The 115,343-nt window shown below is 62.1% G+C and carries 97 protein-coding genes, 4 tRNA genes and 2 pseudogenes (2 of these 103 cut by a window edge); 51 read left to right on the forward strand and 52 right to left on the reverse strand.

Features of this window, described 5'->3' with window-relative positions; genetic code table 11:
* The 4 genes from nuoL to TU79_RS08260 all read left to right on the forward strand — a co-directional run.
* A protein-coding gene (gene nuoL, locus TU79_RS08245) for an NADH-quinone oxidoreductase subunit L (RefSeq protein ID WP_057007525.1) crosses the window boundary here: on the forward strand, positions 1-1,289 show its 3' portion. It extends 565 nt beyond the left edge of the window; only the last 1,289 of its 1,854 coding nucleotides appear in the window; the start codon falls outside the window, past its left edge; the stop codon is at positions 1,287-1,289.
* Between the two features lie 48 nt (positions 1,290-1,337).
* Positions 1,338-2,870, forward strand: a complete 1,533-nt coding sequence (nuoM, locus tag TU79_RS08250) for an NADH-quinone oxidoreductase subunit M (protein ID WP_003232072.1) — start codon at positions 1,338-1,340, stop codon at positions 2,868-2,870.
* 7 nt (positions 2,871-2,877) lie between these two features.
* Positions 2,878-4,341 (forward strand): NADH-quinone oxidoreductase subunit NuoN, encoded by a 1,464-nt coding sequence (nuoN, locus tag TU79_RS08255; RefSeq protein WP_057007526.1) that lies wholly within the window; start codon positions 2,878-2,880, stop codon positions 4,339-4,341.
* A 152-nt stretch (positions 4,342-4,493) separates the two neighbouring features.
* The gene (locus TU79_RS08260; protein WP_057007527.1) at positions 4,494-4,730 is read left to right on the forward strand and encodes a DUF6555 family protein; all 237 of its coding nucleotides are present in this window, start codon (positions 4,494-4,496) and stop codon (positions 4,728-4,730) included.
* 30 nt (positions 4,731-4,760) lie between these two features.
* On the opposite strand, the gene TU79_RS08265 is transcribed toward TU79_RS08260, so the two are convergent.
* The 4 genes from TU79_RS08265 to TU79_RS08275 form a co-directional block, all read right to left on the reverse strand.
* Positions 4,761-4,955 carry a DUF6021 family protein gene (locus TU79_RS08265; RefSeq protein ID WP_057007528.1) on the reverse strand — a complete coding sequence of 65 codons (195 nt, stop codon included), beginning with the start codon at positions 4,953-4,955 and terminating at the stop codon, positions 4,761-4,763.
* A 14-nt stretch (positions 4,956-4,969) separates the two neighbouring features.
* Entirely contained in the window at positions 4,970-5,146 is a 177-nt protein-coding gene (locus TU79_RS26270) for a hypothetical protein (RefSeq protein WP_169793787.1), read from the reverse strand.
* Between the two features lie 56 nt (positions 5,147-5,202).
* The gene (locus tag TU79_RS08270; RefSeq protein ID WP_057007529.1) at positions 5,203-6,342 is read right to left on the reverse strand and encodes an MFS transporter; all 1,140 of its coding nucleotides are present in this window, start codon (positions 6,340-6,342) and stop codon (positions 5,203-5,205) included.
* A 247-nt stretch (positions 6,343-6,589) separates the two neighbouring features.
* The gene (locus tag TU79_RS08275) at positions 6,590-7,954 is read right to left on the reverse strand and encodes an MFS transporter (protein ID WP_057007530.1); all 1,365 of its coding nucleotides are present in this window, start codon (positions 7,952-7,954) and stop codon (positions 6,590-6,592) included.
* A gap of 298 nt (positions 7,955-8,252) precedes the next feature.
* On the opposite strand from TU79_RS08275, the gene TU79_RS08280 reads away from it, so the two are divergent.
* Together TU79_RS08280 and TU79_RS08285 are read left to right on the forward strand one after the other, a co-directional pair.
* Entirely contained in the window at positions 8,253-9,869 is a 1,617-nt protein-coding gene (locus TU79_RS08280) for an NADP-dependent glyceraldehyde-3-phosphate dehydrogenase (protein ID WP_057007645.1), read from the forward strand.
* 117 nt (positions 9,870-9,986) lie between these two features.
* Positions 9,987-11,048, forward strand: coding sequence for an FUSC family protein (locus tag TU79_RS08285; protein WP_057007531.1), 1,062 nt, complete (start codon positions 9,987-9,989; stop codon positions 11,046-11,048).
* A gap of 76 nt (positions 11,049-11,124) precedes the next feature.
* On the opposite strand, the gene TU79_RS08290 is transcribed toward TU79_RS08285, so the two are convergent.
* Together TU79_RS08290 and TU79_RS08295 are read right to left on the reverse strand one after the other, a co-directional pair.
* A complete protein-coding gene (locus tag TU79_RS08290; RefSeq protein ID WP_057007532.1) occupies positions 11,125-14,907 on the reverse strand; it encodes an Ig-like domain-containing protein in 3,783 nt (1,260 codons plus the stop codon).
* A 293-nt stretch (positions 14,908-15,200) separates the two neighbouring features.
* Complete coding sequence (locus TU79_RS08295) at positions 15,201-15,953, reverse strand: TetR/AcrR family transcriptional regulator (protein ID WP_057007533.1); 753 nt, start codon at positions 15,951-15,953, stop codon at positions 15,201-15,203.
* 360 nt (positions 15,954-16,313) lie between these two features.
* On the opposite strand from TU79_RS08295, the gene TU79_RS08300 reads away from it, so the two are divergent.
* From TU79_RS08300 to TU79_RS08315, 4 genes are read left to right on the forward strand one after another with little or no spacing between them, the layout of a single operon-like run.
* Positions 16,314-17,018, forward strand: a complete 705-nt coding sequence (locus tag TU79_RS08300) for an ABC transporter ATP-binding protein (protein ID WP_057007534.1) — start codon at positions 16,314-16,316, stop codon at positions 17,016-17,018.
* Positions 17,015-18,214 (forward strand): ABC transporter permease, encoded by a 1,200-nt coding sequence (locus TU79_RS08305; protein WP_057007535.1) that lies wholly within the window; start codon positions 17,015-17,017, stop codon positions 18,212-18,214. Before TU79_RS08300 ends, TU79_RS08305 begins: the two co-directional genes overlap by 4 nt.
* On the forward strand, positions 18,207-19,685 hold the full coding sequence (locus TU79_RS08310; RefSeq protein WP_057007536.1) for a TolC family protein: 1,479 nt from the start codon (positions 18,207-18,209) through the stop codon (positions 19,683-19,685). The genes TU79_RS08305 and TU79_RS08310 overlap by 8 nt, the downstream gene beginning before the upstream one ends.
* Positions 19,675-20,922, forward strand: a complete 1,248-nt coding sequence (locus TU79_RS08315; RefSeq protein WP_057007537.1) for an efflux RND transporter periplasmic adaptor subunit — start codon at positions 19,675-19,677, stop codon at positions 20,920-20,922. The genes TU79_RS08310 and TU79_RS08315 overlap by 11 nt, the downstream gene beginning before the upstream one ends.
* Before the next feature lie 263 nt (positions 20,923-21,185).
* Here TU79_RS08315 and TU79_RS08320 read toward each other — a convergent pair whose 3' ends face one another.
* The 6 genes and pseudogenes from TU79_RS08320 to TU79_RS08345 form a co-directional block, all read right to left on the reverse strand.
* Positions 21,186-22,580: an FAD/NAD(P)-binding protein gene (locus tag TU79_RS08320; RefSeq protein ID WP_057007538.1), complete on the reverse strand. Its 1,395-nt coding sequence runs from the start codon at positions 22,578-22,580 to the stop codon at positions 21,186-21,188.
* Positions 22,581-22,592: 12 nt separating this feature from the next.
* On the reverse strand, positions 22,593-23,066 hold the full coding sequence (locus TU79_RS25130) for an ATP-binding cassette domain-containing protein (protein ID WP_231986847.1): 474 nt from the start codon (positions 23,064-23,066) through the stop codon (positions 22,593-22,595).
* A gap of 30 nt (positions 23,067-23,096) precedes the next feature.
* Positions 23,097-24,475: pseudogene (locus TU79_RS08330) on the reverse strand (LLM class flavin-dependent oxidoreductase).
* Positions 24,475-24,801 carry an acyl-CoA dehydrogenase gene (locus tag TU79_RS08335; protein WP_057007540.1) on the reverse strand — a complete coding sequence of 109 codons (327 nt, stop codon included), beginning with the start codon at positions 24,799-24,801 and terminating at the stop codon, positions 24,475-24,477. The pseudogene TU79_RS08330 and the gene TU79_RS08335 overlap by 1 nt, the downstream one beginning before the upstream one ends.
* A 12-nt stretch (positions 24,802-24,813) precedes the next feature.
* Complete coding sequence (locus TU79_RS08340) at positions 24,814-26,010, reverse strand: SfnB family sulfur acquisition oxidoreductase (protein WP_057007541.1); 1,197 nt, start codon at positions 26,008-26,010, stop codon at positions 24,814-24,816.
* A gap of 153 nt (positions 26,011-26,163) precedes the next feature.
* The gene (locus tag TU79_RS08345) at positions 26,164-26,727 is read right to left on the reverse strand and encodes a helix-turn-helix domain-containing protein (protein WP_057007542.1); all 564 of its coding nucleotides are present in this window, start codon (positions 26,725-26,727) and stop codon (positions 26,164-26,166) included.
* 92 nt (positions 26,728-26,819) lie between these two features.
* On the opposite strand from TU79_RS08345, the gene TU79_RS08350 reads away from it, so the two are divergent.
* The gene (locus TU79_RS08350) at positions 26,820-27,749 is read left to right on the forward strand and encodes a DMT family transporter (RefSeq protein WP_057007543.1); all 930 of its coding nucleotides are present in this window, start codon (positions 26,820-26,822) and stop codon (positions 27,747-27,749) included.
* Positions 27,750-27,755: 6 nt separating this feature from the next.
* On the opposite strand, the pseudogene TU79_RS08355 reads toward TU79_RS08350, so the two are convergent.
* Positions 27,756-28,403, reverse strand: a pseudogene (locus TU79_RS08355) (ATP-binding cassette domain-containing protein); the annotation flags it as partial.
* Positions 28,404-28,479: 76 nt separating this feature from the next.
* Positions 28,480-28,869 (reverse strand): hypothetical protein, encoded by a 390-nt coding sequence (locus TU79_RS08360; protein ID WP_057007544.1) that lies wholly within the window; start codon positions 28,867-28,869, stop codon positions 28,480-28,482.
* Between the two features lie 916 nt (positions 28,870-29,785).
* Between TU79_RS08360 and TU79_RS08365 the strand changes: the two genes are divergently transcribed.
* From TU79_RS08365 to TU79_RS08390, 6 genes are read left to right on the forward strand one after another with little or no spacing between them, the layout of a single operon-like run.
* Positions 29,786-32,707 carry a monovalent cation/H+ antiporter subunit A gene (locus tag TU79_RS08365; protein WP_057007545.1) on the forward strand — a complete coding sequence of 974 codons (2,922 nt, stop codon included), beginning with the start codon at positions 29,786-29,788 and terminating at the stop codon, positions 32,705-32,707.
* Positions 32,707-33,051, forward strand: a complete 345-nt coding sequence (locus tag TU79_RS08370) for a Na+/H+ antiporter subunit C (protein ID WP_057007546.1) — start codon at positions 32,707-32,709, stop codon at positions 33,049-33,051. Before TU79_RS08365 ends, TU79_RS08370 begins: the two co-directional genes overlap by 1 nt.
* Positions 33,048-34,730 carry a monovalent cation/H+ antiporter subunit D gene (locus TU79_RS08375; protein ID WP_057007547.1) on the forward strand — a complete coding sequence of 561 codons (1,683 nt, stop codon included), beginning with the start codon at positions 33,048-33,050 and terminating at the stop codon, positions 34,728-34,730. The genes TU79_RS08370 and TU79_RS08375 overlap by 4 nt, the downstream gene beginning before the upstream one ends.
* Positions 34,727-35,215 (forward strand): Na+/H+ antiporter subunit E, encoded by a 489-nt coding sequence (locus TU79_RS08380; RefSeq protein WP_057007548.1) that lies wholly within the window; start codon positions 34,727-34,729, stop codon positions 35,213-35,215. The genes TU79_RS08375 and TU79_RS08380 overlap by 4 nt, the downstream gene beginning before the upstream one ends.
* A complete protein-coding gene (locus TU79_RS08385) occupies positions 35,212-35,490 on the forward strand; it encodes a K+/H+ antiporter subunit F (protein ID WP_010209507.1) in 279 nt (92 codons plus the stop codon). The genes TU79_RS08380 and TU79_RS08385 overlap by 4 nt, the downstream gene beginning before the upstream one ends.
* Positions 35,487-35,825, forward strand: a complete 339-nt coding sequence (locus TU79_RS08390) for a Na+/H+ antiporter subunit G (RefSeq protein WP_057007549.1) — start codon at positions 35,487-35,489, stop codon at positions 35,823-35,825. Before TU79_RS08385 ends, TU79_RS08390 begins: the two co-directional genes overlap by 4 nt.
* A gap of 348 nt (positions 35,826-36,173) precedes the next feature.
* Here the strand turns inward: TU79_RS08390 and cysS are convergent, their stop codons facing one another.
* Together cysS and TU79_RS08400 are read right to left on the reverse strand one after the other, a co-directional pair.
* Positions 36,174-37,556: a cysteine--tRNA ligase gene (gene cysS, locus TU79_RS08395; RefSeq protein WP_057007550.1), complete on the reverse strand. Its 1,383-nt coding sequence runs from the start codon at positions 37,554-37,556 to the stop codon at positions 36,174-36,176.
* A gap of 18 nt (positions 37,557-37,574) precedes the next feature.
* The gene (locus TU79_RS08400; protein ID WP_057007551.1) at positions 37,575-39,275 is read right to left on the reverse strand and encodes a glutamine--tRNA ligase/YqeY domain fusion protein; all 1,701 of its coding nucleotides are present in this window, start codon (positions 39,273-39,275) and stop codon (positions 37,575-37,577) included.
* A gap of 260 nt (positions 39,276-39,535) precedes the next feature.
* Here TU79_RS08400 and TU79_RS08405 point away from each other — a divergent pair, with 260 nt between their 5' ends.
* Positions 39,536-40,039, forward strand: coding sequence for a peptidylprolyl isomerase (locus TU79_RS08405; RefSeq protein WP_003174772.1), 504 nt, complete (start codon positions 39,536-39,538; stop codon positions 40,037-40,039).
* Positions 40,036-40,785 carry a UDP-2,3-diacylglucosamine diphosphatase gene (gene lpxH / locus TU79_RS08410; protein WP_057007552.1) on the forward strand — a complete coding sequence of 250 codons (750 nt, stop codon included), beginning with the start codon at positions 40,036-40,038 and terminating at the stop codon, positions 40,783-40,785. Before TU79_RS08405 ends, lpxH begins: the two co-directional genes overlap by 4 nt.
* A gap of 69 nt (positions 40,786-40,854) precedes the next feature.
* On the opposite strand, the gene TU79_RS08415 is transcribed toward lpxH, so the two are convergent.
* From TU79_RS08415 to TU79_RS08445, 7 genes are all read right to left on the reverse strand, one after another.
* Positions 40,855-42,384, reverse strand: a complete 1,530-nt coding sequence (locus tag TU79_RS08415; RefSeq protein WP_057007553.1) for a DHA2 family efflux MFS transporter permease subunit — start codon at positions 42,382-42,384, stop codon at positions 40,855-40,857.
* Positions 42,384-43,586, reverse strand: coding sequence for an HlyD/EmrA/EmrK family protein (locus tag TU79_RS08420; protein ID WP_057007554.1), 1,203 nt, complete (start codon positions 43,584-43,586; stop codon positions 42,384-42,386). The genes TU79_RS08415 and TU79_RS08420 overlap by 1 nt, the downstream gene beginning before the upstream one ends.
* Before the next feature lie 15 nt (positions 43,587-43,601).
* Entirely contained in the window at positions 43,602-45,053 is a 1,452-nt protein-coding gene (locus tag TU79_RS08425) for an efflux transporter outer membrane subunit (RefSeq protein ID WP_057007555.1), read from the reverse strand.
* Entirely contained in the window at positions 45,050-45,523 is a 474-nt protein-coding gene (locus TU79_RS08430; protein WP_057007556.1) for a MarR family winged helix-turn-helix transcriptional regulator, read from the reverse strand. Before TU79_RS08430 ends, TU79_RS08425 begins: the two co-directional genes overlap by 4 nt.
* Positions 45,524-45,761: 238 nt before the next feature.
* Complete coding sequence (locus TU79_RS08435) at positions 45,762-49,445, reverse strand: translocation/assembly module TamB domain-containing protein (RefSeq protein WP_082638423.1); 3,684 nt, start codon at positions 49,443-49,445, stop codon at positions 45,762-45,764.
* The gene (locus TU79_RS08440; RefSeq protein WP_057007558.1) at positions 49,445-51,172 is read right to left on the reverse strand and encodes an autotransporter assembly complex protein TamA; all 1,728 of its coding nucleotides are present in this window, start codon (positions 51,170-51,172) and stop codon (positions 49,445-49,447) included. The genes TU79_RS08435 and TU79_RS08440 overlap by 1 nt, the downstream gene beginning before the upstream one ends.
* 64 nt (positions 51,173-51,236) lie before the next feature.
* Positions 51,237-51,887, reverse strand: a complete 651-nt coding sequence (locus TU79_RS08445) for a GNAT family N-acetyltransferase (protein ID WP_057007559.1) — start codon at positions 51,885-51,887, stop codon at positions 51,237-51,239.
* 170 nt (positions 51,888-52,057) lie between these two features.
* Between TU79_RS08445 and xthA the strand changes: the two genes are divergently transcribed.
* Both xthA and TU79_RS08455 read left to right on the forward strand, forming a co-directional pair.
* The gene (xthA, locus tag TU79_RS08450; protein WP_057007560.1) at positions 52,058-52,870 is read left to right on the forward strand and encodes an exodeoxyribonuclease III; all 813 of its coding nucleotides are present in this window, start codon (positions 52,058-52,060) and stop codon (positions 52,868-52,870) included.
* A gap of 309 nt (positions 52,871-53,179) precedes the next feature.
* Positions 53,180-54,511 carry a phosphate ABC transporter substrate-binding/OmpA family protein gene (locus TU79_RS08455; protein WP_057007561.1) on the forward strand — a complete coding sequence of 444 codons (1,332 nt, stop codon included), beginning with the start codon at positions 53,180-53,182 and terminating at the stop codon, positions 54,509-54,511.
* Positions 54,512-54,633: 122 nt separating this feature from the next.
* On the opposite strand, the gene TU79_RS08460 is transcribed toward TU79_RS08455, so the two are convergent.
* Positions 54,634-55,863, reverse strand: coding sequence for an acyl-CoA dehydrogenase (locus TU79_RS08460; protein WP_057007562.1), 1,230 nt, complete (start codon positions 55,861-55,863; stop codon positions 54,634-54,636).
* A 151-nt stretch (positions 55,864-56,014) separates the two neighbouring features.
* Between TU79_RS08460 and TU79_RS08465 the strand changes: the two genes are divergently transcribed.
* From TU79_RS08465 to TU79_RS08495, 7 genes are all read left to right on the forward strand, one after another.
* Complete coding sequence (locus tag TU79_RS08465) at positions 56,015-56,950, forward strand: LysR family transcriptional regulator (protein WP_003238359.1); 936 nt, start codon at positions 56,015-56,017, stop codon at positions 56,948-56,950.
* A gap of 92 nt (positions 56,951-57,042) precedes the next feature.
* Positions 57,043-57,435 carry a MerR family transcriptional regulator gene (locus TU79_RS08470; protein WP_057007563.1) on the forward strand — a complete coding sequence of 131 codons (393 nt, stop codon included), beginning with the start codon at positions 57,043-57,045 and terminating at the stop codon, positions 57,433-57,435.
* A gap of 16 nt (positions 57,436-57,451) precedes the next feature.
* Entirely contained in the window at positions 57,452-58,351 is a 900-nt protein-coding gene (locus tag TU79_RS08475) for a hydroxymethylglutaryl-CoA lyase (RefSeq protein ID WP_057007564.1), read from the forward strand.
* Positions 58,352-59,160: 809 nt separating this feature from the next.
* Positions 59,161-60,324 (forward strand): isovaleryl-CoA dehydrogenase, encoded by a 1,164-nt coding sequence (locus TU79_RS08480; protein ID WP_057007565.1) that lies wholly within the window; start codon positions 59,161-59,163, stop codon positions 60,322-60,324.
* Between the two features lie 11 nt (positions 60,325-60,335).
* Positions 60,336-61,943 (forward strand): carboxyl transferase domain-containing protein, encoded by a 1,608-nt coding sequence (locus tag TU79_RS08485; protein WP_057007566.1) that lies wholly within the window; start codon positions 60,336-60,338, stop codon positions 61,941-61,943.
* A gap of 15 nt (positions 61,944-61,958) precedes the next feature.
* Positions 61,959-62,765 (forward strand): gamma-carboxygeranoyl-CoA hydratase, encoded by an 807-nt coding sequence (locus TU79_RS08490; protein ID WP_057007567.1) that lies wholly within the window; start codon positions 61,959-61,961, stop codon positions 62,763-62,765.
* On the forward strand, positions 62,762-64,690 hold the full coding sequence (locus TU79_RS08495) for an acetyl/propionyl/methylcrotonyl-CoA carboxylase subunit alpha (protein WP_057007568.1): 1,929 nt from the start codon (positions 62,762-62,764) through the stop codon (positions 64,688-64,690). The genes TU79_RS08490 and TU79_RS08495 overlap by 4 nt, the downstream gene beginning before the upstream one ends.
* Here the strand turns inward: TU79_RS08495 and TU79_RS08500 are convergent.
* Positions 64,687-65,322, reverse strand: coding sequence for a LexA family protein (locus tag TU79_RS08500; RefSeq protein WP_057007569.1), 636 nt, complete (start codon positions 65,320-65,322; stop codon positions 64,687-64,689). The genes TU79_RS08495 and TU79_RS08500 overlap by 4 nt on opposite strands.
* A 129-nt stretch (positions 65,323-65,451) precedes the next feature.
* Here TU79_RS08500 and TU79_RS08505 point away from each other — a divergent pair, with 129 nt between their 5' ends.
* Positions 65,452-65,802 carry a DUF6124 family protein gene (locus tag TU79_RS08505; RefSeq protein WP_057007646.1) on the forward strand — a complete coding sequence of 117 codons (351 nt, stop codon included), beginning with the start codon at positions 65,452-65,454 and terminating at the stop codon, positions 65,800-65,802.
* Between the two features lie 152 nt (positions 65,803-65,954).
* On the opposite strand, the gene TU79_RS08510 is transcribed toward TU79_RS08505, so the two are convergent.
* Positions 65,955-66,152 (reverse strand): hypothetical protein, encoded by a 198-nt coding sequence (locus tag TU79_RS08510; RefSeq protein ID WP_057007570.1) that lies wholly within the window; start codon positions 66,150-66,152, stop codon positions 65,955-65,957.
* Between the two features lie 112 nt (positions 66,153-66,264).
* Here TU79_RS08510 and TU79_RS08515 point away from each other — a divergent pair, with 112 nt between their 5' ends.
* Positions 66,265-67,416 (forward strand): M14 family metallopeptidase, encoded by a 1,152-nt coding sequence (locus TU79_RS08515; protein ID WP_057007571.1) that lies wholly within the window; start codon positions 66,265-66,267, stop codon positions 67,414-67,416.
* A 116-nt stretch (positions 67,417-67,532) separates the two neighbouring features.
* On the opposite strand, the gene TU79_RS08520 is transcribed toward TU79_RS08515, so the two are convergent.
* Both TU79_RS08520 and TU79_RS08525 read right to left on the reverse strand, forming a co-directional pair.
* Positions 67,533-68,081 carry a cytochrome b gene (locus TU79_RS08520; RefSeq protein WP_057007572.1) on the reverse strand — a complete coding sequence of 183 codons (549 nt, stop codon included), beginning with the start codon at positions 68,079-68,081 and terminating at the stop codon, positions 67,533-67,535.
* Complete coding sequence (locus TU79_RS08525; protein WP_057007573.1) at positions 68,078-69,160, reverse strand: catalase family peroxidase; 1,083 nt, start codon at positions 69,158-69,160, stop codon at positions 68,078-68,080. The genes TU79_RS08520 and TU79_RS08525 overlap by 4 nt, the downstream gene beginning before the upstream one ends.
* Before the next feature lie 171 nt (positions 69,161-69,331).
* On the opposite strand from TU79_RS08525, the gene TU79_RS08530 reads away from it, so the two are divergent.
* Both TU79_RS08530 and TU79_RS08535 read left to right on the forward strand, forming a co-directional pair.
* The gene (locus TU79_RS08530; RefSeq protein ID WP_057007574.1) at positions 69,332-69,838 is read left to right on the forward strand and encodes a sigma-70 family RNA polymerase sigma factor; all 507 of its coding nucleotides are present in this window, start codon (positions 69,332-69,334) and stop codon (positions 69,836-69,838) included.
* Positions 69,835-70,572 carry an anti-sigma factor family protein gene (locus tag TU79_RS08535; protein WP_057007575.1) on the forward strand — a complete coding sequence of 246 codons (738 nt, stop codon included), beginning with the start codon at positions 69,835-69,837 and terminating at the stop codon, positions 70,570-70,572. Before TU79_RS08530 ends, TU79_RS08535 begins: the two co-directional genes overlap by 4 nt.
* Here the strand turns inward: TU79_RS08535 and TU79_RS08540 are convergent.
* The 7 genes from TU79_RS08540 to TU79_RS08570 form a co-directional block, all read right to left on the reverse strand.
* Entirely contained in the window at positions 70,569-71,549 is a 981-nt protein-coding gene (locus TU79_RS08540) for a Csu type fimbrial protein (RefSeq protein ID WP_057007576.1), read from the reverse strand. The two genes, TU79_RS08535 and TU79_RS08540, sit on opposite strands and share 4 nt — an antisense overlap.
* 70 nt (positions 71,550-71,619) lie before the next feature.
* A complete protein-coding gene (locus TU79_RS08545) occupies positions 71,620-73,929 on the reverse strand; it encodes a fimbria/pilus outer membrane usher protein (RefSeq protein WP_057007647.1) in 2,310 nt (769 codons plus the stop codon).
* Between the two features lie 111 nt (positions 73,930-74,040).
* Positions 74,041-74,829, reverse strand: a complete 789-nt coding sequence (locus TU79_RS08550; RefSeq protein WP_057007577.1) for a fimbrial biogenesis chaperone — start codon at positions 74,827-74,829, stop codon at positions 74,041-74,043.
* A 25-nt stretch (positions 74,830-74,854) separates the two neighbouring features.
* Positions 74,855-75,343 carry a Csu type fimbrial protein gene (locus TU79_RS08555; protein ID WP_057007578.1) on the reverse strand — a complete coding sequence of 163 codons (489 nt, stop codon included), beginning with the start codon at positions 75,341-75,343 and terminating at the stop codon, positions 74,855-74,857.
* A gap of 2 nt (positions 75,344-75,345) precedes the next feature.
* Entirely contained in the window at positions 75,346-75,888 is a 543-nt protein-coding gene (locus TU79_RS08560; RefSeq protein ID WP_057007579.1) for a Csu type fimbrial protein, read from the reverse strand.
* Between the two features lie 18 nt (positions 75,889-75,906).
* Positions 75,907-76,449, reverse strand: coding sequence for a Csu type fimbrial protein (locus TU79_RS08565; RefSeq protein WP_057007580.1), 543 nt, complete (start codon positions 76,447-76,449; stop codon positions 75,907-75,909).
* Positions 76,443-76,970 carry a Csu type fimbrial protein gene (locus TU79_RS08570; protein WP_057007581.1) on the reverse strand — a complete coding sequence of 176 codons (528 nt, stop codon included), beginning with the start codon at positions 76,968-76,970 and terminating at the stop codon, positions 76,443-76,445. Before TU79_RS08570 ends, TU79_RS08565 begins: the two co-directional genes overlap by 7 nt.
* Positions 76,971-77,126: 156 nt before the next feature.
* Here TU79_RS08570 and zapE point away from each other — a divergent pair, with 156 nt between their 5' ends.
* Both zapE and TU79_RS08580 read left to right on the forward strand, forming a co-directional pair.
* On the forward strand, positions 77,127-78,218 hold the full coding sequence (gene zapE, locus TU79_RS08575) for a cell division protein ZapE (RefSeq protein WP_057007582.1): 1,092 nt from the start codon (positions 77,127-77,129) through the stop codon (positions 78,216-78,218).
* A gap of 40 nt (positions 78,219-78,258) precedes the next feature.
* Complete coding sequence (locus tag TU79_RS08580; RefSeq protein WP_057007648.1) at positions 78,259-79,560, forward strand: leucine-rich repeat-containing protein kinase family protein; 1,302 nt, start codon at positions 78,259-78,261, stop codon at positions 79,558-79,560.
* 169 nt (positions 79,561-79,729) lie between these two features.
* Here the strand turns inward: TU79_RS08580 and TU79_RS08585 are convergent, their stop codons facing one another.
* Together TU79_RS08585 and TU79_RS08590 are read right to left on the reverse strand one after the other, a co-directional pair.
* On the reverse strand, positions 79,730-80,437 hold the full coding sequence (locus TU79_RS08585) for a YebC/PmpR family DNA-binding transcriptional regulator (protein ID WP_057007583.1): 708 nt from the start codon (positions 80,435-80,437) through the stop codon (positions 79,730-79,732).
* A gap of 100 nt (positions 80,438-80,537) precedes the next feature.
* Positions 80,538-81,395, reverse strand: coding sequence for a LysR substrate-binding domain-containing protein (locus TU79_RS08590; RefSeq protein WP_057007584.1), 858 nt, complete (start codon positions 81,393-81,395; stop codon positions 80,538-80,540).
* A 112-nt stretch (positions 81,396-81,507) separates the two neighbouring features.
* Here TU79_RS08590 and TU79_RS08595 point away from each other — a divergent pair, with 112 nt between their 5' ends.
* The 3 genes from TU79_RS08595 to TU79_RS08605 all read left to right on the forward strand — a co-directional run bounded on the left by TU79_RS08595 (position 81,508) and on the right by TU79_RS08605 (position 84,126).
* A complete protein-coding gene (locus TU79_RS08595; protein WP_057007585.1) occupies positions 81,508-82,620 on the forward strand; it encodes a 2-aminoethylphosphonate--pyruvate transaminase in 1,113 nt (370 codons plus the stop codon).
* Between the two features lie 3 nt (positions 82,621-82,623).
* Positions 82,624-83,451: a phosphonoacetaldehyde hydrolase gene (gene phnX / locus TU79_RS08600; RefSeq protein WP_057007586.1), complete on the forward strand. Its 828-nt coding sequence runs from the start codon at positions 82,624-82,626 to the stop codon at positions 83,449-83,451.
* A 114-nt stretch (positions 83,452-83,565) separates the two neighbouring features.
* Positions 83,566-84,126, forward strand: coding sequence for a cytochrome b (locus tag TU79_RS08605; protein ID WP_057007587.1), 561 nt, complete (start codon positions 83,566-83,568; stop codon positions 84,124-84,126).
* 107 nt (positions 84,127-84,233) lie between these two features.
* Here the strand turns inward: TU79_RS08605 and TU79_RS08610 are convergent, their stop codons facing one another.
* Both TU79_RS08610 and TU79_RS08615 read right to left on the reverse strand, forming a co-directional pair.
* The gene (locus TU79_RS08610; protein ID WP_057007588.1) at positions 84,234-85,124 is read right to left on the reverse strand and encodes a 1-aminocyclopropane-1-carboxylate deaminase/D-cysteine desulfhydrase; all 891 of its coding nucleotides are present in this window, start codon (positions 85,122-85,124) and stop codon (positions 84,234-84,236) included.
* A gap of 54 nt (positions 85,125-85,178) precedes the next feature.
* Positions 85,179-87,218 carry an NADPH-dependent 2,4-dienoyl-CoA reductase gene (locus TU79_RS08615; protein ID WP_057007589.1) on the reverse strand — a complete coding sequence of 680 codons (2,040 nt, stop codon included), beginning with the start codon at positions 87,216-87,218 and terminating at the stop codon, positions 85,179-85,181.
* 320 nt (positions 87,219-87,538) lie between these two features.
* On the opposite strand from TU79_RS08615, the gene TU79_RS08620 reads away from it, so the two are divergent.
* The 3 genes from TU79_RS08620 (at position 87,539) to TU79_RS08630 (ending at position 91,395) form a co-directional block, all read left to right on the forward strand.
* A complete protein-coding gene (locus TU79_RS08620; RefSeq protein WP_057007590.1) occupies positions 87,539-89,035 on the forward strand; it encodes a putative bifunctional diguanylate cyclase/phosphodiesterase in 1,497 nt (498 codons plus the stop codon).
* Positions 89,036-89,225: 190 nt separating this feature from the next.
* Positions 89,226-90,356: a carbon-nitrogen hydrolase family protein gene (locus tag TU79_RS08625; RefSeq protein WP_057007591.1), complete on the forward strand. Its 1,131-nt coding sequence runs from the start codon at positions 89,226-89,228 to the stop codon at positions 90,354-90,356.
* 4 nt (positions 90,357-90,360) lie between these two features.
* The gene (locus tag TU79_RS08630; RefSeq protein ID WP_057007592.1) at positions 90,361-91,395 is read left to right on the forward strand and encodes an AraC family transcriptional regulator; all 1,035 of its coding nucleotides are present in this window, start codon (positions 90,361-90,363) and stop codon (positions 91,393-91,395) included.
* 236 nt (positions 91,396-91,631) lie between these two features.
* Here the strand turns inward: TU79_RS08630 and TU79_RS08635 are convergent, their stop codons facing one another.
* From TU79_RS08635 to TU79_RS08685, 11 genes are all read right to left on the reverse strand, one after another.
* Complete coding sequence (locus tag TU79_RS08635; protein ID WP_057007593.1) at positions 91,632-92,423, reverse strand: DUF2242 domain-containing protein; 792 nt, start codon at positions 92,421-92,423, stop codon at positions 91,632-91,634.
* Between the two features lie 178 nt (positions 92,424-92,601).
* The gene (locus TU79_RS08640; RefSeq protein ID WP_057007594.1) at positions 92,602-94,476 is read right to left on the reverse strand and encodes a SurA N-terminal domain-containing protein; all 1,875 of its coding nucleotides are present in this window, start codon (positions 94,474-94,476) and stop codon (positions 92,602-92,604) included.
* Positions 94,477-94,705: 229 nt separating this feature from the next.
* Positions 94,706-94,993: an HU family DNA-binding protein gene (locus TU79_RS08645; RefSeq protein WP_221034285.1), complete on the reverse strand. Its 288-nt coding sequence runs from the start codon at positions 94,991-94,993 to the stop codon at positions 94,706-94,708.
* Between the two features lie 134 nt (positions 94,994-95,127).
* Positions 95,128-97,524 carry an endopeptidase La gene (gene lon / locus TU79_RS08650; protein WP_057007595.1) on the reverse strand — a complete coding sequence of 799 codons (2,397 nt, stop codon included), beginning with the start codon at positions 97,522-97,524 and terminating at the stop codon, positions 95,128-95,130.
* 172 nt (positions 97,525-97,696) lie between these two features.
* The gene (gene clpX, locus TU79_RS08655) at positions 97,697-98,980 is read right to left on the reverse strand and encodes an ATP-dependent Clp protease ATP-binding subunit ClpX (RefSeq protein ID WP_010209414.1); all 1,284 of its coding nucleotides are present in this window, start codon (positions 98,978-98,980) and stop codon (positions 97,697-97,699) included.
* Positions 98,981-99,092: 112 nt separating this feature from the next.
* Complete coding sequence (gene clpP, locus TU79_RS08660; RefSeq protein WP_003238276.1) at positions 99,093-99,728, reverse strand: ATP-dependent Clp endopeptidase proteolytic subunit ClpP; 636 nt, start codon at positions 99,726-99,728, stop codon at positions 99,093-99,095.
* A 91-nt stretch (positions 99,729-99,819) separates the two neighbouring features.
* Positions 99,820-101,130 (reverse strand): trigger factor, encoded by a 1,311-nt coding sequence (gene tig / locus TU79_RS08665; protein ID WP_057007596.1) that lies wholly within the window; start codon positions 101,128-101,130, stop codon positions 99,820-99,822.
* A gap of 395 nt (positions 101,131-101,525) precedes the next feature.
* Positions 101,526-101,601, reverse strand: a tRNA-His gene (locus tag TU79_RS08670).
* Between the two features lie 76 nt (positions 101,602-101,677).
* Positions 101,678-101,762 (reverse strand) — tRNA-Leu (locus TU79_RS08675).
* A 55-nt stretch (positions 101,763-101,817) separates the two neighbouring features.
* Positions 101,818-101,893, reverse strand: a tRNA-His gene (locus TU79_RS08680).
* Positions 101,894-101,925: 32 nt separating this feature from the next.
* A tRNA-Arg gene (locus tag TU79_RS08685) sits at positions 101,926-102,002 on the reverse strand.
* A gap of 276 nt (positions 102,003-102,278) precedes the next feature.
* Here TU79_RS08685 and folD point away from each other — a divergent pair.
* Together folD and pbpG are read left to right on the forward strand one after the other, a co-directional pair.
* Positions 102,279-103,133: a bifunctional methylenetetrahydrofolate dehydrogenase/methenyltetrahydrofolate cyclohydrolase FolD gene (gene folD / locus TU79_RS08690; RefSeq protein WP_057007597.1), complete on the forward strand. Its 855-nt coding sequence runs from the start codon at positions 102,279-102,281 to the stop codon at positions 103,131-103,133.
* 208 nt (positions 103,134-103,341) lie between these two features.
* Entirely contained in the window at positions 103,342-104,265 is a 924-nt protein-coding gene (pbpG, locus tag TU79_RS08695) for a D-alanyl-D-alanine endopeptidase (protein ID WP_057007598.1), read from the forward strand.
* Between the two features lie 84 nt (positions 104,266-104,349).
* Here the strand turns inward: pbpG and TU79_RS08700 are convergent, their stop codons facing one another.
* Entirely contained in the window at positions 104,350-105,012 is a 663-nt protein-coding gene (locus TU79_RS08700; protein WP_057007599.1) for a peptidase C39 family protein, read from the reverse strand.
* A gap of 188 nt (positions 105,013-105,200) precedes the next feature.
* Between TU79_RS08700 and TU79_RS26275 the strand changes: the two genes are divergently transcribed.
* Entirely contained in the window at positions 105,201-105,368 is a 168-nt protein-coding gene (locus tag TU79_RS26275) for a hypothetical protein (RefSeq protein WP_163001008.1), read from the forward strand.
* Here TU79_RS26275 and TU79_RS08705 read toward each other — a convergent pair.
* Positions 105,349-105,753 (reverse strand): PA0061/PA0062 family lipoprotein, encoded by a 405-nt coding sequence (locus TU79_RS08705; protein ID WP_057007600.1) that lies wholly within the window; start codon positions 105,751-105,753, stop codon positions 105,349-105,351. The genes TU79_RS26275 and TU79_RS08705 overlap by 20 nt on opposite strands.
* A gap of 192 nt (positions 105,754-105,945) precedes the next feature.
* On the opposite strand from TU79_RS08705, the gene TU79_RS08710 reads away from it, so the two are divergent.
* The 8 genes from TU79_RS08710 to TU79_RS08745 form a co-directional block, all read left to right on the forward strand.
* Positions 105,946-109,167, forward strand: coding sequence for an efflux RND transporter permease subunit (locus tag TU79_RS08710; RefSeq protein WP_057007601.1), 3,222 nt, complete (start codon positions 105,946-105,948; stop codon positions 109,165-109,167).
* Positions 109,157-110,320 carry an efflux RND transporter periplasmic adaptor subunit gene (locus tag TU79_RS08715; RefSeq protein ID WP_057007602.1) on the forward strand — a complete coding sequence of 388 codons (1,164 nt, stop codon included), beginning with the start codon at positions 109,157-109,159 and terminating at the stop codon, positions 110,318-110,320. Before TU79_RS08710 ends, TU79_RS08715 begins: the two co-directional genes overlap by 11 nt.
* A complete protein-coding gene (locus TU79_RS08720; RefSeq protein ID WP_414896175.1) occupies positions 110,310-111,713 on the forward strand; it encodes an efflux transporter outer membrane subunit in 1,404 nt (467 codons plus the stop codon). Before TU79_RS08715 ends, TU79_RS08720 begins: the two co-directional genes overlap by 11 nt.
* A 138-nt stretch (positions 111,714-111,851) precedes the next feature.
* Entirely contained in the window at positions 111,852-112,310 is a 459-nt protein-coding gene (locus TU79_RS08725; protein ID WP_057007603.1) for an REP-associated tyrosine transposase, read from the forward strand.
* Between the two features lie 120 nt (positions 112,311-112,430).
* Positions 112,431-112,796 carry a copper homeostasis periplasmic binding protein CopC gene (copC, locus tag TU79_RS08730; protein ID WP_057007604.1) on the forward strand — a complete coding sequence of 122 codons (366 nt, stop codon included), beginning with the start codon at positions 112,431-112,433 and terminating at the stop codon, positions 112,794-112,796.
* Positions 112,797-112,799: 3 nt separating this feature from the next.
* Positions 112,800-113,654, forward strand: coding sequence for a copper homeostasis membrane protein CopD (copD, locus tag TU79_RS08735; RefSeq protein ID WP_057007605.1), 855 nt, complete (start codon positions 112,800-112,802; stop codon positions 113,652-113,654).
* A gap of 160 nt (positions 113,655-113,814) precedes the next feature.
* On the forward strand, positions 113,815-115,077 hold the full coding sequence (locus TU79_RS08740; protein ID WP_057007606.1) for an OprD family porin: 1,263 nt from the start codon (positions 113,815-113,817) through the stop codon (positions 115,075-115,077).
* A gap of 171 nt (positions 115,078-115,248) precedes the next feature.
* Positions 115,249-115,343 carry the start of an NAD-dependent epimerase/dehydratase family protein gene (locus TU79_RS08745; protein ID WP_057007607.1) on the forward strand. It continues 724 nt past the right edge of the window, so only the first 95 of its 819 coding nucleotides appear in the window; it begins with the start codon at positions 115,249-115,251; the stop codon falls past the right edge of the window.

The following is a 115,343-nucleotide window of genomic DNA, read 5'->3' on the forward strand; positions in this document are numbered from 1 at the left end:
TCCTGTTCCAACAGGTGGGCACGCTGAACATCCAGGAACTGCTGGTGCTGGCACCGCAGAAATTCCAGGTCGGCGACTTCTGGATCACCCTGGCGACCCTGATGCTGCTGGGCGGCGCCGTGGGTAAATCCGCGCAACTGCCGTTGCAAACCTGGCTGGCGGATGCGATGGCCGGCCCTACCCCGGTTTCCGCACTGATTCACGCGGCAACCATGGTAACCGCCGGTGTCTACCTGATCGCGCGGACCCACGGTCTGTTCACCCTGGCGCCGGATATCCTGCATCTTGTGGGCATCGTCGGTGGCGTGACCCTGGTACTGGCCGGCTTCGCCGCGCTGGTGCAGACCGACATCAAGCGCATCCTCGCCTACTCGACCATGAGCCAGATCGGCTACATGTTCCTGGCCCTGGGCGTCGGCGCCTGGGACGCGGCGATCTTCCACCTGATGACCCACGCCTTCTTCAAGGCCCTGCTGTTCCTCGCTTCCGGTGCGGTGATCGTGGCCTGCCATCACGAGCAGAACATCTTCAAGATGGGCGGCCTGTGGAAGAAACTGCCGTTGGCCTACGCCAGCTTCATCGTCGGTGGTGCCGCCCTGGCCGCCCTGCCGCTGGTGACCGCCGGTTTCTACTCCAAGGACGAAATCCTCTGGGAAGCCTTTGCCAGCGGTAACCAGAACCTGCTGTACGCAGGGCTGGTGGGTGCGTTCATGACCTCGCTGTACACTTTCCGCCTGATCTTTATCACCTTCCACGGTGCAGCCAAGACCGAAGCGCACGCGGGCCACGGCGTCTCCCACTGGCTGCCGCTGTCGGTGCTGATCATCCTGTCGACCTTCATCGGCGCCATGATCACCCCACCGCTGCACGGTGTGCTGCCGCAAAGCGTCGGCCACGCCGGCGGCGCCGACAAGCACAGCCTGGAAATTGCCTCGGGCGCCATCGCCCTGGCCGGTATCCTGCTGGCGGCCCTGCTGTTCCTCGGCAAGCGCCGCTTCGTCACAGGCGTTGCCAACAGTGGCATCGGGCGCTTCCTGTCAGCCTGGTGGTTCGCCGCCTGGGGCTTCGACTGGATCTACGACAAACTGTTCGTCAAACCTTACCTTGCGATCAGCCATGTGCTGCGCAAAGACCCGCTCGACCAGACCATCGGTTTGATCCCGCGCGCCGCCAAGGCCGGTCACACGGCCCTGAGCCGCAGCGAGACCGGTCAACTGCGCTGGTATGCAGCGTCCATGGCCATCGGTGCCGTGCTGGTAATCGGCGCCATCGTGGTAGTGGCGGTCTGACATGAACCTTTTGAACTTTGCGAACTTGCGAAAGGAAACGAGCCCGTCATGATTCTGCCCTGGCTAATCCTGATCCCCTTTATCGGCGGCCTGCTCTGCTGGATGGGTGAACGCTTCGGCGCCACCCTGCCCCGCTGGATTGCGTTGCTGACCATGTCCCTGGAACTCGCGCTCGGCCTCTGGCTGTGGGCCCACGGTGACTACTCATTCGCGCCGGCACCGGGTGTCGATCCCACTTTCGCGCTTGAATTCAAGCACGTGTGGATCCAGCGCTTCGGCATCAACGTGCACCTGGCCCTCGACGGCCTGTCGCTGCTGATGATCCTGCTGACCGGCCTGCTGGGTATCCTTTCGGTACTCTGCTCCTGGAAAGAGATCCAGCGTCACGTGGGCTTCTTCCACCTGAACCTGATGTGGATCCTGGGCGGCGTGGTTGGCGTGTTCCTCGCCCTCGACCTGTTCATGTTCTTCTTCTTCTGGGAAATGATGCTGGTGCCGATGTACTTCCTCATCGCGCTCTGGGGTCACAGCTCTTCGGACGGCAAGAAAACCCGGATCTACGCGGCCACCAAGTTCTTCATCTTCACCCAGGCTTCCGGCCTGATCATGTTGGTGGCGATCCTCGGTCTGGTACTGGTCAACTTCAACAGCACGGGCGTGATCACGTTCAACTACGCCGACCTGTTGAAAACCAAGATGTCCCTGACCACCGAGTACATCCTCATGCTCGGTTTCTTCATCGCGTTTGCGGTGAAGCTGCCGGTGGTGCCGTTCCACTCCTGGCTGCCGGATGCCCACGCCCAGGCGCCGACCGCCGGTTCCGTCGACCTCGCCGGTATCCTGTTGAAGACGGCGGCCTACGGCCTGCTGCGTTTCGCCCTGCCGCTGTTCCCGAATGCCTCGGCCGAGTTCGCGCCGATCGCCATGACCCTGGGTCTGATCGGGATCTTCTACGGTGCGTTCCTCGCCTTCGCGCAAACCGACATCAAGCGTCTAATTGCCTTCTCGTCCGTTTCCCACATGGGCTTCGTACTGATCGGCATCTACTCCGGCAGCCAATTGGCGCTGCAGGGCGCGGTGATCCAGATGCTGGCTCACGGTGTATCGGCCGCCGCGCTGTTTATCCTCAGTGGCCAGCTGTATGAGCGCCTGCACACCCGTGACATGCGTGAAATGGGTGGCGTGTGGTCGCGCATCGCCTACCTGCCGGCGATCAGCCTGTTCTTCGCTGCCGCGTCCCTGGGCTTGCCGGGCACCGGCAACTTTATCGGCGAGTTCCTGATCCTGATGGGTGCCTTCGTGCAAACGCCATGGATCAGCGCGATTGCCACCTCCGGCCTGGTGTTTGGTTCGGTTTACTCGCTGATCATGATCCACCGCGCCTACTTCGGCCCGGCCAAGTCCGACACCGTCCTGCAAGGGATGGATGCGCGCGAACTGATCATGGTGCTCGGCCTTGCGGTATTGCTGATTTACATCGGCGTGTACCCGCAACCGTTCCTGGACACTTCTGCCGCAACGATGCATGGCGTGCAGCAGTGGTTCGGCACCGCCTTCTCTCAACTCGCTTCGGCCCGGTAAGAGCGCTATGGAATTCACGATCCAACACTTTATCGCGCTTGCGCCGCTGCTGATCACCAGCCTCACCATCGTGGTGGTGATGCTGGCGATCGCCTGGCGCCGCAATCATTCGCAAACGTTCCTGCTGTCCTGCGCCGGGTTGAACCTGGCCCTGCTGTCGATCATCCCGGCGCTCAAGGTCGCGCCACTGGCGGTCACGCCATTGATGATGGTCGATGACTTCGCGCTGCTGTACATCGCGCTGATCCTGGTCGCGACCCTGGCCTGCGTCACCCTCGCCCATGCCTACCTCGGCGAAGGCGGCTCCGGCTACCCAGGCAACAAGGAAGAGCTGTACCTGCTGATCCTGCTGGCAGCGGCCGGCGGTATCGTGCTGGTCAGCGCGCAGCACCTGGCCGGTTTGTTCATCGGCCTGGAACTGCTGTCGATCCCGACTTACGGCCTGGTGGCCTACGCCTTCTTCAACAAGCGCTCCCTGGAAGCCGGCATCAAGTACATGGTGCTGTCGGCCGCCGGTTCCGCGTTCCTGTTGTTCGGTATGGCCCTGCTCTACGCCGAAGCCGGCAGCCTGAGCTTCACCGGCATCGGTCACGCCCTGGCCGCCACCAGCATGCCTGCGCCGATTGCCCAACTGGGCCTGGCGATGATGCTGATCGGCCTGGCGTTCAAGCTGTCGCTGGTGCCGTTCCACCTGTGGACCCCGGACGTGTACGAAGGCGCCCCGGCGCCGGTGGCCGCGTTCCTGGCGACGGCGTCGAAGGTGGCGGTGTTTGCGGTGATGGTGCGGCTGTTCCAGATCTCGCCTGCGGCCAACACCGGCGTAATGAGCGACGTGCTGACCGTGATCGCCATTGCGTCGATCCTGTTCGGTAACCTGCTGGCGCTGACCCAGAACAACCTCAAGCGTCTGCTGGGTTATTCGTCCATCGCCCACTTCGGCTACCTGCTGATCGCCCTGGTGGCGAGCAACGGCCTGGCCGTGGAAGCCATCGGCGTGTACCTGGTCACCTACGTGATCACCAGCCTCGGCGCATTCGGTGTGATCACCCTGATGTCCTCGCCGTACAAGGGCCGTGATGCCGACGCTCTGTACGAATACCGTGGCCTGTTCTGGCGCCGTCCGTACCTGACCGCCGTCCTCACCGTGATGATGTTGTCCCTGGCCGGCATCCCGCTGACGGCGGGCTTTATCGGCAAGTTCTACATTGTCGCTACCGGCGTTCAAGCGCACCAATGGTGGCTTGTAGCTTCCCTGGTACTGGGCAGCGCCATCGGCGTGTTCTACTACCTGCGCGTGATGGTCACCCTGTACCTGATCGAGCCGAACCTGCGCCGTGTGGACGCCGAGCTGCACTGGGAACAGAAGGCAGGTGGCGTGATGCTGCTGGCCATCGCCCTGCTCGCCTTCTTCCTGGGCGTGTACCCGCAACCGTTGCTCACCCTGGTGCAGCATGCGGTGCTGGGCGTTTGATCGCTTAGTCACCTGTGGTAAACAGAACGGCGCCTTCGGGCGCCGTTTTGCGTTTCCGGGTCGCGAAGCGGCTGGGCATCGTGCACGTTGTCATTTTGAATGAACCTTTTAGAACAGCTTCCTATCCATTTATAACAAGACAGGGAGGCAACATGAGTACCGCAAAAATCTACACCATCCACTACCACCTGCACGGTACGCCGAAATCCTTTGTCGTACGTGCCGACGTCATGAACAACGCTGAAGCCTGGCACTGGGCGGCCGTTGATGCCGACATTGCACACGTTAGTCGTATCGGCCGCGTAGGCCATGAGCAGGTCAAGAAAACCACACGCCCGTGGGCGGAGAAATACGGCATTACCGAAGTCAGCTGGAACCCACCCAAATAAACAAAGCCCCGCACAATGGCGGGGCTCTTTTTACTTTTTCAAGTCGCCCAACGGATCGTAGGGCGGCTTTTTTTCCGACTGCTTTTTCTCGTCCAGCGGGGCGATGGCCGGGCCGATGGGATCGACCTGCGGGTCCGACACATCGGGAGAGTCCGGGTCGAAACCCAGCTCATCCTTGCCGCTCGAATGCTCGCTTGAACGCGGGCCTTTAGGGGGATTGCTCATGGTGACCTCCTCTCTTACAACGGGCGGGCTTTATCGTGGAGAGTGTCGAGGTTTTCCTCGACCTGCTTCACCTCATCGTCCGGCCGGTCCTGTGGGTCGTTGGGGCGCAACGCATCATTGTCGCGCTCCTCTTCGCCGGGGGTGCGATGGGTATCGGGCGTACCCGGCGGTGGCTGCTTGTATTCGGGCATGGTGGCGTACCTGTGAAGGGCTTCACAGGGTTAGAGAAACCGTCTTCGGCCATCGTTCAACTTGTTTGCCCGCGTGCCTGGGTACGCCAGCAGCACAGCGCACTGATCGCAATCGCCGCGCCCGCCAGACCAAACACCAGCGACGCCGAGGCCACCGGCAATACCAGCCCCGCCAGCAACGGCCCGAGCCCCGCGCCGATATCGCGCCACACTGCGTTGGACGCCAGCGCCGACACCCGCATCGAACCCGGGTTGCGTTCGGTCACCAGGGTGGTCACCAGCGGCAATTGCAAAGCACGCAGCACCAGCACAGCCGCCGCGCCGGCGATCACCCACTCACTGCCGAACGCTCCCAGCGCCAGGGCGCTCATGAATGAAAACAGCAGCAGCATCGAGGTGGCCCCGAACCGCTGCGCCACGTGACCACCCAACGGGCTCAGCAGCAACTCCGACAGATACCGCAGGCCCATCAGACCACCGGCGATCAGCACCGCGTCACCGCCCACGATCTTCTGCGCCTGGATCGACAGGCCAAAGATAAACAGGCCGTCCAGCGCCACGCCCTCGATAAATGACCACAGCGCCACACTGTCGGGCCAGTTGAAGCGTCGCCGCGGCGTGCTGTGCAGATCGTGCCCGGTATTGGGCAACCCGCGCGCCAACCACAGCCCCATGAGGCAACACGCGGTAAGGATCAGGAAAATCGGGCGCGGCCCGGCCCACAAAGTCAGCAATCCGCCCAGCGGCAACGCCAGCATCGGCCCCAGCGCGATCAAGGCCCGCGAACGCCCGGCACGGCGCGCGGCCCCTTCCAGTTCGGAAGTGGCCAATACCTGGGTCGACAGATTCAGCGCGGCATAACACAGGCCCCACACCAGCCGCAGGCCGAGCAAGGCAGCAAAGCCGGACAGCACCGAGTTGCCCAAGGCACACAGCGCAGCAGCGCCGGCGGCAAGCATGCAGGTGAGACGATCGCCATTGCGCGCATAGAAGTTCAGCACGTGCCGATAGCCGAAGATCCGCACCAGCCGGTTGGCCGCCAGCAGCACGCCGGCCTGGGCCAACGTGATGCCGAAGGCTTCGGACTCCATCGGCAGCAGCAGGTAAAGCAACACATCACTGGGCAGGCAGAACCCGAGGGTCAGCGCGGCGCGGCGAGAGGTGGCATCGGCGATACGGTGGGCTTGGCTGGTCATAAAGCTGAAACATTCAGAATCAGGTCGTCACACTAGCCCTCACCGATGCTGTTTTACAAGGGCCAGACCCAGTGCCAGTCAGTGAGTTTGCGCCCTGTGGCGAGCGGGCTTGCCCGGCGTTGGGGGGCGAAGCGCCCACAATCCAGCAAAACGCGGTGTACCTGATACGGCTGAGCGCCTGGTTTTGGGGCTGCTGCGCAGCCCAACGCAGGACAAGCCTGCTCGCCACAGGGAATGGCATTTAGAGTCAGACCCGCTGTTGATACGGCAGCAAACGCAGCCCGCTGGCCACACTGCCCACCAGCGCGAACGCACAGCCCAGCCATAGCGCGTAGTGCGGGCCACGGCTCACGGACAAGTGAAAACACAGGGCCACCAACGAGGCGCCCAGTGTCTGCCCCAGCAACCGCGAAATCGCCACGATGCCGCTGGCCCCGCCACTGCGGGCCAGGGGTGCGCTGGTCATCAGGGCCTTGAGATTGGGCGACTGGAAAAACCCGAAACCAGCGCCGCACAACGCCATGCGCCAGCCGATATCAAACGCCGAAGCCTCATTGCCCAGGGTCGCCAGGGCGCCCATGCCGAGGCTGAGCATCAGCAGGCCGATGCCGCACAACAGGCCCAGTGACACCCGATCCGCCAGACGCCCGGCCACCAGCGCCATCACCGCCACCACCGCTGGCCATGGCGTCATCAGAAATCCGGTCTCCACCTGACTATGGCCCAACGCCGCCTGCAACAGAAACGGCAGTGACACGAACGCCAGGCCCTGGGCGCTGAACGCGCAAATCGCGGTGAGGGAAGACAAGGCAAACACCGGGCGCTTGAACAGGTCCACCGCCAGCATCGGCGCCGGGTGGCCGGCCTCGCGGCGCAGCAGCAGCGCACCGCATACCGCCGCGAGCGCCACCAGCCCCAGGGTCAATGCGCCCTGCGCTCCGTGCACGGCGGCGCCCAGCCCCAGCACCAGCAACGCGAACAAACCGGCACACAGCAACGCTGCCAGGCGATCAAAGGCGTGCCCGCTGATCGGCAACCTGGGCAGCGAGCGCAACCCCAGGCCCAGGGCCAACAGCCCCAACGGCACGTTGATCAGGTACAGCCAGTGCCAACTGGCCACCGAGAGAATCGCCGACGCCGCCGTCGGCCCCAGCGTAAACGCCAGCCCCACCACCAGCGAGTTATAGCCCAGGCCACGCCCGAGCATCTTCGAGGGATAGATATGCCGCAGCAACGCGGTATTGACGCTCATCAACGCCGCCGCACCCAGCCCCTGGGCCACACGCGCGGCGGTGAGGGTCAACAGCGAACCGGCCAGCCCGCACAACAGCGACGAGACGATAAACAGCAGCAACCCGCCCAGGTACACGCGGCGATGCCCCAGCACATCGCTCAACGACGCAAACGGCAGCACCGTTGCGATGATCGCCAACTGGTAAGCGTTGACCACCCAGATCACCGAAGCCGAATCGGTGCCGATGCCTTCGGCCAGGGTCGGCAACGCCGTGTTGACGATGGCCGTGTCCAGCGTCGCCATGCCGATGCCCAGGGACAGCGCGATAACGGCCGGCAGGCGTTTATTGAGGGCAAGCCCATCGGCAACTGAAGACATGGACGCTCCGCGCGGGTGACAAGGGGCCTGTAGATTACGGGCAGCGCGGATTTTTTTCAGGCAACAATCGGCTGGCTGTCAAAATATTCATCCTGGGGCGAGCAAGGTTCAGTTAAACGCAGACGCCCTGTGGGAGCGGTGGGTCAGCAAGCATTGATGTTTACTGACGCACCGCCATCGGGAGCAAGCCCTCTCCCACATTTGTACAGCGTTCGGCAAAGCAGCGCAGCCCTTGCCATCGAGCCGCTGGATAGGTGACTCTCTCGTCATGTTTGGCCACTATTCCCGGGGTAGCGACATGACCACCAGCAACCTGCTCGCCCAGCTGTTTCCCACCGCCTCCACCGATATTCCCGAACACTTTCGCCTGGCCGCGCCGATTGAACAGCGTGATTACCTGGTCGATGGCCGCTTGCAGGTATGGAACGGCCCGCTGGCCCGCGTGCAAAGCCCGGTGCAATTGGGTGATGAACGCGTGCATATCGGCAGCACGCCATTGCTGGATGCCGACACCGCGCTTACCGCCCTCAACGCCGCCGTGCGCGCCTACGACCGTGGCCAGGGCGAGTGGCCGACGATGCGCGTGGCCGAGCGTATCCAGCATGTCGAAGCGTTCCTGCGGCGTATGCGCGAACAGCGCGACGCGGTGGTCAAGCTGCTGATGTGGGAGATCGGCAAGAACCTCAAGGACTCGCAGAAAGAGTTCGACCGCACCTGCGACTACATCACCGACACCATCAATGCCCTCAAGGAACTCGACCGGCGTTCCAGCCGCTTCGAGCTGGAACAGGACACCCTCGGCCAGATCCGCCGCGTGCCGCTGGGCGTGGCGTTGTGCATGGGCCCTTACAACTATCCGCTGAACGAGACCTTCACCACGCTGATCCCGGCGCTGATCATGGGCAATACCGTGGTGTTCAAGCCGGCCAAGCTCGGCGTGCTGCTGATTCGTCCGTTGCTGGAGGCGTTTCGCGACAGCTTCCCGGCCGGGGTGATCAACGTGATCTATGGCAGCGGCCGCGAAACCGTGAGCGCGCTGATGGCCAGCGGCAAGATCGATATCTTTGCGTTTATCGGTACCAACAAGGCCGCCAGCGATTTGAAAAAACTGCACCCCAAGCCGCACCGCCTGCGCGCCGCCCTGGGCCTGGACGCGAAGAACCCTGGCATCGTGCTGCCAGAGGTCGACCTGGACAATGCCGTCAGCGAAGCCCTTACCGGCGCCCTCTCGTTCAACGGCCAGCGCTGCACGGCGTTGAAAATCCTGTTTGTGCATGAAGCGGTGGTCGACAGCTTCATCGAAAAATTCAACACCCGACTGGCGACGCTCAAGCCCGGCATGCCCTGGGAAGACGGCGTGTCGCTGACGCCGCTGCCGGAGGTGGGCAAGGTCGACTATCTCAACGCGCTGGTAGCCGATGCAGCGCTGCACGGCGCCAAGGTGGTGAACCCCAACGGCAGCGAAAGTCGCGGCGCGTTCTTCTACCCGGCCGTTTTGTACCCGGTAAACCCGCAGATGCGTGTGTACCACGAGGAGCAGTTCGGCCCGGTGGTGCCGATCGTGCCCTACCGCGACCTGGACAAGGTAATCGACTACGTGCTCGATTCCGACTTCGGCCAGCAGTTGAGCCTGTTCGGCACCAACGCCGTGGAAATCGGGCGACTGGTGGACGTTTTCGCCAACCAGGTGGGCCGTATCAACATCAATGCCCAGTGCCAGCGCGGGCCGGACACCTTCCCGTTCAACGGGCGCAAGAACTCGGCCGAGGGCACGTTGTCTGTGCATGACGCCTTGCGCGTGTTCTCGATCCGCACCCTGGTGGCAACCAGGTTCCAGGAAAGCAACAAGGCGTTGGTCAGCGATATTCTGCGTAACCGGGATTCGAGCTTTCTGACCACCGATTACATCTTCTGACGAATGTGGCGCAGGCCCCTTGGTCCGTCTGTCACGCAGCAACGAAGCTATAGCAGGCAAGCCCGCTCCCACAGTGGATCGCATTTTGCCCTGATTATTGAGGTCACTTTACTACCGATGAATTTGCCCCTGTTTGCCCGGCGCCTTTTGCGCCCGTTGCTGGACCCCTACCGCCGCTATCGCCATGCCAAGCTGATCCACGCCGTGCGCGTGTCCATCGGCTTGCTGGCGACGATCCTGCTCACTACCGGGCTCAACCTGCCCCACGGCGAATGGGCGTCGGTGACCATGCTGATTGTGATCGGCGGCTTGCAGCACCACGGCAATATCGGCAAAAAGGCGGTGGAACGCGCCTACGGCACCTTGATCGGTGCCAGCGTCGGCTTGCTGCTGGTGGTGCAACAGGCCTACTTCGGCCTGCCGCTGTTGACCTACCTGCTGATGTCGGTGGTGTGCGGGTTCTTTTCCTATCACGCTATCGGCAAGGGCGGTTACATCGCGCTGTTGTCGGCAATCACCGTGTTCATCGTCGCCGGTCACGGCGACAATCCGATCTCGGATGGCTTGTGGCGCACCGTGGATATCCTCATCGGCATCGTGCTGGCGCTGGCGTTTTCCTTCGCCCTGCCGTTGTACGCGGTGTACTCCTGGCGCTATAACCTGGCCAGTGCGCTGCGCGACTGCGCGGCAATCTACAGCCGGATAATTGGCGGCCAGTCGGTGACCGACGATGAACACCTCAAGCTGCTCAACCGCCTGAACGCAGCAATGGTGCAACTGCGCTCGCTGATGCCGTCGGTGTCCAAGGAGGTGCGCATTTCCCTGACCGAACTGGACGCCATCCAGCGGCATCTGCGCCTGTGCATCAGCACCCTGGAGATTCTTGGCAATACCCGGCCAGACCCGCGTGATGAGCAGGCGATGGCGCGCATGCAGATGATGTTGAAGTCCGAGCACCGACAGATTCGGGTGCAATTGGTCGGGATGGCGCGGGCATTGAAGTCCGGGTTCAGCGAACGGCTGGACCGGCCTGCTGCCCACGCAGTCGCGGAAAACGGGCTGCAAGCGCCGGTACACAGTGCGCTGGATGGCTATCGGTTACTAACGCTGCAATTGGCGGTGAATGTGGATGGGATGCGCCAGCGGCTGGCGAGCACGTCGCGTCACTGGAGAATTTGAGGGATAAAAAAAGGACAGCCTACCGTTAAGTAGATCTGTCCTTTTTACTAGCTCCCGCTAAACACGAGGCGTGTCATCAATAAAGCGGTACCAGGCATGCGGCGGGAAGCGGAGCATTAATGTTCCTCAACGCAACGGCCCCCACATTGGGAGAGTTATTTATAAAGGGTGCCAAACCATTGCCATATGGATCTGACGCTGTCCAGAATTGCCGGGAAAAAATCGGCGCACCCGCACCGTTAACACGCAACACATCATAGATGGCAGCGTCCATTATGCTGAACCCTCCTATGGATGCGGCCCAGCCCTTGGCTGTTGCCCAGCTCATCAGGCTATCGTTCAGTACAATCGTGTAGACATTGCTGACATACACGGCGTAAGAGGTGCTTGACCCATTTTTATCGCTGACGGTGACGGTTGCCGACCCGTTCACATGGCCTATCACATAACCGCTTACGTCCACCGATGCCACCCGGGGATTGTTGGAGCTGTAGTGATAAGGACCCGCACCGCCACTTGGCACCCGCGACGCGGAATTGCCGATTGAAGACAAGCCGGTCCTTGGCCAGTTGGCGTTCTTGATGGACACCCCGGACAGGATCATTGCGTTCTGATCAATCCTCAACTGCCCTACAACTTTATAGGTCGTCGGTTTGAATGCCACTGCGTTCTCTCGTTTGGCACTGCCATCGAGCGTCACGAGCACTTCCACCGTGATGACACTGCTGTTGGCCAGCTTTTCCAGCCATGCTCTGGACACCAGAATGTTGGCCAGGCCGTTTGTTACATCAGCGGCCTTCACCACGTAACCCTTCAATACGTCCAACTGGGCAACGCCCAGACTGTGCAAGGTTATCCAGACGTTTTGTCCAGGCGCTATCCCCAGCCATTGCGGCAATGCCAAATAGGCATGTCCCGCGTAGCTTGCCTGGTTCAGCGTACCTTTATCGGCCAGCTTATTGATCAGCGCCTGTGGAAAGTTATCCGCAAGGATCGTGCCCACCGTCAGCACCTGCGGATCCGACCAGATGGTATCGATACTGGTCGTCACCTTGTAGCGCAGCGAAATAGTTCTGCCCGTGCTCTGGAGGATAATCTGCGGGCTGATTGCAAACTCGATACGTCCACTGCTATCACCGTGCTGCGAGGCAATGGTGGCGATGGTCGCATTCGGCGCAATCCACTCCAGGTCGATTTGCTGCGTAGGTGTCATACCGGCATACGCCACAGCCACCACGGCACCTTGCATATAACTGAGCGGGTCTACGGACAGCACAGGCCCTGGCTTGTTTTCGAACTCGGGTGCCGGAAGCGTTGGCGAAACAGCCTGAACGCGGTAATCACGACTGCCGAAAGACACCCCTGTATTCGGATCATCCAGTTCGGCAAAACTCACTTTGAAATCAATAGTGAGCACAGTGCCCTCCTTGAGGTCGCGCAGCCGTTTCACGGGTGCGAATACGCTGACACCTTCGGCCACTTCATCCTCGGTGACCTTATCGGCGGTATAGAGGGTCTCTTGAAGCTTGCTGCCATCGGTCAACGTGCCCGTGACGGTCAAAAATTTCCGCTGATCCTTGCGCATGAAAGGCCACATGTCGACGGTGATCTTCGCTTCATGATCCAGCGCCAACAATGGAAAGATCTTATCGTCGATACTGTTAAGCATCGGCGAAGGCAGTGACCTGACAGGCGATAGCCGGACGACCAGCGGGTCGGACTCACGGACCTTCTGCCCACGGAGAAAACGGTATTGCACGGTGATCGAATTGCCGCCTTGACGCATTGCCAACGCGATAATCTCTGGCGGGATACGAACATCCACGGAATTTGTCTTCGGGTCGGCCGCAGTGTGAATTTCAACGAAACTGATTCCAAACTCCCCCTTCCAACTGACAATGATGTCATCGTCGACAACCATCGACTTATAACTGACCCGCACGGTAGCACCGTTGACCACCTGATCGGCGTACAACTGGCCCGGCAGGAGCTTATCCGCCTCAAGAATTGTCGGCCGCGCCAGCACCAACTTTGGCCCCACAGTGAGCTTGAGCACCTCGGAGCGCAGGAACTTGCCCGGCGTAGTCGGGGTAGCGTCCTTTTGCACGCTATAGCTGAATCGGATCGAGCCACCGACATTCCCGAGCAGTACCTGCTTCTTGATAGCGATCCAGAGGGACGGCAAAAGGGGGCCTTCGTTAGCCGTGTTAATGACGAAACTGCCGCTGTCCGAACTGGCAGCGTTCGCCCCGACCGCACTCCAGTGAACCGTACTGCCAGGGGATGCACCTACGTAGGGAAACGATATGAACAGAATGGAGCTTGCTATCTCTTTAGGGTCGATGTTGCCATCCTGGGCGAATTTAACAATTGGCTCCGGCAGATCTGCCATGCGAAAGCCAATCTCGGCAGTCACACGATCCGACTCACGTATTGACGATGCAAGCCCAAGTCCATCATTGGTGCGGTAAAAAATTGAAAACGGGCCTTTGTATTCAAATTGCTTGAGATCTGTCTTGCTCAGGTCAAACACACTACCCTGTGATCCCGCCTGTCGCGTCTCGATATGCTGCAAACCGCCGCCTCCAACCGATCCCTGCATGAGCACAAGGGATTCGATCCAATCGGCATTGTGGGGCTGATAATCTGGAATAGTAACTGTGATATCAGCCTCAAACGGCAGCAGCGTGCCTTCTATCGGTGTGACCTGCGGCGCCGGCATCCTGGTCGGCACGCCCCTGACACGGACATCGACGGAGCTTGACTTGCCCAACTGCGTACCGTTGGCGTCGTGCACCTCAACCCATGCCCCAAATTGCCCGCCCGCCGCTTGCGCGATAAAAGAAACGGGAATATTGATCGGCTCACCCCGCTTGTTCATGTCGGGAACCGCTGGCAAGCGCAGGATTTCGTCCGGCTGGCCAGGCAGGGAAAGCCTCATACAGACCGTGACCATATGGAGGGGGTCAGGCTTCGGGGTATACCGCGGCAGGACAGGATCGAGAGTGAAGGTGGAGAGGCTTTGGGTATTCAAATCGACTTCAAGGGCTTCTTTGCCATTCACACAAAAGATCGGCGGCTCATACTGGTCTTTGTCCAGTTCCGCACGTACTGCATAAGGTTTGGAATAGGGGTGCATACCCCCGGACGGATTTCCCACCACATCCATAACCTTGAACACCACATACACGGTCCCGTACTGGTTACCTTTATTGATAACGTCGTCAGGCACCTGAATACGAAGCGGGCCCGCTGCGGAAACATCGGCAGGGCTGACAATATAATCGAAGTAAATTCCGGCCCATACGATGGTGATTTTGTCGTTTTGGCGGATGTTTGCGTACTTTCCAATCAGGCACCACACCCCTTTGGTGACCATACCCGCATTGATAGACGAGCCTTCGGGCAAGCCTTCCAGCGACAGTTTCAACTCGCTGTGCCAGGGTTCCCAGACTTTAAGGTCATAGCCGCCTGGCAGGCTCTGTTTGAACAGTGCCAATTGGGTAGAGGAGCGGCTTTCCTGCTGACTGCCGACACGAACCACCCGGGAAAAAACCTCGACTTCCCCCTCTGGTACCTGGGCTTTATCGACCATCAGGAAATAACGATTACTCATACCGGCCACGGTAGCCGAGGCTGCGGGAGTATTTGGGTCATTGAGGTGAACGTCGAAGTAATCGCCAAGCGAGAGATCAGGCCAGGCCTCAACCACCATGCTGAGTTTGCCGAAGTTCATGGCACTGTTACCTGCCCCCCAAACAGCTTTTTCGGGATACTTGGCCGTCGTCAGATCGACTGTGGGGTAGTCCGGATAAGGGTCACTCTGGAGGGTGTCATACGGAACGGGAATAGTGGACATAACCATCACCTTGCTGGGTTGAGCCACGCAACGAAGGCGCGACGGGCAAGGTGAATGAAGCGCTTGCAAGGTTAAGCGAATCTACTGTCAGAATTGACAGTGACGACGAGTGGCAGAACTCGACTCAACCAGAATCGAAGACTAATCGTGGAATAATCTGTAAAACTTTTTTTCTTACATATTTTTCACGATTTATTCACACCCGGCGCCGTACTGTGAAGCCTCATCCGTTACAAATGCTGCACATTAAGAACCCGCCGCCCCAGCGGGTTTTTTTTGCCTGCAATTTGAGCTCAGCGCGCCGCCCTGGTTACCGGCGCCGCCGCTTCTTCCCGAATGGCGCGCTGGGTGTCCAGCACCCTGGCCAACGCAGTTTGCGCCTCGGGGCTTTGCTGCGGCACGCGAATCGCGGCCGACACCAGGGTAATCAGCTTGGCCATCACCTCGGCGTCAGTGGCCGGGCGACCGAGACTCATGGAGTTCATCAGCAGGCGCAGTTCGGTCCCGGCCATCACGCCGGAAATCGCCTTGAGCGCAAATTGCAGGCGCACGCCCAGTTCATTACGCGGCAGGTCCGGCAGCGCCAGGGCGAAGGCTTCGAAGAAACGCTGGAACACCGGCTGGTAATGCACCTTGAGGTATTCCTGGATAAACGGCGACGTGTCGCTGTACACCCGACCGAGGAAGCGGATGAACGAGCGCCCTTCCCCGCTGGCCGGGTCGCTGCGCTCCAGGCCCATGGCCGGGGCGAACAGCACGCCGAGCAAGGTATCGCAGTCGAGCGGCCCGTCGGATTCGGCCTCGCAGCGCGCGAGCAATTCCAGGCGCTGCTCGTTGAGCGGCTCCAGGCGCTGCATCAGCAAGGTCTTCATCAGGGAATCCTTGTCCCCGAAGTGATAGTTCACGGCGGCCAGGTTCACCTGGGCCCGCTCGGTTATCTGCCGTAACAAAACCGCGTCATATCCGTACTTGATGAAGAGCGCCTCTGTCGCATCCAGCAATCGAGTCTTGGTAATGTTTGGCGTGCTGACTTTCTTAGCGACCATAAAGGTTCCACGGCGGAAATATTGTTTTAAAAAATAATTTGATTTTTTATACCGGGGCTGTCCTTTGAAAGCAAGTACTGACAGGCCGCCACATGACCGAAAGCCTCGCTATACCAGCCTCGAAACACTAGTTGAGCGCGTGTTCGGCGGGACCGCCCAATTGTCGGATAAATCGTTGCCAAGGGTAAAACCGCTCTACCCCAATGGCTGGCGAACCGGCCGGAACGCGGTTACTATTCAAACAATATTTTAAAAACAAGAAACAAATCAGTCCGCGACACGCCTCACGCAGCCCTCGAAGTTATTTCAAAGTTTTTCCGAGAGGTGACGACGGCATCCAGACTGCAGGCGTAGGCGACGATGACAGAGCACTTCGCGCAACCCCCATTGATCTCCCTGCAAGGCATCGGCAAGCGCTATCAACTGGCCGGGCAAGACCTGTCGATTCTCGATGACGTGTGCCTGTCCATCACGCGCGGCGACAGCTGCGGCATCCTGGGCGCCTCCGGCTCCGGCAAAAGCACCCTGCTCAATATCCTCGGCCTGCTGGATTTACCCAACTGCGGCCAGTATCGCTTTGCCGGGCACGATATCTTCAGCGCCACGCCGGATGAACTGGCGGCGATCCGCAACCAGCAGATCGGCTTCGTGTTCCAGAGTTTCAACCTGCTGCCACGCCTCAGCGCGCTGGACAACGTCGCGCTGCCCCTGAGTTATCGCGGCGTGTCGCGCCATGAATCGGTGATACAGGCGCTGCGCATGCTCGACCAGGTGGGCCTGGCCGAGCGCGCGCACCATCACCCTGCCGACCTCTCCGGCGGCCAGCGCCAGCGGGTTGCCATTGCGCGGGCGCTGGTGGGCACCCCCTCGGTGATTCTCGCCGACGAACCCACCGGCAACCTCGACAGCAGCACCGCCCAGGACATCATGGACCTGCTGCTGACGCTCAACCGCGAGCAACAGGTGACCCTGATCATCGTCACCCACGATGCGCAGATCGCCGAGCGCCTGCAGCGCAGGATCCTGGTGCGCAACGGCGTGGTGAACGAGGCCGGTGGCCCATGAGCCCGCGCGTTGAACAGAGCCTGAGCCAGCTGCTGCATGAAGCCTTCGTCAGCCTGCGCACCCTGGGCAAACGCTCGGTCCTCGCGTTGCTGGGCATTGTGATCGGCAGTTCGTCGGTGGTGGCGCTGATCAATATCGGCCACAACGCGGCAGTGGATGCCGCGATGATTTTCAAGGACATGGGCACCGACACCCTGATCGCGCAATTCCCGACCAAACGCAGCGGTAACCTGAGCATGCGCGCCCATCTCGACCTGGACGCCGTGCGCAGTGCCGTCCCTGGCATCGCGCACATCGGCGCGCTCAGCCTGTTCAGCGGCCCCGTCGTGTTCAACGGCCGCACGGCGAATGCCAACCTGGTCGGCACCACACCGGGTATCCACGAGGCCATGCGCCTGGTGCTGCGCGAAGGACGCTTCCTGTCGCCCTTCGATGCCAATGAAACCTACGCGGTGATCGGCGACCAGGTGGCCCAGGCGCTCGGCGCACCGGGTGATCCGCTCAGGCTGGGCGACCGTGTGCGCATCCACGATTATCTGTTTCTGATCGTGGGCATCCTGCACAACCAGCCCCGGGCGATGCTGATGCCGGTGCAGGCCAACGAGTCGCTGTTCATCCCCGCCGAGGGCATGCGCCGCATCTACGCCAACCCACAGATCGGCAATGTGATCATCCGCGCAGCGCCCGGGCAGGACATGGAACGCATCGCGCGCGAAGCCGCCGCTGCACTGCAACGTCAACTGACCGACCATAGCGTCGACATGACCGTGCCCCAGCAGATGATCGACGGCATGACCCGCCAGAGCCGCACCTTCGCCTATCTGCTGCTGGCCCTGGGCGCGATTTCGCTGGTGGGCGGCGGTGTCGGGGTGATGAACGTGATGTTGATGAACGTTTCGCAACGGCGCCGCGAAATCGGCATTCGCATGGCGCTGGGCGCGCGCCAGCGGGATATTCGCAACCTGTTCCTGCTCGAAGCCGTCACCCTCACCGCCGTCGGCGCGGTCTGCGGCGCCGTGCTCGGCATGACGGCGGCGTGGCTGTATGCGTGGCTGTCGGGCTGGGTGTTTTCATTGGCGGTGGCGGCCCTGCCCCTGGGGGTGGGCAGCACGCTGCTGGTGGGCTTGTTCTTTGGCATTTACCCGGCGGTCTCGGCCTCCCGGTTGCAGCCGGTGGAGGCCTTGCGCGATGAGTAAATGGCTGTGGCTGCTGGCCCTGCTCAGCCTGCCCGGCATGGCCGCCGAGGAGGTAATCAAGCCGTCGGCACCGAGCACCACCCGCAGCGGCTACGACCGAGGCGTGTCGCTGAATGCCCAGGCCACCCGCCTGACCCTGGGCGACGCCGTGTACCTGGGCCTGCGCAACAACCCGGCGATTCGCAGCGCGTACCTGCAGCGGGTCGCGCAGAAGTTCGACCTGCGGGTGGCCGAAGACGTGTTCAAGCCCAAGCTCACTCTCAACAGCTACTACCGTGGCACCCGTGGCTCCCAGGACAGCGCGCGCAACGCCAACCTCGCACCGTCCACCAGCCTGCTCGGCGAATACGGCACGCGCCTGAGCATGGCCTGGACCCAGCAACTGAACAGCGCCGACCGCGCCGGCCGTTACCGCAGCGACGGTCTGGACCTGGCCGTCATCCAGCCGCTGGCACGCGGCGCCGGCTGGGACGCCACCACCGCGCCGCTGCGTCTGTCGCGCCTGTCCGAACAGGCCAACCGCCTGAACCTCAAGGCCACCGTGGCAGGCACCATCAGCCAGATCATCGCCACCTACCGCGAATTGCTGCGTGCCCAGGAGCAACTGCTGATCGTGCAGGAAGCCCTCAAGCGCTCCAACACGTTGCTGGAGGTAAACAAAGCGCTGATCAGCGCCGGACGCATGGCCGAATTTGAAATCGTGCAGACCGAAGCCGATATCGCCACCCAGCAACTGGGCGTCGAAGAAGCGCAGAACCAGCTCGACAGCAGCCGCCTGGCGTTGCTGCGCCTGCTCGCGCTGGACCTGTCCACGCCCATTCGCGCCAGCGAAGCCCTGGAGGCCAGGCCCATGGAGATCGACAAGCGCCAGGCCTTCAACCTCGCGCAAACCCAGCAACCGGAATACCTTGCCGCCCTGCTCGGCAGTCAGCAGGCCGACCTCAACCTGGTCATCGCCAAGGACTCCGGGCGCTGGCAAGTGGACCTGGTGGCCGGCGCGAACCAGGTGCGCGACGCCTATGACAATGACAACGGTCGCAGCAACAATCGCAACTGGGACAGCTACGCCGGCGTGCAGGTGCAGATCCCCATCGGCGACATCAGCACGCGTCAGGCCGAGGTGCGTGCGCGGGTGAATGTGGAAGACCAGTCGATCCGTATCACCGACGCCCGCCAGGAGCTGGAACGCTCGGTCAACGATGTGGTGCGCGACCTGGGCACCCGCTGGCGCCAGTACGAAATCTCGCGGCGCGCGGTAGAGCTGTCGCGGCGCAAGATCGAGATCGAGCGTGACAAACTCAGCGCCGGGCGCTCCACCAACTTTCAGGTGCTGAGCTTCGAGACCGACCTGCGCAATGCCGAGAACGCGCAGCTCAATGCGCTGATCGCTTACCTGAACGCCCAGACCCAGCTCGACCTGACGCTGGGCATGACCCTGGAAAGCTGGGAAGTGGCCCTCAATGACGACTAATCAAAAACGCCTGCTGTTTGCCGTGTTGATCGTGCTGGCGGGTGCTGCCGGCCTGGCCCTGCGCAGCCCGGCGCAAACGCCGGGCAGCGCCGGCGAGCAATGGCTGGCGGTGAAACCTGATCAGTTGGTGCACCAGATCGGCCTGGTGGGCAAGATCGAGCCCGACACCACCGTCACCCTCACGGCGCCGTTCGACGGCAATGTGCAGGCCAATCTGGTGGAGCAAGGCCAGCGCGTCGAAGCCGGCCAGGTGCTGTTGCGTATGGACCCGGCGACGCTGGAAGTGCAACTGCGCGACGCCCTCTCCGCCCAGCTCAAGGCGCGGCGCAGCGTGCAGGAGATGCAGGACTGGGACAGCAGCGCCACGGTGAGTCGCGCCCGCCGCAGCCTGCGCACCGCCGAAATGACCGCCGATACGACCCGGCGCAGGCTCAACGAGAGCGAAGACCTGTTCAAGCGCGGCATCATCCCGCGCAACGAACTGGACGACCTCAAGCAGCAGGCCCGCCAGCAACAACTGGACCTGGCGGCCGCACGCGCCGAACTGCAACAGGCCCAGGACCAGGGCCGTGGCGAATACCGGCAGATCGCCGATATGGAGCTGACCAACGCCACGGTGAAGTACGAAGCGCTGCAGCAGCTACTTGCCGGCAAGGAGGTCAAGGCGCCGTTCTCCGGCATTGTGGTGCCCGCGCCCGGCAACAATTCGGCGCAAGCGGGCGGCAATACCAATGCGCCGGTGCAGTCCGGCAGCAAGGTCAGCCAGGGCCAGGTGCTGTTCGGGCTGGCCAATATCGAGCGGCTGAAAATCGTCGCCAAGGTCTCCGAGCTGGACATCAACCAGTTGCACCAGGGCCAGGCGGTGGAGGTGCTGGGCGATGGCTTCGATGGCGAGCGGCTGAGCGGGACGGTGAGCGTGGTCAGCGGCCTGGCGATTGCCAGTGATGGCCAGGGCAGCGCGCAATTTCCGGTGACCCTGGCGATCCCCACACTGACCCCGCAGCAATTGCAACGGGTGCGCCTGGGCATGAGTGCGCGCCTGACCATCGTGACCTATAACAATGCGCAGGCCATGGTGGTGCCAGGCCAGGCGATTGGCGCGGACAGCACAGTGGAATATCGTGCGGCGATGGATCAGCCGGCGGAGCGGGTGAACGTGACCACCGGACAATCGACGCCGCAGGGCGTGGAAGTGTTCGGCCTCAAGCCCGGTTTCGTGAAAATCCCGAGACCTTGAAGTACTGACTGCACACGAGCCATTTCAGCCCCTACCCCTGTGGTGAACGGGCTTGTTGTGGCGAGCGGGCTTGTTGTGGCGAGCGGGCTTGCCCCGCGTTGGGGTGCGAAGCAGCCCTAAAACCAGGCTCCGCGCGGGGTCAGGTAGACCGCGTTTTCCTTGATTGGGGGCGCTTCGCACCCCAACGCGGGGCAAGCCCGCTCGCCACAACAGCCCGCTCGCCAGAGTAAGCCCGCTTGTCACAGTAGGCCCGCTCGCGCCCCTTAGATCGTCGTCAATTCCACGGCCAAGGCCTTGGCCTGGAGCGCCACGTCGGTCACCGCTGTGCTTTCCCACCACATCCCGCGCAATGGCGGGCCCATGGCGAACAGTTGCGTGCTGATCCGGCCCTGGGCATCCAGCACCGCACCGGTCGCATCCGCCGCGATTCCCAATGCCAGCGGCCCGGGCTGGATCAGCCCGCGCTTGAGCAACTGTTGCGGCAGCGGCCGGGCCACGCGGCGCCAGTCGTATTCGATGCCGCTGGAGTTGATCAGCGCGGTGCCGCTGACCTGGGTAATGCCTTGCTCGCCGCGAAAACGCAGGCGAATACTCACGCCGCTGTCCGCAGGCGCCAGGCCCTTGAACGATGCCGCCCGGATGCGCAATCGCCCCTGCGCCTGCAAGCGCGCCACCAACTCAGCACTCAACGGCGGTGCACGGTGGTGATGGCTTTCCCACCATGGCCGCACATGCCGCACGAACTGACGCTTCTCGCCCTCGCCGGCCTGGCTCCACAGCCGGCCGATATGCGCACGCACGGTGTCCAGCGGCGCCTGCCAATCGATGCCCTGCGCCAGCGCGATGCGGCACTGGCGGCGCAGCGCGCGCAGTAATTGCCGGGGGCTGCGCAGTGCAGGGTCGGCGCCGAGAAAGTCCTCCCAGGCAGGCGGCTGCCGACGCACATGGGGCAGCAGGCCGTGGCGTGAAAACACCTCGATCGGCCCACGATGCCCGGCCTGCTCGAGAGACACCACGGCGTCGACCATGGTCAGCCCGGAACCGATGATCAGCACACGTCCCTGCGGATCGATCCGCGTCATCGCCTGCACGTCCCAAGGGTCCACCGCCGCTGCGTTGACGCCGCTGGAGTCGGTCTGTGGCGTGCGCGCCGCCGGGAACATGCCAGTGGCCAGTACGGCATGGGCACCGCGCAATTGCTCGCCGTTGTCCAGGGTCAACAGCGCAGCGCCCGCCTCGATCTGCAGGTCGACCGCTTCGGCGCGGACATGCTCGACGGTGGAGGTGGACTGCGCCCTGGCTTCGGCCAGGCGCTGCTGCACGTACAGGCCGAACAGCCCGCGTGGCGGGAACAATTCACTGACCGGCACCTGCTGCTGATCGGACTCCGGCCAGCCACCGGCGGCGATATGGTCGGTAAGCCACTGGGTCAGGTCATCGGCATTGTCCGGGTCGACGCTCATGCGCGCCGCGTTGCCGTTCAGCGTATGGCCCAGCTCGACCGCGCTGTAGGCCTCGCCGCGTCCCAGCTCGACGCGCGGCTCGATCACCAGAATCCGGCGTGTGCCGGGCAGGCGCAACAGTTGCACGGCCAGCATCGTGCCGCTCAGGCCGCCGCCGATGATCAGTACATCAGCGTTGCGGGTGGATTCAGTCATGCGGGTTCGCCCTTACTGTTTGCCCAGGTAAATAGCGTGCAGGTCGCCCCGCGCCAGCAGTTCAGCGGCGCTGCCACTCAGGGCAACGCGCCCAGTATCCAGCACGTAGCCGTGGGACGCATAGCTGAGCGCACCGTTTATATTCTGCTCGGCGATCAAAAACCTCATCTGCTGCTCACCCCCCGACGTAAGCCCGGCGCGGGTGTGGCGTTTGGCCTTGAGCCGTGGGAACCCGCTGTAGATGCGCTTCAGGTCCTGGCGCACACGCAGGCTGGGGTCGATACCGGCGAGGTCCTGCCCGGCGTATTCGATTACGCCCCGGCTGACGTCGGCACGCTCGGCGACACCCCGGCAGAGGGGGCTTCTGTGGCGAGCGGGCTTGCCCCGCGTTGGACTGCGCAGCAGTCCCGATAAAGGCGACTGCGGTGTCTCAGATACTCCGTGGACGCTGGTGTTGGGGCTGCTGCGCAGCCCAACGCAGGGCAAGCCTGCTCGCCACAACAAAAAGTTCGGCGGTTACAGCACGCTCGCCTTGAGGTCGCGGTAGCCGGCGCCGGGGTGGTTGGGCGCCAGGCGGGCACCGTCGCCGAACAGCTTTTCGCGCAGGGTGCCCTGGGCGTAGTCGGTCTTGTACACGCCGCGCTTCTGCAATTCGGGCACCAGCAGGTCCACGGCGTCGATGAAGGTTTCGTGGGTCAGCGCGTAGGCCAGGTTGAAACCGTCCACGTCGGTCTCTTCCACCCACTCCTGCAGCAGGTCGGCGACGGTTTGCGGGCCACCGACGAACAGCGGACCGAAGCCGCCGATGCCAACCCAAGGGCCAGCTCATTAGGGGTCCAGACCTTGTTCGGGTCAGCCGTGGAAAACGCTTCAACGGCCGACTGGATGGCGTTGGTGTGCACATGCTTGAGCGGTTCATCCGGCTGGAAGCGGCTGAAGTCGATGCCGGTCCAGCCGGAAATCAGCGCCATGGCGCCTTCGTAGCTGACATAGGACTTGTAGTCGTCGAACTTGGCTTTGGCCTTGGCATCGGTCTCGCCGACGATCACTGTCTGCAGGTTGAAGATCAGGATTTTGCGCGGGTCGCGCCCGGCCTCGGCGGCGCGGCGGCGGATATCGGCGACCGTCTTTTTCAGCAGCACCTTGGACGGTGCGGCGACGAATACGCACTCGGCCTGCTCGGCCGCGAACTGTTTGCCACGGCTGGAAGCGCCGGCCTGGTAGAGCACCGGCGTGCGCTGCGGCGACGGCTCGCACAGGTGAATGCCAGGCACCTGGAAGTGTTTGCCCACATGGCGAATCTCGTGAATCTTGCTCGGGTCGCTGAAAATCCGCCGCTCACGGTCACGCAGCACTGCGCCCTCCTCCCAACTGCCTTCCCAGAGTTTGTAGCAGACCTCAAGGTACTCCTCGGCGTAGTCGTAGCGCGCGTCATGTTCGGTCTGGGCTTGCTGGCCGAGGTTCCTGGCGCCGCTTTCCAGGTAAGACGTGACGATGTTCCAGCCGATGCGGCCCCTGGTCAGGTGGTCCAGCGTGGACAACCGGCGGGCGAACGGATACGGGTGCTCGAACGACAAGGAGGCGGTCAGTCCGAACCCCAGGTGTTCAGTGACCAGCGCCATCGGTGCGATCAGCGACAAGGGATCATTGACCGGCACTTGGGTCGCCTGGCGAATCGCCGCGTCGCCCGTGCCGTTGTACACGTCATAGATGCCCAGCACGTCGGCGATGAACAGGCCGTCGAATTTGCCGCGCTCAAGGATTTTTGCCAAGTCCGTCCAGTATTCCAGGTCCTTGTATTGCCACGAACGATCACGCGGATGCGCCCACAGGCCGGGCGACTGGTGGCCGACGCAGTTCATGTCGAAGGCGTTCAAGCGGATTTCACGGGCCATCACAGCACTCCGTTGAGGTGATAGTTACCGACGATCCGGTATTTGTGGCGCAACGGGTCATCCAGGGTCGACGGCAGCGCGGTGCGTTGGCCAGTCAGTTCGAATTCAGCGTTGCTCACGGCGATCAGGGCCTCGGCGGCAGCGATATGCGCCTCGGTGAGCGCCACCGGGCTGGGGTGGGTGTCGACGCGTTCGAGCAGGGCCGCGGCCAGGTCGACGCGGATCTGCAAGTCGCCGAAGCGGCTGATCACATAGGGGTCGTCGCTGCGGGCGACGAAGCGCCGGGTGATTTCCAGCAGTTGGCGGGCGTGGTTCAGGGCGGTCATGGGCGGGGCTCCTCAGTTCCAGGCGTGGCGCGCAGGTTTTACGCCGTTGAGCACGAAGTTGCCGATCAGGTGGTATTTCCAGCGAGCCGGATCGTGCAGGGTGTGGGTGCGCGCGTTGCGCCAGAAGCGGTCGAGGTTGTGTTTGCCGGTGACCGAGCGGGTGCCGGCCAGTTCGAACAGCCTGCTGCTGGCGAGCAACGCGGTTTCAGCCGACAGGACCTTGGCCTGGGCCACGATCAGCGACGCGTTGGCGACCGTGTCTTCGTTGGGTTCGGCGAGCGCCAGATCGATCGCCCGGCCGGCCCGGGCGAGAATGGCTTCGGTGCCGTGCACACGCCATTGCAGGTCACCGATGCCGGCGATGGTGAAAGGGTCCTGCCAGCCGTGGTCCTGCTGGCTGTCGATCCACGGGCGAGCCTGGCGCGCGTGCAGCTTTGCCTGTTCCAGCGCACCGACGGCGATGCCGGTGTCGACAGCGGCCTGGATAATCTGTGAGATCGGGCCGTGGGCGGTCGGCCGGTCGAAGGCCTCATGCGCCGGGATGACCGCACTCAGGGGCACCGTCACGCCGTCGAGGGTCACGCCGCCACTGGCCGTGGTGCGCTGGCCGAAGCCGTCCCAGTTGTCGATCACGCTCAGGCCTGGCGCGTCGCGCTCAAGCAGGGCGATAAAGGCCTGGCCGTGTTCGTTGTTGCCGACCGTGGGCACGATATGGGCGAACAGCGCGCCGGTGCAGTAGAACTTTTCGCCGTCGACCTGCGCGGTGTCGCCGTGGAAACGAATCTGCGTGTCGAAGGTGCCGGCATTCCTGCTCTTGGCTTCGGAGAACGCGTTGCCGAAGCGATAGCCCGCGAGGACCTTTTCAAAGTAATGGCGCTTTTGGGCTTCGCTGGCGGTTTGCTGCAGGATATCCACGATGCCCAGGTGGTTCTGCGGAATCTGGCCCAGGGACGGGTCGGCGGCGGAGATCAATTTGATCACCTCGGCCACCGTCACATAGGACACACCGGCGCCGCCGTAGGCCTTGGGTACCGTGATGCCCCACAGGCCGCTCGCGGAAAACGCGTCGAGCTCGGCCACTGGCAGGCGACGCTCGCGGTCGCGCGCGCTGGCCTCGACGGCAAAGCGTGCGGCCAGGCGAGTGGCGACCTCGATGGCTTCGGCGTCCGAGCGGATGAGGTGGGCAGGGTGTTGAGGGTGGGCTGACATGGGCCGACTCCAGGCTCCGATAGGTTATCGGAGTGATTGCAGGAGTCGTGCCTGAATGTAATCACCAGAAAAATCAGGCGTTTGCTGCGATATTCGGGGATTTGACAGGGCTGAAACCAGCAAAGTGTCCAGCCACTGTTGCCGCACCAACAGTCAGATCACAACGTTGCGCACAAACCGCACGGCCACCTCGCCATCATTGCGATAGTCGTGCACATGGCGGCTGGCGAACATGTAGAACTCACCCGCGGAGACGCGCTTTTCTTCATCGCCCACCAGCAAGGTGAGGCAGCCTTCGAACACGAACAGTTGCACGCTCCAGCCGTCCGGGTCGAAACCGGGGGTGTAGCGATCACCCGGCGCCAGGTGCATCTCCCACAGTTCGACTTCGCGGCGCGCGGTGGCCTTGGCCAGCAACACGGCTTTACTGCCGGGAATCTCGCCGGCCCAGACCAGCTCGTTGATGCGGCTGTGGTCGGGCGCATCCGGCGCCTGGATCAGGTCGCTGAAAGCCACGTCCAGCGCTTCGGCCACGCGATCAAGGGTGGACAGGCTGACGTTTTTCTCGCCGGCCTCGATGGCCACCAGCATGCGCCGGCTGACCCCGGACTTTTCCGAAAGCGCAGTCTGGCTGAGGTCGGCGGCGTGACGCAGGCGACGCACGTTCTGGCTGACGTGCTGCAGGACCGAGGCCCGGTGTGGATTTTCTTTGTGCACTATATTGCTCAATGGGTGGGTGTGCGCAGTATACTGCCCAGCGTGCGGCGCATTGTGCGGTCCGTGCCCTTCCCTTGCAAGACCGAGCCGCCATGACCAGCCCGAACTCCCCGTCGCGTTTCAACCGTTTCAGCAAAGCCGAATGCATCCTGGTGGTAATCACCATGATCTGGGGCGGCACCTTTTTGCTGGTGCAGCACGCCATGGCCGTCAGCGGGCCGATGTTCTTCGTGGGGCTGCGTTTTGCCGCCGCCGCCATTGTGGTGGGATTCTTTTCCGTGCGCACCTTGCGCGACCTGACCCTGTTCGAGCTGAAGGCCGGCGTGTTCATCGGCGTGGCAATCATGTTCGGCTACGGTTTGCAGACCATCGGCCTGCAGACCATCCTCAGCAGCCAGTCGGCGTTCATCACCGCTTTATACGTGCCCTTCGTACCCTTGCTGCAATGGCTGGTGCTGGGCCGGCGCCCAGGGTTGATGCCGAGCATCGGCATCATGCTGGCGTTTGCCGGGTTGATGCTGCTGACGGGGCCGGCGGGCGCCTCGCTGAATTTCAGCTCAGGGGAAATCGCCACGTTGATCGGCGCTGTCGCGATTGCCGCCGAAATCATCCTGATCAGCGCCTTCGCAGGCCAGGTGGACGTGCGCCGGGTGACCGTGGTGCAACTGGCCACCGCATCGTTGCTGTCGTTCCTGATGGTGGTGCCGATGGGCGAGGCGCTGCCGGGGTTCTCGTGGTTGCTGCTGTTCAGTGCGGCAGGCCTGGGCCTGACCAGCGCGGTGATCCAGGTGGCGATGAACTGGGCGCAGCAGAGCGTTTCGCCAACACGGGCCACGCTGATCTACGCCGGTGAGCCGGTGTGGGCAGGCGTGGTCGGGCGCATTGCCGGGGAGCGTTTCCCGCCGATTGCGATGCTGGGGGCGGTGTTGATTGTGGTGGCGGTGATCGTGAGCGAGTTGAAGACGCGCGGGCAGCGCCGCGCCGAGCCCCAGACCGAACTGGAACGCGAAAACCAGGGTTAAGCGGCCTCAGAGGCGTAATTCGCCGTCCAGGTTAATGGACTGTAAAAACGCCTCGTCGTGGGACACCACGACCAATGCGCCCTGGTATTGATTGAGCATTTGCTCCAAGGCAATCCGACTGGGCAAGTCCAGATGGTTATCGGGCTCGTCCAACAACAGCAATTGCGGCGGACGCTGGGCGTATAACTGTGCGGCCAGGGCAATTTTCAGTCGCTCGCCACTGCTCAGTTGGCAGGTGTCGAGCATTGCGCGGTCGGCATCAATGCCCATTTGCGCCAGCCGGGTACGCGCTTCGCTTTGCGGCAATAGCGGATTACTTTCGTAGAGCCATTGCACCGCCGTGCGTTCGGGATGCTCCAGTCCGGCGTCTTGATCCAGCCAGCCGATATGACAACTGCGCACCCACTCACCGGCAGCCACCGGCAACTGGCCAGCAATCACCCGCAGCAGAGTCGATTTGCCACTGCCATTGACCCCCAGGATCGCCATGCGCATCGGGCCGGTCAGGCTGAGATTGATCGGTGTGCGGCTGCCAAATGGCAGCACCACCTGGTTGAGTTGCAACACCAGCTTGCCCTGGGGCACCACGCTTTCCGGCGACAGCATCATGCGCTGGATCTCGGGCGCACACCGCGCACGCGCCTCAGCCCGGCGGCCCACTGGATCGTAACCGTCGTGTTGCCTGGGAGGGGCCGCCCTGATTCGGGCCTCGGGAGAGGCCCCGCTCGAATTACCTGAACGCTACCAGCACGGCTGCAACTACCATCCAAGTGAATGAAATGATCATCATCGTCAAATTGATGACCAGATACCGTTTAAGGTGAGGTGGAAAGCGTTCAAGATCAGCAGGGTTTACCTCCCCAATAATGATGGACGCCCTCGGCCAAACTATCATCCCGGCAATTTTTGATATTTCCAAGAGAGACCAAATAAAACCTCTTTTCCCAAGGCTGTCACCCCAAATATAAATATAACGACTGTTCTTCAAGGCTTTCTTTATCGCGTCTAGATGACGGTGGCGCAGGTACAGACTGTATGCGATAACAGCAACTGCGAGCATGCCCCAGCCACCAGCAACAAATATTGAAACCCAGGGAGGCCAAGTGTCGATACTGGTCATTGTTGCGTAGCCTCGTATATTTTTTCACCTATGTATTCTCCCCCCCATGCCGCCGACAGTTGTACCCCGATATACCCGCCCGTCTTCATGTACTTGGCAGCGCGACATTGAGCCGGCTTTAACATCGCCGACATCAGGATTGAGCACCTGAAACTTTCTCATAACAGCCGGATCGCGCACAGGAAAAAGTATGGCCTGCAGTGCTTCGCGGGTCATGCTTTTGGTTACCTCATAGAAACCCGGTTCCTGGCCTTGCACGCTGGTAAATGCGACTGGAGCTCGATTGTCTGGACGGGTGTAAGAAAGCTTATGAGGCGCGACCGGGCGACTGATTTGCGTTGAAGAGGCTATACAACAGGAGAGATGATGCATTCATTTGTATTGTCCTGCTCCCTGAGTGTTGTATCGGCTTTCCTTTTGTCATATCAGTAAAGCGACTATCCAGCCAGAGAGTCAGCCGATGACAATAAGTTAACTTGTATTTATCGCTCCGTTACACTGAAGTTAGGATTGCCAAAAGTACAGTCGGAAATTTCCGAAATACCTTTAGGAAAAATCTACTTGATAAGCAGCAAACGTTACTGTTGTTTGAGAACTGACGACATAGGCGCTGGTGATGAATGCAGGAACCGATGCGGGAGTGTTGTGCGGGGCTGATCCCGGACGGTTTGGAGATTCAGGCGCCCGATGCGCTGCACGCGACATGCAACCCTATCGCAAGAATCAGGGTCTGTCTGTGTAGCGGACCGGGCGGCATCCCTCTGCTGCGCGTGGAACGATCAGGTTCACGACTCATCTGAACAATGCCAAATGGGAAGTTTCGACCTACCTTGTAGGATCCTGCCACACCTTGGCGTTTGGTGATCGTTAAAGCGGCACGTATGATGCATCCCAAACTCCCGCAGATTAGAAGCCTATGTCCCTGATAGTTCTACTGCTTCTGCCATTCATTGGCAGCTGTCTGGCGGCCTTGCTGCCGCACAATGCACGTAACACCGAATCGCTGCTGGCGGGCCTCGTGGCGCTGGTCGGCACGGTTCAAGTCGCCCTGCTCTACCCTCAGATCGCCTACGGTGGCGTGATTCGCGAAGAATTCACCTGGCTGCCCAGCCTCGGCCTGAACTTCGTGCTGCGCATGGACGGCTTTGCCTGGCTGTTTTCGATGCTGGTGCTCGGCATCGGTACGCTGGTGTCGCTGTATGCGCGCTACTACATGTCGCCGGATGATCCGGTGCCGCGTTTCTTTGCGTTTTTCCTGGCCTTCATGGGCGCCATGCTCGGGCTGGTGATTTCCGGCAACCTGATCCAGATCGTGTTTTTCTGGGAACTGACCAGCCTGTTCTCGTTCCTGCTGATCGGCTACTGGCACCACCGCGCCGATGCGCGACGCGGCGCCTACATGGCGTTGATGGTCACCGGTGCCGGCGGCCTGTGCCTGCTGGCCGGGGTGATGCTGCTGGGGCATATCGTCGGCAGCTACGACCTGGATCAGGTGCTGGCGGCGGGCGATCAGATTCGCGCGCACTCGCTGTACCCGGCGATGCTGGCCCTGGTGCTGGTCGGCGCGCTGAGCAAAAGCGCACAGTTCCCCTTCCATTTCTGGCTGCCCCACGCGATGGCGGCGCCCACACCGGTTTCGGCGTACCTGCACTCGGCGACGATGGTGAAGGCCGGCGTGTTCCTGCTGGCCCGTCTGTGGCCGTCGCTGTCGGGCAGCGAAGAATGGTTCTGGATCGTCGGCGGTGCCGGCGCCATTACCCTGGTACTCGGCGCTTACTGCGCCATGTTTCAAAACGACCTCAAGGGCCTGCTGGCCTATTCCACCATCAGCCACCTCGGGCTGATCACCCTGCTGCTGGGGCTCAACAGCCCGCTGGCGGCAGTCGCCGCCGTCTTTCATATTCTCAATCACGCGACCTTCAAGGCTTCGCTGTTCATGGCGGCGGGCATCATCGACCACGAAAGCGGCACGCGGGATATCCGCAAGCTCAGCGGCCTGGTGCGCCTGATTCCGTTTACCGCGACCCTGGCGATGGTCGCCAGTGCGTCCATGGCCGGCGTGCCATTGCTTAACGGTTTCCTGTCCAAAGAGATGTTCTTCGCCGAAACCGTGTTTATCTCGTCCACCGAATGGGTGGAAATTGCCCTGCCGCTGATCGCGACCATTGCTGGTACGTTCAGCGTGGCCTACGCGTTGCGCTTTACCGTCGATGTGTTCTTCGGCCCGCCGGCGACCGACCTGCCCCACACGCCCCACGAGCCGCCGCGCTGGATGCGCGCGCCGGTCGAACTGCTGGTGTTCACCTGCCTGCTGGTGGGGATTTTCCCGGCCCAGGTGGTCGGCCCGCTCCTTGCGGCGGCGGCGCTGCCGGTGGTGGGTGGCGTGTTGCCCGAGTACAGCCTGGCGATCTGGCACGGCTGGAATGCGCCGATGATCATGAGCCTGGTGGCGATGTCCGGCGGCGTGGTGCTGTACCTGATGCTGCGCAAGCAACTCAAGCGCGGCCGCTTCAAGTACCCGCCGCTGATCAGCTACTTCAACGGCAAGCGCGGCTTCGAGCGCAGCCTGGTGGTGATGATGCGCGGCGTGCGCAAAATCGAAAAACGCCTGAGCACCAAGCGCCTGCAGACCCAGCTGTTCCTGCTGGTGCTGGTGGCGGTGATCGGCGCCATGATCCCCATGCTGGGCAGCGGCCTCACGTGGGGCGACCGGCCGAAGATCCCTGGTTCGGTGGTGTTCGTGACCCTGTGGGTGCTGGCCATCGCCTGCGCGCTGGGCGCCGCCTGGCAGGCCAAGTACCACCGACTCGCGGCCCTGACCATGGTCAGCGTGTGCGGCCTGATGACCTGCATCACCTTCGTGTGGTTCTCGGCACCGGACCTGGCACTCACCCAACTGGTGGTCGAAGTGGTGACCACCGTACTGATCCTGCTCGGCCTGCGCTGGTTGCCGAGGCGGATCGAAGAGGTCTCGCCGCTGCCGAGCACGCTGCGCAAGGCGCGCATCCGCCGCCTGCGCGACTTCCTGCTGTCCAGCGCGGTGGGCGGCGGCATGGCGCTGTTGTCCTACGCGATGCTGACCCGCCAGACGCCCAACGATATCTCCTCGTTCTACCTGAGCCGTGCCCTGCCCGAAGGCGGCGGCAGCAATGTGGTGAACGTGATGCTGGTGGATTTTCGTGGCTTCGACACCCTGGGCGAAATCACCGTGCTCGGCGCCGTGGCGCTCACCGTGTACGCGCTGCTGCGACGCTTTCGCCCGTCGAAGGAAAGCATGCAGCTGCCCACGCAACAGCGCCAGTTGGCGCCGGATGTGGCCACCGATCTGGTCAACCCGCGCCAGGCCAGCGACACCGCACTGGGCTTCATGATGGTGCCGGCGGTGCTGGTGCGCTTGCTGCTGCCGATTGCGATGGTGGTGTCGTTCTACCTGTTCATGCGCGGTCACAACCAGCCGGGCGGCGGTTTTGTCGCAGGCCTGGTGATGTCGGTGGCGTTTATCCTGCAATACATGGTGGCCGGCACCCAATGGGTGGAGGCGCAGATGAACCTGCGGCCAATGCGCTGGATGGGCTTCGGGCTGCTCTCGGCCACCCTCACGGGGCTGGGCGCATTGTTTGCCGGTTATCCGTTCCTCACCACTCACACCTGGCATTTGAGCCTGCCGGTGCTGGGTGATATTCACGTCGCCAGCGCGTTGTTCTTCGATGTCGGCGTGTACGCCATGGTGGTCGGTTCGACCCTGCTGATGCTCACCGCCCTGGGTCACCAATCGGTGCGTGCCCATAAACCGAGCAACCAGGCCAAAGTGGTTGCCGCAACACAAGGAGCCGCCTGATGGAAGAAGTCATTGCAATTGCCATTGGGGTACTGGCGGCCTCGGGCGTCTGGCTGATCCTGCGGCCACGGACCTTCCAGGTGGTGATGGGCCTGTGCCTGCTGTCGTACGGGGTCAACCTGTTCATCTTCAGCATGGGCAGCCTGTTTATCGGCAAGGAGCCGATCATCAAGGACGGCGTGCCCCAGGATCTGCTCAACTACACCGACCCCCTGCCCCAGGCGCTGGTACTCACGGCCATCGTGATCAGCTTCGCGATGACCGCGCTGTTCCTGGTGGTGTTGCTGGCGTCTCGGGGCCTGACCGGCACTGACCATGTCGACGGCCGGGAGCCCAGGGAATGAATTGGGTCAATCAACTGATCGTCGCACCCATTCTGCTGCCGTTGCTCACAGCGGGGCTGATGCTGATGCTGGGCGAGAAGCGCCGCCCGCTGAAGGCCAAGATCAACCTGCTGTCGAGCCTGCTTGGCGTCGGCGTGGCGGCTCTGCTGCTGTACTGGACGCAACAGGGCGGCCCGGGCTCCATTGGCGTGTACCTGCCGGGCAACTGGCAGGTGCCGTTCGGCATTGTGCTGGTGGTGGATCAACTGTCGGCGCTGATGCTGGTGCTGACCGGCATCATTGGCGTGAGCGCGCTGATGTTCGCCATGGCCCGCTGGGACCGTGCAGGCACCAGTTTCCACGCGCTGTTCCAAATCCAGTTGATGGGCCTGTACGGCGCGTTTCTCACTGCCGACCTGTTTAACCTGTTCGTGTTCTTCGAGGTGCTGCTGGCGGCGTCCTACGGCCTGATGCTGCACGGTTCCGGCCGCGCGCGGGTGTCCTCGGGGCTGCATTACATTGCGATCAACCTGCTGGCCTCGTCGCTGTTTCTGATTGGTGCGGCGATGATCTACGGCGTGACCGGCACGCTTAACTTCGCCGACCTGGCGTTGAAGATTCCGCTGGTGCCGGAGGCTGATCGTGGCCTGTTGCATGCCGGTACCGCAATCCTTGCCACGGCATTCCTGGCCAAGGCCGGCATGTGGCCGCTGAACTTCTGGCTGGCGCCGGCCTACTCCTCGGCCAGTGCACCGGTGGCGGCGATGTTCGCGATCATGACCAAGGTCGGCGTGTACACCGTGCTGCGCCTGTGGACCCTGCTGTTCTCCGGCCAGGCCGGTGCCTCGGCGCTGTTCGGCGGCGACTGGCTGGTGTACGGCGGCATGGCCACCATCGTCTGCGCGGCGCTGGCGATGCTGGCCGCGCAGCGACTGGAGCGCATGGCCAGCCTGAGCATTCTGGTGTCGGCCGGCATTCTGCTGTCATCGGTGGGTTTCGCCCAGCCCAGCCTGACGGCTGGCGCGCTGTTCTATCTGGTGAGTTCCACTCTGGCCTTGAGCGCGCTGTTCCTGCTGGCCGAGCTGATCGAGCGGTCGCGCTCGGCCAATGACCTGCCGCTGGATGAAGAAATCGACGCGCTGCCCAAGGCCATGGAATCCCTGCACCCGCGCCCCGGCGTCAACCTCGATGACGAGCAGAAAGCCGTGGTCGGCCAAGTGATTCCGTGGACGATGGCGTTCCTCGGACTGAGCTTTGTCGCCTGTGCGCTGCTGATTATCGGCATGCCGCCGCTGTCCGGGTTTATCGGCAAGCTCAGTCTGTTGAGTGCGCTGGTCAATCCGTTGGGCCTGGGCAATGCGGTCAATGAGCCGATTCGCCCGGCGGCCTGGGGCCTGGTGGCCCTGTTGATCCTGTCGGGCCTGGCCTCGCTGATCGCCTTCGCGCGCCTGGGCACCCAGCGCTTCTGGACCCCGGAAGAACGCCCGTCGCCGCTGCTGCGCCGCTATGAGTGCGTGCCGATCTTCCTGCTGCTGGGCCTGTGCATCGCGCTGACCTTCAAGGCCGAACCGTTGATGCGCTATACCCTGGCGACCGCCAAGAGCCTGAACAACCCGGAGAGCTACGTGATGGCGGTGATGGCCACACGCCCGGTGCCGAGCCCCGAAGGCAAGGCCGCCGCCCTGGAGGTGCAACCATGAAGCGCTTGCTGCCTGCGCCGTGGCTGTCATTGGCACTGTGGGTGCTGTGGCTGGTGCTCAACCTGTCGGTGAGCCCCGGCAATCTGCTGCTCGGCGCGCTGCTGGGGTTTCTCGCTCCGCTGATGATGGCGCCGCTGCGCCCGCAACCGATCAGCCTGCGCCGCCCTGGCGTGATCATCCGCCTGTTTTTCCTGGTCGGCCGTGACGTGATTGTGTCCAACCTGCAAGTGGCATGGGGCGTGTTGGTGTGCGGATCGCGTCCACCGCGCTCGCGCTTCGTCAGGATTCCCCTGGACCTGCGCAGCCCCAACGGCCTCGCTGCGCTGTCGATGATCACCACCGTGGTGCCCGGCACCATCTGGTCGGAACTGGCGCTGGACCGTAGCGTGCTGCTGTTGCACGTGTTCGACCTGGAGGATGAAGCGCCGTTTATCGAGCACTTCAAGTCCACCTATGAGCGTCCCCTGATGGAGATCTTCGAATGAGCGCCCTGCTCTCCAATGCGATCCTGCTCAGCCTGTTCCTGTTTTCGCTGGCGATGGTGCTGACGCTTATCCGCCTGTTCAAGGGCCCGTCAGCCCAGGACCGCGTCCTGGCGCTGGACTACCTGTACATCCTGGCGATGCTGATGATGCTGGTGCTGGGCATTCGATACGCCAGTGACACCTACTTCGAAGCGGCGTTGCTGATTGCGCTGTTCGGCTTCGTGGGCTCGTTTGCCCTGGCCAAATTCCTGCTGCGTGGGGAGGTGATTGAATGATGCCGATGTGGATGGAAATCGTCGTCGGATTGCTGCTGATCTTGAGCAGCGTGTTTGCGCTGATCGGCGCGCTGGGATTGTTGCGCATGAAGGACTTTTTCCAGCGCATGCACCCGCCAGCGCTGGCCTCGACGTTAGGCGCGTGGTGTGTGGCGCTGGCGTCGATTATCTACTTTTCGCAGCTCAAGTCCGGGCCGGTGTTGCACGGGTGGTTGATTCCGATTTTGTTGTCGATCACGGTGCCGGTGACCACGCTGCTGCTGGCGCGAACCGCATTGTTCCGCAAGCGCATGGCCGGCGACGACGTCCCGGCCGAAGTCAGCAGCCGCCGCTGATTCGTCAATGAACGCAGTGCAAAATGTAGGCGCTGGCTTGCCTGCGATGAGGGCGTGACAGTCACCGAAAAGGTTGGCTGACCCACCGCCATTGCAGGCAAGCCAGCTCTTATCAAACACAAAATAACTTATTGATTTTAAAACCTGAAATTTCAGGCAGCCACACTCCTGTGGCGAGCGGGCTTGCCACAGAGGCCCCAGGTTGCTGCGCGACAGCGCCAAGTCGAAGACTTGGCGGAGCCTCCCACATTGGGATCGGGGTATCCGATGAAACTGTTGCGTGCTTGACGCAAAAAAAGGCCCCGAACCAGTCGGGGCGTTTTTCATTCAGCGCGCAGCAGCCAACCGTCAGTCAGCCAAACGCCACGTCGTCCCACCCTTCCCGTCTTCCAACACCACACCCATCGCGGTCAGTTGGTCACGGATCCGGTCGGATTCCGCCCAGTCCTTGTTGGCGCGAGCCGTCAAACGCGCCTGGATGAGCGCATCCACTTGCACTGCATCCACACGCCCTTCGGCACCGGCCTGCAGGAAGTCATCGGCTTGCATCTGCAACACGCCGAGCACACTGGCCAGTTCTTTCAAGCGCGCCGCCAGGCCCGCCGCCGCATCGAGATCGCTCTCACGCAGGCGGTTGATCTCGCGCACCATCTCGAACAGCACCGCGCAGGCTTCCGGCGTGCCGAAGTCGTCGTTCATCACTTCAGTAAACCGCGCGACAAACGCTTCGCCGCCGGCGGGCGCAACCGCAGGCAAGCCTTTCAATGCGTGGTAGAAACGTTCCAGGGCGCCCTTGGCGTCCTTGAGGTTGTCTTCCGAGTAGTTGATGGCGCTGCGGTAGTGGCTCGACACCAGCAGGTAACGCACAACCTCAGGATGATACTTTTCCAGCACATCGCGGATGGTGAAGAAGTTGTTCAAGGACTTGGACATCTTCTCGCCATTGATGCGGATCATGCCGCAGTGCATCCAGGCATTGGCGTAGGTCTTGCCGGTGGCGGCTTCGCTCTGGGCGATTTCGTTTTCGTGGTGCGGGAACTCCAGGTCGCTGCCGCCGCCATGAATATCGAAGGTTTCACCCAGGCAGCAGGTGGACATCACCGAGCATTCGATGTGCCAGCCCGGACGCCCGGCGCCCCACGGCGATTCCCAGCTCGGCTCGCCGGGCTTGGTGGCTTTCCACAGCACGAAGTCGAGGGGGTCCTGCTTGGCCTCGTCGACTTCGATGCGCGCACCGATGCGCAGGTCTTCGATCTTTTTGCGCGACAGCTTGCCGTAGCCCATGAACTTGGCGACACGGTAGTACACGTCGCCATTGCCCGGAGCGTAGGCGTAACCCTTGTCGATCAGGGTCTGGATCATCGCGTGCATGCCGTCGATGTGGTCGGTGGCACGCGGTTCCATGTCCGGCTTGAGGATGTTGAGGCGCGCCTCGTCCTCATGCATGGCGGCGATCATGCGCGCGGTCAGCGCGTCGAACGACTCGCCGTTTTCCCTGGCGCGATTGATGATCTTGTCGTCGATGTCGGTGATGTTGCGCACGTAGGTCAAGTCGTAGCCGCTGAAACGCAGCCAGCGGGTCACCAGGTCGAAGGCGACCATACTGCGGCCGTGGCCGATGTGGCAGTAGTCGTACACGGTCATGCCGCACACGTACATGCGCACCTTGTTGCCATCCAGCGGCTTGAAGACTTCTTTAGTCTTGCTGAGAGTGTTGTAGATCGTTAGCACAACGGCTTCCTTAGAGAATCACTGGCCCCACGAATCACGCAAGGTCACGGTACGGTTGAATACCGGCTGACCGGGTTTCGAGTCCTTGATGTCCGCGCAGAAGTAACCTTCGCGCTCGAACTGGAAACGGTCTTCCGGCTGTGCGTCGCCCAGCGATGGCTCGGCACGACAACCTGTGAGTACTTGCAGGGAGTCAGGGTTGATGTTGTCGAGGAAACTCGCGCTGTCTTCGGCCTTCTCGGGGTTTGGCGAACGGAACAGGCGATCGTACAGGCGCACTTCGCATTCGATGCTGGCCGCGGCCGGTACCCAGTGCACCACGCCCTTGACCTTGCGGCCTTCGGGGTTCTTGCCCAGGGTGTCCGGATCGTACGAGCAGCGCAGTTCGACGATGTTGCCAGCGGCGTCCTTGATCGCCTCGTCGGCGCGGATCACATAGCTGCCGCGCAGGCGCACTTCGCCGTTCGGCTCCAGGCGCTTGTAGCCTTTTGGCGGCTCTTCCATGAAGTCGTCACGGTCGATGTAGATTTCGCGCGCGAACGGCAGCTTGCGCACGCCCAGCTCTTCTTTTTGCGGATGACGCGGCAATTCGAGGTTTTCGACCTGGCCTTCGGGGTAGTTGGTGATCATGACTTTCAACGGCCGCAACACACACATGGCGCGCGGAGCGTTCGCGTCAAGGTCCTGGCGGATGCTGAACTCGAGCATGCCGAAATCGACCACACCGTCGGAACGGTTGGTACCGACCATCTCGCAGAAATTGCGGATCGACGCCGGGGTGTAACCGCGCCGGCGGAAGCCCGACAGCGTCGACATGCGCGGGTCATCCCAACCGTGCACGTGCTTTTCATCCACCAGTTGCTTGAGCTTGCGCTTGCTGGTGATGGTGTAGTTCAGGTTCAGGCGGCTGAACTCGTACTGACGCGGTTGCGCCGGCACCGGCAGATTGCTCAGGAACCATTCGTACAGCGGGCGATGGCTCTCGAACTCCAGGGTGCAGATGGAGTGGGTGATGCCTTCGATGGCGTCGGACTGGCCATGGGTGAAGTCGTAGTTGGGGTAGATGCACCACGTGTCACCGGTCTGGTGGTGATGGGCGTGGCGGATGCGGTACATGATCGGGTCGCGCAGGTTCATGTTCGGCGAGGCCATGTCGATCTTCGCGCGCAGCACGCGGGCGCCGTCCGGGAACTCGCCGGCGCGCATGCGGTTGAACCAGTCGAGGTTCTCCTCTACCGAACGGTCGCGGAACGGGCTGTTCTTGCCCGGCTCGGTCAGGGTGCCACGGTATTCCCTGGCCTGTTCCGGGCTCAGGTCGTCGACGTAGGCCTTGCCGGCCTTGATCAGCTCGACGGCCCAATCGAACAACTGGTCGAAATACTTGGAGGCATAGCGCACTTCACCGGACCATTCGAAGCCCAGCCACTTGATGTCGCTTTCGATGGCGTCGATGTATTCCTGGTCTTCCTTGGCCGGGTTGGTGTCGTCGAAACGCAGGTGCGTGACACCGCCGAATTCCTGGGCCAGGCCGAAGTTCACGCAGATCGACTTGGCGTGTCCGATGTGCAGGTAGCCGTTGGGCTCTGGCGGAAAGCGGGTGACGATCTGCGTGTGCTTGCCCGAATCGAGGTCCGCCTGGATGATCGGACGCAGGAAATTGACCGGGACGGCAGGTCCGGCCTTGGAATTCGAGGTAGGGTCGACAGTGGGCTTGCTCATAGGATCCTTGAACAGACAGGTTCGTGGCCGGGTGAGGCCAGACAAAACAAAGGGCTTATCATAGCCGAAGCGGTCAACCACCTGACAGGCCACGGCCAAAAACTGCTGCTTTAATTGCTGCTTTAATGACAGGCGCGGTAAAAAACCACCTCAAAATTCCTGCAAGGCACGCTAAACTGCGCGCCCTGGCCGCCGTTTGGCCAGACAGGTAAAGCGTTCAAACGCCCAAACCCACGAATTCCCTGAAAAGAGTAGTGAACATGACTCAAGTCAAACTGACCACCAACCACGGTGACATCGTCATCGAGCTGAACGCCGAGAAAGCGCCGATCACCGTCGCCAACTTCATCGAGTACGTAAAGGCCGGCCACTACGAAAACACGGTTTTCCACCGCGTCATCGGCAACTTCATGATCCAGGGCGGCGGTTTCGAGCCGGGCATGAAAGAGAAGAAAGACAAGCGTCCAAGCATCCAGAACGAAGCGGACAACGGCCTTTCCAACGACAAGTACACCGTCGCCATGGCGCGTACCATGGAGCCGCATTCGGCCTCCGCGCAGTTCTTCATCAACGTCGCCGACAACGCTTTCCTCAACCACAGCGGCAAGAACGTGCAGGGCTGGGGCTATGCAGTGTTCGGCAAAGTCACCGAAGGCACTGACGTTGTCGACAAGATCAAAGGCGTGTCCACCACCTCCAAGGCCGGTCACCAGGACGTTCCAGCAGAAGACGTGATCGTCGAGAAAGCCGAGATCGTTGGGTGATATTGCTGATTTCAGATTTGCATCTGGAAGAGGAGCGCCCGGACATTACCCGGGCGTTTCTGGATCTGCTCCATGGCCGCGCCCGTGGCGCCCAGGCGTTGTACATTCTGGGGGACTTTTTTGAAGCCTGGATTGGCGACGATGGGATGACGCCGTTCCAGCGCTCCATTGGCGAGGCGCTGCGCGAACTCAGCGACGGCGGCACCGCAATTTTTATCATGCACGGCAACCGCGACTTCCTGCTCGGCAAGGCGTTCTGCAAACTGGCAGGCGCCCGGCTGCTCAAGGACCCGAGTGTCGTGCAGTTGTACGACGAGCCCGTGCTGTTGATGCACGGCGACAGCCTCTGCACCCGCGACCTTGGCTATATGAAGCTGCGGCGCATCCTGCGTAACCCTGTCGTGCTGTTTGTCCTGCGCCACCTGCCGCTACGCAGCCGCCACAGGCTGGCGCGCAAGCTGCGCAGTGAAAGCCGCGCGCAAACGCGGATGAAGGCCAACGACATCGTCGATGTCACCCCCGAAGAAGTGCCGCAGGTGATGCAGCAATTCGGCGTGCGCACCCTGGTCCATGGCCACACGCACCGCCCTGCCATCCACAAGCTGCAGATTGGCGACCAGGCGGCCAGGCGCATTGTGCTGGGCGACTGGGACAGGCAAGGCTGGGTGTTGCAGGTGGATGAGCAGGGTTTTCAACTGGCGGCGTTTGATTTTGTGAACCCGCAGCTGGCCCTGCCAGGCGCCTGACGCAAGAACACAACAGATCAACTGTGGGAGCAAGCCCCCTCCCACCTTTTGACCCGGCACCTGCTCAGGTCAGTGCCCGGAAGCCTGCGGTCCGGCCTTGGCGCCGAACGGCGGCTTGGCCAGCCACACCACCAACATCAGCGCCACGAACAGCCAGCCCATCAGCGTGAAGTAATCCACAGTGGACATCATGTACGCCTGGCTGGTCACTATCTGATCCAGTTGCGCATAGCCCTTCTGCCCTGCCCCGCCAAGCGCCTGCAATGCATCACGGGTGGTCGAGTCGTACGTGTTGATGTTCTCGCTCAGGTAGGCATGGTGCTGATCCGCCCGGCGAATCCAGATCCAGGTGGTGAGCGAGGCGGCGAAACTGCCGCCAAGGGTTCGCAGGAAAGTCGCAAGCCCCGCGCCGTCGGCAATCTGACTCGGTGGCAGGTCGGACATCAGGATGGTCAGGGTCGGCATGAAGAACAGCGCCACGCCGATGCCCATGAACAACTGCACCAGCGCGATATGCGTGAAGTCCACCTCGTTGGTGAAACCCGCACGCATGAAACAGCTTAGCCCCATCGCCAGAAACGACAGCGCCGCCAGCAGACGCAGGTCGAATTTGTTCGCGTATTTGCCCACGAACGGCGACATCAGTACCGGCAGGATCCCGATCGGCGCCACCGCCAGACCCGCCCAGGTGGCGGTGTAGCCCATCTGGGTTTGCAGCCACTGCGGCAGGATCAGGTTGATCCCGAAGAAAGCGGCATAACCGCCGATCATCACGATAGTGCCGACCCGAAAGTTGCGGTAGGCGAACAGCCTCAGGTTAACCACAGGGTGCTTGTCGGTCATTTCCCAGATCACGAAAAACGCCAGCGCAACCGCCGAGATCACCGACCCGATGATGATGAAGTTGGATTCGAACCAGTCCAGGTTGTTGCCCTTGTCGAGGATGATCTGCAAGGCACCGACGCCAATGATCAAGCTCAGCAGACCGATGTAATCCATCGGCTGATAGCTGGTCTCCACCGGCCGCTTCTTCAACTGCGCACGCACCACGAGCACGGCAAAGATGCCCAGGGGCACGTTGATAAAAAAGATCCACGGCCAGCTGTAGCTGTCCGTGATCCAGCCGCCAAGGATAGGCCCGGCAATCGGCGCCACCACCGTCACCATCGCCAATAACGCCAGGGCCATGCCACGCCTGGCGGGCGGATAGACTGCAATCAGCAAGGTTTGGGTCATCGGGTACAACGGCCCCGCGACCAGGCCCTGCACCACACGAAATGCGATCAGCTCCGGCATCGAGGTGGAAATGCCACACATAAACGAGGCCAGCACAAACAGCATGGTCGCCCACAAAAACAGCTTCACCTCGCCAAAGCGCCGGCTCAACCAGCCGGTGAGCGGCAAGGCAATCGCGTTGCTCACCGCAAACGAGGTGATGACCCAGGTGCCCTGCTCCGAACTCACGCCAAGGTTGCCGGAGATGGTCGGCAGCGCGACGTTGGCGATGGTGGTGTCGAGCACCTGCATGAAGGTCGCCAGCGACAGGCCAATGGTGGCCATCAGCAGGCTGGGCGGCGTGAAGGAGGCGTTATTGCTCATCAGCGTTGCGCAGCCTTGGGAGCGGCGACGCTGTTGTCATGGATCAACTGACTGATCATGGCATCGGCTTCGGCCAGTTGGCGGTCATACACATTGGTGGTGAACGTCGCCTTTTGCGGCGCCTGCTGCGCGAGCACCGGGCCGCTCTTGTCGTGCAGATCGACGTTGACCACAGTACTCAAGCCCACCCGCAGCGGATGCTGGGCCAGCTCCTCGGCGTTGATATGGATGCGCACCGGCACCCGTTGCACGATCTTGATCCAGTTGCCGGTGGCGTTCTGCGCCGGCAGCAGGGCAAACGCGCTGCCGGTGCCGGCGCCGAGGCTGTCGACGGTGCCGCTGTATTTGACGTCGCTGCCGTAGATATCCGACTCGATGTCCACCGGCTGGCCGATGCGCATGTCGCGCAGTTGGGTTTCCTTGAAGTTGGCGTCGATCCACAGCTGGTTCAGCGGGATCACCGCCATCAACGAAGTGCCGGGCTGCACACGCTGGCCCAGTTGCACGGTGCGCTTGGCCACGTAGCCGGTGACCGGCGCGATCAAGGTGCTGCGCGCATTGCTAAGGTAAGCCTGGCGCAGTTGCGCGGCGGCGGTCTGCACATCGGGGTGGGAGGAAATTACCGTGTCATCCACCAGGGCATTGCTGGTTTTGAGCTGTTGTTCGAGGTTGGTCAGGGCATTTTTTGCGGCGGTCAGGCTGTCACGGGCGTGGGACAGCTCTTCCTGGGAAATCGCCCCGCCCTGGGCCAGGGTCTTGCGACGGTTGTAGTTGTCCTGGGCGGTTTGCACGTCGGCCTTCTGCGCGTTGACCTGAGCTTTCATGCCATCGACATTGCTGTACAAGCCGCGCACCTGGCGCACCGTGCGGGCGAGGTTGGCCTGGGCACTTTGCAAACCGACGGCGGCGTCGTTGGGGTCGAAGTTGATCAGCACCTGGCCTTCGTGGACCAGATCGCCATCGTCGGCGCCGATGCTGACCACGGTGCCAGTGACCAGCGGGGTGATTTCCACCACGTTGCCGTTCACATAGGCGTCGTCGGTGCTTTCATTGAAGCGCCCATAAAATTCATACCAGCCCCACACGCCCAGGGCGCCGAGGATCACGATCAGCGCCAGGCCGATCAGCATGATCCTGCGCTTGCGCGGGTTGCTGTCAGTGTTGGGTTGCTCTGTTGCGTTGCTGTTTTCGGCGGTAGCCATGACAAATACCTCACATTATTCCGTGCGTGCAGCGGGGGTGGTCGACGCCACATCTGCGGCGCTGTAGCCGCCCCCCAGGGCCTGCATCAATTGAATCGACAGATCGATCTGCGCAGCCTTCAGGCTGGCCAGTTGGCGTTGGGCCTGGAGCAATTGCTGCTCGATGCTCAGCACATCCAGGTAATTCCCGATGCCTGAGCTGTAGCGTTGCAGCCCGGTGTCGTAGGACTGCCGCGCAATGTCCGCCGCGTGTTGCTGGGCCTGGATCTGCCGCGCGGTGTCACGCAGTTGCGCGAGCGTGCTGCCGATATCGCCCAGGGCCTGCACCAGGGTTTTGTTGTACTGGGCCACGGCCAGGTCGTAATCGGCGTCGCGCGCATCGAGGTCGGCGCGCAGGCGGCCGCCGTCGAAGATCGGCAGCGAGATCGTCGGCGCAATGTTGAAAAAACGGCTGGTCGAACCGAACATCGCATCCCCCAGCAACGACTCGGCCCCGGCGCTCGCGCTCAGGTTGAGGTTGGGGTAGAAGCGCGTCTTGCTGGCGGCAATGTCCTTGCTCGCGGCCTCGACACGCCAGCGCGCGGCGATCAGGTCCGGGCGGCGGCCGAGCAGCTCGGCAGGCAGCACCGAAGGCACGGCCACGGCGGCGGGTTGCAGCACTGCGGGACGGGCCAGTTCACTGCCACGGTCCGGGCCTTTGCCAAGCAACACGGCGAGAGCGATGCTGGCGCTCTGCAGCTGTTTTTCCGCATCGATCAGTTGCGACTGGGCGCTGGCTTCCAGGCTTTCGGTCTGCTGGTACTGGTACTGGCTGTCGATCCCGGAGTTCAGGCGGCGCTGGCTCAGGTCGAGCATCTGGCGGGTGCGCTTGAGGTCGTCATTGGCCAGGTCACGCACGATATGCGCCTGGCCGAGGTCGCTGTAGGCCTTGGCCACGTTCGCGGCCAGGGTCAGACGCGCGGCCTGCTGGTCGACTTCGGCGGCACGGGCCTGACCCAACGCGGCTTCCCAGGCAGCACGCTGGCCGCCCCACAGGTCGAAGGTGTAATTGAAGCTGGCGCCGATGTTGCGCACGGTCGAATAGGCATCGCCCTCGCCGCGCGGGTCCTGGTCGCGGGCCAGGCGCGAACGGCTCACGCCGGCGCTGGCATCCACGGTGGGCAGGCGCGCGGCGTTGGCCGCATAGGCGGCCGCTTCGGCCTGGTGGGCACGGGCGCTGGCCACTTGCATGTCCGGACTGTTGCGCAGGGCTTCCTGAATCAGGCCGTCCAACTGCGGGTCGCCAAGGCGCTTCCACCAGTCGGCCGCCGGCCAGGCCGCACTCGAGAGCTTCACGCCAGCGAGGGACTTGCCGGTTTGCAGGGTGTTGGCATCAAGGCGCTGGCCCTGGGTGTCGAGACCGCTGTAGTTGGCGCAACCAGCCATGCTCATGGCCACCAGCACCAGGCATAACGCACGTGTGTTCATTCTGTACCTACCCGCTGGATGACGATGGCGTCACCCGCTGCCACGAGGATTTTCTTGAGAATTCTTTCGAGGGTCTGCAACTCGCCGGGCTCCAGGGCGCCGGCCAGCTCATTCATCGACTGCGCGCCGATGTGCGGCAGCATGTCCGCAAGGCGCTGGCCGTCTTCGGTGAGCACCAGCCGCACTTGGCGCCGGTCCTGTTCGGAACGCTGGCGGGCCAACAAGCCCTTTTGCTCCAGGCGGTCGAGCATGCGGGTCATCGAGCCGCTGTCCAGCGACAGGTTGCGGCACAACTCGGCCGGGGTGTCGACGTCGAACTGGGCGATGATGATCAACACCTTGAACTGCGCGGCAGTGACGCCGTGGGGTTCCATATGGGTGTCGATGATGCGGTCCTTGAGCAACGCCGCCCGCCCCAGCAACAGGCCGAGATGACAGTGACGAAAGCTGTCAGAGGTGAAATGGGTCATCGAAAGTCACCTTATTACTGCCTAGGCAGCGAATGTGTGACGAGATGTTACTGCTTAGGCAGCGAATGTCAAATGGAATTATTAGCTTGCTTGGTATCTAGCCGAGATATGGCTGAAATGCCATCAGCCATGAAAGAGGGGTTTGCGTCCGATGGCGGTGTGTCAGCCAGAGATAAGCTGACTGATCCACCGCTATCGGGAGCAAGCCCCCTCCCACCGTTTCTGATTGAGTAAAGACTTAGAAATCGCGTTTGTAGAAGATGTCCAGCGAGCTGGCCACGCCGGTCGCGACTTCCAGGTACACCTTCTTACTCAACAGGTAGCGCAAGGCGATGGTGTTGGCCGGCTCGAACACCCCCACCCCGTAACGCAGGCTCAGCTTTTCGTTGATCTTGCCGCTGGCGACCACGGCGGTCTTGTTGCCGGCGCCCTGGGTGTCGAGATCGAAATCCTGGATGCCCAGCTTGTTGGCAATGTCGGTGGTCACCCCGGAGCTGCCCATCAAACCCAGGCCAAGCGCCGCTTCGGCGAGCATGTTGTTGTCTTCGCCGTTGTTGGTGCGCGAACGCCCCAGCACCAGATACGACAGCGCATCCTCCTGGGCCATGGCCGGCTCGGAGAAGATCTGCGTGGTGGGCTGCTCGGCGCTGCCGCTCAAGCGAATACCGGCCGTCACCGTTCGCGAAGCCTCGGTGGTGACGCGTACCGCTTCGATATCCAGAAACGGTTGGTCCAGTGGCCCGGCGAACAACAGCCGCGCACGCCGCACATTGAGGCGTTGCCCATAAGCGCGGTAGCGGCCGTCGTTGAGCCACAGCTCGCCGCGGGTGTCGAGGTTATCGCCGACATGCACATGGCCCTGCACTTTGGCCGTGAGGCCAAAGCCTGCGAAGTTGAGCTTGTCTTCGCCCACTTCCACGTCAATATCCATGGCCATCGCCATCGGCGGCTTGCCCTCTTCGGTCTGGCTGCCGACGATCACTGTGTCATCGGAGACCTTGACCGTGGACGGCGGCAACTCACGCACGGTGATGTCGCCACGCGGGATACGGACCTTGCCGGCAACCGCCAGCTTGTCGTTCCTGAGGCTGATCTTCAGGTCGGGCGCCACTTCCAGCACGGCGTAAGGCTCGACCGTCACCGGCAACTGTGAACCTGTGAGGCTGAGGTCGACCGCCAGCGCCTGGCCCCAGTCGATTTGCCCCTTGAGGCTGCCCTGTCCGGCCTTGCCACTGCGCCAGCCGCCGTTGAGTTGCACACTTTCGCCAGCGATCAGCGCTTGCACGTTGAGGTCCTGGAGACTGAGCGGCAGTTCCGGCCCGGAGATTTCGCCGCCCACCAGATTGACGCTGCCGTTGACCAGGGGCGCAAGCAAGCCGCCGGAAATGCGGCCATTGCCGTTGAGCTTGCCGGTGAGTGTTTCCACCATCGGCACGAATGGCCGCGCCACCGCCAGGTCCAGGCCGGTGAGGCTGAAGTTGCCGGTGATCGGCTTGTTGGCGGGCAATGGATTGATCTGTGCCTGCAATAACAATTCGCCCAGTTTGCCGCCACGAAAATTCAGCTGAGTGTCGATGCGCTTGGGGTTGAGGGTGGTTTCCAGCTTGAGGGTGTCATAGGGAAAATCCAGCCACTGGGCCTTGTCCTTGATACGCAAGGTGCCGCCACTGGCGTCCACCGAGACCACGCCCTTCGGGCCGCTTTCCGGAAGATCGAGCTGCACGTCGGCGTTGAGCCTGCCCTGCCAGGCGAAATCCTTGGGCAAAAAGGCCGCCAGGCTGTCGATCGGGAATTGCTTGAGGTGGTAGCGCAGCTTGGGCTCGGGCATCAGACGCTGGTCTTCGCCGCACAGGCTGGCGCCACCGGAGACCCAGCAATGGGCGGCGAACGTCAGCTTGCCATCCGCCAGACGCTCGATCCTGGCCGGGGCCTGCAGCCGCCAATCCTGGCCACCGGCTTGCACGTCGCCGCTGGCCAGGCGCCCGCGCCAGTTGCCTTTGTCGAGGTTGCCGTCCAGCGCGAGCGCCAGCTTGACCAGCGGGCCGACGAGGTCCAACTGGACTTTCTGGCTCTTGATATCGCCTTGGGCACTGGCGGTGAGCGTGCCGACCTGGGTCTCGCCGCTTTGGATGCCACTGCCCTTGAGGTCGATCCTGGCGCGCTTGGCGTTATCCAGGGTGGCGTCGAGACTGAGGTGTTGCAGGTGATTGTCGGCAAACGCCAACTGCTGGCCCTTGAGGTCAAGCTTGCCTTGCGGCGCCTTCAAGGTGCCAGCCACGTTGAGCCGGCCGTTGACCTGGCCGCGCAGTTGCGGCCACAGCTGGGCCAGGCGCGCCAGCTTGATGTCGATCTGGCCGGCCAAACGCTGTTGCAGGCTGCCACTGCCGTTGATGCGGTTGTCGCCCAGGCGAATATCCAGGTTGGCGAGGGTCCATTGCTCGCCCGCGCCTTCGGCCTTGGCGGCGAACACGGCGGCTTGCCCGCGCAGCTGGCCTTTGAGGTTGAGGTCGGCGTCAAGCTTGAGTTGATCGTTCTTGAACGCCCCCTTGCTGCGCAGCGGCCCGGCCAGCGTGCCGGGCAATTCAGCCACCCAGTACGCGGGGTTCAGCGCCGATAGATCCAGCGCCGTGTCCCAGGTGATGCCATCGGCGAACTGCAGGTTCAGATGGCCTTGCGCCCTGCCCTGGCCTGCGGTGAGTTTCAGCTCGGGCAGGAACACTTGCTTGAGATCACCACTGAACGGCGTGACCACGGTGAACTTGCCCGCAGGCCCATTGAGGTCGGCCTTGAGGTTGCCCAGGTAGTTGCCGTCTTTATAGGATATTTCGCCGTTGAAGGTGTGCAAGGCGACCTGCGGTTCGTCGATCAGCGGGTAAAGGCGATGCCAGGGGAAGTCGAGCCAGTCGATTTTGGCGTCGGCGCTGAAGCCTTGTTGCCAGTCCAGGTTGGCGCTGAGCTCAAGCCTTTGCTTGTCATCCCCATGCAGGCTCAGTTGAGCGATCTGCGCCCCCTTGGTGTCGGCCCGTCCCCGGAGCAACAGATCGATGGGCTGCTTCTCGTCCAATAGTTTGCCGTAGCCTGAAAGCATGAAGCCGTTGGCCAGATCCCCCTTTGCCATCAGCACCAGTTTATTGAATGTCAGGGTGTCCGGCAGATCGGCGCCGGGTTTGAAGCCTTCAGTATCAATCATCGCCTGCGCCGGCAGGTTTTCGGCCAGCGGCTGCAGATCGACCAATAGTTTGCCGGGCAGGTAGCCGCGGCTGTCGCCTTCAACGTTAAGCGTCTTGAGGAGATTGCCATCGACCTTCAGCGCAACCGTCCACGGCGCGCCACCGGGCGCGTACGGCAGACTGAGGTTACCGGTGGCGTTCAACGGCCAGTCGCCGACAGGTTGTAGCAGGCCAGCAAGGTCGAGCACCAGGCCATCGCGCTCCAGGTGCACCGAGTCGATCTGCAGACCGGCGCTTGTCCAATGGGCCGCCAGTTGCAGGCCCTTGAGCGCCTCACTGCCGTTGAACAGCAGGCTACCGACGCGCACATCACCCAATTGGATAGCCACGGGCAGCTTCAACTCCGGCAACGCTACGGGGCCACTGCTCGCGTCGGCGCTCGGCGCCAATTGCAGGCTGACTCGCTCCACATCCAGCTGATCGACGCATACTGTCATCCGCAACAGGCAACCCGGCGACCACGCCAGTTTCGGCGCACCCAGTTCGACGCGGCTGGCATCCTGCTGCCACACCAGGTGATCGGCACTCCATTGCCCGCCCAGTCGTCCCTGAAAATTCTCGACACTCAAACCCGGCACCCGGCCCAGCGCCCAGCGGCTGCCCGCCTCGGTTCCCAATACAGCCCACAGCGCCAGCACTACCAGAGCGAGGACCGCGACCAGCGCCAGCCCCGCAATTTTCAAACCACGCATCACAGCTCAGGCCCCATGGAAAAGTGCAATCGAATGCCGCCCGGGTCTTCCAGGGCATGGGCCAGGTCGAGACGGATCGGACCTACCGGTGAAACCCAGCGTACGCCAACGCCCACACCGGTTTTCAGACTTGGCATCTCCAGGGAGTTGAACGAGTTGCCTTGGTCAATAAAGGTTGCGATGCGCCACTTTTCGGCGATGGAATATTGGTATTCGGCGCTCAGGGCCACCATGTAACGGCCACCGATACGGTCGCCACGGTCGTTCTCCGGCGACAGGGTCTGGTACTCGTAACCCCGCACGCTCTGGTCACCACCGGCAAAGAAGCGTAGCGATGGCGGCACGGACTGGTAGCCGTTGGTGGCGCTGCCGCCGAACTGCGCACGGCCAAGGAAACGGTGGTTGTCCCACAAGGTGGTCAAGCCCTTGATCGTGGCAGTGCCGTAAAGCAGGTTGGTGTCCGAGCCCAGGCCTTCCTTGGCAACCTTGGCGTCGAAGGCCAGGCGATAACCGTTATGCGGGTCGATGCGGTTGTCACTGCGCAGGTAGGAATAGTTGATACCCGGCATCACCAGGTTGCTCAGGCCCGAGTCATTGCCCAGGCGGTATTCCTCACGCTGGTACTTGAGCGAGATCACACGCGTCCAGCCGCTGGGTAACTTGCTGTGCCACTCCGGACCGACGGTGAGCAATTTACTCAAGGCGTCGGTGTTGGCAATTTCTTCATTCTGGTAGCCACCGGCAAAGCGAAGCTTGTCGGTGAGCGGCGGGTCAAGCGGGACGTCGTACCACAGGCCGACGTTCTGCCGTGGCGCCGACAGTTCCGCCTCCCAGCCGTAGCTGTGCCCTTGGGGGTTGACCCAATGACGCGTCCAGTTGGCCTTGCCGCGCGGGCCCACATCGGTGGAGTAACCAAGGCCCAGTCCCATGGTGCGTGGCTTGCGGGTTTCCAGCTGCACGGCCACCGGGATCACGTCGTCTTTCGCGCCGGCTGGGGTTGCGTCCACGCGCACGCCTTCGAAGAAGCCGCTGGCTTGCAGGTTCTGATTGAGTTCGGCGATCAGTTCGGAGTCGTACGGCGTGCCACTCTTGAACGGTACCATGCGTTGCAGCAGGTCTTCGTCGAACGGGGTGTCGCCGGTAAAACTGACCTTGCCCATGCTGTAGCGCGGGCCGCTGTCGTAGACCAGGTCGATGTCGGCCACGCCGGCCTTCGGGTCCACCGAGAGGGTCTGGCGGGTAAAGCGACCGCTGAAAAAACCATAGCGCGAGGCCTGGTTCTGGATCAGGCGCTTGGCGTCTTCGTAATGACCGTGGTTGAGCACCGCGCCGGACTTGAGGTCGTCACTGGCAGGCAGACGAAAGGACTTGAGGTTCGCGGCCTGGCCGTCGACCCGAAGGGTCACGTTGCGCAAATGCACCGGCTCGCCGGGGTCGATGGTGAGGATCAGGCGCGGATTCTTGCCGCCCTTCACGTCACTGGCGATCTGCGACTGATAGAAACCCAATGCCTGGGCGGCTTTGCGCGCCTGCTCTTCGGCACCGCGACTGAACCGCAGCAAGGCTTCTTCGTCACGATCGCCAACCCCGCCGATATAGCCTTCGATGTTGGCTTTCAACGCGTCGTTTGCGGGCTTGATCCGCACGTCCAATTCGCTTTGCGCCCATGCGCCGCAGCTTGTGAACAGCAGAACCAAGCCGCTGGTAAATTTTCCTGGAAGCTTCATAGGCGCGGATGCTACATGAGCGGAAGGGAGTCTTTGAACTCGGATTTTTCTGAAAAAATCTGTCTCAAACCGTTACAGCCCGCAAAGACTGGGGGTTGCCATGAAAAAACACATGCTCCAGGACGGGTCCTACGGCAACTTCACCGATTTCCTCGTAACCCTGGCGTTCGAGGAACGCCAGATAGCGTGAATTACCGGTGTCGAGCACCACGCCGGAGGAATGCGGGTCATCGGCACACCAGTTATGCACCGCCTCAAGCAACTGCTCCCCATAATGCTGGCCCTGGAACTGCGGGTGCACACCCAGCAGCGGCAACACATGCACCGAATCGGTGGGCAGGCACGCCAGCACCGCGTGGTGGTAATCCAGATAACGCCGGGTGCCGCGCACGCCGGTGCTCAGCCACATGCGAATTTGCCAGGCCCAGCTGTCGGTGATACCCAGGCGCCGTTGCGGCGGCGCGATCAGGGCGATGCCGATCATCCTGTCGTCAACGAACAGCCCAATGGCCGGGAGTTTCTGGAAAAAGTGTTGCTTGACCAACTCACGCACCGTGGCGCGTACCCGCAGTTCATAGCCGGGGCGCTGTGCTTCGAAAATATAGGCGAAGGTCGGCTCATGGCGATAAGCCTGGTACAGCAGCGCGCGGGCCTCGCGGGAATAACCGCTGTTGAGCACGCGGATTTGGGCAGTGGCGGTTGAAGTGTCAAGCATGCAGTCAATCTCCCTGGGCGCCACTCGAAAGGCGGCGTTCATAGGGTTACGAACCTGCGGCGCAGCAGTCGTTCCAAGACATTGGCAACGCAGATGCCCTGCCCCCACGCTGGCCCCGGCCGGACTTGTCGGCTAGCATCGCCCTTTTTGCCAGACCGGACCTGCCGACCATGAAAATTGTCTCTTTCAATATTAACGGGCTGCGTGCCCGCCCTCATCAGCTGGCGGCGCTGATCGACAAACACCAGCCCGACGTCATCGGCCTGCAGGAAACCAAGGTTCACGATGACCAGTTCCCCCTGGCCGAGGTGCAGGCGCTGGGCTACCACGTGTACTACCACGGCCAGAAAGGGCATTACGGCGTGGCCCTGCTGTCGCGCAAGGAAGCCTTGAGCGTGCACAAGGGCTTTGACAGCGATGAAGAAGACGCCCAGCGCCGTTTTATCCGGGGCACGTTCGCCGATGAAAACGGCCACCCGGTCACGGTCATGAACGGCTATTTCCCCCAGGGCGAAAGCCGCGACCACCCCACCAAGTTCCCCGCCAAGCAGCGCTTCTATGAAGACCTGCAACAGTTGCTGGAAAGCCAGTTCAACAACGAGCAGCCGCTGGTGGTGATGGGCGATGTGAATATTTCCCCCCAGGACTGCGACATCGGCATCGGCGCCGACAATGCCAAGCGCTGGCTGAAAACCGGCAAGTGCAGTTTCCTGCCGGAAGAACGCGAATGGATGGCCCGCCTGAAGAACTGGGGCCTGGTGGACAGTTTCCGGCACCTCTACCCGGACGTGACCGACCGCTTCAGCTGGTTCGATTACCGCAGCCGCGGGTTTGAGGACGAGCCCAAGCGCGGGCTGCGGATTGACGTGATCATGGCGTCCAATGGATTGCTGCCGCGAGTCAAGGATGCCGGGGTGGACTACGACCTGCGTGGGTTGGAAAAGCCCTCGGACCATGCGCCGATCTGGCTCGAATTGAGCTGACCCCCTGACTGTTTTCGACTCTGTGCTGTGGCGAGCGGGCTTGCCCCGCGTTGGGGTGCGAAGCGCCCCCAATTGAAGAAACGCGGTGTACCTGATACTGCATAGAGCAGGGTTTTGGGGCTGCTGCGCAGCCCAACGCGGGACAAGCCCGCTCGCCACAGGGATGTTGTTGCTGAAAAGAACTCACTTGATAAGCGCGGGCTTGCCCCTCCCACACACATTCCTCGCGCAGCTTGACGGGCGCGTCTCGGTCATATTTCTGCAAACTGCCTGACTTAATCTCGTCGCACTCTCTTTGAAGGTGCCGGCATGATGCTGCGCGTTCTGTTTCTTTTGACCCTTTTCCCGCTGGTTGCCGTGTCGGCGCAACTGCCCGTACCCGAGCACGGCCCTGCCCTGCGCATTCAAGGCTCCAACACCCTCGGCGCAGCGCTGGGCCCGGCTTTGGTAAAGGGCTTGCTGGAGCATGAGGGCGTGCAACGCGTGCACATCGCGCCGGGCGACGGGCCAAACGAGCAGCGCGTGGTCGGCAAGACGCGCCAGGGCAGGCGCGTGACCGTCGAGGTGGCGGCCCATGGCTCGAGCACCGGCTTCGCCGCACTGAAAAAAGCCAGCGCAGACCTGGCGGCGGCGTCCCGCCCGATCAAGGACAGCGAGCTGGTGGACCTCGAGCCACTGGGCGATCTGAAAAGCCCCGAAGCCGAACAGGTGATCGCCATCGACGGCCTGGCCATTATCGTCAACCCGCTCAACCCGCTGAACGCCCTCGACACCGAGCAACTGGCGCAGCTCTTCAACGGCGAGATCAGCACCTGGGAAGACTTGGGCGGCGTCGGCGGGCCTGTTCATCTGTATGCCCGGGATGACCAGTCCGGCACCTACGACACGTTCAAGGAACTGGTGCTGAGCCGGCGCGGCAAACCGCTGGCCTCCAGCGCCCGGCGTTTCGAGTCCAGCGAAGTATTGTCCGATGCGGTCAGCCGCGATCCCCAGGGCATCGGCTTTATCGGCCTGCCCTACATACGCCAGGCCAAGGCCGTGGCGATTGCCGATGGCGACTCACAACCGATGTTACCGCTCAATAGCTTGATCGCCACCGAAGATTACCCGCTGTCGCGGCGCCTGTTCTTTTACCTGCCGCCGGCGAGCCACAACCCGTGGGCCCGGGCGCTGGTGGACTTTGCCCAGAGCAGCCAGGGCCAGGCAATCGTCGCGGCCAACGGTTTTATTGCCCAGCAGGTGCAGGCCATTGGCGTACAACCGCGCCCGTCGATGCCTATGGACTATCAAGCCATTGCCCGCGAGGCCCAGCGCCTGAGCGTCAATTTTCGTTTCGAGGAAGGCAGCGCCAGCCTGGACACCAAGGCACGCCAGGATGTGCTGCGGGTGGTGGCGTATCTGAAAGACCACGGCAAGCTCGACAAGCAGGTGACGCTGGTGGGGTTTGGCGATGCCAAGAATGATCCGCAGCGCGCAGCGTTGCTGTCGAAGTTGCGGGCGATGGCGGTGCGCAGAGAACTGGTGAAAAACGGCGTGGTGCTGCGCGATATTCGCGGGTTTGGCGCGCAGATGCCGGTGGCGGCGAATACGGCGGATGAGGGGCGGATCAAGAATCGGCGGGTGGAGGTCTGGGTGTACTGAGGCTGGGGGTTTGGGGTGGTCAGGACGGGCCTCATCGGGAGCAAGCCCTCTCCCACATTTGCACTGTATTCACAATTCAGAATGTGGGAGGGGGCTTGCTCCCGATTGCAGGCGACGCGGTGTTACTGCCCGCCGCGCATCATCTCCCTGGGCACGTACTTGCCAATCTCGAACTTGCCGATCGCCGCGCGGTGCACTTCATCCGGGCCATCGGCCAGGCGCAGGGTGCGCTGCATGGCGTACATGTAGGCCAACGGGAAATCGTTGGAAACGCCGGCACCGCCGTGCATCTGGATCGCGCGGTCGATCACCTTAAGGGCCACATTCGGCGCGACCACCTTGATTTGCGCGATCTCGCTTTTCGCCACTTTATTGCCCACGGTGTCCATCATGTAAGCGGCCTTCAGGGTCAGCAGGCGCGCCATGTCGATTTCCATGCGTGAATCGGCGATTTTGTCGATGTTGCCACCCAAGCGTGCCAACGGCTTGCCGAATGCGGTGCGGCTGACCGAGCGTTTGCACATCAGCTCCAGCGCACGTTCAGCCATGCCCACCGAGCGCATGCAGTGGTGGATGCGACCCGGGCCGAGGCGACCCTGGGCGATCTCGAAGCCACGGCCTTCGCCGAGCAGCACATTTTCGTAGGGCACCCGTACGTTGTCGAACAGCACTTCGGCGTGACCGTGGGGCGCGTCGTCGTAGCCGAACACCGGCAGCGGGCGGAGGATTTTCACACCGGGCGTGTCCACCGGCACCAGGATCATCGAATGCTGCTGGTGACGCGGCGCGTCCGGGTTGCTCAGGCCCATGAAGATGAGGATCTTGCAGCGCGGGTCACAGGCGCCGGAGGTCCACCATTTTTTGCCGTTGATGACCCACTCATCGCCCTGGCGCTCGGCACGGGCGGCCATGTTGGTGGCATCGGACGAGGCCACGTCCGGCTCGGTCATGGCAAAGGCCGAGCGAATCTCGCCGCGCAGCAGCGGTTCGAGCCAGCGCTGTTTCTGTTCTTCGTTGGCATAGCGCACCAGCACTTCCATGTTGCCGGTGTCGGGGGCCGAGCAGTTGAACGGCTCCGGCCCCAGCAACGAGCGGCCCATGATTTCGGCCAGCGGCGCGTATTCCAGATTGGTGAGGCCGGCGCCGAGTTCGGACTCGGGCAGGAACAGGTTCCACAGGCCTTCGGCTTTGGCGCGGGCCTTGAGTTCTTCCATGATCGCCGTGGGCTGCCAGCGGTCGCCTTCGCTGACCTGGCGTTCAAACACCGGCTCGGCCGGGTAGACGTAAGCGTCCATGAATGCAGTGACGCGTTCACGCAGTTCCTGAACCTTGGGCGAATAGGCGAAATCCATGGGCAGCTCCCTTCTCTGAGAGGTTGTTTAGGTCATGAATTCGATGCTAGAACAGCGCTGATAATTTACCTAGCCTATTCTCGGCGTGTATTAACATTCATCACCGATATATGATCAGCCTATCGGCACCTAACAATAAGAGCGCAACGCAATGAATCTGAGCAAGGTCGACCTGAACCTCTTCATCGTCTTTGATGCGATCTACACCGAAGCCAACCTGACCCGCGCCGGGCAGATCGTCGGCATTACGCAACCGGCGGTGTCCAACGCGCTGGCCCGCCTGCGCGAAACCTTCAACGACCCGCTGTTCGTGCGCACCGCCCAGGGCATGGTGCCTACGCCGATGGCGCAGAACATCATCGGTCCGGTGCGCAATGCGCTGTCGTTGCTGCGGGTATCGGTGCAGGAAAGCCGGATTTTCAACCCGCAGCAGGCGGCCAAGACCTACCGCATCAGCATGACCGACCTCACCGAGGCGGTGATTCTGCCGCTGCTGTTCCAGCGCCTGCGCCGGCTGGCACCCACGGTGGTGATCGAAAGTTTCCTCTCCAAGCGCCGCGAGACCACCAAGGAACTGGCGGCCGGGCGCCTGGATTTTGCCGTGGATGCACCGCTCAACACCGACCCGCAAGTGCGTCACGTCAAGCTGATGGAAGACCGCTACGTGTGCGCCATGCGCAAGGGCCATCCGCTGGCGGGCAAGGACAAACTGAGCCTGGATGACTACCTGTCGCTGACCCACATTCATATTTCCAGCCGCCGCAACGGCCTGGGCCATGTCGACCTGGCTCTGGGCAAGATGGGCATCCAGCGCAAGATCGCGCTGCGTTCCCAGCATTACCTGATGGCCTCGCAAGTGCTGCAGCAGACCGACATGGTCATGACCGTGCCCGAGCGCTTCGCCCGCCGCCATGAACTGCACTGGGTCAACCTGCCGGTGAACGACGTGCCGCCCGTGGAAACCCATTTGTACTGGCATGAAAGCACCGACCAGGACCCGGCCAACCGCTGGATGCGCGAGCAGATGATCGAGCTGTGCCAGCAGGTGACGGCGCACGAGAAGAAGCTCGATGGCAAGCAGGCTTGATGGATGGGAGGGAGCTTGGGCTGTGCAACCGGCCTTGACGTTTACGTCAACCAGCCATTAGCTTAGCGCCAAGCCATTCGCTGAGCGCCGCCATGAGCACCACCTACAGCATCTCCGACCTCGCCCGCGAGCTCGACATCACCACCCGCGCCATTCGCTTTTATGAAGAGCAAGGCCTGCTGGCCCCCGAGCGTCGGGGCCAGGAGCGTATCTACTCGGCGCGGGACAAGGTCAGCCTCAAGCTGATTCTGCGCGGCAAGCGCATCGGTTTCTCCCTGGCCGAGTGCCGCGAGCTGATCGAACTCTACGACCCCACCGGCGGCAATCACATCCAGCTCAACAGCATGCTGGCCAAGATCGCCGAACGGCGTGAGCAGCTGGAACAGCAACTGCTGGACATCGAACAGATGAAGCTGGAGCTGGACACCGCCGAAGAACGCTGCACTCAAGCCCTGGCCCACACCATGAGCCAGTCCGGCCACTGAACAGAAGGTAACCCTCATGTCCCTCCCCTCCCACGTACGCCTGGTTGAAGTCGGCCCGCGCGACGGTTTGCAGAATGAAGCCCTGCCCATCGCCGTGGCGGACAAGGTCCGACTGGTGGACGCCTTGAGCGACGCCGGGCTGGGCTATATAGAAGTGGGCAGCTTTGTGTCGCCCAAATGGGTGCCGCAGATGGCGGGCTCCGCCGAGGTGTTTGCGCAGATCCGGCGCAAGCCCGGCGTGACCTACGGCGCGCTGGCCCCCAACCTGCGCGGCTTTGAAGATGCGCTGGCGGCCGGCGTCAAGGAGGTCGCGGTGTTTGCGGCTGCGTCCGAGGCGTTCTCGCAACGCAACATCAACTGCTCGATCAGCGAAAGCCTGGAGCGCTTTGCGCCCATCATGAGCGCAGCCCGGCAGCACGGCATCAGCGTGCGCGGCTATGTGTCCTGTGTGCTGGGATGCCCTTACGAAGGCAACGTCGCGCCGGAACAGGTCGCTGCGGTGGCCCGCGAGCTGTACGCCATGGGCTGCCATGAAGTGTCCCTGGGGGACACCATCGGCACCGGCACGGCAGGCGATACGCGGCGGTTGTTCGAGGTCGTTGGCGCCCAGGTGCCAAGGGAGAAGCTTGCCGGACACTTCCACGACACTTACGGCCAGGCGATCGCGAATATCTACGCCAGCTTGCTGGAAGGTATCCAGGTGTTCGACAGTTCTATCGCAGGCCTTGGCGGTTGCCCGTATGCCAAGGGCGCCAGCGGTAACGTCGCCAGCGAGGACGTGGTGTACCTGCTCGAGGGGCTGGGCATCCACACCGGAATCGACCTCTCGCGCTTGATTGACGCAGGCCGGCAGATCAGCCAGGTGCTGGGGCGCGCCAGTGGGTCGCGGGTGGCGAAGGTGCGTGACGCCAGTTGAGTAGCAAGGCTGTGACAATGTGTTACCGGGCGCCGACATAGCGGGTAACGCGGGAACATAATTGACCGTCCTTGTGCGAGGGCAATGGTAGCTTAAAAAACAAGTCATTGATTTTAAAAGAATTTTAAAAGTTGGCATGGCTCCTGCTATCTCTATTGCATAACAAGAATAAAAAGCACCAAGCCTAATAAAAACAAGACGTAACGACTCTGACATAACAAAAACAACACGGCAGAGACGCAGCTAACAGATTTTTTTGGAAGCACTTCAGCGCTCAAAAAAATACGTTTGCTCTTGACCCCGGATGGGGGTCACCCAAAACAGCGGTAAAGGGCCACGGCTGCCAAAAACAACAACAGGCCGCCCCTCAATAATAAAAAAAGAGCACGCAACGACACATTAAAAGGGACCTTCGGGTCCCTTTTGTCGTTTCTGCCCGTAAAGGTTCGAGGCTCCACTTTGCGCTGCCGCACAGCAAACAGAAAAACCTGTGGCGAGCGGGCTTGCCACAACAAGCCTGCTCCCACGAGGGATTTTGCGTGGCTGTCAGGCCTGCGTTCGCAGCTCTTGAAGCGAGATCTCGTGCTTGCGGAATTTCTGCACCTTGCCCGTCACCGTCATCGGAAACTCATCCACGAACTTGAAGTGCCTGGCGCTGCCGCAATTGTTCATGAGCAATTTTGTAGGTTGACGTAAACGTAAACTACGATTGACAGCGCCGTAACGCAAGCTTACGTTAACGTAAAGGTCAGCGCCCTCACCGGCCCTCGTCCCACACAACAACAAAGCTCACAGTAAGGTGCCTGTCCATGAGTTACCCGTCCCTGAACTTCGCCCTCGGCGAAACCATCGACATGCTGCGCGACCAAGTGCAGTCCTTCGTGACCAAGGAAATCGCGCCACGCGCCGCGCAGATCGACATCGACAACCTGTTCCCCGCCGACCTGTGGCGCAAGTTCGGTGACATGGGCCTGCTCGGCATCACCGTGGCGGAAGAATACGGCGGCGCCGGCCTGGGCTACCTGGCCCATGTGGTGAGCATGGAAGAGATCAGCCGCGGCTCGGCCTCGGTGGCGCTGTCCTACGGCGCGCACTCCAATCTGTGCGTCAACCAGATCAACCGCAACGGCAATCATGAACAGAAGCTCAAGTACCTGCCCAAACTGATCAGCGGCGAGCACATCGGTGCCCTCGCCATGAGCGAGCCCAACGCCGGCTCCGATGTGGTCTCGATGAAATTGCGCGCCGACAAACGCGGCGACTGCTACGTGCTCAATGGCAGCAAGACCTGGATCACCAACGGCCCCGATGCCAGCACCTACGTGATCTACGCCAAGACCGACCTGGAAAGGGGCGCCCACGGCATCACCGCATTCATCGTCGAGCGCGACTGGAAAGGCTTCAGCCGCAGCCACAAGTTCGACAAGCTGGGCATGCGCGGCTCCAACACCTGCGAGCTGTTTTTCGACGACGTCGAAGTGCCCGCAGACAACATCCTCGGCATCCTCAACGGCGGCGTGAAAGTGCTGATGAGCGGGCTGGACTACGAACGCGTGGTGCTGGCCGGCGGGCCCACCGGGATCATGCAGGCCTGCATGGACCTGATCGTGCCCTACATCCACGACCGCAAGCAGTTCGGCCAGAGCATCGGCGAATTCCAGTTGATCCAGGGCAAGGTCGCCGACATGTACACCCAGCTCAACGCCAGCCGCGCCTACCTCTACGCCGTGGCCCAGGCGTGCGAGCGCGGCGAGACCACGCGCAAGGACGCCGCCGGTGTGATCCTCTACAGCGCCGAGCGCGCCACGCAGATGGCCCTCGACGCGATCCAGATTCTCGGCGGCAATGGCTACATCAACGAATTTCCCGCCGGGCGCCTGCTGCGTGATGCCAAGCTGTATGAAATCGGCGCGGGCACCAGTGAGATTCGGCGCATGTTGATCGGTCGCGAACTGTTCAACGAAACCCGCTGAAGGAGCGCGCCATGGCCACCTTGCACACCCAGCTCAACCCCCGCTCGGCGGAATTTGCCGCCAACAGCGCGGCGATGCGCCAGCAGGTCGACGCCCTGCTTGCCCTCCTCGCTCAGGTGCAACAAGGCGGCGGCCTCAAGGCCCAGGAGCGGCATACCTCGCGCGGCAAACTGCTGCCACGCGAACGCATCAATCGTCTGCTCGACCCGGGCTCGCCGTTCCTCGAACTCAGTCAACTGGCCGCCCATCAGGTGTATGGCGAAGACGTGCCGGCCGCCGGCGTGATTGCCGGGATTGGCCGCGTCGAGGGCGTGGAATGCATGATTGTCGCCAACGATGCCACGGTCAAAGGCGGCTCCTATTACCCGCTGACGGTAAAGAAACACCTGCGCGCGCAGACCATCGCCGAGCAGAACCGCCTGCCGTGCATCTACCTGGTGGACTCCGGCGGCGCCAACCTGCCGCGCCAGGACGAGGTGTTCCCGGACCGCGAGCACTTCGGACGAATCTTCTTCAACCAGGCCAACATGAGCGCCCAGGGCATCCCGCAGATCGCCGTGGTGATGGGCTCGTGCACCGCCGGCGGCGCGTATGTGCCGGCCATGGCCGACGAAGCGATCATGGTGCGCCAGCAGGCCACGATCTTCCTGGCCGGCCCGCCGTTGGTCAAAGCGGCGACTGGCGAAGTGGTCAGCGCCGAGGACCTGGGCGGCGCCGATGTGCACTGCAAAATCTCCGGCGTGGCCGACCACTACGCCGACAGCGACGAGCACGCCCTGGCCCTGGCCCGCCGCAGCGTGGCCAACCTCAACTGGCGCAAGCTGGGCGAGTTGCGCCAGCGCCCGCCGGTAGCACCGCTGTACAGCGCAGAAGAGCTCTACGGGGTGATCCCGGCCGAGGCCAAGCAGCCATTCGATGTGCGCGAAGTGATCGCGCGGCTGGTGGATGGGTCGGTGTTCGATGAATTCAAGGCGCTGTTCGGCACCACGTTGGTCTGCGGCTTTGCGCACTTGCACGGTTACCCGATTGCGATCCTCGCCAACAACGGCATCCTGTTCGCCGAGGCCGCGCAAAAAGGCGCGCACTTTATCGAGCTGGCCTGCCAACGCGGGATTCCGCTGCTGTTTCTGCAGAACATCACCGGCTTTATGGTCGGCCAAAAGTACGAAGCCGGTGGCATCGCCAAGCACGGCGCCAAACTGGTCACCGCGGTGGCGTGCGCCAGGGTGCCGAAATTTACCGTGATCATCGGCGGCAGCTTCGGGGCCGGCAACTACGGCATGTGCGGGCGCGCCTATGACCCGCGATTTTTATGGATGTGGCCCAACGCGCGCATCGGCGTGATGGGTGCCGAGCAGGCGGCCGGCGTGCTGGTACAGGTCAAGCGCGAACAGGCCGAGCGGGCCGGCACTGCGTTCAGCGCCGAGGATGAAGCCGCGATCAAGCAGCCGATCCTCGACCAATATGAAACCCAGGGCCATCCCTATTATTCCAGCGCCCGCCTGTGGGACGACGGCGTCATCGATCCGGTGCAGACCCGCGAGGTACTCGCCCTGGCACTGTCCGCCGCACTCAACGCCCCCATCGAGCCGAGCCGCTTTGGCGTGTTCCGCATGTAAATGGAGCTGTCCTTCATGAACGATTTCAACACCCTCGAACTGATCACCGACAACCGTGGGTTTGCCACGTTGTGGCTCAGTCGTGAAGCCAAGAACAACGCGTTCAACGCCCAGATGATCCGCGAATTGATCATCGCCCTGGACCATGTGCAAGGCGACCCTTCCTTGCGTTTTCTGTTGCTGCGTGGACGCGGCAGGCACTTCAGCGCAGGGGCTGACCTGGCCTGGATGCAGCAGTCGGCCGAGCTGGACTACCACACCAATCTGGACGACGCGCGCGAACTGGCGGAGCTGATGTACACCCTGGCCAAGCTGAAAATCCCCACCCTGGCCGTGGTGCAAGGCGCTGCCTATGGGGGTGCGCTGGGTTTGATCAGTTGCTGCGACATGGCGATCGGTGCCGATGAGGCGCAGTTCTGCCTGTCGGAAGTGCGCATCGGCCTGGCGCCGGCAGTGATCAGCCCGTTCGTGGTGCAGGCCATCGGCGAGCGCGCGGCCCGTCGCTATGCCCTGACGGCCGAACGTTTCGGCGGCCAGCGTGCGCGGGAGATAGGCTTGCTGGCGGAAAGCTACCCAACCGACACGTTGGATCAACACGTGGATGTGTGGGTGGCCAACCTGCTGCAGAACAGCCCGGCGGCCATGCGCGCCAGCAAGGAGCTGCTGCGGGAAGTGGGCAATGGCGCCCTCACGCCAGCCCTGCGCCGCTATTGCGAAAATGCCATCGCGCGCATTCGCGTCAGCCCCGAAGGCCAGGAAGGCTTGCGCGCATTCCTGCAAAAACGCGCGCCTGTCTGGCAGTCCCGGGAGCCACGCCCATGAGACCACTTACCACCCTGCTGGTCGCCAACCGTGGCGAAATTGCCTGCCGGATCATGCGCACCGCCAAAGCGATGGGGCTGACCACCGTGGCCGTGCACAGCGCCATCGACCGCGATGCGCGGCACAGTCGCGAGGCGGACATACGCATCGACCTGGGCGGCAGCAAAGCTACGGACAGTTACCTGCAGATCGACAAGCTCATCGCGGCCGCCAGGGCCAGTGGTGCCCAGGCGATTCATCCGGGCTATGGCTTTCTCTCGGAAAACGCAGATTTTGCCCGCGCCATTGAGGCTGCCGGCCTGCTCTTCCTCGGCCCGCCCGCCTCGGCCATCGACGCCATGGGCAGCAAGTCGGCGGCCAAGTCGCTGATGGAAGCTGCCGGGGTGCCATTGGTGCCGGGTTATCACGGCGAGGCCCAGGACCTGGACACCTTTCGCGACGCCTGCGCGCGCATCGGCTATCCCGTGCTGCTGAAAGCGACTGCCGGCGGCGGCGGCAAGGGCATGAAGGTGGTCGAAGACGTCAGCCAGTTGGCCGAAGCCCTGGCTTCAGCCCAGCGTGAGGCAGTGTCCTCGTTCGGCAACGGGCAGATGCTGGTGGAGAAATACCTGCTCAAGCCGCGCCATGTGGAAATCCAAGTGTTCGCCGATGGGCACGGCCACTGCCTGTACCTCAATGAGCGCGATTGCTCGATCCAGCGGCGTCATCAAAAGGTGGTGGAAGAAGCACCGGCGCCGGGGCTGAGTGTTGAACAGCGCAAGGCCATGGGCGAAGCGGCCGTGCGCGCGGCGCAGGCGATTGGTTATGTGGGCGCGGGAACGGTGGAGTTTTTGCTGGATGCCCGTGGCGATTTTTTCTTCATGGAGATGAACACCCGGCTGCAGGTGGAGCATCCGGTGACCGAAGCGATTACCGGCCTTGACCTGGTGGCCTGGCAAATTCGTGTCGCCCAGGGCGAGACGCTGCCGATCACTCAGGCGCAGGTGCCGTTGAATGGCCACGCCATCGAGGTGCGGCTGTATGCCGAAGATCCGACCCATGATTTTCTGCCTGCCACCGGGCACCTGGCGCTGTATCGCGACTGCGACCCGGGCCCTGGACGTCGCGTGGACAGCGGCGTGGAGCAAGGTGACAGGGTCTCGCCGTTCTACGATCCGATGCTGGGCAAGCTGATTGCCTGGGGCGAGGACCGCGAACAGGCGCGCCTGCGTCTGCTGGCCATGCTCGACGAGTTCGCCGTGGGTGGGCTCAAGACCAACCTGGGTTTTCTGCGGCGCATCATCGGCCATCCGGCGTTTGCGGCGGCCGAACTCGATACCGGGTTCATTCCGCGTTATCAGGCTCAGTTGCTGCCGGCGCAGGGTACGTTGAGCGATGGGTTCTGGCAGGCGGCGGGTTCGGCGTTCATGCAGAGCATGCCGCGCGGTGAAGGGCCATGGGCGGATACCGGAGGGTTTCGCGCGGGACTGCCGCCGCAGGTTTCGCTGCACTTGAGCTGCAATGGGCAGGACCGGGTAGTGACGTTGGCTGCCGACGCTGCGCATGTGCTGCACGGCCAACAGTTGCTGATCGACCACCAGGGCATACGCCAAGCGCATTTGGCGGTGCGTGATGAAAGCATCGTGTACCTGCGCTGGGACGGCGAGATGCAGGCGGTCAGCCTGTTTGATCCGATTGCGGCGGTCGAGGCAGGCCTGTCCCATCAGGGCGGTCTGACTGCGCCCATGAACGGCAGCATCGTGCGGGTACTGGTGGAGATCGGCCAGCACGTCGAAGCCGGCACGCAACTGGTGGTGCTGGAAGCCATGAAAATGGAGCACAGCATTCGCGCACCCCAGGCCGGCGTGGTCAAGGCGCTGTTTTGCCTGGAAGGCGAGATGGTGGCTGAAGGCAGTGCGCTGGTGGAGCTGGAAATGGCCAACTAGAACTTCGCTGTAGCCTGCACGACAACACCGAGGATGCGGCAATCGTCGGTGAGCAGCAGCTTCGGGTAAGTGGGATTGAGCGGCACCAGATAAAGCTGGCCGCTTTCTTCCTGCAATTGGCGAAAAGTGGCCCGGGGGCTGTCGTCCCATTGCGCAACGACCAGCTTGCCGGGAACGGCGTCGATGGAAGGGTCAACCAGGATCAGCATGCCTGCGCTGACGCTGAGCCCTGTGGGGGCGGTCATGGCGTCGCCGGTAACGGGAAGCCAGAAGGCCTCGCCGCCTGCGTGATAGTCCGTGAGTTCAAAGCGCTCGGGGCCGTAGGGTGCACGTTTTTCGCGCACTTCACAGAGCCCGTTCCAGTCGCTGACCGGGTAGCGGAAATACGGGTTGTAGCGGCGTTCCAGTGGCTGCTCTTCATCAACCCGCTCACGAATTTCCAGCGCCACCTCCAGATAACCCAGCCCCAGCTCCGCCAGCACCCGGTTCATGTCCGCGAGGCTGGGCTCCCGGCGTTTGTTGAGCCAATGGCCCACGCCGCCCTGGGACATGCCCAGGCGTTCGGCCAGTTCATCCTGGGTGACCTTGCGGTCTTTCATGTTGGCTCTGACCAACGCTATCCATTTATCCATGGTGCGTGACAATACGTTGCGTATTTTTCAGGGCAATAAACAGTTTGTAGTAATCCACGAAACGACATAAATACGATACGTACTATTATCAATTCAAGGATTTCGCCCCCCATCAGAGTAACGCCCATGATGACGACAAGCCCGTATCTGCCGACTGAAACACCTGCCACCGCCGAAGCACTCGACCTGCACACCAGCGGCGCCGCCCAACGTGCATTGGACTATTACTTGAAAACGAATATGTCCATTTCCAGAGCAGACGACACTTTCTTTCATATCAAACCCGGCATCAGCCACGAAGAAGCCCTGGTGCACGCTTCCGACCTGCTGCGCAGTGCGGCCGCCACGGCCTACGAATCTGCGAGCAATCATCAGGGCAATCAGCGCGACCTGGCGTTTTCAGTGGTGTATCTGATCGATATGGCGAAGGCGATGGTGGAGCGATCGTTGCAGCAGCCAGAGGCTCAGGCAAACGCATAGAGGACGCAAAGCAAAAATATTTCTATCCCTCGGATAAAAACATTTGACTTGCAAATGATAATGATTATTATTGGGCTCAGCTGGTCGCGAGATCAGTCGATAGCCCAAGAGACCTTAGGTCGGACTCTTGGAATATCTCCTCATCAGGCTAATCACGGTTTTTGACCCGGCTCTTTGGCCGGGTCTTTTTTTTGCCAGTGTCCCTGGCGTGGCTTCAGGCTAATGAAGACTGTGTGTTGCTTGATGGCGCGCATGGTAGCAAAAGACCATTGCTCAATGAAAGCCGCCCAACCGCTCTGGATGGGATCTTTGAGAAATAGCGCCTGAGAATCAATCTCACCGTTTTTCAAGCTGTTGCCGGATCAAGAATGATGCTCCCTCCCCTGCAACAATTTCACATCAAGATTTTGCTCTACCTCTGTGTAATATAGCCGCCACAACTCATATTCAGGCAACCAGACTATGACCGTGGCCTTGACCTCCATCAAGATCAGCACCGACTTCGACAGCGGCAACATCCAGGTCCTGGATGCCAGCGATGCCTACCAGTTGCTGCTGGCGATCAAACCCGATACCCGCAGCCAGCACTTCCAGTGGTTCCACTTCAAGGCCGAAGGCATGCACGTGGGCCACACTCACACCTTCCGCCTGAGCAACGCGAGCTATTCCTCGTATAAAAATGCCTGGAGCGGTTACAACGCCGTGGCGTCTTACGACCACATCAACTGGTTCCGCGTGCCCACGCGCTTTGATGGCGAGACGCTGCACATCAGCCTTCAAACCCATGAGAAACATGCCTGGTTCGCCTACTTCGAACCCTACAGCCGTGAGCGCCACGATTGGCTGATCGACCAGGCCCTGAAACACGCCGGCACCCAATTGCTGGCCACCGGCAAGAGTATCGAAGGCCGCGATATTCAGTTGCTGCGCCGCGGCAAAGGCGGCGAAGGCCGGCTCAAGGTGTGGATCATTGCGCAGCAACACCCGGGCGAGCACATGGCGCAATGGTTCATGGAAGGCGTTATCGAACGCCTGCAGCGCGACGGCGATACCGAGCTGAAAAAGCTGCTGGCCGCCGCTGACCTGTACCTGGTGCCCAACATGAACCCCGACGGTGCGTTCCACGGCCACCTGCGCACCAACGCCATGGGCCAGGACCTCAACCGCGCCTGGCAGAGCGCCAGCCAGGAAATGAGCCCCGAAGTGCTCTTCGTGCAACAACAGATGGAAAAGTACGGCGTGGACCTGTTCCTGGATATCCACGGCGACGAAGAAATCCCCTATGTGTTCACCGCCGGCTGCGAAGGCAACCCGGGCTACACGCCGCGCATAGAGGCGCTGGAAAAACACTTTCGCAGCCACCTCAGCGCCTTGACCCGCGACTTCCAGACCACCCACGGCTACACCCGCGACCTGCCGGGCGAGGCCAACATGACCCTGGCCTGCAACGCTGTTGGCCAGAAGTACGATTGCCTGTCGCTGACCCTGGAAATGCCGTTCAAGGACAATGACGATGCTCCCAACCCCAAAACCGGCTGGTCGGGAGATCGCTCCAGGCAACTGGGCAAGGATGTGTTGAGTACCGTGGCGGATATCGTCACGAGCCTGCGCTGATCCATTTACAGGGTGCACCTGAAATTTCAGGCCGCCACACGCCTGTGGCGAACGGCCTTGCCACAGAGGCTCCAGTTTGCTGCCCGACAGCGCCAGGAGCCTCCCGCAGTTGGCGTTTAATCTGTTCCAGCATCGCGCCCAGTCATACTCTGCAACACCCCATCGCGCCGAATCCACCCGTGAAACAGCGCCGCCGCCAGGTGCGCCAACACGGTAAAAAACAGCACATACGCCAAAAACCCATGGGCCCTGCGCAACAGCGCAAACAACGGCGCATTCGCTGCCACCAGGGCCGGCAACTGCACCGAACTGCTGAGCATTACCGGGTCCCCGGCCGCTGAAATCATCGCCCAGCCAAGCAATGGCAACACCAGCATCAACCCATACAGCAGCAGATGAGACGCCTTGGCCGCCAGCACCTGCCACAGCGGCAAATCAGCCGGCAGCGGCGGTTGACGCGTAGAAAAGCGCACCACCAACCGCACAATCACCAACGCCAGAATCGCGATGCCCAGCGGCTTGTGCAGGTGCAGCAGCCACTCATGCCGTTCCGATACCGATGCCGCAAGCCCCGCACCGATAAACAGCATGGCAATGACCATCAGCGCCATCACCCAATGCAGCAGGCGCGCCAGCGGAGCAAAAAAACGCGGTTGAGCACTCATGGTGTCGACTCCTGCGGGGCACTGTGCAGCGGGCTGACTTCACCGGCGCGGCGTAAATACGAACTGGCGTAAGCCGCCGAGCGCGCGGCCAGCAAGGGGTCACTGGAGGCTTCGATACCGCTCGGCAAAATCAGCGGATCAAAGTTGATATCACGGCAATCGCCATCCGCCTGCGGCTGGCTGCCTTGCAGCACCAGCATGCCGGCGTTCAGCACTTTGTGTTCACCGCTCCAGGCCTTGCTTGCGTCGTCCACCGGATCGCCCGGGTTGGCCAGGGTCATGTTCAGTTGCCACCGTAGCGGTCCGGCCGTCAGGCGCTGCACCAGGTCCTTTTCCAGAAAGTCGCTGCCCGACGGTGCGACATCGCCCGCTGCATCCTGACGCTGCGGCACCACGCCCCACCTTACGGCCTGGCGCTTGCCCTCGGCATTCACCAGATAAAACGCATTGATGCCGTTATAGGACTCGGTGGCATAACTGGCAGAAGGCTTCGCTGTCTTGACCCACGCCAGAAACGCCGCCGTCTCAGGGTGCGCGGCAAAAAACGCCGGCATGTTCGCCGGGTTCGGCTTGCCGGTGGCCGGGTCGGGCGCACCGGCCTTGAGCATCTGGTAGAACGCCTCGGGCGTGCCCACCGGGAACACCGGCATGCTGTTCATGCCCGTGCGCCATTGCTGGCCGTTGGCCTGGCTGAACTGCACGGCAAAACTGCGGATCGGCACACTGCTGTCCGGCGCGTAGGGGTTGCCGCTGGGCAAGGCGAACCGGCCGATCACCGGCGTCCTCGCCTCGCTGAACACCTGCGCGCGGGAGTACGCGCGTGCCTCGGCGCTGCTCTCGAAATATCCCGCCACGCACACGCCTTTGGCATGGTTGCGTCGAAAACCCGGATGCACACCGCTGTTGGTTTCCAGCGCGTTGACCAGGGTCTTGGGACGCAAGCGTTGTGGGTCGAGTGTGCCGTTGACGTAGGCAAACGCCCCGGCTACAACCGCAACCACAGCGCCGATACCGGCGAGCCGTGCGATCAGGCTCGCCGTGCTCAAAGGAGGACGCGGCGGTGATGAGTGATCTACCATGAAGGAACTCCAGGGCCAATGGCCTTAGGGATGAAACATAAGGTCGGAGCATTGAGACGAATGCCGATCCACCCTATTCCCCGGCGCTGGATTTATTTTTTCAGCGCGGGGGGAATAACCTTCAACGCCGGACGTCTCTCAAGTCCAAGCGTAGTGGACAGCCAGACGCCCATGCATGCACTCGACGAACCGCTGCGTGAACTCATTCCCAGGCTGCGGCGTTTTGCCGTGTCCCTGACCCGTAACGCCAGCAGCGCCGACGACCTGGTGCAGTCGACACTCGAGCGAGCGATCATTAGCTGGGCCGACAAACGCGTCGAAGGTGACCTGCGCGCCTGGCTGTTCTCGATTCTCTATCGCCAGTTTCTCGACGCCCACCGTCGCAGCCGACGCTACGCGCGCATGCTCGAATTCTTCACCGGACGCGACGATGCGCAGCCCTCGGTTGAGCGAACGGTGATGGCCCAATCCACCCTGCAAGCCTTCGATAAACTCAACACCGAGCAGCGCGCCCTGCTGTTGTGGGTGTCGGTTGAAGGCCTGAGCTACAAGGAAGTCGCCGACATACTCGAGGTGCCCCTTGGCACCGTGATGTCACGCCTGTCGCGCGCGCGCCAGGCCCTGCGACAACTCAGCGATGGCGAAATTGCCAGCCCTTCCCTGCGGATACTCAAATGATCAGCCTGCCCCCCAGCGAACGCGATTTACATGCCTACGTCGATCATCAACTGCTGGAGAGTGATCGCCGTGCAATGGAAACCTGGCTGGCCGGCCACCCCGAAGTGGCGGCCCAGGTGCACGCCTGGCAACGGGATGCGCAGTTGCTGCGCGCCTCGTTGAGTGGCGCCCTGCAAACACCTGCCAACCCGCAGTTGGACCCGGCACTGATTCGCCAGCGCATCCGGCACCGGTCGCGTCGGCACCTGGCCACAGCCGCCGTGCTGATGATCTCCGTCAGCCTCGGCGGGCTGGGCGGCTGGCACGCCCGCGAAGCCACCCATCCGCCGACGCTGCCAATGACCGATGCCATGCAGGCCTACCGTCTGTTTGCCCAGGACGGCATCATGCCCGCCGACTACAAAGCCCAGGACAGCGGCACGATGCAAGCCTGGCTCGACCGCTACTTCAACCAGGCCCATCGCCTGCCCGACCTGAGCCAGGCGGGTTTCAGGCCGGTCAGCGGGCGCCTGCTCACCACTGAGCAAGGCGCGGCCGCCATGGTGTTGTACGAGGATCCACAAGGCCAGCGCATCAGCTTTTACATTCGCCCGCCCGGCCCCGGAAACGGCTTCCTGCCCCATGGCAGTCGCAGCGCCGACGGTCTGCAGGCCGAGTACTGGTCCGGTGGCGGCTACAACTATGCGATGGTCAGCCCGGTGGGCCAGCCCGGCACACCGCTGCTGAAGTTCTAGAAGCCGACATCGAGCACCACGTTGTCCACGTAGACGCCGGCCGGCGGCGTGGGCTGATCGGTGTAGACCCTGGCGTTGTAGTTGTACACCTGGCTGCCGATGCCCAGCCCATTGCCCGGGTTGACCTCGGCCGTCGAACTGGCTCGTCGCGCCGCGCCGACGCTGCCCCAGCGCGTGGTACCGGCACTTTTGAAAATATCGTAGGCCAGGTAGTTGGTGCCGGAAACCATCCGCCGCCGCCCGCCGACACTCACCGGGTTCTGCCCGTCGCTGAGCCCGACGGTATAGGCGCTGCCCTTGGTACAGGCGATGTTGATGGTCTGCCCGGTCACGGCGGTGAAACCGCTGACCACCGGCGCACTGCCAAAGAGGATGTTCGGCGCGGTGATCTGGCAATCGTTGGTCACCGTCATGCTGACGGTCAGGGTGGCCGTGCCGTTACCGATGTCGCGGCCCAGGCAGATGCCGCCAAGGCCCACGCCCGAGCAATAATTCCAACTCCAGGCAATGTTCAATGTCTCGCTGTACAGGCCGGCGGCGACGTTGCTGCCGGTGATAGTGCCCATGTACAGCGGCACGGTTTTCGCGCCAGGCCCTGCGATCAGCCCGATAAGCTGGGCAATGCCCCCCGTGCCGCCAAAATCGAACTGGGTGTTGCGTGCAATCGGAAAGCTCGCGGTATTGGTGCCATAGATCGTGTAGCCAATCACGTCACCGGTCGGCCCGACCATGCCGGTGCTGGCCGAGGTGATGGTGGCGTAAAAATGGTCCGACGGCACCAGCAGCGAAATCAATGCCGAGGTGCACGTCAACCCTGCGCTGGTGGTGGAACTGGCCTGCGCAGCCGTGCGTACCGTCATCGAACTGATCGAGCCGAAACTGGCCGGCACACTGGCCGCCACCGAACACGCCGCCATCGCCTGGCCCGAACACAGCAGTCCCAGCCCCAACAGCCATCCCTTGCTCCTCACCCGCATACTCCCCATTCCTGTCTCTGTGGCAAGCCCGCTCGCCACAACAGCTCTCTCAACAAAGAAAATGGCGCGTTCATTGGCACACCAACGGGCCGATCAGCGGCACGTCCTGTTGTCGCTCGTCCATGTCGAATGTGGCCTGGCAGCTCTGGCCTTCGCCCAGAGTGACTTGGAGCGTGTTATGCGCGCTGAGGTTTTCCAGGTAGACGAGGCCATCCCAGCCCACTACCGCCTGGGTGTTGCTCTGTTCATGCACCACCAGGCTGCCCAGCGGCAATTCCTGATGCTGACGGTCCACCAGGGTGATGCTCGCGGCGAGCACCCGTCGTAATGGAAACTCCAGCAGGTAGCCACTGCCCCGGCGCACCGACACCCGCTGCTCGACGTTCTGGCTCTGGATATTGGCCGGCAGGTTCAGCGGATCGATTTCATATTTGGCGCGGTAGTACGCACTGCTCCACGGCACCAGCAGGTGCCCATGCCGGTCGGTCTGGCCGACCAGCTGGTTTTCGTAACGCACCGGAATCCCGGCGAACCCCTGGGTACTCACCACCACGAACGCGTCGTTGATGCGGTTGGCGGCAAACACGTTGCCCCCCATCCAGACGAGTGAACCGCTGGCGTCCGCCCAACGCGTCTCGGCATCGCTGCTGCCGTACACGCCGGCCTGCAACTGCACCGACTGCAAGCGCCAGGTCAGGTCGGCCTGGCGATAGGTCGGGCCATCGCCCTGCGCATACCCGAGGTTGTAGCCCACCCCGCCTTCGCTGGGCACTGCGCTGCTGTAATTGAGGCGCTGGCGACTGGCGCCGTCCTTGCTGCGCTCGGTACTCACCGCCAGGCTGCCATTGAGGTCAAACGGAATCACCAACTGCGCCTGCATGGCCCAGTTGCGGTCGCCGATCTCGCGGTTGGCCGACAGGTAAAAACTGGTGTTGCGCCACAGCGGCTTGCTCCAGCTCAGGTTAAGCAGGCGCGTGCGCGAATCGTCCGCCGCCTGCACATCAAAATAGCCTACACCCAGGCTGCCAAAGCGTTGCAGATTGAGGCTCAGGGTGACCTGCTCGCTGCGTTTGCTAAGACTGGCGTAGGGCGTGTCGACCAGGGTCAGGTCGGCATACTCGTCGCGGCGTTCGACCCGTTGGTACGACAGGCTGTAGCGCGTGCTGTTGTACTGGTAACCCAGGCTCAGTTGCTGGCCGCTGCGGCCATCGAACCGACTTTGACTGATGGCGGTATTGAGCACGCCGAAGTTGCCCAGGCGCAGGTTGCCGCCAAGCCCGCCAAGGGTAAGGTTGCTGGACGCTTCGGCATGGCTTTCCAGGGTCACATTGTCGGAGTAACCATAGCGAAAGGTGCCGCTGGTCACGCCCGACCCGTAGCCGAAATCGCGCAGGGCATAATCGCGACGCAAGGTGCCGGCGGCGACCGAAAAGTCGGTCAGGCCCTGTTGCAGCAGCGTGCTGGTGACGTAGAACGGCACCGTGGTCGACACCTGCCGGCCCAGCGCATCGGTGGTGACCACCACGGCTTCGCCGGCGCCATTGATGAACGGAATGTTGGTGAGGGTGTAAGGCCCGGGCTGCAGCAGCGCGCTTTCGGATTTGTAGCCGTTGATAAACAGGTCAACCGACGACGGCACCGCCGCCTCCCCGGCAAACTGCGGCAAGGGATAGGTGACCAGGTCCGGGCGCACCGCGAAGTCCCGCGACAGCTGCACCCCGCCCAGGCGCACCGAACTGCTCCAGGGCAGCGAACCGCTGATCACATCGCCCGCCTCGTAGGTGAGCAAGCGCTCATCATCGGAAAAGCGCCAGGTGGTGTCGTAACGCCGGTAACCGTTATTGAGTGTGCTGTCGCTGATGCCGCCGGCCAGGGTCTGGCGAAACTGCCCGGTGGTGGACAAGGTGCCCCAAGTGTCGAACAGCCGCACCTCGTTCCAGGCGGCCAGGTAGCTGCCGCCTTCATCGGTGTCGTTGAAATACACATCGTAGTTGAGCAACGCGCCGAAACTGCTCATGGCCTGGGTGCGCGGGTAGGTGCTGCGGTTGCCGATGAACTGCTCCTGCAGCCAGGACGGCGGCACATCCAGCAGCAGGCGCTGGCCGGTGCTGTCGTAGTCGCTGTGCAGGCCGGGCACCGTGTCCAGGGCCACGCTGGGGCCGAAGTCACCGGGCAGGGTCATGCCCACCTCCTGCAATGCACCGGCGGGCACAAAAAGCTGCCCGGCACGCTGATCCACCGCGATCACGCGCCCGGTGTCCATCTGGTTGACCACCAACTGCAGAAACAATTGAGCATCGGCGACAGCCTCCATGCTGCTCGGTGGCGGCGGCAACTCGCCCGCCACCGCTGCGCCCCACAGCCCGCTGGCCACGGCCATCGACAGCCATATGCTGCGAGTCTGACCACAGCTCACCATGGCGTTGCGTCCTTCAATGGACATCTCCCTCCTGTTAACACCCGGGCAACGGCCCGTCCCACTGCATTACGCTTACCGCTTGGGCGCCAGGCTCTCCAGTTGCGGCGCGCCGTTGATCCGTACCTGCAACGGCTGGTCGGCCGACACGGCATCCGGCACCGGCCAGCGCATGGTCGCGCCGGGCAGCACATAGCCGAGCAACCCCTCGACCAGCGGACGGGTTTGCCCGTTCTGCTTGAACGAGGCGTCAGTGAGCCGCGCATGCACGGCACCCTGGTTACGCACTTCGATGTAGCTGCGCCCGGCCACATTGACCTTGTGCCAGCTCAGGTCCGGCTTGCCCGCGCCCTTGGGGTCACGCTGGCGGGTCGCGTCTTCCTTGCTCCACAGGCCCGCGCCGTAGGCGAACAACGGCACCGAATAGCGCATCTGGAAGCGAATCGCCGCTGCGGTGTTCTTGCCTTCCGGGGGCGTGGGCACCTGCAGCGCGGAAGGAATTTCATCGATGATGATGCGGTAGGCCTGCTCCTGCCCCGGCGGTACTTCCTTGGTACGGGTCAGGCGCACCAGTTGCTTCTGGCCGGGTTCGATCCTTGCCACGGGCGGGCTGCCGATCACATCGCGCTGGTTCTGGTACTGCTCGTCGAAGCCCTGCTGGCTCCAGGCAAACACGCGCACCTGCAGGTTGGCGGTCTCGGTGCCACGGTTTTCCAGCCACAGTGCGCTGGCCTGTTGATCGGCCTCCAGCACCGGGTCAATCGGCCAGATCAACACCGAGCTTGCAGCCTGCACAAGCCCGCTCATACCCGCGGCGACCAAGGCAATACCCACGGCGCACAAGCGCCGGCAAGGTAAACGCATAAAACCACTCCTCATACTCAAATCCCTACCAAGACAGCTGCACCTGCAACGTGTCGCTGTACGTCCCATTCGGCTGATTGCCCGGCAGTACCACCCGCCCGTAGATCGGGAGACGAATGTTGTTTGCATCGCTGTAGCTCACGCTGACGCTCTGGCTCACGCCCAGGCTCTGGCTGAATGCGGCATCCCGAAATAACTGGTACCCCACTTGGGCACTGCCGCTGCTGTGCTTGAGGTTGCGCCCGCTGGTGCTGTGCAGCCCGCCGTCGACGCTCACGCTCAGTGCCACCCCCGGCGTGCATTGCAGGGTGATGCCACCGGTCATGGCCGCTGTCACGGTGCTGGTGGCCAGGGCGGAATAACTGCCGTAGTTCAGCGAACCGTAATTGACCCCACCGCCCACGATCAGGCAGCCCGGCGTAATCGTCGCGCTCACCTGGAAGCTCTGGTTGGTAACCGCCGACAACGGCAACGGCAGCGCCAGCCCGAAGGCCAGCAACGCGGTGCGCCACATGGTCAGAACGTCAGTTCAACGGCCACCGTGTCTGTGTAGGTGCCCGCCGGCAACCCCGGCTTGCCCACTGCCCGACCGTACAGCGCGACGGTTTGCGCCACCCCGGTGCTGGCGGCAAGGGTCACCACGCCGTCAATTGCCAGCAGCGCGGAATGCCCGCTGTCGGTGTAGAAATCGTACGGCACAAAGTTGCCGGCGCCGTCGGCCAAGGCACGGGTGCCGCCCTGTGAAGCGCCGTCATGGGCACCGGCGCGCACCTTCACTGCGGGCGTGGTCCCGGCCGAACACAGGATCGACAAGGCTCCGCCGGTGCCGGTGCCGCCCAGCAGTTGGGCGTCGGCATTGGTGAACAGGCTGTTGATAGTGCCGAAGTTCAAGGCACCGAAGTTCAGCCCCGTGGCGGCACCGGAGCCGTTGACCTGACAGCTGGCGATCAACGTCAGGCTGGAGGTGATCTGCCCGGTGACGGTGGTGGCCGCATTCAGGCTGGAGGCCATCGCAAGGCCCAGGGCGCAGACGCCGATTCGCGATACAAGTGGGTACATGAGAGTCATCCTTTGGGTTTACCAATCCAGTGTCACGGTCAATGTGTCGGTGTAGGTGCCAGCCGGGAGGGCGGTGGTATTGGCCACCACGGCGCCCCACACCGGGATGGTCATTTGCGTGCCATTGCTGGCGACGAAACTGCGTTGCTCGCCGATGCTGTACGGAATACGCCCAAGCGGGTCGGCCATCAGGTGATAAGCGATTGTCTGGCGCCCGTTGCTCAGGCGCCGAGTGGTGCCGACGGCATTGGTGCCGCCGTCGATGGTCACGGTAAAGCTGGCGACCGTCGGGTTGCAGGCGACCATCAACGGCGCGTTGTCGCCGGCCGACATGCCGGCTGCCAACGGGTTGCTCCAGGTGGGCCCCTGACTACCGAAATCCAGCATGGAGGTACCGCCAGTCGGACTGACGGGGGCCACGTCCGTGCCTTTGCTCACCTCGCAACCGGCGGTGATCACCATGCGCGCCTGGATAAAGCCGCTGGCCACCGCCGCCCGGGCATCCGGCGCCAGCAACCACAGGCCGCCCATGGCCATCAGGGTCAAACGACGGCCTACCATGTGACCGTCACCTTGAGCAGGTCGGTGTAACGGCCGACGGCGGGAATCTCCTTGAGCGGTTCGATGCGGCCGTAGAGCGGCAGGTCGACCGAACCGCTGTCCGGCACGCGGCCGCTGACCGGCACGTTCACCGGCAACGGGATCAACCGCGCGGCGTCCGCATAAATACGATAGGGAATGGCTTTGCCTGAAGAGGTGGCGTTGCCCAGATAGCGCACTTCGCCGGCACCACCGTGCAGGCCGCCGTCTACCCGCATCTGATACGGCGTGTCGGGGTTGCACTCCAGGCGCGGCTGGCGCTGGCTGATCAGCGCCGCACTCAGGGGCCCGGCCGGGTCGTCCAAGCGCGGGCCGCTGCCAAAATCCAGCACGCCAAGCTGCTCCACACCGGCACTGCGCGTGGTGCCTACCAACTGGCAACCGCGCTGCACGTCGATACGCACCACAACCTGAAGTTGCGCTGCATAAACCGTGTTACAGAGCATTGCGCCCATGATTGCCAATACCGCTCGTCCATTCACAACACCACATCCTTATGCGCGGGTGACACCTGCATATGAGGGTAGTCACTCAGGCAGAATCTGCCAGTCAAGGAAGGATTTAGCCTGGATCGTGGCTTTTCGAGATTGCACGGGTCGCCTAAAGTAGGCCACCACCGCACCCTGGAGTGACTTGTATTGGCCGGTTCCCTGGTTCGTCGCCTGCTCGGTAAAAAAACCGACACCCGCACCGACGTATCCGTCGCGATGTTCTTTCAGACAAACGCCGCGCAGCACGGCTACACCCTGAGTGCCGGGCAAACCCGCGCGATTGCCGCCATGGGCCGCGAGACCGCGCACCTGCTCGCCAACCAGCCCACCCGCAGCCTGTATCTGCACGGCCCGGTGGGACGCGGCAAGAGCTGGTTGCTCGACGGTTTCTTTCAGGCGTTGCCGCTGGCCGAGAAACAGCGCGTGCACTTTCACGAGTTTTTTACCCGCCTGCACCAGGGCATGTTCCAGCACCGCGCGCAGAACGACGCCCTCGCCGTGACCCTGGACGAATTGCTGGCCGGCTGCCGGGTGCTGTGTTTCGACGAGTTCCATGTGCACGATATCGGCGATGCGATGCTGATCAGCCGGCTGTTCAAGGCGCTGTTCCAGCGCGGCGTGCTGGTGCTGGTGACGTCCAACTATGCGCCCGAAGGTCTGCTGCCCAACCCGCTGTACCATGAGCGCTTCAAGCCGGTGATCGACCTGATCGCCGCGCGGATGGAGGTGCTGGAAGTCAGTTCACCCGAGGATTTTCGCCGCCTGCCCCAGGCCCACGCTCAACAGCGTTTTACCAGCGGGCACTACCTGTGGCCGGGCACGCCGGCGCAACGCGAGGCGCTTGGCCTGCCCGGGCCGGACGCCGCCGAGCACCGCCTGACGGTGGGCAACCGGCAGTTGAAGTGCCGCGGCCACCAGTCGCGCACCATCGCCTTCACGTTTGGCGACCTGTGCGAACAACTCACCGCCGTGATGGATTACCTGTTGCTGTGCCAGGACTATGACCATTGGATCATCGACGGCCTGCCCCACCTCGCCGATTGCCCGATTGCCGTGCAACAGCGCTTTATCAATGTGGTGGACGTGCTCTACGACCGTGACAAACAGCTGACGCTGATCGGTGAGCAGTCACTGGCGCAGGCCATGAGCGGCCAGGCCATTGACCTCGCGCGCACCGCCAGCCGTCTTGGGCAATTGCAACAGGCCGGCCCGCAACCTGCGTCCGAGCCGCTATCATGAGCGCCTTTTTACGCCCCCTTGCCGAGTGACCGCGCCGCTGATGAATACCCTCGCCCAACTCAAGGCCGGCCAATTGGCCGGTGCCACGCGCCTGGACCTGTGCTGCGGGCTGACCGAATTCCCCCGGGAAATCTTCGAACTGGCCGACTCGCTGGAGATCCTCAATCTCACGGGCAACGCCCTGAGCAGCCTGCCCGACGACCTGCACCGGCTGACGCGCCTGCGCGTGCTGTTCTGTTCGGACAACGCCTTTACCGAGCTGCCGGCGAGCCTGGGCCAGTGCGCGACGTTGAGCATGATCGGCTTCAAGGCCAACCAGATCAGCCATGTACCGGCCGTCGCGTTGCCACCGCAATTGCGCTGGCTGATCCTCACCGACAACCGCATCAGCCAGTTGCCCGACGAGCTCGGCCAGCGACCGCTGCTGCAAAAACTGATGCTGGCCGGCAACCGGCTTGCGCAATTGCCCGAGAGCCTGGCCAACTGTCAGAACCTTGAATTGATCCGCATCGCCGCCAATCGCCTGACCCACCTGCCGCGCTGGCTGCTGGCGCTGCCCAGCCTGACCTGGCTGGCGTACGCCGGCAATCCGGTGGAAATGGCAGCGGACCTCACAGGCGAGGACGCGACGCCGAACATTCCCTGGACCGAACTGGCACTGGGCGCCGTGCTGGGCGAAGGCGCTTCGGGGATCATCCGCCAGGCGTTGTGGAAACCCCAGTCGCTGCCGGTAGCGGTGAAACTCTACAAAGGCACGATCACCAGCGACGGCTCGCCGCTGCATGAAATGCAGGCCTGCATCGCCGCCGGCCTGCACCCCAACCTGATCAAGGTGCGGGGCCGCGTGGTCGGCCACCCCGATGCACAGGCTGCGCTGGTGATGGACCTGATCGAGCCGAGCTACCGCAACCTCGCTGCCCTGCCAAGCCTTGCGTCCTGCACCCGCGACATCTACGCGCCCGCTACCCGGTTCAGCCTCGACGTGGCATTGCGCATGGCACGTGGAATCGCCTCGGTGGCCGCGCACCTGCACCGGCACGGCATCACCCATGGCGACCTGTACGGCCACAATATTCTGTGGAATGAAGCCGGGGAGTGTCTGCTGGGGGACTTTGGTGCCGCGTCGTTCCACGCCAAGGCCGACACGCTGGAGACCCGGGCCTTGCAGAGGATCGAAGTGCGAGCGTTCGGCGTGTTGCTGGGGGAATTGCTGGAGCGGGTTGACGGGCAGGTGAGCGAAGAACTGCTGGCACTGCACAAAAACTGCTGTCAGCCCGATGTGCTGGCGCGGCCCGGCTTCGAAGACATCGAAGCCCTGCTCGATTCCCTCCAACACCGCTAAACAACTGTGGGAGGTTCCCTTAGGGCCTTTGTGGCGAGCGGGCTTGCCACAAAGCCCGCTCGCCACAGGAATGTGGCTGCCTGAAACTTCAGGTTTAAAATCAATAAATCTGTGTTTGATAAGAGGGAGCAAGCCCCCTCTCACACATTGGGTCTGCGTTTTCCAGTTATCAGCCTGCCAGACCGACAAACATGTCCTGCACATCGTCGTGGTTATCCAGGCCTTCGAGGAACGCCTCAACCTCGGCCATCTGCTCATCGCTCAACCCGGTTACCGGGTTCTTGGCGATATAGCCCAGCTTGGCCGACAACACGGTAAAGCCCTGCTCCGGCAGCGCTTTCTGCACGGCGTCCAGGTCGGTGGTCTCGGTGATGAACAGGCTGGTGCCTTCTTCTTCACCCTCTTCGAAATCCTGGGCTCCGGCTTCGATGGCAGCCATCTCGGGATCGGCGTCCGGGCTGTCCGGCGAGGCTTCTATCAGGCCGACATGGTTGAAGTCCCAGGCCACCGAGCCGGATGCGCCCAGTTGGCCCTTGCGAAACGCCACGCGGATTTCCGCCACGGTGCGGTTGATGTTGTCGGTGACGCATTCGACGATCAACGGCACCTGATGCGGGGCGAACCCTTCGTAGGTCACACGGTGGTATTGCACGGTTTCACCGAGCAGACCGGCGCCCTTCTTGATCGCGCGTTCCAGGGTTTCCTTGGGCATCGAGGCCTTTTTGGCCTGTTCCACCACCAGACGCAGGTGGGCGTTGGTGGCAGTGTCGGCGCCATTGCGCGCGGCAATGGTGATTTCTTTCACCAACTTGCCGAAGATCTTGCCCTTGGCATTGGATGCCGCTTCTTTATGTTTGACTTTCCACTGTGCGCCCATGACTCACTCTCTAACTGTCCATGGCGCCGAAACGTCTACTGGCCGGCGCTTTGGGGGCAGAGTTTATAGCGCAGCCACGCTTCCTTCCAGCAAAAAACCCTCAGGGCGCCAACTCGAAAACCGCCTGGATCATGCGCTGCGAGCGCCGCCGTTGCAGACAGCCGAGCAGGTGCCGGTTCACCAGGCCATCGCCCTGGATCGGCACCGCGCGCACCCTCGGGTCGGGGCTGACTTCAATCGAGGACACCACCCCGACGCCCAGTTCGGCCGCGACCGCTTCAGTCACCGCTTCACGGCTGTCCAGTTCCAGCAGCACCCTGGGCTGCACATCGACCACCTGGCAGGCGTCGTCAAAGGTGCGTCGGGTGATGGAACCGGGCTCGCGCAGCACCATGATCACATCGTGCAACTGCTTGAGCGCAATACCTTCGCGCAGGCTCGCCCACGGGTGCGCCGCCGGCACCAGTGCGCAAATGCGCGACTCACTCAAGGGTTGCAGGTGCACGCCATTGCGCGGCGCCACTTCGGTGAGCACGGCCACATCCGCGTGCTCGGCCAACAGCGCCGCCAGGGTTTCCTGAGCATTGCCCAGGCGCAGGTTCACGGTGATACCCGGATAGCGCGCACGCAGGCTGGCGATCATCGGCATCACCAGGTGCGGGCCGTCCGCCGCGACTTCCAGGCGGCCGCTGAGCAGTTGGCGATTGGCCTCCAGCAGGGTCTGCGCTTCGTCCACCAGGCCGAAGATCGCCCGGGTGATCGCCGCCAGGCGCGTGCCCTCCTCGGTCAATTCCACCCGTCGTGCGGTGCGGCGCAGCAGTGGAATCTGATAGTGCTCTTCCAGCGCCTTGATGTGCCCGGTCACCGCCGGCTGGCTGATAAACAGGCGCGCCGCCGCCCGGGTAAAGCTGCCCTCGCGGGCCACGGCGTCAAACGCACGCAATTGAAACAGGTTCATCGTTATCGGCCTCACTGATGGCTCGCATAACAACAAACAATTTGATTGATGACAAGCCAAACTGCAATTTAGGCGCCGTAGCGTTCACACCAACACCTCGCGAGAATCTGAAATGACCACTGCCGCGCCGCGCCTGCTGACTCCCGGCCCACTGACCACCTCGCTGCGCACCCGCCAGGCGATGCTGGAAGACTGGGGCTCGTGGGATGCGCGCTTCAATCAACTCACCGCCAGTGTCTGCGCCCGGTTGCTGGCGATTCTCAACGGTGCGGACAGCCACCACTGCATTCCCCTGCAAGGCAGCGGCACCTTTGCCGTCGAGGCCGCCATCGGCACGCTGGTGCCCCGTGACGGCAAGGTGCTGGTGCTGATCAACGGTGCGTACGGCAAGCGTCTGGCAAAGATCTGCGCGGTGCTCGGGCGCACGTTCAGCACCTTCGAAACCGCCGAAGACGCCCCAACCACCGCCGCCGATGTAGACCGCCTGCTACACGCCGACAGCCGCATCAGCCATGTCGCCCTGGTCCACTGCGAAACCAGCACCGGCATCCTCAACCCGCTGGCAGAGATTGCGCAGGTGGTTGAGCGCCACGGCAGGCGGCTGATCATCGACGCCATGAGTTCGTTCGGCGCGCTGCCCATCGATGCCCGCGAAATACCCTTCGACGCGCTGATCGCAGCCTCGGGCAAATGCCTGGAAGGCGTGCCGGGCATGGGCTTTGTGTTCGCACAGAAGGCCGCGCTGGCCGCAGCCCAGGGCAACAGTCACTCCCTGGCGATGGACCTGTTCGACCAGCACAGTTATATGGCCAGCACTGGCCAGTGGCGTTTCACCCCACCGACCCACGTGGTTGCCGCCCTGCATGAGGCGCTGCTGCAATTTGACGAAGAAGGCGGCCTGCCCGCGCGTCACCGGCGCTACGCCAGTAACTGCCAGGCGCTGCTGGACGGCATGGCCGCCCTGGGCCTGCGCAGCTTCCTGCCGGCCGCCATCCAGGCACCGATCATCGTCACCTTCCACGCTCCGCAAGACCCGCGCTATCGGTTCCAGGATTTCTACGAACGGGTCAAGGCCCGTGGCTTCATCCTGTACCCCGGCAAACTGACCCAGGTGGAAACGTTTCGCGTTGGCTGCATTGGTCATGTCGACGCCACGGACATGCGAGCGGCGGTCACGGCGATCGGTGAAGCACTCCTGCACCACACCAGCATCCACAGGACTTGAACCATGCAGTATCAAACCCCCAACACCCTGCAAGCCGTGATCCTCGACTGGGCCGGCACCGTGGTCGATTTCGGCTCGTTCGCGCCCACGCAGATCTTCGTCGAGGCCTTCGCCGAATTCGGCGTGCAGGTGTCCATCGAAGAAGCCCGTGGCCCCATGGGCATGGGCAAGTGGGACCATATCCGCACCCTCTGCAACCAGCCGGCGGTGGCCGAGCGCTACCGCCAGGCGGTCGGCCGCACGCCTGCCGATGCGGACGTGACCGCGATCTACCAGCGCTTCATGCCGCTGCAGATCGAGAAGATCGCCGAGCACTCGGCATTGATTCCCGGCGCCCTCGACACCATCGCGGCGCTGCGTGCGCAGGGCATCAGGATCGGCTCCTGCTCCGGCTACCCACGGCAGGTCATGGACAAGGTGGTCGCCCTGGCAGCGAGCAACGGTTATGTCGCCGACCACGTCGTAGCCACCGACGACGTCCCCAACGGTCGCCCGTGGCCGGCCCAGGCCCTGGCCAACGTGATCGCCCTGGGCATTGACGACGTGGCGGCGTGCGTGAAGGTCGATGACACCGTGCCGGGCATCCTCGAAGGCCGTCGCGCCGGCATGTGGACCGTGGCGCTGACCTGTTCCGGCAATGCGCTGGGCCTGACCTACGCGCAGTTTCTGGCGCTGGACAGCGACACGCTGGCCGCCGAACGCAGGCGTATCGAGGCGATGTTCGCCGGCTCGCGCCCGCACTATCTGATCGACACGATCACCCAGTTGCCGGCGGTGATCGCCGACATCAACGGGCGCCTGGCGCGCGGTGAAGTGCCCCAAGGCACCTGACAGCGATCAGGATGACGGCATCGCGGACGCGCACTGCGGCGAAATCAGGCATACAGTAAACGGACTCCGTCGCCAAAGAACGGAAACATGACCTGATGAGTGAGGAAACCAGCGATGCCGTGGAAAAATTCCGATTCGCGCTACAGCACGATGTCGATTGCGCTGCACTGGTTGATGGTGGTGCTGCTGGCGGTGGTCTATGCCTGCATCGAATTGCGCGGGCAGTTCCCCAAGGGCAGCGGTGCACGCACGCTGATCGTCGAAATGCACTTCATGTTCGGCCTGACCGTGTTTGTGCTGGTGTGGCTGCGATTGTTTGCGCGCAGCCTGGGGGTTGCACCAAGAATCGTCCCGGCCCCGCCGCCATGGCAGCGCTGGCTGGCCCGGCTCACGCACACCGCACTCTACGCGTTGATGATCGGCATGCCGATCGCCGGTTGGCTGATCGTCAGCGCCGAAGGGCACTCGGTGATGTTCTACGGGATGGAATTGCCGCCGTTGATCGCCGAGAACAAGGCATTGGCCAAGGAGATCGAGGGCTGGCACGTGCTGTTCGGGCAGATCGGGTACTGGCTGATCGGACTGCATGCCCTGGCAGGGATTTTTCACCATTATGTGATGCGCGATAACACGGCGTTGCGCATGCTGCCAGGCAGGCGGCAATCGGTTGAGTGACACACCGCTGTCGGGAGCATGAGCGATTTCAGGCAACCACATTCCTTTGAAGAGCCCGCTCGCCACAGAGGCTCCAGTTTGTTGCGCCACATTGCCAGGCTGTTGTATCAGGGATTGAATCCACGGCGTCCCTGTAGGCCGCCGGTATGTATGAAGATCAGGCGAGTGCCGGGGGCGAAGCGGCCGGCCTCGATCTGCTGTTTCAGCGCCAGCAGCGCCTTGCCGGTGTAGAGCGGCTCCAGCGGCAGGCCGCATTGCTGCTGCGTGGCGTCAATAAACGCGAGCAACAAGGGGTCGACTTTGGCAAAGCCGCCCCTGCTCGCGTCCAGCAGCTCATAACCTTGCGCCACGATTGACTGCACAGTGCGCGCCACTCCGTGGTCATCCGGCACGGCCAGTGCACCGTACACCGGATGGGCGCCCGCCTCGGCCAGCACCAACCCCGCCAACGTGGTGCCGGTGCCGGCGGCCAGCCACCACGCGTCATAGTCGGCCCAGCCCAGCGCATTCAACTGCGTCCGCGCCTGTTCGACCAACACCCCACATCCCAACGCCCCGGTCAATCCGCCACCGCCCTCGGGCACCGCATGCAGATGCGGATAGTGCGCGTGCCACGGTTCCCAGAACCCCGGTTCGTGACGCGCACGATAGCCGCCATACCCCAGCCAGTGCAGTTGCATGCCGAACGCTTTGAGGTCGAGCACCGTGGGCGTGTCCTGCGGATGACCGCGCAACAGGCCGACCGTGGCAAAACCAAAGCGCTGGCCCGCCGCCGCCAAGGCGTGCAGATGGTTGGAGTAGGCGCCCCCCAGGCTGATGAGGCCGCTGGCGCCGGCCCGCCGCGCCAGGGCCAGATGCCCGCTGAGCTTGAACCATTTATTGCCGCTGATCAGCGGGTCGATCAGGTCCAGGCGCAGCACCGCAAGCTCGACGCCGCGCAGCCAATCAAGCTGCACGGGTTCAAGGGGCGCGTGGGGCAGCCAGTCGAAGGGATCCATGCGGGAACCTGGGCGAAAAAGGGGCGGTAGTCTACCACCGCCCCGCCCCGGGTCTTACAGCTCGGCGGCGAGGCGCGAGCCCTGGTTGATGGCGCGCTTGGCGTCCAGCTCGGCCGCCACATCGGCGCCGCCGATCAGGTGCACGTTCTGACCCGCCGCGACCAGGCCGTCGTGCAGTTCGCGCAACGGGTCCTGGCCTGCGCAGATGACGATGTTGTCTACCGCCAGCACTTGGGGCTCGCCCTCGGCGCCGATGCGGATATGCAGACCTTCGTCATCGATCTTCAAGTACTCGACGCCGTTGAGCATCTGCACCTGCTTGTTCTTGAGTCCCGTGCGATGGATCCAGCCGGTGGTCTTGCCCAGACCATCACCGACCTTGGAGGCCTTGCGTTGCAGCAGGAACACTTCACGCGCTGGCAGGTGCGGCTGCGGCTTGATCCCGGCCACGCCGCCACGGGCCTGCAGTTGGGTGTCGATGCCCCACTCCCGCCAGAACGCGTCGCGGTCCAGGCTGGTGGACACGCCCTGATGCACGAGGAACTCCGAGACGTCGAAACCGATGCCGCCGGCACCGATCACCGCAACGCGTCTGCCCACCGGCTTGCGTTCGAGAATCACGTCCAGGTAGCTCAACACCTTGGCGTGGTCGACTCCCGCAATGGCCGGTGTACGCGGCGCGATTCCGGTGGCCAGGATGATCTCGTCATAGCCGCCCGCCGCCAGTTGAGCGACGTCCATGCGGGTGTTCAGGCGCAGCTCGACCTCGGTGGTTTGCAGCTTACGCGTGAAGTAACGCAGGGTTTCGAAGAACTCTTCCTTGCCTGGCACCCGCTTGGCGATATTGAACTGGCCGCCAATTTCACTCGCCGAATCAAACAGTGTCACCTGATGCCCGCGCTCGGCGGCCACGGTGGCAGCGGCCAGCCCCGCCGGGCCTGCGCCGACCACGGCGATTTTTTTGCGGCGGGTGGTCGGTAAATAGTTGAGCTCGGTTTCGTAACACGCGCGCGGGTTGACCAGACAGGTGGTCAGCTTGCCGCCAAACGTATGGTCCAGGCAGGCCTGGTTGCAGCCGATGCAGGTATTGATCTCATCGGCACGCCCGGCCGCAGCCTTGTTGACGAACTCCGGATCGGCCAGAAACGGCCGCGCCATGGAGACCATGTCCGCATCACCCTGGGCAAGGATCTGCTCGGCAATCTCCGGGGTATTGATGCGGTTGGTGGTGATCAGCGGGATCTGCACCGCGCCACGCAGCTTGGCCGTGACCTTGCTGAACGCACCTCGCGGCACCTTGGTGGCGATGGTCGGGATGCGCGCTTCGTGCCAGCCGATGCCGGTGTTGATAATCGTCGCGCCGGCCTGCTCGATGGCCTTGGCCAGTTGCACGATTTCTTCCCAACTGCTGCCACCTTCCACCAGGTCAAGCATCGACAGGCGAAAGATGATGATGAAATTCGGGCCGACGGCTTCACGCACCCGACGCACGATTTCCACCGCCAGGCGCATGCGGTTTTCATAGCTGCCGCCCCAACGGTCGGTGCGGTGGTTGGTGTGGGCGGCGAGGAACTGATTGATGAAGTAGCCTTCGGAACCCATGATTTCCACGCCGTCGTACTCCGCGACCTGGGCCAGCCGCGCGCAGGTGACGAAATCCCGAATCTGTTTTTCAATGCCCTCTTCGTCCAGCTCCCTGGGCTTGAACGGATTGATCGGCGCCTGAATCGCGCTCGGCGCCACCTGCCTGGGGCTGTAGGCGTAACGGCCAGCGTGAAGGATCTGCATGCAGATCTTGCCGCCAGCTGCGTGCACCGCCTGGGTGACGATTCTGTGCTGGTGCGCTTCTTCCTCGGTGGTCAACTTGGCCGCGCCGGCATATACACCGCCTTCATCATTCGGACCAATCCCGCCAGTGACCATCAGGCCGACACCGCCTCGGGCACGCTCGGCAAAATAGGCCGCCATGCGTTCGAAACCGCCGGGCTTTTCTTCAAGGCCGGTGTGCATCGAGCCCATCAGGGTGCGGTTACGCAAGGTGGTAAAACCCAGGTCCAACGGGGCCAGCAGGTGCGGGTAGGCAGCAGCAGTCATGGTACAGCTCCACAACGGATCATCACGGGACGTGGGGTATTCGAATGACACCCCATCGGTTTATGTCCCACAGCCTAAGAGGCGACAGGCTGACGCTCAATGACTCAAACTGACAACTTGTTAACCGGAATGCACAGCACCTGCCTGCCACCCGCGCACTTATTCAGCGTACCTATCAACCCCATCCACTTTGCTGACTTCAGGTAACCGCGCAGCGCCTGCATCCTGAGATGACGCCGCCATTGATCGCGAGCAATAACCTGACGCCGTGCCCGCCACGTGGCTCCTTGTTATTCATCGCCCTTGCAGGATTGAGAAAAATGCCTAAATCCTTATCAGCGTTGACTAAACAAGCGCCCGAGGTGGACGAGGTGCTCGACAGCATCATTGCCATGGTGTCGGCGCATTTTGCGGCGCCGATTGACCCGCACAAACGCGCACCGATGAGCGAGCACGACAACTTGTTCCTGCATAACGCCGCCGCAGTCGCCGCCGCCCGATTGGACTTCATTCATGACAAGCACTTCGTCGATACGCTGACCGGACTGCCCAATCGCGACTGTTTTGAACGCGACGTTGCCAACGACGCGGCAGGCCTGCCGGAACGCCTGGCCATACTGATCGAGCCACTGACCGCAGTCGGCATGGACAGGCTGGTAAAAGCCCTGGGCCTGGACTGTTTCGTCGAGTTCATGCTGGGGGTAAAACATGTACTCGCCGCTGTACTGCCTGGGCATGCACGCCTGTATCGCGCCGGCACGCTGAGCTTCGCGGTGCTGATGGAGGGTGGTCCCGAGGTTGACCTGCCCGCCCTTATCCAGCGACTCACCGCCGCCCTTGCACGGCCGGTGCACTTCCAAAATGTGCCGGTGTTCGCCGACGTGGGCATCGGCGTGCTCAGGATCGGACCCAGCGCTGCGCCGCCTGCCGATAATGTGCGGCTGATGGCCAGCGTGACGGACACGGCGCGGCGTTCCGAGCATCGATGGCTGTATTACGACGCCACCATCGACGCCCACGCACAACGCAGCGCAATGCTGCTTCACTCGATCGAATCCGCGTTGCTCGCGCCGGACCAGTTGCGCCTGGAATATCAGCCTCGCATCAATCTGGCCGACAAACGCTGTGACTCGGTCGAGGCGCTTTTGCGCTGGACGCATCCGGTGCTGGGAGAAATCGGGCCCGCCGAATTCATCGGCCTGGCAGAGACCACCGCCGCCATTCGCCATATCACCAGCTGGGTGGTGAGAAACGTCTGCAAGCAGATAGACGCGTGGCGAAGCCAGGGGCTGCACCTGAACGTCTCGCTCAATGTGTCGTCGATAGACCTCACCGACGGCCAACTAATTGATGAGCTGACCCACTCACTGGCGCAGTTCAACCTGGCGCCGCAATGCATTGAACTGGAATTCACCGAAAGCGTGCTGATTCCCGACTTCGACGCCGTCCAGCACCAGCTCATGCGCCTGCACCAATTGGGCGTGGCCATCGCCATTGACGACTTCGGCAGCGGCTACAGCAACTGGCGATATTTGCGGGACATTCCCGCCAAAAGCGTCAAGCTCGACCGCTCGCTGTTGGTGGATCTACGGCCTGACACCAGCAATTGGCATATCGTCAAAGGCATCATCAGCCTGGCGCGAAACCTCAATCTCACCGTGGTGGCCGAGGGCGTGGAAACCCTGTTGAACTACCGGCTCTTGCGTGACTGGCAGTGCCATCAGGGCCAGGGCTATTTCTTCTGCAAACCCCTGTCGCCTGACGCCCTGCGTGAATGGATCGCAGGCGGGCAAGCCTTTGCGGGCCGCAAAGAATAACGCCGCGCAGGAACCAAGCCGGACGATGTGGTTCCAACGCGCAAGCGTCAACATTGGCTAAGCAGCCATTGGGGCTCGGAAAAAGCTGCGCATCGCCCCAATAATTCCTGTAACCCGCTGACTCTGTGTATCCTCATTCGCACTTCAGTCAAAAATTCATGCCCCGTCCCAGGTTCGTTGTCCGTTATCCATGCGCAAACTCTTAGCCCTCACCGTCACCATGGCCCTGGTTGCCGCCCTCACCGCCTATCTGGTCTGGACCCAGGATCGCCCCGTGGCGCATTACCTGTCGGACCTGCGGATTAATGTCGCCGTCAACCAGGGCCAGCCCGCCGATCGGGGCAACCTGCTGGGCATCCAGCCGGAGCTGTTCCCCGCCGATTACCAGAGTGTGGAACGCCTGCACCTGAAACTCGCGGCCTATCTGCAAAAGGCCCGCGAACAGGGCTTTATCAACGACAAAACCATCGTGGTCATGCCCGAACACATTGGCACCTGGCTGATGCTCGGCGGCGAAAAAAACGAGGTGTACCAGGCCACACATTGGCAGGACGCCATGAGCTGGCTGGCGCTCAGCAACCCGCTGTCGTTCGCGCGCGCATGGATCAGCGCCACCGGTGGCGACCGCATGAACGACGCTTACCTGCGCATGAAAGCCGAGACGATGGCGCGTGACTATCAGTTGCTGTTCGGCGGTCTGGCCAAAGAGTTCGGGGTAACGCTGGTGGCCGGCTCCATCGCCCTGCCCAATCCGAGTATCAGTCAGGGACAGCTGCAGGTCGGCCATGGCCCGCTGTATAACGCAAGCGTGGTATTTGCCGCCGACGGCCTCGCACTGGGCCAGCCGCAGCGTCAGTTCTACCCCATCTACGACGAGCGCGGCTTTATCGAGCCCGGTGATGAAAACATTATCAACGTGGTCGACACCCCGGCCGGTCGCCTGGGCATTCTGATCGGCAGCGACAGCTGGTACCCTGACAACTACCGCAAGCTCAACGACCAGGGCGCTCAACTGATCGCGGTGCCGGCCTATGTGATCGGTCGCGATACCTGGGACCGCCCATGGCGCGGCTTCAAAAGCGTGTCCACCCCTACGGAAATCAGCCTCAAGCCCGAAGAACTCAGCGAGGGTCAGGCCTGGCATCGCCTGACGCTGATCAGCCAGCAACCGATCAGCCAGGCCAACGCCGGCATGAGTGTGTTCCAGCGTGGACAATTCTGGGACCTGGGCAGCTCCGGCCAGAGCTTTTTGAGCAACAACGGCCAGGTGTTTGCCGACGGCAGTGCCCGTGGCGCACGCCTGCTGAACATCTGGCTGTAACAGCGTGAAGCCGGTGCGTCTGGGGGACTTGTCGGTCGGCTTCGTGCACAGCCTGGCCGACGCGATCCAAAGCCATGACCTTGATCCGCAACCGCTGCTGCTGCAATACGGCTTTGATCCAGCGCGCCTCGCTGAAGCCGGCGCACGCTTGTCGATCCCGCGCTACATGCACCTGGGCCATGCGGCCATCCAACTCACCGGCGACCCGGGTCTGGGCCTGCGCATGGGCAGGCTCAGCCGGCTGAGTCAAGCGGGCCTGGCGGGCATCACCGCAGCCCAGGCGCCCACAGTGCGCGAGGCCGCTCGCACGCTCACGCGCTTCGAAGCGCTCTACGGCTCCAACTATCGCGGCCAATCCAGCTTTCATGAAGATGCCGAAGGCGCGTGGCTGCGGTTCTACTCCATCAGCCCCTACAACGCCTATAACCGCTTTGTGGTGGACTCAATCATCGCCGGCTGGCTGCAACAACTGTCGAGCCTGGCGCAACAGCCCGTGCAGGCGCAACGCATTGACATAGAATTCGAAGCCCCGGGCTACCAAGAACAATACGGCGTGCTGGCGCAAGGCCCGATCCACTTTGGCGCCGAGGCCAATCAGCTGCGCCTGAGTCAAGAGAGCCTGGCCCTGCGCAACCCGCAACATTGCCCGAGTACCTGGCAACTGTTGCTGCAACTGTGTGAAAGGGAACTGGAGCAACTGACGCGCACCCGCAGCCTGCGCGAGCGCATCACCCGTTTGCTCGGGCCGATGCTCAATGGCGGCCGGGAACCCGACCTTGAGGAAGTGGCGGCACGCTTGACGCTGCCGACCTGGACACTGCGGCGCAAACTGGCCGACGAAGGCACTCAATTTCGCGCCATTCTCAACGACACCCGCCGCGATCTGGCCATGACCTACATTCGCGATACGGAACTGGCGTTCGGCGAGATCGCCTACCTGCTTGGTTTTGCCTCGGCCCAGGCGTTTCAACGGGCCTTCAGGCGCTGGAACAACCAGACCCCAGGGGAATTTCGCCGCAGTCAGCGGCATTCCGCCTGAAGTCGGATTTACAACTCGGTGGCGTCGTCGACCGGATCCAGCGGATCCAACTCGAAGGCCTGATACTCCAACAGCTCTTCCTGATAATCGTCCATGGTGGGCTCCTTTTTGGATGGACAGCGATGACAGGTTAATGACCTGTATCACCAGCCTAAAGTGCCGTCATGACGAAAAAAAGTCAGCTATTAAAAAATGGGAGGGGCCTGCTCCCTCCCATAGTGGATATTCAGTGTGTTTCAAGGCAGCGGCGGAATCGCCTCCGTGGGCGCCGGCAGGTTTGGATTGGTCGGTGCAGGTGCCGGCTCGGTTGCAGGCGCCGCCGGTTCGGTCTGTGGCGCAATCGGCGCTGCCTCGGGTGGCGGAGCAACGGGCTGCGACGCGGCCGGCTCTTCTTTCGGCGTTTCGACCTTCTCGGCTGTCGGCGTCGTCAAGGGCGCAGCCTTGGGTTCCGGCATGCCCAGGTCTGCCTTGGGCGTCTCTGGAATGTGCGCCGCCTTTTTCACTTCCTGCGGCAGGAACACGTCCACCAGCGCGAAGTAGCGGTCATAGAACTTGGGCGCTGAAACTGTCTCACTCGCCACTTTCACCATCGAGTCATCGGTGGAGCCGATGGGCATCGACACCGAGCCCAGCACACCCACGCCGAGGCTTGCGGAGTTGTTGACCTTCTTCAGCGCATAGCGGTCCTGCAGAGCGTTGGCGAACATTGTCGAATGTTTGCCACTGCCATCATCGGCGCACACCACGTTGAAGCTGATCTGCAAGTGCGTCTCGCCGGTCTGCTGGAAGCTCTTGTTGCCCACCACCAGTTTCGGATCGCTGCTGGTGATGATATAGCCCTGGCTGAGCAATGCACGCCGGGCCGCTTCGCACGCGGCGACGTCGCTAACCGGGTAATCACGGGAAAACGTGCCGGAGTCGTCGAAGTTCTCATGCTCATAAATAGCGGTCTTGGGTGACGAGCAGCCCGCAGCGCCCGCCAGCACCAGCGCCAGCCCGAGGCCACGCAAGTGAAATGATGTCGACATCGAAAATCCTGAGAGAAACAGTCCGGCCGGTATTGTGCAACAGAACGGCCCCCGGGCGCGCGCATTCCTGTCAGTAAAAATTCCAGGCCGCCTGCGGCATTGGCGCTTGAATATTGGATCAGCAGGCAAAAAAAGACCCCGGCCTTTTCAGGACGGGGTCTTTTTGTTCAAGCCGACATCAATACTTCTTGATGTCCGCCTGGGTTTCCAACTGCTTGCGGTAGGCCGCGAAATCCTGCTGGCCAATGCGGGAAGCGAGGAAACGACGGTACTGCGCCTTTTCTTCATCCGTTGGAGCAGCAGCTTCGTTGACACCGTTCAAGCGCACCAGCACCAGGCTACCGTCAGCCAGGGTCACGGTGGTGAAGGTCGGCTTGTCCTTGGCCGCAGGCTTGGGCATGCGGAACAGGGCCTGCAACACAGCCGGGTCAATCCCTTCCTGGCTACGGTTAGCCGCTTCGGTGACTTTCCAGGCCTGACCATCAATAGGCTGGTTCAGCGCGGTCTTGCCATCACGCAAGCTGGCGATCAATTCGTCAGCATGGGTTTTGGCAGCGGCAATTGCACGCTCCTTGGTCATCTGTGCACGGATCGCGTCAGACACTTTTTCCAGCGGCAGTTGCGCAGGCTTCAGGTGCTCCTTGGCGCGCAGCACGATGATGGTTTCCGGGTCCAGCTCGATGGCGCTGCTGTTGGCGCCTTCATCCAGCACTTCCGGGCTGAACGCAGCGGTCACCACGGCACGGTTGGCCGCAACACCTTCGCCACCTTCACGGCCAAACGGCGCAGACGTGTGCACGGTGAGCTTCAGGTCCGACGCCGGCTGGGCCAGGTCGGAAGCCTCGAAGGCCGCATCTTCCAATTGCTTGGTGGCTTCGACATAACGCTGTTCAACCTGCTGAGTCTTCAGCTCGCGGGTCAACTTGTCTTTCAGACTGGCAAACGTCGGCACCTGTGGTGCCTCTACGCCAAGCAGCTTGATCAGGTGCCATCCAAACGCACTGCGTACCGGCGCCGAAACCTGGTCCTTGTTCAATGCGTACAGGGCCGTTTCAAAGTCCGGATCGTAGACGCCAGGGCCGGCAAAGCCCAGATCGCCACCGTTGTTGGCAGAACCCGGATCCTGGGAGAACTCCTTGGCCAGCGCCTCGAACTTCTCGCCCTTGGCCAGACGTGCCTGGATTTCTTTGATCCTGGCCTTGGCCTGCGCGTCGGTGACCTTGTCGTTGACTTCAATCAGGATATGCGCGGCACGCCGCTGTTCGGCGAGGTTGGCGATTTCTTTCTGATAGGCCGCCTGCAGCTCATCATCCTTGACCGTGACCTGGTCGAAGAAGGACGACTTCTTCAGCTCCAGATAGTCGATGACGACCTGATCCGGCGTCATGAACTCCTTGGCGTGCTGGTCGTAGTAGGCCTTGACCTCATCGTCGGTGAGCTTCACCGCCGCAGGGTCCGCCTTGATGCTGACGGTGGCGAAATCGCGGGTCTGTTTTTCCAGACGGGCGAATGCAAGCACTTCGGCGTCGGTGACGAAACCACTGCCGGCGATGCCTGCGCGAACCTGGCCGATCAGCATTTCCTGAGTCAGCATCTGACGAAACTGCATCCGGGTGTAGCCCAGTTGACGGATCACCTGGTCAAAGCGCTCGGCGCTGAACTTGCCGTCCACCTGGAATTCCGGTGTCTGCAGGATCACCTGGTCCAGAGCCGCTTCGGAGAAGCCGAACCTGGAATCCGCCGCGCCTTGCAGCAGCAGTTTGCGATCGATCAGGCCCTTGAGCGCCGCTTCGCGCAGCAGTTTCTCGTCGAGCATGGAAGCATCAAAATCCTTGCCCAGCTGTTGCATCAGCTGACGCCGTTGCATGTCGACGGCCTGGCTCAGCTCAGTCTGGGTGATTTCATCACCATTGACCTTGGCCACGTCCTGTTTGGTGTTGGTCGAAGCCTGGAAAATGGCCTCGATACCGGTAAACGCCATCAATGCGACGATGATCCCGATAATGGTCTTGGCAATCCAGCCTTGTGAATTGTCCCTGATATTTTGCAGCATGCGTCCCCCAGAAACGGTTGAACTTCAAAAATTGGCAACCGTGGAGCGTGGGTAGAATCCGGATAGAAGAAAGGCGCATCCGAGGATGCGCCTTCTCGTAACTGGCGGAGCGGACGGGGGTTTGAACCCACACCCCCGGCGTGCGACCCAATGGATACGTGGGTCAGCTGCCGCTCCGCTGCCAGACCAGACTTGCGTCTGGCCCGGGTAGGCAAGGCGTGAAAGAAGCTTAGTTAACGGCTTCTTTCAGGGCTTTACCAGCTTTGAAACCTGGTTTCTTGGCAGCAGCGATTTGCAGTGCTTTGCCGGTCTGCGGGTTGCGGCCAGTGCGAGCTGGGCGATCGGTCACGGAGAACGTACCGAAGCCGACCAGTACCACGGAGTCGCCGGCCTTCAGAGCGCCAGTGACGGATTCGATTACTGCGTCCAGCGCACGGCCGGCAGCAGCTTTCGGGATATCAGCGGATGCAGCGATAGCATCAATCAGTTCCGACTTGTTCACTCTAAGTCCCCTTATATATCTATTGAGTATGATTCTAAGTTTTTTTGTAACAGCAAAAAACGGTGCTGAATGACCTACAGACACTTAAGAGCCGCTTTATAACAAGGGCTCTAAAAAACTGTCAAGGAAACCCCCAAGGCTTCAACACATTAATGCGTGCTAATTCTTTCCTTGGAATCAGACTCGCGTTTTTCATCCTTGGCGACTATCTCAGGAGCCACATCCGGCAAGGGCTCCGGCGCGTATTGCAGCGCAATTTGCAGGACTTCGTCAATCCATTTAACCGGTTTAATCTGAAGATCCTGCTTGATATTGTCAGGAATTTCCTTCAAGTCGCGAACATTCTCTTCAGGAATGATCACCGTCTTGATGCCGCCCCGGTGTGCCGCAAGCAATTTCTCTTTAAGACCACCAATGGCCAGTACCTGACCGCGAAGGGTAATTTCCCCGGTCATCGCCACATCGGCCCGCACCGGAATGCCGGTCAGGGCCGATACCAACGCCGTGCACATGCCTACGCCGGCGCTGGGGCCGTCTTTCGGGGTCGCGCCTTCCGGCATATGGATGTGGGTGTCATGCTTCTCGTGGAAGTCCAGAGGGATCCCCAGGCTGCGAGCGCGGCTGCGCACCACGGTCTGCGCGGCCGTGATGGACTCGACCATCACATCTCCCAGGGAGCCGGTCTTGATCAACTGCCCCTTGCCCGGAATGACCGCCGCTTCAATGGTCAGCAGTTCGCCGCCCACCTGGGTCCATGCCAGCCCGGTTACCTGACCCACCTGATCCTGTTGCTCGGCCAGGCCGTAGCGGAATTTACGTACGCCGAGGAAGTGTTCCAGGGAGTCGGACGAAACCTTCACCGAGAAGCGTTTTTCCAGCGCATGTTCCTTCACCGCCTTGCGGCAGATCTTCGCGATCTGACGCTCAAGGCCCCGTACACCGGCCTCGCGGGTGTAGTAACGCACGATGTCGCGGATCGCTTCGACCTCGAACTCGATTTCACCTTTTTTCAAGCCATTGGCCGACGTCTGCTTGGGCGCAAGGTACTTGACCGCAATATTGATCTTCTCGTCTTCGGTGTAACCCGGCAGACGAATCACCTCCATCCTGTCCAGCAGCGCCGGTGGAATATTCATGGAGTTGGAGGTGCACAAAAACATGACGTCGGACAGGTCGTAGTCGACTTCCAGGTAGTGGTCGTTGAAATTGTGGTTCTGCTCGGGATCGAGCACTTCCAGCAACGCCGATGCCGGATCGCCACGCATATCGCTGCCCATCTTGTCGATTTCATCAAGCAGGAACAGCGGGTTGCGCACCCCGACTTTCGTCATCTTTTGAATCAATCTTCCTGGCATCGAACCAATGTAGGTACGGCGATGCCCCCGAATTTCAGCTTCGTCACGCACGCCGCCAAGCGCCATGCGCACGAACTTACGGTTGGTGGCACTGGCAATCGACTCTGCCAGGGATGTTTTACCCACGCCAGGCGGACCGACCAGGCACAACACCGGACCGCGAATTTTCTTCACGCGTTTTTGCACGGCGAGGTATTCGAGGATGCGCTCCTTGACCTCCTCGAGGCCGTAGTGGTCGGCATCCAGGATTTCTTCGGCGCGAGCCAGGTCCAGGCGCACCTTGGTCTGAGCCTTCCACGGCACCTGCACCAGCCAGTCGATGTAGGACCGCACCACGGTGGCTTCAGCCGACATCGGTGACATCTGCTTGAGCTTGTTCAGCTCGGCAGTCGCCTTGGTCAACGCATCCTTGGGCAGGCCGGCGGCATCGATACGCTTTTTAAGCTCCTCGATCTCGTTGTGCCCTTCCTCGCCGTCGCCGAGCTCTTTCTGAATAGCCTTCATCTGCTCATTCAGGTAGTACTCGCGCTGGCTGCGCTCCATCTGCTTCTTCACGCGGCCGCGGATGCGTTTCTCGACCTGCAGCAGGTCGATTTCGGCATCCAGCAGCGCCAGCACGTGTTCGACACGGGCCGACAGGTCGATGATTTCGAGAATGTCCTGCTTCTGCTCGATCTTCAGCGCCATGTGCGCGGCCATGGTGTCGACCAGGCGGCTTGGCTCATCAATGCTGTTAAGGGACGACAGCACTTCAGCCGGGACTTTCTTGCCCAACTGCACATACTGCTCAAACTGCGAGAGCAGGCTGCGTACGAAAACTTCGGACTCGCGCTCAGGCGCTTCGGCTTCATCGATCAGCGCCACTTCGGCGCGCAGGTGACCGTCCACCTCCATGAAGCGTTCAACCGCACCGCGCTGCTCGCCTTCCACGAGTACCTTGACGGTACCATCGGGCAGCTTGAGCAATTGCAGGACAGTGGCGACGGTGCCGACGCGATACAGGGCGTCTTCGCCCGGATCATCATCAGCAGGATTTCTCTGGGCCAACAGCAGGATTTGCTTGTCGCCCGTCATCGCGGCCTCGAGGGCTTCGATAGACTTCTCGCGCCCCACGAACAGCGGGATAACCATGTGCGGATAGACGACGACATCGCGCAACGGCAGGAGAGGCAATTCAATGGTTGTCTTCATGATTTCGCCTCTATGACAGTTGAAAAATAAGCATGAAACCAAGATGGGGGCTGCATGCAAAAAAAACAAGCTTATTGCCAGCAGTTAAACGCAGTAAACGCTCGCAGGTAAAAACCCAGTCAAAACAAAGGGGCCCCTGGAGGCCCCTTGTTTGTATCGCGACCGCAAACGCTTACGCGTCTGGCGCAGCCTTGGCAGCCGGCTCACTGTTTTCATAGATGTACAGTGGCTTGGACTTGCCTTCTATAACGCTTTCGTCGATCACCACTTTACTCACTTCGGACTGCGAAGGGATTTCGTACATGGTGTCGAGCAACACGCCTTCGAGGATCGAGCGCAGGCCACGCGCACCGGTTTTGCGCTCCAGTGCCCGCTTGGCCACCGATTTGAGCGCGTCGGTACGGAACTCCAGGTCTACACCTTCCATCTCGAACAACTTGGCGTACTGCTTGGTCAGGGCGTTTTTCGGCTCGGTGAGGATCTGAATCAACGCCGCCTCATCCAGCTCGTCCAGGGTGGCCAGAACCGGCAGACGACCGACGAATTCCGGGATGAGACCGAACTTGACCAGATCGTCTGGCTCGACTTCACGCAGGGACTCGCCCACCTTCTTGCCTTCTTCCTTGCTGCGCACTTCCGCACTGAAACCGATACCGCCACGGGTGGAACGCTGCTGGATGACTTTCTCCAGCCCCGAAAATGCACCGCCACAGATGAACAGGATGTTGCGCGTGTCGACCTGAAGGAATTCCTGCTGCGGGTGCTTGCGGCCGCCTTGTGGCGGTACGGAAGCAACCGTGCCTTCGATCAGCTTCAACAGGGCCTGCTGCACGCCTTCACCGGAAACATCCCGGGTGATCGACGGGTTGTCGGACTTGCGCGAAATCTTGTCGATTTCGTCGATGTAGACAATACCCATCTGGGCCTTTTCCACATCGTAGTCGCACTTCTGCAGCAGCTTCTGAATGATGTTCTCGACGTCCTCACCCACGTAGCCAGCCTCGGTGAGGGTGGTGGCGTCGGCGATGGTAAACGGAACGTTCAGCAGGCGGGCCAGGGTCTCTGCAAGCAGGGTTTTACCCGAGCCTGTAGGACCGATCAGCAGGATGTTGCTCTTGCCGAGTTCGACTTCGTCGCCTTTCTTGTCACGCTGGTTCAGACGCTTGTAGTGGTTATATACCGCTACGGCCAGAACCTTCTTTGCACGCTCTTGACCAATGACGTACTGATCAAGGATGCCGCTGATTTCTTTAGGCGATGGCAATTTATGCGCGCTGCTTTCGGCCTGGGCTTCCTGCACCTCCTCGCGGATGATGTCATTGCACAGGTCGACGCACTCGTCGCAGATAAAGACCGAGGGACCGGCAATCAATTTGCGTACTTCATGCTGGCTTTTGCCACAGAAGGAGCAATAGAGCAGCTTGCCGTTGTCCTCGCCGTTGCGGGTGTCAGTCATTCGTTCGATCCAAATCCGATAGGCTTGCAACACAAGATGAAGGCTTACGCGGGCTTTTTCAAGCCCGCCGATGATCGGACAAACCGATCAGCCTTGTTTTGCGCCGCTTATATTAGGCTGGGCGCTTTTCGATCACAGCGTCGATCAACCCGTACGCACGTGCGGCTTCGGCGCTCATGAAGTTGTCACGGTTGGTGTCGCGCTCGATTTCTTCCAAGGTATGGCCGCTGTGCTTGGCCATCAAGGTGTTGAGGCGCTCGCGAATGAAGAGAATCTCCTTGGCGTGGATTTCGATGTCCGACGCCTGCCCCTGGAAACCGCCCAGCGGCTGGTGAATCATTACACGCGAGTTCGGCAGACAGAAACGCTTGCCCTCGGCACCCGCGGTCAGCAGGAAGGCGCCCATGCTGCAGGCCTGGCCGATACAGGTAGTCGACACGTTCGGCTTGATGAACTGCATGGTGTCGTAGATCGACATGCCCGCCGTTACCGAACCGCCTGGGGAGTTGATGTACAGATGGATGTCCTTGTCCGGGTTTTCCGCTTCAAGGAACAGCAACTGCGCACAGATCAGGTTGGCCATGTAGTCCTCTACCGGACCCACCAGAAAGATCACTCGCTCCTTGAGCAGGCGCGAGTAGATGTCGTAGGCGCGTTCGCCACGAGCGGACTGCTCGACAACCATCGGGACCAGGCCGCCGGCGGCCTGGATATCAGAGTTCTGCTGAATATAGGAATTACGGAACATGCTCTGCAGTTACTCCCAAATAGTCATGTCTTGAAAACGCATAAGCCAGCGCGAGGCTGGCTTATGGTTGAATTTCCAACGAGTTGGACAATCAGTCGGCTTGTGCTGCTTCCGCCGGCTTGACTGCTTCTTCGTAAGAGACCGTCTTGTCGGTCACCTTAGCCTTCTGCAGAACAGTATCCACAACTTGTTCTTCCAGCACAACCGAACGTACTTCGTTCAGTTGCTGGTCGTTCTTGTAGTACCACGACACAACCTGCTCAGGCTCCTGGTAGGCCGAAGCCATTTCCTGGATCATCTCACGCACGCGGTCTTCATCAGGCTTGAGGTCGAATTGCTTGACCACTTCAGCCACGACCAGACCCAGTACAACGCGACGCTTGGCTTGCTCTTCGAACAGCTCGGCCGGCAGTTGGTCAGGCTTGACGTTGCCGCCAAACTGTTGAACAGCCTGTACGCGCAGACGGTCCACTTCGTTGGACAGCAGAGCCTTTGGCACTTCGATCGGGTTGGCGGCCAGCAGACCGTCCATGACCTGGTTCTTGACCTTGGACTTGATGGCCTGACGCAGCTCGCGCTCCATGTTCTTGCGAACTTCGGTGCGGAAGCCTTCGATGCCGGATTCCTTGATACCGAATTGAGCGAAGAACTCTTCGTTCAGCTCAGGCAGCTTGGGCTCGGACACGGTGTTGACCGTGACGGTGAACTCGGCGGCCTTGCCGGCCAGGTCCAGGTTCTGGTAGTCAGCCGGGAATTCCAGGTTCAGCACGCGCTCTTCGCCGGCCTTGGCGCCAACCAGACCGTCTTCAAAACCCGGGATCATGCGGTTGGAGCCCAGTACCAACTGAGTACCCTTGGCCGAGCCGCCAGCGAATGCTTCGCCGTCAACCTTGCCCACGAAATCGATGTTCAGCTGGTCTTCGTTCTGGGCGGCACGTTCGGCCACTTCAAAACGGGTGTTCTGCTTGCGCAGGATGTCGAGCATGTTGTCGAGGTCGGCATCAGCCACTTCGGCGCTCAGGCGCTCGATTTCGATACCGTCGAAACCGGCAACTTCGAACTCGGGGAACACTTCGAATACGGCAACGTATTCCAAGTCCTTGCCCGCTTCGAGGGATTTGGGCTCGATGGAAGGCGAGCCAGCCGGGTTCAGCTTTTGTTCAACCACAGCTTCATAGAAGGAAGCCTGGATCACGTCACCTACCGCTTCCTGACGCGCATCAGCACCAAAACGGCGCTTGATTTCGCTCATTGGCACTTTGCCTGGACGGAAACCAGCGATCTTGGCTTTTTGGGCGGTCTGCTGCAGACGCTTGTTGACCGCAGTCTCGATACGCTCAGCCGGCACGGTGATGCTCATGCGGCGCTCGAGAGCAGTAGTATTTTCAACAGAAACTTGCATGGATATTCCTCGTTGCACAGACATTAGCCGGCCATTTCCGACCCCAATCAAGGGCATGCATTCTAGTGGGTCAAACTCAAGAAGTCACCCTGCTGAAAATGCGCACGAAAACAGCCGCCGTTTTATCGGTACGAAGGCACTGACGGACTTCGCCCCGGTGACAAATACAGCCAATCGCGCCAGGGCTCTGCGCCGCCTCTTCTATATAGAGAAGAGGCCATTCATCTCCCTGACGACCCTCCCTGCGGACAGGGACGGCAGGCAGCGCAGCATCATCGAGACACAGAAACGATGAAGCGCCCTGCCCTTGCGACCCAATACCTGCAGTCGCCGAACACTCGAACCGCCAAAACCAAAAAAGGCGCCAGACTGTTAAATCTGGCGCCTTTCGAATATGGGGTGGACGAAGGGGATCGAACCCTCGACAACGGGAGTCACAATCCCGTGCTCTACCAACTGAGCTACGCCCACCATCTTGCATCGACGAAGCACTCAAACAACTTCTTCGTCTGGCCTCATCAAGCCCGGCGGCTCGATAATGCTTGATTGGTGCGGATGAAGAGACTCGAACTCTTACGCCTCGCGGCGCTGGAACCTAAATCCAGTGTGTCTACCAATTCCACCACATCCGCGCTTGCAGCTCTTAAAGCAAAGGCGCCAGATGGTTAATCTGGCGCCTTTTAAATATGGGGTGGACGAAGGGGATCGAACCCTCGACAACGGGAGTCACAATCCCGTGCTCTACCAACTGAGCTACGCCCACCATCTAGCGCTACTTGTGCCAAAGCTGCCTAATGGCGCACCCGGCAGGACTCGAACCTGCGACCATCCGCTTAGAAGGCGGATGCTCTATCCAGCTGAGCTACGGGCGCCTTATTAATCTGTACTCTTGGAGGATTACAAACTAAGTGCTTTCCAGCCTCGCAGAACAACGATTCTGCTCGACCTTCTTAACCAGTGCTAGGCTGTGCCCGACAAGTGCGACGAATAGTATAGAGGGCCCGGAAACCCGTCAAATCTTTTTTGAAAAAAACTGATTTTATTTAAGGGCTTAGGGCAATTTGCGAACCAAGCGCCTTTGCCCTCACGCCTCGGCGTGCGAGAATGCGCGCACTTTTCTTCCCCCTCTCGATGGTTAATCACGCGTAATGACTGCACAACTTATCGACGGCAAATCAATCGCCGCCAGCCTGCGCCAGCAGATCGCCAAACGCGTCACCGAGCGTCGCGAGCAAGGCTTGCGCACGCCGGGCCTCGCGGTGATCCTGGTGGGCAGCGATCCTGCCTCTCAGGTTTATGTCTCGCACAAGCGTAAAGACTGTGAAGAGGTCGGCTTTATTTCCAAGGCCTACGACTTGCCCAGCGACACCACTCAACAAGCCCTTACCGACTTGATTGACGGCCTCAACGAAGACCCGGGCATCGACGGCATCCTGCTGCAACTGCCACTGCCCGAACACCTGGACGCGTCCAAATTGCTCGAACGCATCCGCCCGGACAAGGACGTGGACGGCTTCCACCCCTATAACGTCGGTCGTCTGGCCCAGCGTATCCCGCTGCTGCGGCCGTGCACCCCCAAAGGCATCATGACCTTGCTGGAAAGCACCGGCATCGACCTCTACGGTCTCGACGCAGTGGTGGTCGGCGCCTCCAACATCGTCGGCCGCCCGATGGCGATGGAGCTGCTGCTGGCCGGTTGCACCGTGACCGTTACCCACCGTTTCACCAAGGATCTGGCCGGCCATGTCGGTCGCGCCGACCTGGTCGTGGTCGCCGCCGGCAAGCCGGGCCTGGTGAAAGGTGAGTGGATCAAGCCAGGCGCCATCGTCATCGACGTGGGCATCAATCGCCAGGACAACGGCAAGCTTGTCGGCGACGTGGTGTATGACACCGCCCTGCCCCGCGCCGGCTGGATCACGCCGGTGCCGGGTGGCGTAGGGCCGATGACCCGCGCCTGCCTGCTGGAGAACACGCTGTACGCGGCGGAAACCCTGCACGGTTAATAACCCGCCGTACTGAAAAAGCCCTGCGTTATCGCGGGGCTTTTTAATACCTGCAGAAAAACTGTTTTTTGTTATTTTTTAAGCACTTTCGTCTGGTTCTGGAAGAACATTCGACAGTTATCCATCCATACTCCTAGAATGTAACGTCATTTTTCTTACCAGCCGTTTCTCCAACGGTCTTTCATTACTTTTTAGCGAGTTCACCCGCGTGAAAATTCGTCTCTCTCTTGTCAGTCTGTTTTTCGCTTTGACAGGCACATTCGCCCACGCCGCCGAGACCACCCAGGCCCCGCGTGACACGTCCAAACTGCAGATCGCTTCCGGCAGCGCCATGCTGGTGGACCTGCAAACCAACAAAGTCATCTATTCCAGCAACCCCGACGTGGTGGTGCCCATCGCCTCGGTAAGCAAGCTGATGACCGGCCTGATCGTGCTGGAAGCCAAGCAGAACATGGACGAGTACATCGATATCAACATCACTGACACGCCGGAGATGAAAGGCGTGTTCTCCCGCGTGAAGATCGGCAGCCAGATGCCGCGCAAGGAAATGCTGCTGATCGCCCTGATGTCCTCGGAAAACCGCGCCGCCGCGAGCCTGGCGCACCACTATCCGGGGGGGTACGCAGCCTTTATTGCGGCGATGAACGCCAAGGCCAAGGCGCTGGGCATGACCAGCACCCATTATGTGGAGCCCACCGGCCTGTCGATCCACAACGTGTCGACCGCCCGCGACCTGAGCAAGCTGCTGGCCGCCGCACGGCATTACCCGCTGCTCAGCCAGCTGAGCACCACCAAGGAAAAGACCGTGTCGTTCCGCAAGCCCAACTACACCCTGGGCTTCTCCAACACTGACCACCTGATCAACCGCGCCAATTGGGACATCAAGCTGACCAAGACCGGTTTCACCAATCAGGCCGGCCACTGCCTGGTGCTGGTGACCAGCATGGGCAACCGCCCGGTGTCGCTGGTGATCCTGGATGCGTTCGGCAAATTCACCCACTTTGCCGATGCCAGCCGTATTCGCAACTGGGTCGAGACCGGCAAGAGTGGTTCGGTGCCGGATGTGGCGCTGCGCTACAAGGCTGACAAGAATCTGAAAAGTCGCCCGAGTGCGGCACACGTGCAGCGCTGAATAACGCAGCAAGCCCCAATGGAGAAGCCGTTCCAACGGTGGGAGTGGGCTTGCTCCCCCCACCGTTATTTGCATGCCAACAGTCTATTTGTGTTCGGCCAACACTTTGAGCGCCTGGGCCGCTGCCTGCTCCTGCCCGGCTTGGGCGGTGGCATTGGCGGCGTCGCGCCAGCGCTGAGCATCGACATTCGCCGGCAATTGGCTCGGGCGCTGGGTGAGGATCGCCCAGCGCCCGGCGCTGCTCCATTTTGATTCGAAATCACTGAAGTCCATCAACAGACGCCGGTTCATGCCCGAGCGCAGCAGCACCGTGCTCTTCTGCTGGTTGAAGCCGACCACCACCACATACCGCGCGTCCGACCACAGCCCGCCACCGAGGCGCGCCATCACCGGGTAACCCGCCGCCACCTGCGCCAGCACCGCCGTCAGCCTGGCGTCCAGCGGGTACACCATCAGCCCGTATTCACGCGCCAGCACCTGCATGTTGCGCGCAAGGTCCGCCTCGGCGCCGGGCAAGTGCAGCGGTTTATCCAGCAGCCCCGGTGTCATGACAATGCCTTGTTGCGACAGCATGCTGGCTAATGCCGTGGGACCGCTTTGATAGGCCTCGCTGCGAAAGGTCGGCACGCCGTTGAGCTCCACGCGCTCCGGCAGGCCCGCCAGTTTCGAGGGGTGCGAGGAACACGCCGCCAGCCCCAATGCACAGGCCAGCAACAAGGTGGGTTTCAGGTTCGAGGGTAACCGCAATTTTCTGCTCTCTTGTTCAACCGCCGATGAGGGCGCAAATCATAGCCCAATCGCGTGCCCACCACGGCTGTGGTGATAGCAAACACGTTGGATGCCATGACCATTGGTCAATAACAGGCAACCGCCATGTAGCCAGGCTGTCAACCCATAAGACCGAGTGTGCCCCGTGCGGGCGAGAGGAGGCCGGAATGAGCCTTGTAACAACCATTGCGATGTTGATCTGCGGTTGGCTGGCGGTAGCGGCTGCCATGTTGTGGGGGGTATTGCGCATTGCCCGTCGGCATCATCACCCCCACGCCACACCCGTAAAGCCGCAAAAGGCGCGGTGCGCCACGCCTAGCCAGGCATGCAACTGAAGTCCTGAGTCGCCGCAACTTCCTTGCCGTGCCCATCCATCAGGGCTGCGCGCACGGCCGTGCCCAGGCTGGACTCCACCAGTGTGTAGTGCTCACCCGCCTTGAAATGCCTGTACTCGACCCGGCCCTGGCAGTCCTGCTGGTTGTCGTCGCCCGATGGCTCCTCGAACAACGTCACGTCCAGCCGATGGTCCCCCGGTGTCACTTCAAAAAAGCGCCCGTCGTCCACGCGCTTGCCGTCCACCCGCTCGGCCATCAGGTCATTCGGCGTTTCTTCCTTCAGGCCGATCCACGCATCGCCCGGATCTGCCTTGGGGACGGGACCGGCGCAGGCCGAGAGCAATACGGCAACAACAGGAATCAGGCACAGCGTTTTCAATGACATGACAAAGCTCCGAAAAAGACAGTTGCGATGGGCAACAAGCTTGAAGAGCGGTCGTTCGCAGAACAAATGAATAGAGATGAAGCAATCTTAAGCCGCTGCCTAAATCTTCCTTCATCTGGCTGAAAGGTGCGTGTTAGGTGGGTCGCCCAAGACTGCCGGGGTTTGCAATCCCGCCTTTTTGGAGAGTCACGCATGCTCGGGCTGGTAAAGACCGCACTGCACAAGCCGTACACCTTCATCGTGTTGGCCATCGTCATTTGCATCATCGGGCCGATGGCGGCCCTGCGTACCCCCACTGATGTGTTCCCGAATATCGGCATCCCCGTGGTTGCGGTGGTATGGCAATACAACGGCCTGTCGCCGGACGCCATGGCCGGTCGGGTGATCTACACCTACGAACGCGCCTTGAGCACCACCGTCAACGACATCGAACATATCGAATCGCAATCGCTGCCCGGCATGGGCATCGTCAAGATTTTCTTCCAGCCCGGCGTGGATATCCGCACCGCCAACGCCCAGGTCACCGCCGTTTCGCAAACCGTGCTCAAGCAGATGCCACCGGGCATCACGCCGCCACTGATCCTCAACTACAGCGCCTCCACGGTGCCGATCCTGCAAATGGCGTTTTCCAGCCCGAGCCTTTCGGAAGCGAAGATTCGCGACCTGGTGCAGAACAATATCCGCCTGCCCCTCAGCGCCCTGCCCGGCCTGGCCATGCCCACCCCCATGGGCGGCAGGCAGCGCCAGATCACCCTCGACCTGGACCCGCAGGCCCTGGCCGCCAAAGGCCTGTCGGCACAGGACGTGGGCACGGCCCTGGCGCTGCAGAACCAGATCATCCCGGTGGGCACCGCCAAGCTGGGCCCCAACGAATACACGATCCTGCTCAACAATAGCCCCAAGGCCATCGACGAACTCAACGACCTGCCGATCAAGACCGTCGACGGCGCGCTGATCACCATCGGCCAGGTCGCCCATGTGCGCGACGGTTCGCCGCCGCAGACCAACATCGTGCGCGTCGATGGCCACCGCGCGGTGCTGATGCCGGCGCTGAAAAACGGCAGCATCTCGACCCTGTCGATCATCGACGGCATCCGCCAGATGCTGCCGCGCATCAACGAAACCCTGCCGCCGTCGTTGAAGACTTCGCTGCTGGGCGACGCCTCGGTGTTCGTCAAGCAATCGGTGGGCAGCGTGGCCCGGGAAGGCATCATCGCCGCGCTGCTGACCAGCGCGATGATCCTGCTGTTCCTCGGCAGTTGGCGCTCCACGGTGATCATCGCCGCGTCGATCCCCCTGGCCGTGCTGTCGGCCATCGCGCTGCTCGCCGCCAGCGGGCAAACGCTCAACGTGATGACCCTCGGAGGGTTGGCGCTGGCGGTAGGGATTCTGGTGGACGACGCCACGGTGACCATCGAGAACATCAACTGGCACCTGGAACAGGGCAAGGCGGTGAAGACCGCGATCCTCGACGGCGCCGCGCAGATCGTCGGCCCGGCCTTCGTTTCGCTGCTGTGCATCTGCATCGTGTTTGTGCCGATGTTTCTGCTGCAAGGCATCGCCGGCTATCTGTTCCGGCCAATGGCGCTGGCGGTGATGTTCGCCATGGCCAGTTCGTTCGTCCTGTCGCGCACTCTGGTGCCGACCCTGGCGATGTATTTGCTCAAGCCACACGCGCCGGAGCCGGGCCTTGGCCATCATCCGGAAGACGCCTTCATCAATCACCATGAGGGCGAGCATCACCCGCAGCCGCGCCAGCGTGTGCTGCAATCGGTGGTGAATGTCCAGCAGGGCTTCGAGCGCCACTTCTCGAACCTGCGCGATACCTACCATGGCCTGCTGACGCTCGCCCTGGGCCGGCGCAAGCGCTTTATCGCAGGCTTCCTCGCCTGCGTGCTGGCCTCGTTTCTGCTGCTGCCGAGCCTGGGCGAAGACTTCTTCCCCGCCACCGATGCCGGTGCCCTGGCGCTTCACGTGCGCCTGCCGCTGGGCACGCGCATCGAAGAAAGCGCGGCCGCGTTCGACCGCATTGAAGCGCGCATTCGCCAAGTGATCCCGGCCACGGATCTGGACACCATCGTCGACAATATCGGCATACCGCTCAGCGGCATCGACATGGCCTACAGCAGCAGCGGCACCATCGGCCCGCAGGACGGCGATATTCAGGTCAGCCTGAAAAAGGATCACGCGCCCACCGCCGACTACGTCAAACAACTGCGTGAAGCCTTGCCGCAAAGCTTCCCCGGCAGCCAGTTCGCGTTCCTGCCTGCGGACATCAGCAGCCAGATCCTCAACTTCGGCACGCCGGCGCCGCTGGACATTAAAATCTCCGGGCGCAGCGATGCCGAAAACCGCGCCTATGCCGTGGCACTTGAGCGTCGCTTGCGGCATGTGCCGGGCATCGCCGACCTGCGTCTGCAGCAGTCCACCGGCTACCCGTCGCTGCAGGTGAATGTCGACCGCCTGCGCGCCAATGGCCTGGGCATCACGGAACAGGACGTGACCAACAGCATGGTGGCATCGCTGGCCGGCAGCTCCCAGGTGGCGCCGACGTTCTGGCTCAACCCGGCCAACGGCGTGTCGTATTCGATTGTGGCGGCGACGCCGCAGTACCGCCTCGACAGCTTGCCGGCGCTCGAAGCGCTGCCGGTGACCGGCGCCGACGGCCAGTCGCAGATCCTCGGTGGCGTGGCCAGCATTTCACGCACCCACAGCCCGGCCGTGGTGACCCACTACAACATCCAGCCGACCCTGGACCTCTACGCCAACGTGCAGGGCCGTGACCTCGGCGGCGTCGCCCGTGACGTACAAACCGTACTGGATGACACCGCGCACCTGCGCCCCAAAGGCGCGACGATCAGCCTGCACGGGCAGATCGACGCACTGCACGAAGCCTTCACCGGCTTGAGCGTCGGCCTGCTCGGCGCGGTGCTGCTGATCTACCTGTTGATCGTGGTCAACTTCCAGTCCTGGGCCGACCCGTTCGTGATCATCACCGCCTTGCCGGCTGCGCTGGCCGGCATTGTGTGGATGCTGTTCCTCAGCGGCACATCGCTGTCGGTGCCGGCACTCACCGGCGCGATCCTGTGCATGGGCGTGGCCACTGCCAACTCGATTCTGGTGGTGAGCTTCTGCCGTGAGCGCCTGGCCGCCCATGGCGATGCGTTGAAGGCCGCACTGGAGGCCGGCTACACACGCTTTCGTCCGGTGTGCATGACCGCTCTGGCGATGATCATCGGCATGTTGCCCCTGGCGCTTTCCCAGGAGCAAAACGCGCCCCTGGGCCGCGCCGTCATTGGCGGCCTGATCTTCGCCACCGTCGCCACCCTGTTATTCGTTCCCGTGGTTTTCAGCCTGGTCCACGGGCGCCACCTTACTCGCGCCACTGCCGGAGAACCCCCTCATGTCGTCTGATCACACCCCCTCGCGCAAGCGTTTGATGCTCCTGGGCGTCGGCGGCCTGACTCTGGCCGCCCTGCTGGTCGCCCACGGCTTGCACGCACGCGCGCTGCATGCACGCTCGGTCAGCGCCTGGACCGAAACCGCCGCCGTCGCGCAGGTAAGCGTGGTGCAACCCGAACGCAGCGCCGCCGGCGACACCCTGCGCTTGCCCGCGCACCTGGAGGCCTGGAGCAAGGCGCCAATTCATGCGCGGGTCAGCGGCTACCTCAAGGACTGGAAAGTCGATATCGGCAGCCGGGTCAACGCCGGGCAGGTGCTCGCCGACATCGACAGCCCGGACCTGGACCAGCAATTGGCGCACACCCATGCGCGCCTGGTCCAGCAGCAAGCCAATGCACGCCTGGCGGCCACCACCGCCACGCGCTGGCAACACCTGCTGGCGAGCCATTCGGTGTCGCGCCAGGAAGCCGATGAGAAAACCTCGGATGCGGCCGCCGCCAAGGCCAGTGCCGAAGCCGCCGCGGCCGACTATGCGCGACTGTGTGCACTGGAGCACTACAAAACCCTGCGCGCGCCGTTCGCCGGCATCATCACCGCGCGCAACACCGATATCGGCCAGTTGATCAAGGCCGATACCGACAGCAACCTGGCCTTGTTCAACCTCGCCGACACGCACCAATTGCGCCTGTATGTGCCGGTGCCGCAGAACTACGCAGCGGTTATCCATCCCGGCCTGCAAGCCGAACTGACGGTGCCCGAGCACCCCGGTGAACACTTCAAGGCGCACCTGATCGGCGACTCCACCGCCGTCGACCGCCGCTCCGGCACGCTGCTCGCGCAGTTCGTCGTCGATAACCCCGGCGACGCGTTGCTGCCCGGCGATTACGCCGAGGCCACCCTGCCGGTTCCGGCCGATACCCACGGCGTAAGCATCCCCGCCAGCGCGTTGATCTTCCGCGCCCAGGGCACTCAGGTGGCGCTGCTGGATGCGCAGAACCGTGTGCACTTGCAAGGCATTCATATCGGCCTCGACCTGGGCGCACGGCTGGTAATCGATCAAGGGCTCAAGCCCGCCGACCGCGTGGTCGACAACCCGCCCGATGCCTTGCGCGAGGGCGATGCGGTGCAACCGGTCGCTGTCGCGGGAGGTGCGCATGCGGCGTGAATCAGTGGTGGCATTGATGCTGCTGGCGTTGCAGGGTTGCTCGATGGCGCCGGCCTACAAGGTGCCGAGGGTGGATCTGCCGGCGGATTACCGCGAGGGGCCGTGGCACAGCGCACAGCCGTCCGACCGAGTGACGCCGCAATGGTGGACGCTCTACAACGATGCGCGTCTCGATGACCTGCAGCAGCGACTGCTCCAGGCCAACCCGGACCTGGCGGCGGCGCTCGCGCATTTCGACGCGGCCCAGGCGTATGCCAGCCAGTTGCACGCCGGGCTGTTCCCGCAGATCAGCGCCAGCGCACAACCGCTGCGCCAGCGGCAGTCGGATTCGCGGCCGCTGCGCGGGGGTACGCAGCCGTCGGTGTACAACAGCGATACGGCCGGATTTTCCCTGAGCTACGACCTGGACCTGTGGGGCAAAATTCGCAACCAGGTGGCGGCAGGTGATGCCCAGGCGCAAGCGTCCGGGGATGAGCTGGCGATGGCACGCTTGAGCCTGCAGCAGCGACTGGCGACCCTGTATGTGCAGCTCGACGGATTGGACGCGCAACGCTGGATTCTGCAGCGTTCGCTGGATGACTTCAGCCAGGCGCTGCAACTGACGCGCAGTCGCTATGAAGGCCAGATCGCTTCAGCGCTGGACCTGACGCGCGCGCAAAGTCAGCTGGCAGAGGCCAGGGCGCAACTGGATGAAGTGCGCGGCCAACGCAACCTTGCCGAACATGCCATCGGTGAGCTGGTGGGTGTGGCGGCGAGTGATTTTTCCCTGTCGCGCAGCCCGCATCTGATCGCCCTGCCGCAAATTCCTGCGCAACTGCCCAGCCACCTGCTGCAACGTCGCCCCGACATTGCGGCAGCGGAGCGTCGCGTGTTTGCGGCCAACGCAACGATCGGCGTGGCCAGAGCGGCGTGGTACCCGGATTTCAGCTTGACCGGCTTGATCGGCGGACAGACCCAGGGCGTTGGCAACCTGCTGTCTGCCAGCAATCGTTACTGGGCGCTGGGACCGCTGGTGAACCTGCCAATCTTCGACGGCGGGCGCTTGAGCGCCAATGAGCGCCAGGCCAAAGCCGAGTTCGAAGAAGCCTCGGCGCAGTACCGCAGCCGGGTGCTGAAGGCCGTGCGCGAGGTGGAAGACAACCTGGCGCAACTGCGCGACTTGCAGCGCCAGGCCGAGGATGAACAGGCCGCGACGGATGCGGCGCAGCACACCCAGGCGCTGGCAATGAACAGCTATCAGGCGGGCGCGGTGAGTTACCTGGAGGTGGTGACCGCGCAAACTGCGGCATTGCAGGCGCAACGGGCGTTGCAGGCGGTGCAGACGCGGCAGTTGCAGGCGAGTGTGGGGTTAGTCACCGCCCTCGGCGGCGGCTGGCAAACTGGCACGCTTTAAGGCCCAACGCTGCTTCAAATGTGGGAGGGGGCTTGCTCCCGATGGCGCCCTTCCAGACACATCCTGCCAAAAGCCTGCCAATCAAGCTCAGCCACAGCACCTAGCCTCTCTTGAACACCCATGCAGAGAGGCCAGGGAATGCCTGATCTACCCGCGTCACACCGCCTGCGCATCGGCCGATTCAGCGAGCCGAACCGCATCTACCTCATCACCACCAATACCCACGAACGCCTACCCATTTTCAGCGATTTCCAGTTGGGCCGTCTGGTTGTCCGGCAGATGCGGATCGCTCAGCTCCAAGGCCTGGCGCACTCCCTCGCCTGGGTGATCATGCCCGATCACTTTCACTGGATTATCGAGCTGCAAAAAGGCTCGCTGGCGGACCTGATGTGCCAGGTAAAATCCAAAAGCACCCGCACGGTTAACGGCGCGAGCGGGCGCAAGGGCCGCCTTTGGCAGGAGAGTTTCCATGACCGGGCGCTGCGCAAGGAGGATGACCTGGTGAAAATGGCGCGGTATGTGGTGGCCAATCCCCTGCGGGCCGGGCTGGTGCGCAGAATTGGCGACTACCCGCTGTGGGACGCGATATGGCTGTAGCGCCGCGAGCCCCCTTCAGCCTTTTTTAACTGCATTCCTGGCTTAAACACTAACTCCCACTCACAGCCTTATCCGAAACTTCGTACACTGCCCGCCCTACTCCTTGATTGGTATTGCGCAATGTTGATCAAAAAAGCCCTCACCACCGTCGCGCTGCTGGCCTCCGTGCTGGGCGCTGCGTCAGCCTTCGCCCACGCGCACCTGAAAAGCTCGGAGCCTGCGGCGGACAGCAGCGTCGCTGCGCCCAAGGATCTGCGCCTGACGTTTACCGAAGGCGTCGAAGCCACGTTCACCAAAGTCTCACTGAGCAAGGACGGCACCGAAATCGCGATCAAAGGCCTGGAGACACCGGACAAAGACAAAAAGGTGTTGGTCGTGACACCCGCTGCGCCGCTGGCGGCCGGCAACTACAAGGTGGTGTGGAACGCCGTCTCCGTCGACACCCACAAGAGCAACGGTGAATACAGTTTCAAGGTCGGCCAGTAATCCATGGCGACGCTGCTGGTGCTGTGCCGTTTCGTGCATTTCATCGTCGTGCTGCTGATGTTCGGAGCCTGCGCGTTCAGGCCCTGGCTGCTGGGCACCCACGCGCAACCGGCGCTGGACCGGCAACTGCTGCGCATCACCCGTGGCCTGGCCTGGCTGGGGCTCGGTTCGGGCGTGGCGTGGCTGTTGTTGATCACCGCGAGCATGGCCGGCAACTGGGGCGCGGCCCTGCAACCGGCGACGGTGCAACGGGTCCTGGGCAAGACCTTCTTTGGCCAGGTGTGGGTGTGGCATCTGTTGCTGAACCTGCTGCTGGTGATCGCGCTGATCAAACCCTGGCCGGTGCTGCGCCTGCCATTGCTCGCGCTGTTACTGGCAACCCTTGCCCCCGTGGGCCACGGCGCGATGCTCGACGGCCTCAGCGGGCAGTTGCTGATCCTCAATCAGGTGGTGCACCTGGTGTGCGTCGGCGCCTGGCTCGGGGGGTTACTGTTGCTGGTGCTGATACTGCGCTCGCCAACGCCGGCACTGGCATCGATCCTGAGGCGTTTCAGCGGCGTCGGTTATGGCCTGGTGGCCGGCCTGCTGGTGACGGGTTTGATCAACGTGCGCGTACTGACCGGGCAACTGTGGCCGACACCGTTGTTCAGCGGGTTCGCGCTGATTTTATTGATCAAGGTGCTGCTGGTACTCGGCATGCTGGGGTTGGCGCTGCTGAACCGTGTGCGCCTGGAGCACTGCGAGCAGCGCGTGAGCGCGTTGAAAGCCAGCGTGACGCTTGAATGGTTACTCGGTGTTTCAGCAGTGGCAGCGGTTTCCCTGTTGGGCACCCTTCCGCCAATGACCATGGCTGGCTGACTCAGGCCCTCAGACCTTGGAGGTGCGACTGAGTAGTTTATTCAGTCATCGTATAACTTCCGCTTGACACCCCCGCCAAACCCCGCAAATATCCGCCTCAATGTTGTACGACAACGTATAACAAATAATAAAAACAACAAAAGAAAATGGGAGCTTCACTGTGAGTCAATTCGCCCGCAATTCCTCCTCGCACCTCGGTGTCATCAGCCTCGCCAGCCTTGCGTTCACCCTGCCCCTCGCCGCCCAGGCAGACGGCTTTCTCGACGACGCGAAGGCTTCGCTCAACCTGCGCAACGCTTACTTCAACCGCAACTTCACCAACCCGGCCAACCCCCAGGCCAAGGCTGAAGAGTGGACGCAGAACTTCATTCTCGACGCCAGGTCCGGCTTCACCCAGGGCACCGTGGGTTTCGGGCTGGATGTGCTGGGGCTGTATTCGCAGAAGCTTGACGGCGGCAAAGGCACCGCCGGCACGCAGCTGCTGCCGGTGCACAGCGACGGCCGCCCCGCCGACAACTTCGGGCGCCTGGGCGTGGCCCTGAAAACCCGGCTGTCGAAGACCGAACTGAAGGTCGGCGAATGGATGCCGGTGCTGCCGATTCTGCGCTCCGACGATGGCCGCTCCCTGCCGCAAACCTTTCGCGGCGGTCAGGTCACCTCCAACGAGATCGCCGGGATGACCCTCTACGGCGGCCAGTTTCGCGGCAACAGCCCGCGCAACGATGCGAGCATGGAAGACATGTTCATGAACGGCAAAGCGGCGTTCACCTCCGACCGCTTCAACTTCGGCGGCGGCGAATACACCTTCAACGACAAGCGCACCCAGGTCGGCCTGTGGTACGCCGAACTCAGCGATATCTACCAGCAGCAATACCTCAACCTCACCCACAGCCAGCCCGTGGGCGACTGGACCCTGGGTGCCAACCTCGGCTTCTTCAACGGCAAGGAAGACGGCAGCGCCCTGGCCGGTGATCTCGACAACAAAACCGTCTCCGCGCTGTTCTCGGCCAAATACCAGGGCCACACCTTCTACGTGGGCCTGCAAAAACTCACCGGCGACAGCGTGTGGATGCGCGTCAACGGCACCAGCGGCGGCACCCTGGCCAACGACAGCTATAACTCCAGCTACGACAACGCCAGGGAAAAATCCTGGCAGGTGCGGCACGACTTCAACTTCGTGGTGCTGGGCGTACCGGGCCTGACCTTGATGAACCGCTACATCAGCGGCAGCAATGTGCACACCGGGGCGATCACCGATGGCAAGGAATGGGGCCGCGAGTCAGAACTGGCCTATACCGTACAAAGCGGTGCGCTGAAGAACCTGAATGTGCGCTGGCGCAACTCGACCATGCGTCGGGATTTCAGCACCAACGAGTTCGATGAAAACCGGCTGTTTGTGAGCTATCCGATTTCCCTGCTGTAACACTCAATCTCCCCCTCACCGGGATCCGCTGTGGGAGGGGGCTTGCTCCCTCCCACATTTTGATCCTCACTGTGCTTTTATTCTGTCTGCAAGAACGTTGACAAGCCGGTGAAACCCTAACGATACTTCGACAAAGTCATACGACAACCTACAACAATAAATGAGACCTTCATGACCACCACCTCCGCCCCCGTTCCATTCAACCGCCTGCTGCTCACCGGCGCCGCCGGCGGGCTGGGCAAGGTACTGCGCGAGCGCATGCGCCC

Source organism: Pseudomonas trivialis, assembly GCF_001439805.1.
GTDB classification, from domain to species: domain Bacteria; phylum Pseudomonadota; class Gammaproteobacteria; order Pseudomonadales; family Pseudomonadaceae; genus Aquipseudomonas; species Aquipseudomonas trivialis.

Coding starts and splice junctions, on each gene's coding strand:
- TU79_RS08400 (WP_057007551.1), bottom strand. CDS start 39,275: ATGAGCAAGCCCACTGTCGACCCTACCTCGAATTCCAAGGCCGGACCT.
- nuoN (WP_057007526.1), top strand. CDS start 2,878: ATGGAATTCACGATCCAACACTTTATCGCGCTTGCGCCGCTGCTGATC.
- TU79_RS08715 (WP_057007602.1), top strand. CDS start 109,157: ATGTCGTCTGATCACACCCCCTCGCGCAAGCGTTTGATGCTCCTGGGC.
- TU79_RS08625 (WP_057007591.1), top strand. CDS start 89,226: ATGCGCAAACTCTTAGCCCTCACCGTCACCATGGCCCTGGTTGCCGCC.
- TU79_RS08470 (WP_057007563.1), top strand. CDS start 57,043: ATGAGCACCACCTACAGCATCTCCGACCTCGCCCGCGAGCTCGACATC.
- TU79_RS08300 (WP_057007534.1), top strand. CDS start 16,314: ATGACAGAGCACTTCGCGCAACCCCCATTGATCTCCCTGCAAGGCATC.
- TU79_RS08415 (WP_057007553.1), bottom strand. CDS start 42,384: ATGAGCAATAACGCCTCCTTCACGCCGCCCAGCCTGCTGATGGCCACC.
- TU79_RS08270 (WP_057007529.1), bottom strand. CDS start 6,342: ATGACCAGCCAAGCCCACCGTATCGCCGATGCCACCTCTCGCCGCGCC.
- TU79_RS08455 (WP_057007561.1), top strand. CDS start 53,180: ATGATGCTGCGCGTTCTGTTTCTTTTGACCCTTTTCCCGCTGGTTGCC.
- TU79_RS08520 (WP_057007572.1), bottom strand. CDS start 68,081: ATGAGTGCTCAACCGCGTTTTTTTGCTCCGCTGGCGCGCCTGCTGCAT.
- TU79_RS08710 (WP_057007601.1), top strand. CDS start 105,946: ATGCTCGGGCTGGTAAAGACCGCACTGCACAAGCCGTACACCTTCATC.
- TU79_RS08360 (WP_057007544.1), bottom strand. CDS start 28,869: ATGACCAGTATCGACACTTGGCCTCCCTGGGTTTCAATATTTGTTGCT.
- TU79_RS08365 (WP_057007545.1), top strand. CDS start 29,786: ATGTCCCTGATAGTTCTACTGCTTCTGCCATTCATTGGCAGCTGTCTG.
- TU79_RS08505 (WP_057007646.1), top strand. CDS start 65,452: ATGACGACAAGCCCGTATCTGCCGACTGAAACACCTGCCACCGCCGAA.
- TU79_RS08640 (WP_057007594.1), bottom strand. CDS start 94,476: ATGCTGCAAAATATCAGGGACAATTCACAAGGCTGGATTGCCAAGACC.
- TU79_RS08560 (WP_057007579.1), bottom strand. CDS start 75,888: ATGTACCCACTTGTATCGCGAATCGGCGTCTGCGCCCTGGGCCTTGCG.
- TU79_RS08540 (WP_057007576.1), bottom strand. CDS start 71,549: ATGCGGGTGAGGAGCAAGGGATGGCTGTTGGGGCTGGGACTGCTGTGT.
- TU79_RS08305 (WP_057007535.1), top strand. CDS start 17,015: ATGAGCCCGCGCGTTGAACAGAGCCTGAGCCAGCTGCTGCATGAAGCC.
- TU79_RS08310 (WP_057007536.1), top strand. CDS start 18,207: ATGAGTAAATGGCTGTGGCTGCTGGCCCTGCTCAGCCTGCCCGGCATG.
- TU79_RS08475 (WP_057007564.1), top strand. CDS start 57,452: ATGTCCCTCCCCTCCCACGTACGCCTGGTTGAAGTCGGCCCGCGCGAC.
- TU79_RS08460 (WP_057007562.1), bottom strand. CDS start 55,863: ATGGATTTCGCCTATTCGCCCAAGGTTCAGGAACTGCGTGAACGCGTC.
- TU79_RS08585 (WP_057007583.1), bottom strand. CDS start 80,437: ATGGGCGCACAGTGGAAAGTCAAACATAAAGAAGCGGCATCCAATGCC.
- TU79_RS08335 (WP_057007540.1), bottom strand. CDS start 24,801: ATGACCGCCCTGAACCACGCCCGCCAACTGCTGGAAATCACCCGGCGC.
- TU79_RS26270 (WP_169793787.1), bottom strand. CDS start 5,146: ATGCCCGAATACAAGCAGCCACCGCCGGGTACGCCCGATACCCATCGC.
- nuoM (WP_003232072.1), top strand. CDS start 1,338: ATGATTCTGCCCTGGCTAATCCTGATCCCCTTTATCGGCGGCCTGCTC.
- TU79_RS08525 (WP_057007573.1), bottom strand. CDS start 69,160: ATGGTAGATCACTCATCACCGCCGCGTCCTCCTTTGAGCACGGCGAGC.
- TU79_RS08495 (WP_057007568.1), top strand. CDS start 62,762: ATGAGACCACTTACCACCCTGCTGGTCGCCAACCGTGGCGAAATTGCC.
- TU79_RS08295 (WP_057007533.1), bottom strand. CDS start 15,953: ATGGTCGCTAAGAAAGTCAGCACGCCAAACATTACCAAGACTCGATTG.
- TU79_RS08720 (WP_414896175.1), top strand. CDS start 110,310: ATGCGGCGTGAATCAGTGGTGGCATTGATGCTGCTGGCGTTGCAGGGT.
- tig (WP_057007596.1), bottom strand. CDS start 101,130: ATGCAAGTTTCTGTTGAAAATACTACTGCTCTCGAGCGCCGCATGAGC.
- TU79_RS08565 (WP_057007580.1), bottom strand. CDS start 76,449: ATGGTAGGCCGTCGTTTGACCCTGATGGCCATGGGCGGCCTGTGGTTG.
- TU79_RS08405 (WP_003174772.1), top strand. CDS start 39,536: ATGACTCAAGTCAAACTGACCACCAACCACGGTGACATCGTCATCGAG.
- lon (WP_057007595.1), bottom strand. CDS start 97,524: ATGAAGACAACCATTGAATTGCCTCTCCTGCCGTTGCGCGATGTCGTC.
- TU79_RS08260 (WP_057007527.1), top strand. CDS start 4,494: ATGAGTACCGCAAAAATCTACACCATCCACTACCACCTGCACGGTACG.
- TU79_RS08390 (WP_057007549.1), top strand. CDS start 35,487: ATGATGCCGATGTGGATGGAAATCGTCGTCGGATTGCTGCTGATCTTG.
- copD (WP_057007605.1), top strand. CDS start 112,800: ATGGCGACGCTGCTGGTGCTGTGCCGTTTCGTGCATTTCATCGTCGTG.
- TU79_RS08445 (WP_057007559.1), bottom strand. CDS start 51,887: ATGCTTGACACTTCAACCGCCACTGCCCAAATCCGCGTGCTCAACAGC.
- TU79_RS08580 (WP_057007648.1), top strand. CDS start 78,259: ATGAATACCCTCGCCCAACTCAAGGCCGGCCAATTGGCCGGTGCCACG.
- TU79_RS08500 (WP_057007569.1), bottom strand. CDS start 65,322: ATGGATAAATGGATAGCGTTGGTCAGAGCCAACATGAAAGACCGCAAG.
- clpP (WP_003238276.1), bottom strand. CDS start 99,728: ATGTTCCGTAATTCCTATATTCAGCAGAACTCTGATATCCAGGCCGCC.
- TU79_RS08530 (WP_057007574.1), top strand. CDS start 69,332: ATGCATGCACTCGACGAACCGCTGCGTGAACTCATTCCCAGGCTGCGG.
- TU79_RS08515 (WP_057007571.1), top strand. CDS start 66,265: ATGACCGTGGCCTTGACCTCCATCAAGATCAGCACCGACTTCGACAGC.
- TU79_RS26275 (WP_163001008.1), top strand. CDS start 105,201: ATGAGCCTTGTAACAACCATTGCGATGTTGATCTGCGGTTGGCTGGCG.
- TU79_RS08725 (WP_057007603.1), top strand. CDS start 111,852: ATGCCTGATCTACCCGCGTCACACCGCCTGCGCATCGGCCGATTCAGC.
- clpX (WP_010209414.1), bottom strand. CDS start 98,980: ATGACTGACACCCGCAACGGCGAGGACAACGGCAAGCTGCTCTATTGC.
- TU79_RS08550 (WP_057007577.1), bottom strand. CDS start 74,829: ATGCGTTTACCTTGCCGGCGCTTGTGCGCCGTGGGTATTGCCTTGGTC.
- TU79_RS08595 (WP_057007585.1), top strand. CDS start 81,508: ATGACCACTGCCGCGCCGCGCCTGCTGACTCCCGGCCCACTGACCACC.
- TU79_RS08370 (WP_057007546.1), top strand. CDS start 32,707: ATGGAAGAAGTCATTGCAATTGCCATTGGGGTACTGGCGGCCTCGGGC.
- TU79_RS08635 (WP_057007593.1), bottom strand. CDS start 92,423: ATGTCGACATCATTTCACTTGCGTGGCCTCGGGCTGGCGCTGGTGCTG.
- copC (WP_057007604.1), top strand. CDS start 112,431: ATGTTGATCAAAAAAGCCCTCACCACCGTCGCGCTGCTGGCCTCCGTG.
- TU79_RS08590 (WP_057007584.1), bottom strand. CDS start 81,395: ATGAACCTGTTTCAATTGCGTGCGTTTGACGCCGTGGCCCGCGAGGGC.
- TU79_RS08380 (WP_057007548.1), top strand. CDS start 34,727: ATGAAGCGCTTGCTGCCTGCGCCGTGGCTGTCATTGGCACTGTGGGTG.
- xthA (WP_057007560.1), top strand. CDS start 52,058: ATGAAAATTGTCTCTTTCAATATTAACGGGCTGCGTGCCCGCCCTCAT.
- TU79_RS08385 (WP_010209507.1), top strand. CDS start 35,212: ATGAGCGCCCTGCTCTCCAATGCGATCCTGCTCAGCCTGTTCCTGTTT.
- TU79_RS08555 (WP_057007578.1), bottom strand. CDS start 75,343: ATGTGGCGCACCGCGTTGCTGGCCTTCGGGCTGGCGCTGCCGTTGCCG.
- TU79_RS08610 (WP_057007588.1), bottom strand. CDS start 85,124: ATGGATCCCTTCGACTGGCTGCCCCACGCGCCCCTTGAACCCGTGCAG.
- TU79_RS08605 (WP_057007587.1), top strand. CDS start 83,566: ATGCCGTGGAAAAATTCCGATTCGCGCTACAGCACGATGTCGATTGCG.
- TU79_RS08350 (WP_057007543.1), top strand. CDS start 26,820: ATGACCAGCCCGAACTCCCCGTCGCGTTTCAACCGTTTCAGCAAAGCC.
- folD (WP_057007597.1), top strand. CDS start 102,279: ATGACTGCACAACTTATCGACGGCAAATCAATCGCCGCCAGCCTGCGC.
- TU79_RS08315 (WP_057007537.1), top strand. CDS start 19,675: ATGACGACTAATCAAAAACGCCTGCTGTTTGCCGTGTTGATCGTGCTG.
- TU79_RS08425 (WP_057007555.1), bottom strand. CDS start 45,053: ATGAACACACGTGCGTTATGCCTGGTGCTGGTGGCCATGAGCATGGCT.
- TU79_RS08485 (WP_057007566.1), top strand. CDS start 60,336: ATGGCCACCTTGCACACCCAGCTCAACCCCCGCTCGGCGGAATTTGCC.
- TU79_RS08440 (WP_057007558.1), bottom strand. CDS start 51,172: ATGAAGCTTCCAGGAAAATTTACCAGCGGCTTGGTTCTGCTGTTCACA.
- TU79_RS08465 (WP_003238359.1), top strand. CDS start 56,015: ATGAATCTGAGCAAGGTCGACCTGAACCTCTTCATCGTCTTTGATGCG.
- TU79_RS08340 (WP_057007541.1), bottom strand. CDS start 26,010: ATGTCAGCCCACCCTCAACACCCTGCCCACCTCATCCGCTCGGACGCC.
- TU79_RS08615 (WP_057007589.1), bottom strand. CDS start 87,218: ATGACTGCTGCTGCCTACCCGCACCTGCTGGCCCCGTTGGACCTGGGT.
- TU79_RS08275 (WP_057007530.1), bottom strand. CDS start 7,954: ATGTCTTCAGTTGCCGATGGGCTTGCCCTCAATAAACGCCTGCCGGCC.
- phnX (WP_057007586.1), top strand. CDS start 82,624: ATGCAGTATCAAACCCCCAACACCCTGCAAGCCGTGATCCTCGACTGG.
- TU79_RS08290 (WP_057007532.1), bottom strand. CDS start 14,907: ATGTCCACTATTCCCGTTCCGTATGACACCCTCCAGAGTGACCCTTAT.
- TU79_RS08705 (WP_057007600.1), bottom strand. CDS start 105,753: ATGTCATTGAAAACGCTGTGCCTGATTCCTGTTGTTGCCGTATTGCTC.
- TU79_RS08620 (WP_057007590.1), top strand. CDS start 87,539: ATGCCTAAATCCTTATCAGCGTTGACTAAACAAGCGCCCGAGGTGGAC.
- TU79_RS08320 (WP_057007538.1), bottom strand. CDS start 22,580: ATGACTGAATCCACCCGCAACGCTGATGTACTGATCATCGGCGGCGGC.
- TU79_RS08375 (WP_057007547.1), top strand. CDS start 33,048: ATGAATTGGGTCAATCAACTGATCGTCGCACCCATTCTGCTGCCGTTG.
- TU79_RS08480 (WP_057007565.1), top strand. CDS start 59,161: ATGAGTTACCCGTCCCTGAACTTCGCCCTCGGCGAAACCATCGACATG.
- TU79_RS08285 (WP_057007531.1), top strand. CDS start 9,987: ATGAATTTGCCCCTGTTTGCCCGGCGCCTTTTGCGCCCGTTGCTGGAC.
- TU79_RS08435 (WP_082638423.1), bottom strand. CDS start 49,445: ATGCGTGGTTTGAAAATTGCGGGGCTGGCGCTGGTCGCGGTCCTCGCT.
- TU79_RS08535 (WP_057007575.1), top strand. CDS start 69,835: ATGATCAGCCTGCCCCCCAGCGAACGCGATTTACATGCCTACGTCGAT.
- TU79_RS08545 (WP_057007647.1), bottom strand. CDS start 73,929: ATGGCCGTGGCCAGCGGGCTGTGGGGCGCAGCGGTGGCGGGCGAGTTG.
- TU79_RS08280 (WP_057007645.1), top strand. CDS start 8,253: ATGACCACCAGCAACCTGCTCGCCCAGCTGTTTCCCACCGCCTCCACC.
- TU79_RS08490 (WP_057007567.1), top strand. CDS start 61,959: ATGAACGATTTCAACACCCTCGAACTGATCACCGACAACCGTGGGTTT.
- TU79_RS08265 (WP_057007528.1), bottom strand. CDS start 4,955: ATGAGCAATCCCCCTAAAGGCCCGCGTTCAAGCGAGCATTCGAGCGGC.
- TU79_RS08420 (WP_057007554.1), bottom strand. CDS start 43,586: ATGGCTACCGCCGAAAACAGCAACGCAACAGAGCAACCCAACACTGAC.
- TU79_RS08430 (WP_057007556.1), bottom strand. CDS start 45,523: ATGACCCATTTCACCTCTGACAGCTTTCGTCACTGTCATCTCGGCCTG.